We start from the raw sequence: 115,343 nt of genomic DNA, 5'->3' as shown, positions 1-115,343 counted from the left end.
AACGAAGTACTGAAAGCGTATCGCTCTCCAGTCTCCACCATCCTACCCTCCACATATATCATTACCTTCTTTTTGATCTCAGCAACCTTCCGCTTGGGAAAGAATGTTTCCACTTCAGAGATATTCACCTTGACCGCCACCTGCGCGATGCGCCATTCATAACGCGTAATGGATTCGAGCAGTGATTTTCGAAACTTTTCTTCCCATAGACTCTCGCTGACGATCAATTCAAAGTCAAGGTCCCAAATGGCACAGCCAAAATCGGCGTTAAAGCGATGCTCTCCCTTCCGGGTAAATATGATCAGCTCCAGATAGTTTGAAATGGATTTACCCAGATCAGACTCTTTCAACCGCTGATTCTCCACTGGGAGGTTTAACTGTAAGGGTTTATCCAGGTAAAATTCCATCGAAACTTATTTACTGCTGATTGTACTCACTGGCCCATGTTGTGCTTTCATCTTCCCCTTTGTAGCCGTCCAATTTGACCATAAAACTTTTGGCAGGAAAGAATGGCGTAATATGGATATCTAAGTGAATTTTATCTTTTTGTTGATCATCGCGTTCAAATCGCATGATTTTGAAACGCTCAATCAGTCTATCTGGGCCTTGAATACTGTCCAAAAACTTAACAATCTGCGCACGCAAATCTTTTTCCGTCTTGGTCGTCCAATTCTCAAACGCTCTGCGGTTCAGAAAATCAAAGAGGACTTTGGTCACATAGTCAAATACACGCACCACAGAGTAAGTCTGCAAGCCAATATTATCACCATTAAACAACGTTTTGGCGGAGAATGCCATCACCTTCCCATATTCATTTACCATTGGCACCAATCCAATACGTTCGAGATGCGAAATTTCACTTTTCTTAAGGTCAAACTTTACGCCATCAACCTCATTGATTGTACCGTGTTTTTTTCCTGCAGTTACCTGCGACATCAATGTATAATACATTTTTCCCGCCAGCGCAGCAGAGCCCGGTACAGTCAGATCTTCCTCCTCGCCTACAGTGGTATTTTTCTCCCGTCCAATCAACCAGTTGGTTGTCATGATGACGTTGGATTTATAAGCTTCCGCGCTGGTGTAATTACCAGATGTGAAGAGGTCAATCACATCATCCGGCTGTTCGAGATCCGCAAAATCGGTGACGAGCATCGCTTTATTCGCATTGGCAATTTTTGCCCAACGATCCAACACCTTATTGGATCCCAAATAGCCCGGTAATACCAATAGCGAATAGTTGTCACGCAGGTCTAGCCTATCATAATTCTGTTTAAACTCTTCAGACACATATTCGATAAAACGGGGGTTGTCCAGGTCTGTCAGCTGGTCCATACTGGCATTCATGAGGACCACATTGTCTACTTTATCAGCTTCTGTGTTCTTATAGAACAAGTGGACAGAGCGATAAGCCTGCTCCAGCTCTCGGGTTGCTTCCAAAGCCGTTCCCAAATTGCGGTTTAACGTCTCTTCGGCTACCTTCAGCTTTTCAGCGCTTTTATCTACCATAGATGCAACGGAATCCGAATTTTCCAACAGATCTACCCAAAGTTCCATCTTCTTCTTAAGTTGTTCACGTTCCTTCTTTTTTTGGTCATCGCTCAAAAAAATCTGCTTGCGTGCCTTACGTTCAGGATTTAAATTTTGGATACCATCCACTGATGATTCCAATAAATCAAAGCCCCCCACGCGCACCAGCTTATCTAAACTTTCCTGCAAGCTTTCGGTAGCAGCACGGTCCTTTACCTCTTTATATCCGGCAGCGCTACCCGCTTGTGCCGCTTTTTCTTCTTGTGTATTTGCCATAGGTCCTATTTATTAGCTTCTAATTCAGCGATAAAATTTTTCAGCACATTGATGAATGCAGCCTTTGTTTCGGCATTTTCAATGGCAGATTTCAACGTTTTATTCGATTTCAGCTGTTTGATCACACTTGCAGAAAGATCTTTTTGAACACTTAGATTAGACAAAAAATCACTTTGCATCGTTAAATTCTTTGCTGAAAAATCGCCCAAATTCTGAAATTTCAGCTCTTCATGAACGCTGCTGCCATCTTCATCCTCAAAGGATACCCCCACACTTGGCTTGAAATGCGCAAATACATCCTCCACTTTCTTAAGCCCTTCTACTTTCTCTGGACGCAAAGGCTCATTATCGGTCAATTTCTGAATAAACATCGTTTTATTGAACGAGATGTCCACAATGGATTCCGAAGTCTCAACTTTCCTTTCGTTTCCACCAATTTCGTACTCAAACATATATCTAAAAATTAAGTTTATACTCTAATTAATTTGTCCTAATTCTATTTACAATATACTAAAATATTAGCATAATACCTTCAGCAATTGCGCTAGTACACTGTATTAAAACAACATACCGCTATTTCTGTTTTATTTCCCATGTGAGAATCTCCTGACTTGCATCCCAGCCTACCGTCAATATGTTCCCCTTATTTAGTTCGCCTGCAATAAGCATTTTCGAAATCGGGCGCCGCAGTTCATTACGAATGCCAGCAGCAAGCTGCCTGGCACCGTATTTTGGTGTAAAGCCATTCATCGCAATAGCTTGTTTGGCTTCGGCAGTTACAACCAGATCAACCCCTTGCTTATCGAGCAGCTGAATGAGTTGTTGCAGTTGAATATCAAAGATCTTAACAATATGATCTGTAGATATTGGCGCGAAGGGCACAATTTCAGCAATACGTGCCAAAAACTCTGGCCTAAAATGGGCAGTCATGATTTCCATCAGCTGATTATGCGTTGGAAAGCCCTTACCCGCATCGATTTGTCCAGCAATCCACTCACTCCCAATGTTAGAGGTAAATAAAATCAGGGAATTGCTAAAGTCACCAGCTTTTCCTAATCGGTCGTGCATCATGCCTTCGTCCAGTATCTGTAAGAATGTATCAAATACCGAAGGATGTGCTTTTTCGATTTCGTCAAAAAGTAAAACTGAATAGGGCTGCTGTCTGATTTTGTTGACCAGTAGTCCACCCTCCTCATATCCCACATATCCCGGCGGAGCTCCATAGAGCAATGCCGCACTATGTTCCTCCTTAAATTCCGACATATCAAAGCGGATCATTGCTTTCTCATCATTGAACAGAAACTCCGCTATGGATTTTGCTAGTTCCGTTTTCCCTGTACCTGTAGGGCCCAAAAGAAAGAAAGAGCCAATGGGCTGGCCTTTTTTATTTAAACCACTTCTCGACTCAAGTATGGCCTCCGACACTGCTTTGATCGCCTGATCTTGTCCTACCACACGCTTCTGCAGATAACTTTCAATCTGCAACAGCTTTTCTTTTTCTCCAGCCTGTAGTTTTCCCATCGGAATTCCAGTTTTATGCGCCATCACCGCAACAATATCCTGCTTGGTGAGTGTATCGGACAACTGTTCCGCATGCATTTTCAACTGTGGTATAATGTGTACAAGAAAGTCGGCATAGTGTTGAGCAGATTCCAGGTCTTCATAACGTTCCTCTTCATTTAACATTCCCAAGAGAATGGGGCTCAACCTATTAAACAGCGCTTCAGTAAGCCACTTATATGCACCAAACTGCTCCCGCTCGCTCTTCTGTTGCAGTTCAGCTCTGAGATGCTGAAATTCGTCGTCTATCTGCTCAAGGATGCTGAGCGAACCACTTTGCGCAAGCTTTAGTGCCGCCATACTACGGTCCATAAGATCAAATGCCGAATCAGGCAGATGGCGATCCTTTAAGTATCTTTTTGCCAGCGACACTGTTACGGGAAGTGCGGCGCTGTCTACCTTCAATTTATGGTGCTGTTCATACCTATCCAATACCTTTTCAAGCATTTTAATAGCCTTCTCCACCGTTGGCTCGGCAATTTGCAGCAATTCAAAACGTCTACTGAAGGCCTGTTCAGGCTCAATAATCTTTCGATACTCTTCTAGCGTGGTGGCACCGATTACGGTAATCTCACCACGGGCCAATTCAGGTTTCAGCAAATTTCCCGCTCCAGAACCAATGGGCCCCTTGCTATCCAAAAGCGTATGTATTTCATCAATAAATAAGATCGCCTTATCGAATCGCTTAATTTCTGCGATAATTTTCTTCAACCGGTCTTCTATCTCACCTTTGTAACTTGCCCCTGCGATGAGAGCTCCGAGGTCAAGCTCAAAAAGTTGTGCTGCCTTGAGCTGTTCAGGCACATGTCCACTCACGATATCGATGGCAAAGCCGTCCACAAGCGCTGTTTTACCCACGCCTGCTTCGCCAGCAATAATTACGTTGGGTTTGTTGCGGCGGCAGAGGATTTCGAGCATCATGCGAATCTCCCGATCGCGACCTACTATCGGATCGGATTTTCCTTCACGCACGAGCTGCAAACGATCAATACAGTACTGATGCAAGGCATTATGCAAGCCGCTTGGCTCGCCGCTCTGGGTGCTACTGCTTTCAGCAGCACCCGATATCGCCTGTGACAGCTGATTTTGATCAATATAAAGATCATAGATCTCCTTTTCTTTGATCGGAAAAGATTTCAACTGATTGACGTCAAAAGCAATACCCGCTTTTGAGATGGCAGTCAATACACATATGGGTGTGATAAGATCGAGTCCCAGTTTAATGCGTACCAGGTCGGCTTCGTCCAGCAGCCGCACCACAGCTTCATTCCCTCTAATTTCCTCGGCAGGTGGCACGTTGCTGGATCGCTCCAGTTCGTCCATACGCACTTCGGCCCATTCGGAGATGTATTGGTCGTCTTTGTCAATCGATTGTACAAATTGTCTCAAGCCGACATCTTTGTGCATTAAAGCTTTTAACAGATGCGCTGGGCCGAACTGGTTTTGATGGTATTCTTCCGCCAAGGCCTGTGCAATATGAATTGCCAATTTTACAGATTCACTAAAATTACTAATCGTCATTAATTTGCCGTTTGAATGGTGTTCATATTAAAAAAGCTTCCACGTACCCGGTAATATTGCTCGCCGTTGGAGAAGAATTTACCTTGATTTTGAGCATAAGTGCGCGTCATGGCCATCACCTTCTGTAAATAGACGATATACTCTTCGAATGAAGGTAGCGACATCTCTTTCTTATTTTTTAATGCTTCCACTTTCATGTCGGTAAATGTATTGTGGAGCAACGGAATTCCCAACATGACGGAGAAGTACTTTCCTAATGTCCATTTGTCTACATCACGGGCAGAATACATCGGCCATTTTTTCTTATATTCGTCGATATAGTTATCATATAGTTTTTTACGGAAAGAATTGTCATCCTTCACTAAGTTATCTCCACTCATAACCGACAGCATACTGCTGAATTCGTTGAACTCGCCTGCGTTCAGGATCAAATCAAAATCGAGCCCTTTGGTAAGCTGATATTGTAAATCCGGACTGAATTTCAGGGTAGACGCAAATTTGAATGCATTGTGCGGCATCCCTTCACCGACATCCCTATTGAATTTTCCTCCTAATAATTTGGCCACGGTCGGATTAACATTCGCATTTTCAATACCTGTCAGTCTAAAAGCACTATCTAAGCTATGGATATGCGAGCGTATATCCTGCCGGGTTTCGTCCATAAAACGATAGAATGCTACATTGAAACTTTTATTATTTAATGCCGAACCCCTTGTCGGGAACACCACGCCACCCTGAATAAGGCTATTTTTCGGAAAATCAAGGTAGTAGGAAATCGAATCTGTCAAGTTAAAATCATAAGATTGATTACCGAAAGCTTCTCCACGTACCAATTGAAATTTTCGCCTTTCAGCCGCATAATAGGCTTCACTGGAGACCAGCTTTCGAGATTGAACAATAAAATCGTTAAATGTTGTTGGTGTACTATTGTAAGCTTGTAAGATCACCATTCGACCCTCTACATCGGCTACACGACGTGCTATTGAAGACAGTTGACTGTTGTTTGCCCCCCCTAAATTGCCGGTAGCACCTACAATCACGAAAAGATTTGTTTGTTGCGCCACATCCTTAACCAAGTTGGTGGCCTGTGCGATACCCTCAAAAAGGGGCTGCTCCGCATTTCCACGATCACATTCACTGGTTATTTTGGATTGGTCACGTAAAAATCCTACCAACTTACGAAAATCATCGGTGAGCTCCAACGAGGCGCTTCGTCCACCACATGACGATGGGTTGCGGAACACCACACTTCCGTATTTTACATTTTGCTTATTAAAGACCTGTTCGACACTATTTTCAAACCCCTGAATGGTATTCGTAAGACTGGCAAAATGGTTACGCATGGCGTTTCCACCATCGATTACAAAAATAATATTGACTTTCGACCTGTTTTTGATCAGGTTGATCAATCCAGGATAAGTCAGTTCAGCCCCATTAATGGTGAGTACCTTGTTATTCGATTTATTGAACACATCAACCGCATAATGCGTAGCGATGCCCGAATCATCAACGGTACGTACAGGCAAACCGAGCATGGTGATATTCGCTGTATCTATCAATGGGTCCACCTTATAAGGCTCAAATCCATCGATACGATTCTTATTGATCTTTGCCACCACGGTATCGGCCTGCGGTGATTCAAATGTATAGGGCGCAAAATACAGGCGATGACCCCAATTTTGTACGACCGATGCTGACACCCAGCCTTTGATATATTTTGCTGCCTCACGCGGCACAAACTGATCCGTCGACCCAATCAGAAACTGCTTGCCGTCATCGGACTTCTTGAAGATATACACGTAATTATGCAGGGCAACCTTAGATTTCCCATTTTTAAGGTCAGGTCCGTCAAAAACAAAAATCGAATCTTTTTTATCGAAATAATACTGTCCATTCAGTAAAGGCTCTACATCATTGATAATGGTGAGCGCTTTATTTGGGAATCGGGTTGCTACATCGACAAAAGAACGCTGCCAAAGCAACAACTTATCCTTTGCTATCCAACCCACACTTTCCACACGTTTTTTATCTTTCAGCTTAAGACCGCGTACCATATTATCGCTAAACCGCAGCAGTTTAAGGTAGCCGTCCTTTTCTTCCGACACATAAAATGGCTGCATAAACGAAAGTTTTTCCATCATGAGCGTACCACCCGGCGAAGTGCTGGTATGATTGTCGTTTCTATCCGAAAAAACAATCCAAGGGAGGTTAGATTTATCGAAAGATTCTTTGGTCGATGTCGAAGCATTAGGTTCGAGGTATGGAATAGGCAGTCCCACCACAGATCCGCCGAAGGAGGTCGCAGACTGCGCGAGGATGTCATTTGCGCTAAGGGCACTCCACAGCAGGCCCAGGCATAAGGTACAAAACCGAAAAGAGTTAACTAAGTTCATACAGCGCTTGGCTTTATTTTGATTGTTTAACTTTAATTAAAGTAGGACATTCTTTTGTGGCGTTTGGCGTCGAAGCGCTTTCCACCGTGACTTCATTGATGGTAACTCCTTTTGAAAAAGTGAGTCCCATCAGATACGCGTAAATATCCATCTGCTTTTTCTGCCCATCCATTTCGACATTCACTTTCACTTTTTCGTCCCCACAGAGGTATTTCGATAAGATGTAACTATATTTTGAATTAAAATCGGCTCCATTGGCGATATCCTGAATTTTTTCTTTTAGATCGTTAAGAGCATCCTGCGCTCCTTTGCCCGGGGTCACCAGCTGATTAATGTCTGCTGCTGGGTCAACAATACGGATGTTGTGTGTAGCAAATTTCGAACTTTTATCCGAGCGCAGCCGCACCTGATAAACACCAGGTTTCGTATAGGTATACAAAGCCGATTTACCGATTGCATCCACCTTTCCGGTTTCACCAAACCACCATTCGAATATTTCACCAGGTCCATTCGCTTCCAAACGGATCTCTTCAAGCACAATGCCGTTTGTAGAACCACTAATAAACAATGTGGTATCCTGTGCTATCGAATGCACCACACTGTCTTTTACCGAAACGAAAAACTGTTCACGCAAATTTTCATTAACGGTGAGTCTGACCACATAAGACCCAACCTTATTAAAGCGGTAAGTACCTTGCTGTTTTGTCGACTTATCGCCGTTCCCAAATTCCCAGACCCACTTTTTAGCGCCATTGGTGTTGTCGGCATAAATCAGATCTTCATTTAGGTAAATTTCAGTTTTATTAATTTTGGCGCTAATCTTCTCTTCCGATCGCGTATAGGCCTTGAAGAAATAAATCAACCCTGCTAAAAGAGCGACGACCAAAAAGATAATGATAAACAAGTAAATACGAGGGTTGCTCTTTGAGACATTCCTTTCGTCGCCCTCTTCAATAAAATTCCTATCCATTTAGTTACAATTGATTAATTAAAAAATGACTTTCAAAATTTGCAATTAGCGTGAATTCATCATATTGATCGTTTGCTGCAATTGTTTCCGGTTCACAATGCAGTCGTCGAGATTTTTGGAAATGCGCTCGATATCATTGAGATTACCTTTCAACTCCCGCCTATCGACGTAATAATTCTCGTAAAACAATGCCCCTTGTGCGAAAATACTATATCGACTATCGAAGCTATTTTGTGCGTACAAAGCATTAATGTCCGAGAAGGTCTTTTTAATATCATTTTCAATAAAAACGGCCTGTACGGTCGGATCAAATCTTTTGATCTGCGCCGAAGCGCTATCAACATATTTTAAAGCCAAATTAGCTGATTCCTCAAACTTTTGATCGTCACGTATACGGAGGGCAAGATCTTCTTTAGAGATGGCAAATCGCGGACCGTCGCTGTAAAATAAAACGTACCCCAATAATGTCATTGCCAATACAAACGCGGCCAGCAGCAGCAAAAAATGTTCACGTCGTTCGACTAAGCTTAGTTTAATCATACCTTATCTTCCTACTATAGAACCTTGGTTTACAACTTTGTTAATCTGATTATTCATGGTAATACAACTTTGAAGCTGCATTCGTTTGCTTTCAATGACGTTTTTAGTGGAAAATAAAGAATCCTGTAGGCGCGATACCAATAGGATATCTTTATTCAATCTGCGATAAAGCTTTAGGCTTGCTCTGCTGCTATCCACTTTCAGGCCATCGATGACTCTTCCGATATGTCCCGATCCTTTTGCGATTTCATTTTGGAGCACCCGCTTTCGTGCTACGGCAGACATATCGGCATCACCTTGACCAATATCTCTGAAATATTGATTGATCTGCGCAAATTGTCTGTTGATATCCGTGCGGGCGTTCATTAAATTTTCCACTTCTTCATATTGCTCTTTTAAGATCACATATTCTTTTTCAGAAGCTTTTAAATAGAGGAATAAGCTGGATAATGCTATCAGCAGTAGGAAGGTGAATGAAATGATAAATTTGCGGTATGCCGCATTTATCTCTTTTTGGTTTATAGGCTTCATGAATCACAATTTATTCTAAAATCACATTAATTCACAATTTAGATAATTACTAAAACTATACGAGGATAAGATAATCTTAATGATAATACCATCTTTTCCAAAGGAATATTCAAACTAGCACGATAGTTAAATTACACCTGATCATAAAAAGCAAAAAACAGGCCACAAATCTTTAAACTATTGGGTTTAATCAGATTATCGTGACAGCGCTAGGGTTTACTTTCGTTTCATCAAGCGTGTCGCTGTACGGATTCTATATGAGCTAATGAAAAAAATGCGCAATAAAACACTCATTTTCAACAATCTATTTATAATAAGATTTTACATTTGCTATCAGCTATGTTTATAACTCTTTGACAGGCAATTCCTCTTAATTCAATATTAAGTTTATATTAATTAGATAACGTATTAACTGCCTTACTAGTTTTCATTGCCTCTTTAGTAAAGTGTTTTAAAAGGGTTACGCCTACCTATTTTCTTTACCAAATTTCAAATGTATCTTTTCCTTTCGGGATGTATAAATACAAGCTCAAAAAACGCGCAAAGGTACCACCTGTATTTCCTTTATACTTACCCCAAATCGCAGAACCACCCCGGAGGCGTAAGTCCAATGAACTATGCTCCAGGCAAACGAGCTTCCCATCTCCATAAAGTTTTAAGGTAAAATCCCTTATAGGCTCGACTTTAAAAGTAGGATTGTCAAAATAAAACATATCTTCATTCCCACCTTCACGGACATCATTTTCATCCTGATATCTGCCTCACATCACTATTAAAAACTAGTGCACTATAGACATCTTTATTTTTATTTGCTATCAAATCCCTAAAATAGTTATAAGCTTCAAGTGTTTTCTCTTCAAGCACATCTTTCGGTAATTTGCTTAAATCCGTTGCGTTAGCTAGCGCAGGGACTTCATACGGTACTGAAGCATCGAAAGTAACTGTATACTCATAGTATGGTAAACCTGCTCCTATAAATGTTTTACCATCTTCTTTTTTTAAATTAGCATGGTCTAGTAACTGAACTTGGTGATCAAAACCAGCAACTGTATCCCTATTATCTCTCGAGAAAAGTGTCAAATTAAATCGGGTAAACGGTGTCAATTGTTGAAACCCTTCGCCATGTTCACGTTCCGTCTGCGGGTAGAGACGATAAGTTATTTTCTGTTTTCCGGATTTAGCTATATAATTATTCAAAGTTATGGGCGACATAATACCACCATCCTGAAAATATTGAAATGCTGGGATATCATTCACAAGGATCTCGAAAAAACACTGCTCGTGATCGATGTAAATGTAGTATAAAGGCTGTATCGGAAAATGCTTGATCATCTTTTCTTTGACGGATAGGGCATTACCCACCGAAACAGTCGTCGGATTTGATTCTGTAATTGGTGGGTGGGCAATTTTCTCACCAGTACCGACACAAGATATTTCCAGCATGATGGTAAGCAACATAGAAAAACTGAAATTAGTGCTATAATAATTTTTACCCATAATTTTAAACTACCAAAAATTGACGACTAAAAAATACTCAACGTTTTATTCGTATTTTCACAGAGCCAGAGGTCAATGATAAGTTCTTCCTATGTTTTTTTATTTTCCAAAACCATGGCGGAGTTACCATCTAGACGTACCAAACCGCACAAGCGACCATTAGCAGCTATTTCCAAGATACAATTTTGATCCAGTTCCATCATCTTAAATCCAGCTTCAATATCAGCTTTGATTGAATCAATTCCAATTTGCGGTATTGACGTCAACAGCCTTTACCTGATAATGAAAATTCGCCTGTAGATGGAGCGTTTGCTCACCATCTAATGGTAACGCCCTTATTTCAACCTGCCGTTCTCCGCTTCCAAATCTCCCACCATTTAGCGGTATTTCAGATGCAACAATACCGTCAATATTCAACATAAAAACCGCAAAATTATTAACCTTATTTTGAAATTCGCACATCGTCGCTCCAAAATCCAGGTTGTAATATGATTTTTGCATACCTCCTAATCTTTAGGATATAAGCCATCTATCTGTTGCCAAATCGTAGGGATTGAACTGTCTTTTGAGTCGTCCAGACGAGTCCCTTTCTTCACATACAGGAAATTTGAATTCAGGAAATCTTTACCATTACCATCAACAGAATGATTCGGATAGTAAAACAACCAGGCATTCAGTGACTTTAAGTCCCACAGATAAACGTCACCTGCAGAATCTTTTCTTTGTTCAAATTCAGGATAATTTTTTTTAAGAGAGGCAATCAATTCCTGAATCTCATCCTGTCTTACTGTTGTATACCTGAAGCCTAAGTATTTCTTGGACGTCCGACTGTCTACATATATTTGTATTCTATTAAAATCTGCTACTGGCCCATTTGGATATTTATAGGTTGAAAGATCTATGTCTGCAATTTTAAAACCATCCAATTGATCTGTTTTATAGGTATAAATCCCATAATTCGGATCTTGGAACTGTTCTAATTTATGTTCGCCGATCAATACAGTTATAGGTTGATCAAAATGCATGGACAATAAATCATTTCTGTTTTGAGAATTACATGATGTAACACCAATAACACATAATAGCATTAATAAATTTATTTTCATAGTTGCATTATTGTGATTCATTATCATAACCATTATGCCTACCTATTTTCTTTACCAAATTTCAAATGTATCTTTTCCTTTCGGTAGGTAAAGTAATATCCGCAGAAAGCGCACACGTACCCCACCCTCTTCCGCATTATATTTTCCCCAGATGGAAGACCTTCCCTGAAGTCTTGTATCCATTGAAGTATGCTCCAAACATACAAGCTTTCCATTTCCATAGATTTTCATCGCATAATCCGCTAATGGCTCGATCTTAAAAGATGGAGTATTAAAATAAAATAAATCATCATTACCATTTTCTTTCAAATGCTCGGATGTATAGTACTCTGACTGTAATTGCCGCATATCACTATTGAACACCAGTGAAAAGTACTGATCCTTGTTTTTATCGCTTATTAATTTTCCCAAATAGCGGTAGGCCTCCACGGTCTTCTTTTCCAATAGTTCTTTATCCATAGATTTTAAGTCAACAGCTGTTTCGAGCGATGGCGATTGTTCGTACGGTACGTTGGCATCAAATTCTAAGGTGTATTCGTAAAATGGTAAACCTGCTCCAATAAAAGTTTTGCCGTCATCCTTTTTTAGATTGGGCTGTTCCAATATTTTCATACGTTTATCAAAACTCGTCAGGGTATCTGCGTTATCCCGAGAATAAAGTGTTAAATTAAATCGGGTATAAGGTGTTAAAGTCTCAAATCCTTCCCCATTTTCGCGTGACGTCTGTGGGTAAAGGCGATAAGTGATTTTCTGCTTGCCCGATTTAGCGATATAATTGTTTAAAATCACAGGAGACATAATCCCACCATCCTGAAAATAACGAAATGCCGGAATATCATTGACCAATATCTCGAAAAAACACTGCTCATGATCCATGTAGACATAGTATAAAGGTTCTTTCGGAAAATGTTTAATCAATTTTTCTTTTACGGACAGGGCATTATCAGCCGTAATCACCGTTGGATTGGATTCGGTTATGGGTGCTGTAATCATATTATTAACTGTATTTTGGCATGACAAAGTCACAAGGAGGATTAATATAAACAAGTTCTTCATGTTATAAAAATTGAATTTTTGGCATTTTAAATGTGTGTTCACCAAACAAATTAAATTCAGTATTGATGAGATTAGCCTTTTTATTGGCAACATCCCATGTGTCATCATCTCCACGATTGGAATCCACACCCAACTGCACACTGCCTTTAATACCCGAAAAATAAATCGTATCTTGGTAATAAAGCCCCTCGCGATCGCCTGCACTCCAAGTGCGTGTATGATTAAAATGAGATTCCATACTTGCAGAAAGAAAAGCATCGATACGGGTAGCGAAATTCCCAAAATAACGCTGGGCAGAAAAAGGATCTATAGGTACGCAGCCGACCAAGTAAACTCTACCTTTTGCTTCTAATTCGCCTTTCATTTTAATGGAAGATTCACCGATCGACTTACCGGCACTGTTATTAAAACCAGAAACGAGCTGATTTTTCACCTCGACCTTGCCATCATATTGCTCGTAGCTAGCAGGTGCGGACACTTTTAGCTGGTATTCCTGTTTAATTTCTCCTGAAAAGAAAATACTGATTTTAGCGTCTACACCTGCCCTATCTAATAATGTCTGAAATCCTTCACCTATACCATCCGTTAGTTTACCAGCTAATTTATTTCGAGCAGTTTTTTTCAAATTATCTTTTAACAAATCATCGCGATTTATTTTTTCTTTTTCTAAAGAATCGGCGAGATCTTTATCATTTTGTATAAAGGAGTTTGCCAATAAATCTTTTAATTCCAATTTCTTAGCAAACTTTATTCCGATCACAGGGTCTGCTTTGATATTAAACTGTGTGACAAAATGAACAATTTTGTTCACTTTTTCGAGGTATGAGCCATAGGTAAATGCAACTTTCGGAAATATAAAATCAAATCCGAGGTCGGTAACTTTCTTTCCGGCATCTTGCACCTTCTTAATTCCCTTAGCCAATTTTTTAAGCTTTGGAAGTTTTGTCGCTGCAGATTCTCCCATTGTCAATACCGCTATAATGATTTCGACAATCATAACCAAAATGGTGAGCGTCAATATCCCTTTTTCAACCAGATCCTGATTACCTTGCGCATAGCTTTCTTCTTTCCCAAATTTACCTCCGCTAAAATTCCATTTTTTTCCATAGCCTAAACCGTACATCTCAGCCTCGGACTTAAAGTACTCGATCACCAATTTCAAAAGTTCACCATGCAGGGGCCCCATCATTGGAAAATACGCCAGCACCTTAAGATAGAGATCGATATACGGCTGTGCCTTTTCCATCAACCCCGCTACACCACGAACAATCGGCGTATCCACTGCAGTCCCGCGGCAGTTCAAAGGATATTTCCCGGTATAATCATATACTGCGTGTATAATCCATACCGCGTCCGTAAATGCATTTACGACAACAGTAGTCTGCGATTTGTCTGGAAAATAAGCACAGGAATTGATGCGTAATTCATACCGATTTGGAGTCAATGCGATCTGAGTAGGAAACATACCTGCTTCAAACGAAAACACTTTTATATTCAGCTTTTCACCTGAAATACTGATATCCTTAACCGCTTCGCGGCTTTGATTGACGTTGACTAATTCAAGGTATTTGGCTTTATTCTTATCATGCTTTTTATCGCCCTTAAATAAGCATCCCGCCGTATCGAAGCCTTTTATATAAATAGACAGATCGGTCTGCTGCTCCATATTAGGGAGAATAGTATTATAAAAAATACGTTTGAGATTTTTCAGATCAAAGGAAATCGCCGTCTTACGGTTAATTTTATGTATCGGGCGGTCTTCATTCGTCAAATACTGGAACTGTTTGGCTTTTGATTCACCATACGAACCTACTGTCAAACGATTGCTTACTCCATTGGTATACAGGTAGCTCAAGATGCGGTTAGCACGCTTATCGGTTAAGTTTTGATTATATTCATGGGTATTACGTATATCTGCAAAGGACTCAACCTTCGCAGATATCTGGGGATTATTTTTTAAGAATTTTACAATATTATTCAATATAGCTTTTGACTCCTGCGGCACTTCATACTGATCCGTGCCGTAAAAAAGATCAAATGAAAAGCGATAATTCTTTTCCGCTACAGCGAAAGTCTTCGGGTCTTTCTCGTTAAATAAAATCGTCACCTTTTCGCGATCATGAACGCTGATTGTCTGAAATTTACAGTGGTCATTCTTCTGCGGCTTGGCTTCATTCTCATTTACTGTGACAACTTTATTGGTCTTTGGCATCACGGGTTCTAGCCAAACGCCGACCTGGTTGAGAATATACAGATGTACTGCATGCCGTATATCTTCTTTAGGTGTGGTATCTTTGATATATCCCTTCTGCCCTTTAACCCTGATCATAATGTAAAAGCGTTCTTTGGGTTTCTTAAATCCCATTTTTGTTTTCCATCGCATGGTTTCCGAAGCAGCAATCTCCAGATTTAACTCGCCATTTTTTACAGTTCGTGTGTAGGTACCTACGAGCTGATCATCGGTGGCTGAAAACAGGTTTGCCTCACAATTATAAATCTCCACGATACATTCATAATCATTGACACCTTCCATAACAAGATTGAGCAGTAGCGGACGGTTGAATTGTGTGGGATTGCCATTATGAATCTGTAGATTGTTGCTCGGTGTGTTTTCTTTCCAATAGGATTTCACCACGCGATAGGGCGCGTAAGCGCGAACAAATACCCCAGTAATTTCCTTATCTTTGAAGCCGGTTAAACTCGCTTCCAAATAAAACCGCGTACCCCCCGCCAAGCTCTTTGGAATTGATAAACTATAGTCGTTGAATTTTTTCTTTTGCTTAAAATAATCCACACCTCTATTTTCCGATTGCCTGATCCAGAATACTTCACCTTTTTTTTCGGCTTCAGATGTTCCCGGAAACCATTCTGCTACCTGAAACTTGATAGCTGTAGCGGCGGGTATCACAATGACCGAACTGTTCTTGCTTATTAGCGGAGTTCCGGGGAGTACATCAATTCTCTTTACACCTTTCTTTGCCATAAATACGAATTAAGCATCAATAACCTCTTCTTGACTTGTTGTAGAAAGCTCATCAGGTATCTCCATTGGATTTAACTGGCTCTGTACATTCTCGTTTGCATTTTTTTTGTTCTCATCAGACGGTTCAGCCTTCTGTCCATGTTGCACAATGGATATACAGTCTTTTCCACCTATAGGGCAAGCCCCTTTGGAATCTTCCAAAAGTATCTTTCCTCCATTTTTTAAAATAATATCTTGGTAATAATTGGACCATTCGGATACCACTGCATTGCAAGGTTTGTTATTCAGCTTGGAACAAGATCCAAACATATTCTTTTCAAACGTGGCACCTAGATCTACCGTACTCGCGATACTCTTTTTTGTGGCATTTTTATCGTTTACAAATTCCTTGGAATTCTTCAATACTTTTAATTTATCAGGGCTGGTACCGAATTTACACATACATTCGGCACCCTGTACGACTACATGTTTTTCTGCCATAGTTAATCAAATAATTTCTTTAAAAAACTCCCTTGTCTTTCTTTTTCAGGTTCCGCAGCCTGAGATTGATTTGCTATAGTCCAATTATTTTTTGAAAAAAGAGCTGGATTGTCCAATTCAAAATATTTTATTCCTACAGCTATATCTTTATCATGCTCTCTAATGTTCCACTGCCCTTTGTAAGCCACTATATGATTGTGAAAAGGGTTCAATCTGATTAGTGCTTCATAATTACCTTTATATTTCTGAATTGTTAAACCTTCGTCTTCTTTTAGCTCGCCCTGGTGGATTAACTCAATTGCTCCTTGATCGGTTGTGTGTCCGACAATAGTCTGTTGGGTAAAAAATCCCGGATTTGCGAAACTTGCAGGCAACGGAAATTTCAAATAATCCCGCCGCGTTTTATCTTCGCCATAGTTTTTAAAAATCGGAAGAAAATAGCTTTGCATAAACCAGTCCCGATAGAGCACAGCAAAAGTAAAACGGTCGAGATCGAATAAGACAGCTTCAGTTTTGAAAATATATTTGTCAAAAAATTCACCTTCAAAATAACTCGATAGATTCTTTTTCGTCTCTGTCCAGCGTTTAACTATCGCTGAGTGATTTTCTATAGCTATCGCTTCCCCAAGAGCGTTCACCCTTAGCTGAAGTGGGTAAATCACCTTTCCGGTTTCGTGTGCCAATTTGTCCATCACCAAATCGGGTTCCTTCTCATTGATCCATATATCCTCAGAACGGTTGATCTCAACAACACGATCGCCCGTAGAATGGTCATCCAAACGCGTAATTACCGTTTCAAATTTAATTTCGTTTTTTTCATCTCCCTCCGAGAAATCTATTTGCACGCCATATTTTCGCCAACTATTGATCGGCCATTGTAGGTTCAGTTGCTGGAATTTGATTTGCTTCAATATTGGAATACTGTTCTGCTCATTATTAGCTTCCAGCAAAGGCGATTGGTAACCAACGCCCTGGGAATCATCATCAACCAACAAACTGAATCTCTTTGTCATATTTCGCCCTCCTTGTTTCCACGACCATGCACCCTTTTATTACTCGCCAATATCAAATTTCCTTCACGCGCTTCCGCATTGAGCTTATCAGCAAGCTTCTGTACCTTCCCAGTAACCTGTAAGTTATATTTTGCTTGCACATTTATTTTAATATTCGTTGCTTGTTTTAAAATTGCCATATTACCTCCTGTCCCGGATTTCAAAAAATGATGTAACGTTTCTATTTTAACTCCACCCGTTGCCAGTTGTTATTTGGATCCATTCCGATACCCTCTCTACGCGCCGATCGATGAAAATAACCATAACGCAGGACTTTTAGTTCATTCAAATTAGCACTTGTTAACTGTTTGCCACCGTACGGATAAGCTGCGCCGTTAAAGACATAAGCACTCAATTTGGACTTTGTGCTCTGCAGTACCGCATGTCCGGTGATCGAATATTTAGCCTCCATTTTGCCGCGGTCCAACGCGGCATTGTTGTCTTTACCAAACTGTCCCATAAAATGGAGCGGTATAAAGCTATATTCTTTGTGAACCATACGTTTCTCACCCCGCAATGCCCAGTACCAGCCATCGGTAATAGTCAATTCACCGGGCTTATACCAACCGTCGGCAATCAATCTATCGCGCAGTCGCTCCAATGTACCTCTTAACATGGCCGTCTCAATTTCCTGTTTGATTTCTGGCCCACTCAGGTAGCTTCCACCGATATCGGAGTGCACTCCTGGCAGATCCTTTTCAATTCCTTTCGGCGTACGCGTAAGCGAGAAGTTCTCCCGCATCTCATCGCGCGCCGTAAAATGCACCACATGTTGTGCCTTTCCGAGCGTATTGAGATTGAGTTCTGCGATATCATTAGAAAAGCGCGGTATCGGAAGTTCAGAATAGGAAGCAACCGTATCAAAAATGCCGAGGAAATTAACAATCACATGAGCAGGGTTTAAATTAATCCCTTTAAGCTTCAAGGCATAGCCAAGGTGCCCTCCTGCAGGCATTTCCTCGCGGGCAGGCATATTATCACCGTCGTAATAAGCCGTTATTCCCTCGGCCTCTACCTTTCGGCCCTTATAGGCTGCCTTTCCGATCTCATAGACAAAATTGCGGGCTGCCGCCGCACCGCGGCTAAAGCCGTACACATTAAAAATAATCTGCCGAAGCACTTTACCCGCATTTGCCTCAAACTCTCTTTTGATAATATCAGCAGATTGTTCACATCCTTTACGCACCTTAAAACGGATACCCGTAAAACCCGAACCAAACGCATAGCCCATAGTCGAATCCTTTTGGCGGTCGGTGGTTCCTATTCCCTCAATGTAAAGCCTATTGGCATTGGTACAATTCTCCCAAAGCCGCGCTACATTGGACCAGTCATTCTGGTAGCTGGATTCATCGTCTGACTTTCCATATTTGGCAAAGGAACTATGCCCCGTCCGGCGCGCATCCGTATTGTTTTTGTTATTTTTCGTGCCATCAAAAAATATATCAATCGTCACGCTGTATTGCTTAGGCGTATTCCTTGGCGGTGGATTATATTCCTTAAATTCAACGTTTGCCATACGATCTAATTATCGACCCGGACCAATGCCGGCTCGTAGCCCACAATTTTTATCTTTTTGGAAGATGAGCGCAAATAGGTATTCAGCACATTGGCCGAAGGATCTATTTCAAAGAGCAAGTCGATCTTTTCTGTCGGCTCAAATTCCTCAAATGCTTTTTTGACAATCTCATACTTAAATTTTACGTCAGCCACCCCATACTTTTTATCCCCATCTGCCCATTTTACATATACATGCTCCGGAATCGCTTTCGGCAGATTCGTATTGGCACTATCTGTATTCAAAAGCATATCCCGCTCGCCGTTGAAGCACTGATAAAAAAAATAATCTTTAGAGCCTAATTCAATGCCCTCTACAGCAAATTTCCATGCATATTTTTTATTATATTCCATATACAGCTGTGGCTTTGGCCAACCCTGGCCTTCCAAAGTGGCATACAGTTCATCACCATATAATTTTTGAGGTTTATAGGCTGCGTCGCGATATTCCTTCCTGAAGAAGTGTTCGAAATCCTCATGTGCCGTTTCCTGTGTTATGGTGGTGTCATGTGCCTGAAACATGGCTAACAATACCTGCCGCTGCCCGTCCGCCCAAAGAGCCAGTCTCCCTTCTGGAGCAAGGCCAACAATCAAAGTTTTAAAATCATCTTTTTTTTGTGTGCGGACGTCTATCGCTCCTTCTTCCCAGATAGTGGTAAGCTGCTGCTTATCCAGCTTCCATTTTCCAGTATAGAATTTTTCCTCCTGAATAGCATACCAGGTCATCTGCAGTTCGTCCGGAAGCGCTACAGGCTCATCCGGCGATCCCATCCCCTTAGACTGTACGCTCCAGCCTTGCTGTATAATTCCATAGATCGGACCAAAACGGTAGGTATAATCTTCACTAATCAAAGCCCCATCATATATTTCCACCGGGTATTCTTTGGGCGCAACAAGTGCCCCACTCCATATGTATTTTTTTTCGCTCATTTTTGATTCCTGACAACTCGAAATAATACTCATCAGCATGAACAGGAGTAAAAAGATCTTATCTATGTCGTTCCTTTTACGCATGTGCTAAAAAAGTTTAGATTTCTCGACACTGTTTATCTCAATTGTTTTTCCGCTCTGCAAGGTCATGTTTTCCTTATTGCTAAAGATCGTCATTTCCGATGCCAGCTCGTTTGATGTTTCGGATTGTCGATTAAAATCTTTGCTGGCAATTTCTGTGCGATTGTCCGAATCTTCACTAATATCTCCGGTAGCGGTGAGCGAATAATTATTGCCTGCGGTAGTCGCGATATCTTTAGACACAGAAACGGTCTGGTTGTTGCCAACAGACGTGCTTTGATCTTTACCTACCTGTACATCCATATTTTCAGTGACGTTAATCTGCATATTTTTACAGTTCAACGTCATATTTTCCAGTGCGGTGATCGTTACATTGCTACCCTGGCTATCGATATGAACAATATTTCCTTTGATATCCGTTATCTTAATACCTTGTGTAGACTGGCTATCGTCAAACTCAATCAGATGACCCGACCGCGTAGTGATGCTCTTAAGGTGGTTCTGAATCTGCGGTGTACTATCGGCCGTGCTCTGGTTGTATAAGCTCCCCATTACCACGGGCCGCGCTACGCTGCCCTCTTCAAAAGCCACGATGACGTGATCACCAATTTCGGGTATCGAAAGGAACCCCCTATTGACACCCCGGTCACCCGTACCTGCATTTGGGGTGATGATGCGCAACCATTCTGTTTCGTCATTATTAGCACACTGCCACTTGAAACGCACCCGTATCCTTCCCTGACCACTGGGGTCGTTGTTGTCCACGACATCTGCCATCTGCATATCTGGCTGCGGCCGTATATATTCGCGCACCGGTATACGTTCTGTACTCGCTAAAATGCCATTAAACCGATTGGTATAGCGGCCCACATCATCAAAGTGGTGTTCCACTTCGGTAATCAGGAATTTACCGAGGGTATCGGTTACAAAGCTCAGGTCCTGACGCAGGCTTGTCTCAATTTCTATCTGCGCCCCAAGACGGATAGCCGGTGAATCACTGTCGCACGACACCTGGAGCAGCTGCCCTACATTGGCCTCTTCCTGATGTTGCACGATACGCTGCAGTTCACCCTGTGTATCCACACGGATGTCCAGGGGTTGACTAAACACTTTACTAAAGGTTTCGGAAGCCCGCTGCATGGCAAAAACCTGATCCGGATGACCATCCGATTTGACGTTGCTCGTACTTTCCAACAACTGGTCATGCTGCGGCAAATAGCTAAAGCGTCGGTGGTTTACAGGGCGGATCTGTATACCATAATCAAGCCGGCTCACCTCTCGTCCATAGGTCACCTTTCCAGTGGGTAAGTCCGATGGTTTGCCAAAATGAAGGCGCTCACCATCGTAGTAAAACCATTCGAGGTACTCTGCAGATAGGCGGTTGAGAAATTCAAAATCGCTTTCACGGTACTGGATCAGGTAATCAATCGGTTCAGATCGACTCGGGTTAACTTGCATATGTAGATCGTTCTGTACGACATCCTGGGTTGCCAGCTTGACAATATCGCCGAGCGATTTTCCATAATAAGACCCCAGGTCTTTGCCACGATCGATCAATATGGTAGGACTATAGCCTTTAATTTGCAACACCCCTTGGTAACCATGGTTTTGCGTCAAGGAGACCTCGGTAATGATGCCCGAAAAATTTTGCATGTTTCCCTGCGCGTAGCCAAAAGAAATCGCCAGTGTACGCCCTACATAAGCGCGGCTATCCTGTAAATTAATCAACCCCGGAATACCGAGTTTACCGTGCTCTATTCGGAGTTCAAACTCGTGGTGGGCATTAAAACGCTGACGAATATTGAACGAAAGGAAATGCGACACTTCCTTTCCGTCAATATGCATCTCAATCAATAATTTTGGCTTATCAAAATACATAAATTAGCTGTTCATAGAGTTTACAAAAAAGACGGTCTTTCCTGCGATAGACCGTCTTTCCAAATTTCATGGTCTATTTCAGCTTTTAAGCCTTAGGCCAATCATTTTCCAGTGATGCATTTTGCATTTCCAGCACCCGCGATGACAATACCAGGGATAGTGTCATGGGTTTATCGTTGGTGACCGAAATTCCTTCATTGTATTGGATGATATAGGCGTCCTGAAATTTGAGTTCTTTCATAGTCGCATCTTCCTCACTCTTTTTAAACGTGATCTTGCCGTTTACAGTTTTATACTGATTGTTTACCATCGCTTCAATGACCGAGGTATCTTCGGTCGATTCGACCTCAACCGTAATTGTACCGCCATATACAGACGATGACGGACGCCCTTTAGAGTCCACATCACGGTGCAGGGAAAACCTGCACTGGATCACATCGTATTCCTTACTTCCTAATGTTAATCTTGTTTTAAATGACATAATCGTAATTTTTAATGGTTTAAAATTTAATTTTACTTACCTAAGCGTGCCTTATCAATACACCTCCGGATGTTTGTAAGGGTTACGCTTTTGGCCAGTCTTGTTCGCTTGTCGCTTCACCAATGCTGATGGAGCGCGCAGAAATCACAAATTTGTAGGTCATTGCATGCGATCCTACTATGTTGATTCCTTCCTCGTAGCGAATAATGTAACCATCTTCAAATCTGATTTCTTTCATTTTGGCATCTTCGTCTGGTTTTTTGATCAGCAATGTACCGGCAATAGGCTTATATTGGTTGTTGACCATAGCTTCGATGACGGAAGTATCTTCTGTAGATTCTACTTCGACATTGATTGTACCACCATAAACTGAAGATGAAGGACGTCCCTTTGAATCGACGTCGCGGGTGAAGGAGTAGTCAGCATTCAGCACGTCATATTCGTTGCCTGAAAACTGAAGTCTTGCTTTGAAAGCCATAACTTTTGGTTTTAAGTTTAAAATAAATATTGCGGTCTCTCCATGACCGTATGTATCTAATTTACATCAAACTAAATACCAATTGAAGGATTTTTGAATTAATAAATTGTTAAATGCCGCAAAATAATACCGTCAACAGTATTTTAAAAGCAAAAAAAACGTATAAATACTGAAATTATTTTTTATACAAAAAACACACTAAGTGTAACAAAAGCAATACACAGTGAATAATGTACTTTCAAATCTTACACCCAAATAGATCGCTAAAAAATAACCGCCAAAAGTTCCTATCGTTTTGGCGCTTTATACATTCCGTGCATCATGATCTTTACGCGTTTATAAGTTATGTGAGCAGTCTAGTAATTCGCTTGCTTCAACTTCATCTATTTATTCCTCCAATTCTTTGAGGTATTCGATCATGGCATCGAGGCTCTGCAGTAGCTTCTCTCCTTCAAATCCCACCTTTCGAAAGCGGATGTCCCCCTTTTTGTCCAGGATCAATGTTGTCGGAATGGATGTGATATCCAGCTTGCTACTGAGCTTTTTATCCTGATTGTAATAAAATGGAAAGTCAAATTCAGGATTGGCCTTTGCCCATTTGTAGGCATCGTCCCAGCTGTTTCCACTGCCCGAATTGAGTACAACGAACTTCACCTGCGGATCATCCGCATATTTTTTGTATACCTGATGCAAATAGGGAAATGAGGCGATGCAGGGCTTGCACCAAGTGGCCCAAAAATCAATGATGACAATCTTGTCCTTTAGATCTGCTTTGTGCAAAGGTTTCCTGTCCATATCAAGGATACTGGCATCTTCTGGAAATGGCGTACTGCCGATGATCTTTTGAAACTCTTGGTAATACCCTTGTTTCCATTGCTTGTCAAGCTTGCTAAAATAAGCCTGCCGTGCGGCAGCATTGTCCATTCCGTTTTTGATGATCGCTTTGTCGAGAAGTTCACGCGTCGTCGCATCAAAAGGAGCATAACGATAGGCTGCCTCCAAGCGGGTATTGCACTGTTTGGATCATTCCACTGCTGATACTGCATGGCCACTGCGCGGAGCAATGCTGCCGATTTGAGTGTAGGGATACTTTTAGTAAACCAGTCACGGGCCGCTACGGGCTGGTTTAACTGCGCAAGGATAAGTCCCTGATTGGCCATAATTTCTGCTTTTACCGCAGTAAGCTTATCCGCCTTGCTGGGATCGTGGGCCACCAGATAGCCCGTTTCGGGGAAATAGCGTATTAAACTTACCGGATAGGCCGCAACACTGTCGAGTAGATATAGATTGAGTTTGGATGCCTCCTGCAGCATCAGCTTATGATCTAAGAGCAGCTGCACATACTGATTGTATGCACGCCATTTATAGGGATCCTGCTCCCAACGTGTAATCAGCGGCAGGTATTTCTTGGCCTCTATGCTGTCGCCATGCCGTACATAGTAGCTAAAAAGATAGTCGTATGCGCTGCCATAAGCCGCCTCGTTTTCGGCCGTCTTGCGGGAAAGAAGCTGCCCTATCTGCGCCACGACCTTGGCGGAGTCTTGCTCACGGAACAGCTGATTAAGCCGGTAAGATATCCCGATCTTCTTGTTGGGAAACTCGTTGATCACAACCTGACGGATTGAATCCACTTTTTGGTTCTGCCCGAGTATCAGATAGCCCATCGTAACCTTGTTGAGGTTCCCTTCAAAGAGCGGATTGCTTCTAAATTTTTGTTCCACCACCGCCAAGCCCTTTTGCAACAGCCGCTCCTGCTGGGCCGGACCAGCGTTTTTCATCTGTAGCACAATCAGTCGGAGCTGTGCCTCGTAATTGTCGGGATACAGACTCAGCTCTTTTTTGAGATAATGTTCCTGGGTAGCTAAGATATGATCTGAGGTTTTATCCTGAACCGGTACACTGTAGGATTTCCCAAGGTAATTGCCGGCGATCAGTTTCCCCTGCTTATAGACGTAGATCTCATATTGACTGCTATCGCTTGCCCGCTGTACAAATTTCTTTTCTCTGTCGGCGATCGTAAAGCAGGAAAAGTTGGCGTAGGCAGGCAGTTTAAAACGCACCCGCCAGATTCCACCCTCTTGTTGCATGGGCATGCGGCTCGGAAATTCGTAAAAATTTGAATAGTTGAAATCCACGAAATAGGGCCCCTCCGTCTGGGAAGCAGCAGATTTACTTGGATCAAAGCTGATGGTCACGGTATCACCGGCCGTTGCTTTGTGCGGCAAAATACTCACTTGTGCCTGCAACAGCAGGTTTACTTCTAGCAGACACAGCAGCAATGCGTATTTGAATAGCTTAATCATTCTGTTGGAGGTTAGCATTGGTGATTAAAATAGTACTGGCGATCGGTATTTTGGTATCGCTTTCGCTAAAGTCTGTTTTGACCTTTGAAAGTACAGGCAGGGCCCTGTTTGTGCGCACCAGATCAAACCAACGGTGGCCCCATTCCCCGAGCAGTTCTAGCTGACGCTCCTTTTCGAGCGCCAGGGCAATGCCCGCCTTGTCCATCGTTTGTGGCAGCGCAGCGAGGCCGGCACGTTCACGGATCTTATTGATATCCTCTAGTGCTGCCTGCAACTTATTTTGATTGAGCCGCGCTTCAGCACGGATCAAGTACTGTTCGGCAAGGCGTAGCACGGTATTGTATTCGGTCACAGGTGCACCTGTGCGCACCTTATACTTATACGGCATATAAAGCGTCTTATTACTTACCACATAAGGCTTTAACCACATCGCTTTACGTAAATCGTTCTCCTCATAGGCCGCTACCGTGGCATCATACACCTGATAGTAACTCCTTGCTGTAGCTACTGCCGGAACGATGCTGAAGCCTTCCCAGGTGTTGACCCCGGCAGTGGAAAGATTTACCGTCTGCAGTTGCCAGATCGCTTCTTTGCTCGTTTTCAAAAAAACTGTATTGAGGTCCCGCGACAGTTCATACCGATTATCAGCAATGACTTTGTCGGCCATCGCTTCGGCATTGGCCCAGTCGGCATGATACAGATATACCCTGGCCAATAGCGCGTCAACTGCTTTTCTATTAGGGCGGGTACGCTCATTGCCCTGATAGGCATCCGCAATATCCACAGCAGCTTTCTGCAGATCGTCTACCATAAACGCGTAAAGCTCTTCCCTGGAGGCAGGACCTTTTCGGTTGTTGGCTTCCAGATCCTTGGTATCGGTGATCAAGGGCACTTTATTGAAGAGGTTACTCAGGTAAAAGTAATTGAATACCCGCGTAAAACGGGCCTCGGCCGATAGCTGTGCCTTTACCGTACTGCTGAGCGCCGAGGCTTCAACGCCCTCGATAATCTTATTGCTGTGATTGATATAGCTATAAGGTTGCGACCAGAGTCGATCAAGGTAAGAGGTTGCCGGGCTCAGTTTATTGAATTTGTATTCATCGTAGCTTGTAAAGGCTGAGTTATAATCGTCGGCCAGGCTGGACAGTAAAATAGTCATCAGTCCACTGGCAAACTGGTTATTGTAGTTGTTCATACTGGTATAGAGTCCGCCCACGGTTGCTGTGGCCGTCTTTTCGTCACTGAAAGCCGACGCTGCTGCCACTTCCGTCTTGGGTGGGTCCACGGCCAGAAATTTATTGCAGGAGATGTTAAGCAGTGGTGTCGCAAAAAGGCTGTAGATGATATATTTGTTCATGGTATAAGTCTTTAGTGTTATGATCATTAAAAAGTGAGCTGAACCGCAAAGGTATAGGTACGCATGGATGGTGTGGCGCTGTTCCGCACCGAACCAAACGGATTGACATCCGAAACATAAGTGCGGTCAAAACCAGGCATCTCGGGATCCATACCTCTGAAGCTTGTCCAGGTAAAGAGGTTCTGGGCATTGAACTGTACCACAGCGCGGCTCATATTGATCTTCTTTGCCCATTTGGAGATATCGTAACTGAGCGATACATTTTTTAGGCGGATAAAAGAAGCATCGTCCCATACGGCCGAAGAATAGCGGTAGTAATTGCGGTAAGCCAGGTTAGCTTCGTTGGCGCTATTGGCTGTGGCGCGTGGTACATCTGTCACATCTCCGGGCTGCTGCCAACGGTTTAACACATATTCATCCAGGTTGCCCAATCCGCCAATGGTCGTTGCCTGTGGGCCATATCCAATGGATGGTCCCTCCTGTTTGACAAACTGAAATAAGAATCCAAGGCTCACATTGCCATAACTTAGATTGTTGCCGATACCACCATAGTACTTGGGCAGCAGCGAGCCCAAGGTTACATAATCATTGAAATCACTGATTTTCCCATCACCATCCACATCCCGGAATTGGGCAACCCCGGTTTGCGAATCCACTCCCGTAAACTGAAATCCGCGGACGATACGTGTGGACTCGCCAATGATGTATCGCCTCGCATCACTGCTACTCGCCAGCCCGGGATATTCCAGCAGCGTATTGGAAGGGAAAGTGATATTGAAATTGGTTTTCCAGCTGAACTTTTCCTTCTGGATATTCACACTGCTCAGCTCTAACTCCAAGCCTTTATTTTCAATCAGTGCGGGGGTATTACCAAAATACGAATTATAGCCCGTCTGCGGTGCGAGCACGATATTGATCAGCTGATTATCCGATCTATTGTTGTAATAATTGACCGTTAGGAAAATACGGTCCCTGAAAAAACCCAGGTCGAGCCCCAGTTCTTTCTTTTTAATTTCTTCCCATCCAAAATTGGGATTAAACACCCGTGTTGGATAAAGCCCCGTGATGCCTTGGTAGGCAAAGCCTGTGCCCCAGGTATCCAGGTACTGGTAATCGCCGATCTGGTCGTTGCCCGTCACTCCCCAACTCGCACGAAGCTTCCCGAAGCTCACGATAGACTGATCCTGGAGAAATTCTTCGCTGCTGAAAATCCAGGCTGCCCCGATCGACCCAAAATTACCGTACTTATTGTTGGGCCCAAAGCGGGAAGAGCCATCCCTTCGGTAGCTGAAATTTAACAGATATTTGTCGGCATAGGCATAATTGATCCTGCCAAATGCAGACTGGTAACGGTAATCGGCATACTGATTGTTGCGGTTCACAAGGATACCTGCAGCGCCGATATTGTTTAGCTGCGAATCACTCGGATAACTGCTGCCATCGAAGTACTTCCCTTCGCTGACCCTTTGCTGCCAGGTCCCCCCCAAAAGCAGTTTAAAATCATGTTTACCAAAGGTTTTGCTGTAATTTATTTGTGGCTCAACGATATAGGACTGATAATCCGAATTGCCGTAAGAGGCCATGGAACCCGTGCTCGTCAATGGATTAAATCCCGCATTGGGCAGCAAGCGCGTCTGGTCCATGCTTTTGAGGTTGTAGCCCACATTGACTTTTGCGACCAGCTCAGGTAATATCGCATATTCGGCAGAAAAGTTGGCCAGTAGGGATTTTGATTTCGAAACACTCGAGCGCTCCATATAGGCGGCGGGATTCTGTAAACTCTGTTGGAACCAATAATAGCCGCCCTTTTCATCATATAAAGGATAATTGGGCGCCAGGTTATAAAACTGTGCTATATCTGTCGGTACGGTATTGTTACGGTCCAGGTTGAGGTTGAAACTACTGTTGAGTTTAAATCGCTGATCTTTGGATTGCGTAGACAAGTTCAACAACGCACCACCACGCTGATAATTTTTATTGCCGGGCAAGGGATCCCCCTGACGATTGAAATTGCCACTGGCCAGGTATTGGGTATTTTCGTTTCCTCCGGAAAATGACAGCTGATAGGTTGAGAAAGGGGCCGATGCACCATAAAACTCCTTTTGCCAGTCGCTGTAGGCGGACTGATCCCAAGTGAGCAGATCCGGTGCATTATCTGCTGTCGCTGTCCAGTTATCGTTTTTAAAGCCTTCTTTCCGGATTTCCAAATATTGCTCGGTATGGAGCATCTTCAGGTTGCGGATGGCCTTACCGGAACCCACATTGGCATTAAAATCTATTTTAAGTCCGCCCTTATTTCCTTTTTTTGTTGTGATCAGGATAACTCCATTCCCACCCCGGGAGCCATAGATGGCTGTCGCATCGGCATCTTTAAGCACATCGATGCGTTCAATATCCTTGGGATTGATCAGACTGAGCGGGCTTTGGTTCCCATTGGCCGCTGTAAACTGATTCATGCTTTCGTCCGAAAATGGAATACCGTCGATGATGTAAAGGGGGCTACTGCCATTGCTTAAAGAATTGACACCCCGGAGCTGCACCTGAAAAGAGCTGCCCGGCAAGCCCGAATTGGAAGCAATATTGAGTCCGGCAACGCGCCCCTGCAAGGCCGCCAAGGGGTCTAGTACCGGTTGTGTTTCGATCTCCCGGCTAGTGACGCTAGATACCGAACCCGTATTTTTGCGTATCGAAGACGTCCCGTAACCGATAACCACCACCTCATCCAAGTTACCGGGATCTACCTCGAGACTGATGTCGATAATACCCTTGGCCGGCACTGTGACTTCCTTGCTGCGGTAGCCTACATAACTCAAAAGTAAGATATCATCCTGCTGCAGGCCATTTAAACTAAAACGACCGTTGGCATCGGTCATAGTACTGGCTACCTTGTTTTTAACCCGAACACTAACCCCTTCAAGGGCTGCACCGGCAGCATTGCTGACCCGACCGGAGACGGTCATCTGCAGCGCCTTTGCTACCCCCTTCCCCTGGAGCACGATGGTGTTTTTGACGATTTGATAGCGGATGCCCTTAGCCGAGAATGCCTGTTTAAGTAGCTCGGGGATATTGGCATTGTTTAAATTGACATCGAAAGGCAGATCGGGGTTAATTTCATGGGGATCATACACAAAGCGATAATCGCTGCGCTGCTCAATGGCTTTGACAAGCTGTTTAAATTGAACATGGTCAGATGCCTTGTCTCCCTGCTGGCTAAAGGCATAGCCATTGACATGCATCAGCATCAATAGCAGTGTTTTTACGGACTGTTTCATAGGGTATTTAGATTGAAAATTCGTTTGTTTTGTATTCGGTTAGGGAATAAGTAGGAGTCGGTCCTTGTCAATGGTATAGTTTATGCCGGCGAAGCGTAATATTTTAAGCACTTCGGCAAAGGATTCTTTTTTGCTGATTTTTCCGCTAAGGACTTTATTTTTATAGACGGGCGCCAGGCTATAGGTGAAATTGTACCAACGCGCCAGATCGGCCAAAATCTCGGGAAGCGGTGTCTGGTCAAATTCAAAGTAACCATCTTTCCAATTGGCCGCATTCAGTTGGGTATTTTCCTGCTTTCGCTGGAAGGCACCGTTCAGCACATTCAGTTCGATCGACTGTCCCGGTAGCAGAATCTCCTGAAGCCCCGCATTGCTAACCCGTATTTTCCCCTCGTCGAGCTGCGTGGTCAAGAGCTGGCTATCGTTTTCGTATAACTTCACGTTGAAAGCGGTTCCCAAGGCTTCAATGCTGGTGTTGCCGACATGAACAATAAAAGGTTTGGCTTTATTTTTTGCCACTTTAAAATAAGCTTCACCCGTCAGGAATACCGAACGCTCGTTGACGCCATATCCCGGTCCTATTTCCAGCTTACTGTCGGCATTTAGCCACACGGTGGTACCATCGGGAAGTTCCATCTTGAATTCCTGTCCTTTTTTGGTTCTCACCGCGACCTTATCCCGTTGACGCTGAGGCATTAATGCAGGGCTAAACTGCTTTTTTTCGTCCAGGCTCACCACTTCATTACCGATCAGCAGATCGGCTTGGAATTGACCGACACTAAAAGGCAAAGGCTGTGGCGATTGCTGGCGTCCAGAAAAGAAGTATAGCGCCGCGCCTGCCATCAAAAAGAACACCATACTGGCTGCCACTTTCAAATAAGCGCTGCGCTGGCGATTAGCCTGCAATGCCGGACCAAAAATATGCTGTTGGAAATGGCGGTCTTCGGCAGCCAGGTCAAGCTCCGGGATATCCTTTTCGTTATTAGTCTTGCTAAGCTGATTGTACCAACTTTCGACAAGTGCAATTTCCTCAGCGCTGCACGTGCCCTGCTGGTACTTTTGCAGTAATTGTTTTGATATGCGTTGTTTCATAGGTGCTATCCTGTTTACCGTTTAGAAGACAGGATAGTGCGCGTTTAGTGGTAGAAAAAAATGAAAATAGTTCGTATTTTTTTTCTCAAAACCGTCAACGCATTGTAAATCTGCTTTTTGACTGTTTGCTCAGAGATCTCAAGTTCTGCAGCGATCTCCCGATAACTCCGTTGCTCGAAACGGCTTTTTTTGAAGATCAAAGCCATTTTGCGGGGCAGCTTTTCAATCGCTTGATCAATTTGCTCCGCTAATTCTTTTTCCCGCAACAGATCGTCGGGCATCACTTCAAATGTTGGAGCTGCGTGCTCCAGGTAAGCCTCATATTTCCGACCCACATCCTGGCTGGCAATGCGGTTAATGACCAGGTTACGGGCCGAGCGATAAAGATAAGCCTGATACGAGTGTACGATTTCCAGACGCTCCATGCGATCCCAGAGATTCGTAAAAATTTCCTGCACAATATCACGGGCCTCGTCTTGGTCGTCCAACATGCGGAATACATGCACATACAGCTTGCCCCAATTTTCCTCATAAAGTTGGGTAAACAATTGTCTGACATGCGTTACGTTCATCCTGATGGCTTAGTTCATGTTGATTACTCAAAATTAGCTTTTATTTTTAGCAATGTCAATTGATGATGGATTTCTAATAAAACCTGTAAAATAATGCAATTTCAACATTGCTTTATTAGAGCGGTGCCCGCTGCACCACCATTTAACCGTACAATCGGTCATTTATTGGGTTAGCATCTCCCGTTAATAGGCAAGAGATGTTCTAAATACGCTGCCTACGTATAAGTCCCCTATCCGTAAAATATTGAAACGAATGTGACAGCACATTCCTTCCCTTAGTAAGTGTCTTTGGACGGGCGCTGTTTTTACGATCATTAATCAATTGAATATTATGCTTGCAATGAATTATCGAGGGCCCTATCGCGTACGTGCCGATAAAAATGCCCCCATGCCAGAGATCCTCCATCCGCAGGATGCCATCGTACGGGTATTGCGCTCCTGTATCTGCGGGTCTGACTTGCATCTTTACCATGGTCTAGTACCAGACACCCGGGTGGGGTCTACCTTTGGACACGAGTTTATAGGTGAAGTGGTCGAGGTAGGCGCTGGAATAGAAAATTTAAAAGTTGGCGACCGGGTGATGGTGCCTTTCAATATTGCCTGTGGCAAATGTGCCTTCTGTCGGCAGGAGCTGTATGGTAACTGCCATGAATCCAATCCTGAAGCGACTGCGGTAGGCGGTATCTTTGGCTATTCCCATACTGCGGGTGGCTATGCCGGTGGGCAAGCCGAATATGTTCGGGTGCCCTACGCAGATGTTGGTCCGGTCGTCATTCCCGACTGGATGGATCCCGACGATGCGGTTTTGCTGACCGATGTTGTACCTACAGGTTATCAGGCGGCCGAAATGGCGGGAATTCAACCCGGAGATACGGTGGTGGTCTTTGGTGCCGGTCCAATTGGTATTATGGCTGCCAAGTGCTCCTGGCTGTTCGGGGCTGCCCGAGTGATTATAATCGACCATGTCGACTATCGGCTGGAATTTGCCGAACGCTACGCTCAGTGTGAGGCAGTCAATTTCCGCTCCATAGGCGATCCCGTCGTTTTTATCAAAACGGTCACCGATTCACTCGGCGCAGATGTGTGCATCGATGCGGTGGGCTGTGAGGCGGCAGGTAACACCATGAATAGTCTTCTGGGAAGATACCTGATGCTACAGGGCGGATCGACCACGGCATTGCACTGGGCGATTAATAGCGTAAAAAAAGGGGGTATCGTGTCTATTGTAGGCGTCTATGGCCCTACAAATAGTTTGGTTCCTATTGGCAATGTGTTAAATAAAGGAATCACCATACGGGCCAACCAAGCTTCGGTGAAGCGGCTGCTACCCAAACTGATCCAACATGTAAAGGATGGCGTTATCAATCCCAAAGAGCTGATTACACATCGGGTTCCACTCGAAGAAGTCGGTGATGCATATCACCTCTTCTCTTCCAAATTGGATCATTGTATCAAAACTGTGTTAATTCCACCATCGGCTTCGATTTAAGATATTTTACTATGATAACAGATCAAACTACACCCGAAGATTTTATCAACGATAGACAATCGGAATATGGGCATATCAAGGGCTGGGGAATCGATTTTGACCCCAAAAACGACCCCACCTATCCCATCAAAAAACGAAACAACCAAGAACATCAGGGCTATTCCTGGCAGCGCCCCCCATTGCAGGAAGAAACGGTTGAGATACTGCATTCTGTCGAGCGCCCCAACCTAACAGCAGTTTACGGAACGGGCAATCCACCCAAAGGACTGAGTGGCGCCATTCGACGCTTTGCCTTTACGTATAGCGAATCCAGCTACGGCCGCTGGCTCCCGCTGGTACTGGCAGACCGTGTCGATATGCTGGAAGGTGTTGTTGAAGACATCTCGAAAGGCCATCTTCCCAATATCGCCAAAGAACTTGGACTGGGTGCCGAATGGAAGTATAATAAAAAAGCTTTCATAGGGAAAACTGTTGTCGCTGGGCTATTGATTGGATTGGTAGCTTTTCAGCTTTGTTCGAAAAGGGAAAATAAATAATATCATCTGCCGAATAAGCCTCTGACTGCTTATTCGGCTTTTTGAAAGTTTGACGAATGCGCTCTTCATATCCATAGATTTTTAATCACTAATCATGCGATCTACTAGCTACCCTACTGCTAGTCCCCCTCTTAGATTGGTAATCGAACTGTCCGTTTTCGAACAAATACCGTTCGCGTCCGAACAAGAAACTGATTCAGAAAGAATTTTAACAGCTCATTTACAGCGTTTTGAATTATTGGCAAATAAATTGGACGGCATAACTGCACAACGTGTTATTATGATTTTGAATTATTTTAAAATAGCTTTTCGCCACCTTTCAAAAAATAGTGGTTTTACCGCAATTAATAGTATTGGGCTTGCTTCTGGAATGACCGCCGCCATTTTGATCATGTTATGGGTGCGGAGCGAATTTAACTTTGACCGATTTTATGCCGATAACGATCGGATCTATGCAGTAGGCATGAAAGACGTGTGGGCAGGTGAAAGCGTGGAGCATTTTTATACCCCAAAACCAATGGCTCGGGCTTTAAAAACTGACTTTCCAGAAATACAGACCATTACACGCGTGGATAAGGGGACCGGATTTTTATTAACCCGTCAGGATATAAAGCTTGCAAAAGAACCCGGTGTCTTCGTAGATAGCACCTTCCTAAACCTATTTGATTATAAAGTGATTGCGGGCAATCCACAGGAGGCATTAAAAAACCCCAATCAGATTGTCTTGACAAAATCTTTGGCAGAAAGATTATTTGGGCATTCAAACCCTATCAATCAGACGATCCGATTGGACAGCACCCAAGTGTCAACGGTGTCTGCAATTATCGAAGACATTCCAGATCATTCGTTTATGAAAGGAAGCACCTATCTGGTGCCTTGGACATTAATGGAAAAAATAGGCTATTCGGATGATTATTGGGGTAATAATTCCATACAAACGTACATCAAGTTACATCAAAACGTCAATATCGATCAATTCCAAAAGAATATCCAATATTATTTAAGAAAGCACACAGACACCAAAGTTGCCAATTTTATTCAACCCATTGGCGACCAGTGGTTGTATAGCAAATTTACAGCGCAAGGAAAGCCGACTTCACCACGCATTATCATGGTCCGCTCTTTCATTGCTATTGCCTGTTTGATCCTTCTTATTGCCAGCATTAATTTCATGAATCTGAGCACGGCGCAGAGCGAAAAAAGGGCGAAGGAAGTGGGTGTCCGAAAAGTTGTGGGGGCAAGTAAAAAACTGCTGATCGGACAGTTCCTTACCGAATCAATGGTGATTTCCTTTATTTCGGGCTTATTATCGTTATTGATCACGCTAATCACACTTCCCTATTTTAATGAATTGGTTTCGAGAGAACTTGTTATTCCGTTTGACGATCTTCTTTTCTGGGCCGTTTTTGCAGGTTTTATTTTCGTTTCCGGAATTCTTTCAGGAAGCTATCCCGCATTTTATTTGTCTTCTTTCCTCCCAACAAAAGTACTCAAAGGTAAATATCTCCATATTCAACAGACATTCAACCCGCGTAAAGTCCTAGTTGTTTCGCAATTCTGTATTGCAATCATACTGATCGTCACAACGTTATCTATTCAGCGCCAAATCAAACACGCTCAAAATAGGGAAACCGGATATAACAAAGATAGGTTGGTGAGTATCGTCGATCAGGGAGACATCCGCAAAAATAGCTTACTGATAAAAAATGAATTGCTGTCATCCGGTATTGCCAAGCAGGTTTCAAGGACATCCGCACCACTCACGAAAACGATGAGTTTTAACTACATGGAATGGGATGGTAAGCCCAAAGACGACAACACTATTTTTGCCCGAATGGGAGCCGATGAAAATTTGGTCAAGACCGCGGAGCTCGAACTCGTTGCGGGAAGGGATTTTGACCTAACTCAATTTCCAACGGACTCTGGGGCAATGATTATTAACGAATCGGCTGCCAAAGTATTTAATTTCGACGATCCGATTGGCAAAACGGTTGTTGATGGCAGAAAATGGCATATTGTAGGCGTAGTGAAAGATTTTATTCAAGAATCGCCTTTCAGCGCTATTTCTCCACTCGTCATTCAGGGCGCTTTCTCAGGCACTCAGGTAACAAATATATGCCTAAACGATCATGTAAGCACTTCCGAAGCACTTACGGCTATGGAGAAGATCTTTAAAGCTTATAATCCCGACTATCCCTTTGAATACTCTTTTGTAGACCGTAATTATGCAGAAAAATTCAAAGACTTTCAACAGTTGGGCACACTTTCGAGCCTTTTCGCACTGTTGACCATTTTTATTTCCTGTCTCGGTCTATTTGGACTTACCGCCTATATGGCAGAGAACAGAACGAAAGAGATCGGCATCCATAAAGTACTGGGGGCTTCAATTTTTAAGATCATGCGGATGCTGTCGCAGGACTTTGTACTGCTGGTCGTTCTCTCCTGCTTGGTTGCCTTTCCGATCGCCTATTATATTGCCGATCACCTCCTGAGCGAATACACGTATCGCATTGCTATCACCTGGGATATCTTTGTTGCTGCAGGATTGGGCGCGCTCATCATAGCATTATTCACCATGAGTTATCACGCGATCAAAGCAGCCCTTATCAATCCGGTTGTGAGTTTGAGAGATGAGTAAAATAACAGTGAAAAAGGATATTCCGCTGCAATACGGATTACCTAAAAGTTACCGTTTCAGCTGCCGGCTATCTCGACTTTTTAGCTAACGATGAAGGAATCAGGCGTTTTAAACAACCTGTATAACCTACCCGTGTTCAAATTGCTATTTCTGTGCTGCGGGCTCGGCATGCACCCAATAGCTAAAAGCCTCATCTTTATCGTTTTTAAGGTGCAATAATGCAATATTTGACTTGGGGGTTTTCCAGATTTTGAGCACCTCATCTTTTGCCACATCGGCCTTAAAAAGTTGCTTAAACTGTTCACTCAACAGCTCTTTATCGCCTTCAAAATTCGCATTTCCATATAATTTTGTCATATATGCAGACAGCGCATCCCTTTCTTTCTTTCCCAGATTAATTATGTTTTGTCTATAATCGATCGAATCAAAAGCAACTGTCAGTCCTGAATAAACCGTATTTCCTGATTTTCTATTCAGAATGCGAAATTGATAGCCTAGTGTACCATTGGTTGTATAGCCTGTATTTTGATTGATATTGTCTATTCTGTTCCAGTCCACATTCAAGAAATCTGCATTGGCATTTATCTTGATATAGGTAGAATCCCTTACAACCCTCTTGTTGTCTTTATAACCTGACAGATAAGTTTTATAGGTACCGGGCAAATAAAAGTAGTGTCCCCATGCTGATTTTAAAGAAAGCGAACCTGTGCCCTTCGCTAAAAGATTGACTCGACTGGGACTACCCTCTACTTCCCAAAAAAGAGAATCAAGTTCACTATACTTAACCGGAAGGCCAATCCATTCTTTGAGCTCATCAATGGTGCTGTCTTTCATGGTAAAGACCACCATATTAAATATATTGGCTGTTTTAACATCCGTTTCGAGGCGCAGTGGCATCATTGTTAACGATTCTTTGGGAATTTCTTCGTCCGTATCCAATTCGTTGTATTTATCGGAACAGCTGGCCATGAGCAGAAGGGAAAAAGCAAGTAAACTTAAATAGTTGAACATTATAAACGAGTTAAAGAGATAAATTATGTGGTTGTAAACACGCAAATATACAAAATATTTAATTAATTAAATAAAAAGTACAACAATTTTCTATTTCCATTAATTATCCACTATATATCGTTCAAAGACACTTTACAAGGCATAAACACGTTTACGCAGGTTTGCTATTTGTAGCTAAACCGCACCTTTCGAATGCGCTTTAGTCTTCCAAAATAGAGCTTTTTATTTTCGTTGCCTGTCGGTCCATCGCCCGATCAATCGGCTCGTCACAAAACTGACCAGTGTGCCTACCGCAGCCGTCAATGCCGTCTGCAGCTCAGTACGCAACGAGAAGCTTACCAAGCTTGCAGAAATTATGTTATTTGTTTTAAAAATTCTTTAACAATGTAGGCAAGAGAATTTTTATTTAAGTGTGACATCCAAATAGACAGAATGTCGGCCATAGGTTTCATAAAAAGGTTTGAAAACCGCATCATCTATTTTAAATTCAAGTGTTGACGGATTACCTTTAATCTTACTGCCTATATCTTTTGCTTCCAACGTGATCTTTCTCCACTGTTTTCTGGCTTCTGGCTCTTGTGCCGCCAATAAGATCGGCCCATAGAAAAGACTTGCTATATTCGGCTGATCCATTACCGGATCTAAATGAAATTGAAATGGCATCTTTAATTCAATCGTATCACCATCATTCCACGCTCGGCTTATCTTTAGATAAGTTCCCGGTGTGGCCTGGATGGATTCGTTTCTGCCGTTGATCGTGACGAAAAAACCTTTGGTAGCCCATCCCGGCACGCGGATATTCAGATCGAATGTTCCGCTACCTTTCATAATAAGTCGCGTTACATCTGCTTTCGGAAAATCGGTCCGTTGCTCTATAGTCACGTTTTTCTCTTTCCAATAAAGTGTTGACGGAACAAATAGATTCACATACAAAGCGCTGTTATCGCCGCTTTTAAAGTAAATAGAGTTCTGCAATTTGGTACTGCTCTCGAGAGCGGTACCGTTACAGCAGGTAAAACCAGTCATATCGGCATTACTGAATTGCTTCAAGCTTCCAGGTCTTAAGGAGATATGATACGTATTGGCCGGACTATCCTTGGCTACTGAGGCCAAGATATGGTTATAAAGGCCGCGCTCGTAGTAATCCATAAACTCTCCACGCTGATCGAACAAGAAAAGATCAGCGGTCAATTTTAACATATTATATGTTGCACATGTCTCATTTTGACCGCCTGCAGAAAATCCATTTTCATACAAAGTTGCCGGCTGACTGATAAAGCATTCTGCATTGGCCGGGTTGCGGGCTCCGGCTACTCCGCCAATACTGTACATATAATCATTAACAGTTTTATACCAAAAATTCTCCGCTATTTTATAATAGGCAGATTGATCGGATGCGCGATACATTTCTATACTTCCGATTATTTGCGGAATATGCTGATTTGCATGTAATCCACGAAAAGTATCGACATTTTTTGCCAAGCCGTGGGTATGTTCTGCATCACCGTAAAAGAGATCGATATTATCAAAGAGCTGAGCAGCTTTGAAGTATTTTTCTTGATCAGTAAGTCTATAGAGGCGGGCCATTACTTCATTCATTCCGCCCAATTCACCCGCAATATAGGTATTCCACATTGTGATCAATCTGTCCTTCGGTAATACGCTCAAGCGCGCAAATACCCAATCCCCCATTCCTGATGCGACGATAAGTGCTTTTCTATTCTTACTTACTTCATATATGTCCAGCAGTCCAGCCATTATCTTGTGCAGGGTATAGTAAGGGCCCCAGACCTGATCCTTCTGCCCACCATATTTGGCACCTTTTTCTAACATAATAAACTGATCGGGCGGATAGGCACTGATAAATCCTTCTCCCCAGTTCCAGTAATCTGTGCGTATTCCCTCATCGCTCAGATCGGAATCGTATTTTGACTTTCCCGGCCCAACAGGAACAAGCCTCGGGTCAGAGACACTATTTCCGCCGTTAGTCTTTGGTCTGCCTGAAAGCTGTGATAATCGATACAGCTCGTCTACCATATAGGTCATCTTTGCTGAAAAATTTTCCTGAAGATTTTTATCATATCCGGATCCAGCATAAGCTTGCGCAATAGCCGTCAGATAGTGCCCTGTAGCATGACCACGTAGTTTTGTATCCTTGCTGTCCCAAACACCTAAAGGTTTAGCTTCCGCTGGCTGTTCTTGGCCATAGGCATGGCGGAACATGTACAAGAACGAATTTGGATCGGTTTTGGCCAGTGCCTGAACAAACTTTTCTCTGTTTTCTATAAATTTTGTTTCCTGATGCTCATTATTCACATTTAATGAGACATCATTCAGTTCAAAGGTAGATAAAGTTAGCTTTGGTGTCTCTTTTTGTTCGCCCTTTATTGTAACTGTTGCTTTTGGTCTGAAATCTGTACCCGGGATCCGTCCAGTTATACTATATCTGCCTTTTTCAATCACTGCTGTATTGTCCATAGGTGATGGCCACAGGACGCGGACTTTCGGGCCTTCCATTCCATCCTTATACGTACCCTGCAGGTAGTTTGGTAAATGAGGGAGTTCCCCCACGCTAGTTTCAACCTCCACATCAGCAACATTCATAAGAAAAGCATTATACAGCTGTGCTTTGGTCATCGGATAGCTGGGCAAGTCATCTTCCTTTTTTCCCATATTGTCAATATCTTCGCGAACACCTCGAAGGCTATTTTTATAAATTCCAGCAATTTGATTGGATGTCAAGGCAACCCTATAAATTCTAAAATCGTGCAGCAGCGCTTTAATATTTGGCTGTCCGGGCAGTATAGATTTTCCGATCTGGCTTTCTATAACTCCCGAAGTCTGTCCCCGGAGCATAGCACCTATTTCCTGTGGGATTCCTGCTAGCTTATCTACCTGTTTTCCATCAAGATAAAGGATGAGTGACCTGGAAGACAGATCCATGACTACTGAAATATGAACCCACTTTCCCGTTTCAATGCGTCGAACAGCTGTACTTTTGATACTCCGGTTATTTAGTCTTAAAACAGCCTGATAGCCGCTCTGGTCTTCCTTTCCTCCTGGACTAACAAATAGCTGGCTGTCAGCATCCTTTCCAATTCTAAAAAATGTCTGCCCCTCCATTTTCGAACGAAGATAAAACCAGCCTGTTAGACTAATAGATTCAAAGTCCGTAAAAATACCTTTTGGAAGTGTGATAAACTCATTTGTACCCCCAGAGAGCGACAAAACTTTGCCAAATTGCTCGTCATTTTCAAATTTCGGCACTGTCTTGAGGATGTTGCTATGCAGATTATTGCGCGACCAATCTTTTAAATCTCCATTAAAAATATATCGGGCTATCATATCTGTCTCACCTATTCCGTCGAGGATCTGATCTCCATTTTGCGCATGTGCAATTTTTGGGAAATAGAAGCTGACAAAGGCCATAACGATTGTCCTAATTATAAATTTGTTCATCTGAATTATTTCTGAGGTTCGTTACTTATCTAGCTATCCAACTACTGTCGTTAGATCATAATGCAAAAATATAGCGCGTACTCCATGTAATTCACCCCAATTTTACCGAACAGCGACATTATATTAACAAATGTATAAACGACATTAAAAATATAGTTAACTTGCTCTAGATTGCTGTGAATTACACGTATGCTGCCACAAAAAGGTTTTTCTTGCACTAAACGGTCACAGGTGTCAAAAAAGTCGATAAAAAAATCGGGATGTCAACATGAGCCGAAGATTAGCATCGTTTTAGGCATCCTTTGATTTAGAAATTAGAATTGTAAAACCTAAATTATTTTTGATTTTAAAATGGAGACAAACATATATCCCCGTAGAGGTGGACTTTATAAGAAAATATTTTTTTTATTGCTACTCTGTTGCTTAATTCACGTTAAAGCACTACCACAGGAAGTAGCAGAGGTTACGCATTGGATATCTGCCAACGATCTAAATTCGGATAGCACAAATACCTGGATTGCTTTTCGTAAAGATGTGCAGTTTAAAGATAAGCCCAGGCAAGCTTTTACAACGATTTCAGCAGATACAAAATACTGGCTTTGGATAAATGGTAAACTTATAATTTTTGAAGGGGGATTAAAAAGAGGGCCTAATCCGAACGATAGCTACTGCGATAAAATTGACCTGGGGCCATACCTGTCCAAAGGAAATAACAAAATAGCAGTTTTATTATGGCATTTTGGAAAATCTGGATTTTCACATGTCAGCAGTGGGAAATCTGGACTATTTTTCCATATGCAAACTGAAACCATTGACATAAATAGTGACCAGAGTTGGCTTTCACGGATTCACCCCGCTTATCAAACTGCTGACAATCCACTTCCAAACTTTCGCCTAGCGGAATCAAACATCAGGTTTGACGCAAGAAATGATATTTCGGACTGGCAAACTCAAACCATGGGATCATTGCCCGGTTTTTCAGCTTCCAGGATAGTTGGAAAAAAAGGTGATGCTCCCTGGAATAAATTAATCGACCGGCCTATTCCACAATGGAAAGATTACGGCGTAAAAACGATCAGCTTCAAACGAGCGGCAGGAAGAGAAATTGATACAATAACTGCTATACTTCCATATAACATGCAATGCACCCCAATATTGGATGTCCTTGATCGTGTAGGCGGACATACTATTCGTATCAATACCGATCACAGTTACGCAGGGGGTACCAATAATATCAGGGCCGAATACATTACAAAAAAAGGAAAACAAACTTACGAGTCCTTGGGATGGATGAATGGCGAAAAACTGATCCTTCTGGTGCCTAAAATAGTAAAAATTAAAAGACTCAACTATCGGGAAACCGGTTATGATAGTGAAAATCTGGGGAAATTCACCTGCAGTGATCCATTCTACAACAAGTATTGGAAGAAAGCAAGCCGAACGTTATATGTCAATATGCGGGACAATTTTTTCGACTGCCCGGATCGCGAAAGAGCCCAATGGTGGGGAGACGTTGTTTTATTAATGGGTGAAGCTTTCTATACCTATTCTCCTTCATCACATGCACTTATGCGAAAAGCCATCGATGAGCTTTGTAACTGGCAGCGAGAAAGCGGTGTACTCCACGCTCCCATTCCTGGAAACTTTAACCAGGAACTTCCCGATCAGATGCTGACAAGCATTGGTAACTATGGATTTTGGAATTATTATATGCAAACAGGCGATTCGATTCAGATCAGGAAGGCTTATCCCGCCGTTAAGAAATACCTACAGCTTTGGAAGACTGATGAGACCGGTCTTACGGAACTTCGGAACGGCGACTGGCTGTGGGGCGACTGGGGCGAAAATAAAGATATCCGTCTGATCATGGCTGGCTGGCATTACATCGCATTGGATGCTGCGGCAAACATGGCAGAATTGTTGGGGCAAACAGAAGATGTACAACTGTACCGAAATACGATGGTCAATGTCAAAAATGGGTACAACCGATGCTGGAATGGCCAGGTCTACCGCCATCCCGCGCATAAAGGTAATGCGGACGATCGGGTTCAGGCCTTGGCAGTAATAGCCAACATTGCTGATAGCAGCAAATACGGATCAATTTTAAAATGTTTCAAATCGCAGTATTATGCCAGCCCTTATATGGAGAAGTATATCATGGAGGCACTTTTTAAAATGGAGCAAGGAAATTATGCGCTGGCAAGGACAAAGGATCGCTTCAGCGAAATGGTGAATGATCCAGAACGCACAACACTGTATGAAGGCTGGGGTATCGGAGAACGCGGCTTTGGTGGCGGCACCACAAACCATGCATGGAGTGGCGGCGCACAGATTGTACTGACAGAATACGTTTTTGGTATTAAACCCTTACGTCCCGGATATACCTCGTTTGCTGTTCAGCCTCAGCCAGCCAGTCTGTCATCGGGCCATTTAAGCGTACCGACTGTGAAGGGAAACATAACAGCTTCTTTCAAAAATGACAAGAAAGGTTTTAGGTTAAAATTAAAAGTTCCGAACGGTTCCACAGCCATTGTCAAGATTCCCAGTGGATCTGCGCTCTTTATCAACAATAAGGCAGTGACTAAAACAGAAGGAACCGCAGATACTGCAGGTTATGCTACTTTTACACTAGCTGCCGGAGATTACAATATAAGAAGAAAACTTCCCATATAGTTTAAGATATTTGCACGAAAAACCAAGGTAATATAGACAAGGTGCACGCCGCGGTGCACCTTATCTATCCTTTTCACCGCTTTCGTTTACCTAAATTCGCCAATAATCTACTCGTCACAAAACTGACCAATGTGCCTACCGCAGCCGTCAATGCCGTCTGCAGCACATCGCCCAGCGAAATACTGGCCCAGATGGAACAGATCGTTCCACCGAGTGCTGAGATACGCATATCATTCCACCTCATCCGCTCCACTCCTTTCTTTGGGTAACACGGCCTGTTTCGATTCGTCAGCCGGAGGCCCTGGAGCGCCCTGAAATGTGCCGCTCGAATTATTCCGGCCGTCATCCGCATCAGCAATTGACTTTTCATTAGGAGGCTTATCCTCCTCCATGACGGTTTTCACAATACCCAGTCCTAACGCAATATATTTTAATATATTACCAGCCTTTCCGGGCCATTTAACAGGCGCCGCAAGAACCACCTGCAGCACCTGTCCTATTTTGTTTAAGATTTTTTTCATACTTACAGCTTTTTAAAATCATTCCCTTCTTTATTCGAGCACTATAGGAGGACAAAGAATTGAAAGCCTGGCATTGTGACTTCCCATCCACCCATACCAACTTCGATAAATCAGCAGGTATAGGAATAGAAAATATAGCGTTCTGACTGTCAAGATCTGAAGGGATCTGGCGTACATATGAATCACTGTCCGAGCACAGCGAGTTTGATTCCTATAGTCAGAGAACTAAAAGATGACACAAAAGAAAGAATGCAGCGCAAATTCATGTCCTCCAAATTGCTACCGAATATTCAAATACACTTCATCCCCCATATCCCAAAGGCTATACACCAAGGCTTTAAGCTTTGCTAAAGCTTTACCGCTGTAATCCCCTCGTCCCTCGCCGGTTAAAGTCGTCACCGGCGCGATGCAGCCCTGCAATTCTTTCCATGCATTGTTGGCGGCATGAATCAGAATAGCCTCCCGTCCGAGCACGATTGGAATGCCAATCTGTTCCCCATGCTTGGGGTAGCGCCGCTTTTCGAGTTTATACTGGCCTATGGGGATGCAACTGATCCGTGGAATGTTATTTCGGTAGGGCAGCTCAATGGTATGGCAGATTACTTCGCCCTGATAGGTAATAGTACCGTTGGTTCCCTGTGCGCCATATGTACGTTGGAGCAACAGGATATGTTTCTTTTTCATTTGGTGGAGTACCCTAGATAACGTGACCGTGAATACTTTTTACCCTTTCTGTCGCAGACCAGCAAGTAAACGTGAAAATCGTCGGCTTCAAAGCCTGCCGGGAGGTGCAAGATGGCCTGCCCATCGTACCGTCTCCAGACCTTTTCGTTTATAAAAGCATAGCCCTTTTCAACCTGATAAGCACAAAGGATAATCTGATCGTCCAATGGATATAGGTTATCGCTAGGAACTGTATACGTGACTATTATGCGATCTTTTTCGCGTGTTAGTATAGGCATATTGGCTGGTGCGATGGAACCGTCGCTCAAAAGAACCAGCGCTGGGTCTACCACAGGCCCTCCGGCCTCATGCCTGATTGCGATACGCAACGTGTGACTCAAGGCCTGCCCGAATGGAAGCGACTTTTTGCGCTTTGCCTGTTCAGCAAAGCCTTTTTTGATCAATCCATTGAGCGGAGCCAAAAAGGCACGCGCAATTTTAAATGTTTCCCGAACGCGCAGCTGCGCAGGAGTCGGCGCTTTTTTTACCATAATAAATAGAGATAAAAAGGCTGAGCCGGATCGACTCAGCCCGTTAACATTAGATCAGCTGTAGCTCGCCTAGATACACGCTTTTAGACACCTTCGTTTTTGAACGGTTGGACAAAAATAACCAGGTGTGCACCGAACCAGTCGTGAGATGGTCAGGCACCATAAAGGATACCACCCCCGTCTCCCGCGTACTTGGCTTGGTGGAAGAGATAAACTCATCCTTTTCGGGGTGGTAAGCCAGCACATAGACTAGATCGTCACCAAAGGTTTCGAAAACGTCGCTACCGCCCGTCGACCAGCTGTAGGTCAATTCGCCCGAATCGTAGGCAACTGCTACCGTTCCACCACCGTACAGGCCCCCGTCTGCAATGCTGATGTTGCCATAGTCGAGCGCATAGTTTGGATAAACGCCCGTAATGGCCCTGTTCAGATTAAATTGAAATGCCGCGTTGATCGGTGTCAATTTTTCTGTGTTTTTAAGGCCGAAGCCAATTTTTAAAAAGAAGTTGATGGGCAGTAGGAAACGCATCAGCGTTTTGAATTTTTCCTGCTGCATCATCTGTGCTTCTGATGCGGGCTTCGTTCTTTTTTTGTAAAGCCCTTTAATGTAGTTGATACTCTTCCAGCTACTTCCGATTACGGAGCCGGCTTTACCCTTAAAGCCTCCGTTTGCTCCATGTACAATAGTTCCCATGTGTTATCGTCAACCCTTTTTTCATACCGGTATTTCTGATTGACATAACAAACATAAAACACTTTAAATCAACAACAAATACCATCACAATGAATGACCGAGCGCTGACCGATAGGCTTCGTATTTTTGACTGATCATAGACTGGCTGCACAACCGGCTGCACACTAGAATTGTATTATGCCGGAGGAATCCGGCAATCAAAATGAAGCGCATGGTGCGGGTAAGCAGGATAGTCTATGTCATTTTAGTACTGCATGGTAAAATGGCCTGCTGTTGTTTAGAAGAAGGATATGTTCTGATTGACAAAATTTGTTGAAATCTCCTGCTGCCGGATGATCTTTGGTAGGTACATAATAATGGGTCGCAATATCGTCTGCATTCCGCCAGAGCATACAGTATGCCATTGGCCATTTCGTTAAGATGGGTTGCAAAATCGTAGTAAACCAGTTTGGATCGGTAATCCGTTCGAGACCCGTTTCAGTCAATGCCGCAATCTTACCTTTTTCCACTGCTAAAGCCGAAACAATTTCCATCTTCATTCCGGCTGCTGCTGGATGATTGGCACCATCAGGCCGAAAATCCCAATAATTGTCCATGCCTAGAATATCGACATATCCATCACCTGGAAATTGAGCAAGATATTCCGCCCGGGTGTAAAACTTACAGTCGGGGGAAAATGCATAGAGCACTTGGTGAACGCCCAGCTCTTCTCGCAGATAGTGAACGGTATAGCGCCATAACTGAACAAATTCTTCCTTAGTAGCATGCCCTTTTCCCCACCAAAACCAATCGCCATCAAACTCATGAAAAGGTCTGAAAATAATCGGAATAGCTTCTCCATTCGGACCCTTACACTGCGCCAAGAAATCAGCTATCCGATCAAGATAAGATTGATAAACAGCATTCGAAGTGCCCCCTGGCAAAATTTGGCTCACGGCAATCTGCGGATTACTTTTCCATTCGTAGGATCCGCCGTTTACAGGATTTGACATGTGCCATGAAAAGGTAATAATCCCTCCTCTTCGATACATATCCTTCACCACCTTTACAAGCCTTTTGGTTTCACTTTCCCGATAGCCCTTATCCTCATGTGTGAGTTGTTGAAAATCGAGCCCAAGCAGTGCTGGGTGACTGCCTGTTATTTCTTTTATATCACTCCGGTTGGAGTCTCCCCTCCAATATCGGCCATAACAAAGTGCATCCTGTTGGCCCAGAAGGACTTTTCCTTTTGATTGAACTGCTTTTAAGTAGTTGTACAACGCTACGGTTTCACTTGTGGCCATACGATCAATAGGTCCATTGGATTGCGCCAAAAGATTATTGAAGAGCATTGCGAACAGGATCAAGTAGAAAGCAACTTTTTTTTTCATCATATCATTCTAAAATTTTCGATCATTTCCAAACACATGCGCCCATTGTGGTAGGGGCACTTCCAGAACCCAGCTTTATCTTCTTTTCTATTTACTTTTCCATTTTCAAGCCTGCTCCAATACCACTCACCTCCTTCGTGATCGACCATATTTGATTGAATATACGACCATATGCTTTCTGCTTTTTCCTGAAAGAATCCGTCATCCAACATCTGCCCAAGATATGAAAACCCCAGCACTGCTTCGGCCTGTACCCACCAATGGCGTTCGCGATCCCAATGCCCGCCTTTCCGTTCATAGGCGAGGCCACCATCCGGCAAAATACCCTGCAGTGCGGCATGGCCAATAGGTATAACGACAGCTTTCACTTTCTCCAGCAGATCCGGATCACCGAGCACCTTGGCGGCTTCCAACAATAGCCAAACCGCTTCAATATCGTGTCCGAATGATTGCGCTTCCCCTTTTACCTGCCATGTTTCATCAAAAAAGAGCTGGAGATGTCCCGTAGCTTCGCTATATATCCTTTCCAGGAATAAGGTTATCAAATCAGCCTGTGCCTTCATCAGGTCTTCATCCATCCATATACGGAGTAGGTTGGTATAAGGTTCCAAAATATGCAGGTGGGTATTCATGGTCTTTGCTTCGTTTTCATCTTTCGCGCTGAGACGCATATCGGCAATGGGTTGCCAGTCTTCAGTAAAAGCTTCCCTGTACCCGCCTAATTCATCATCTTTGCAGCGTTCGATCTGATAAAATTGTTTTTTTGCATAGTCCAGTGCCTCCGAGCACCCCGTTGCACGGTAATATTCGGAAAACGCATAGAGTGCAAATCCCTGGGCGTAAGTTTGTTTTTTACGGTTCACTGGATGTCCTCGGAAATCAAGTTCCCAATACACGCCACCATACTGTTTATCCAGAAAGTAGTCCCTAAGATAGCAGTACGCTCTTTCTGCAATCTGCCGGTAGGCGTCGCGCCGTAGAACACGGTAAGCAGCGGAAAATGTCCACAGGATTCTCGCATGCATCACCACTCCTTTGTTGGCACACCTATGCAATACATTGTTCCCGTCAATGCGGCCAAAAAAGCCACCATTCGCTGTGTCCACCATTTTGTCCATCCAATAGGGAAGGATATTATTTTCAATTTCTTCTTTAAAACCTCTCATTGTTTCGACTTTTCTCTTTGAATCACGTGCGACGCTCGGCAAGCTGTGCAGCAATCTCTTGCATTCTTTTGTCTGTCAGCGGGTAAAGACTGATAAACACAATTGACAATACTGTTCCTATGGCTGGAAATAGGCTCAAAAACATTTTTATTCCACTCAGCGTCTCCTCCGACTGCAGCTGGTTGGCCTGAAAGCCAAAATAGCCAAGCAACCATCCGGTTACTGCTGTCCCGAGCGCCCAGCCCAATTTTTGGCTCATCGACGACGAACTAAAGATTAGACCTGTTGCCCTATTGCCTGTCTTCAACTCCGAATAATCCGCACAGTCGGCATACATAGACCACAGTAATGGAAACACTGTTCCAGCGCAGCTACTGATCACGATCTGCAGGCCAAAAATTCCCCAAATCTGGCTCTCATCGAGCCAATAGAATACGATACTACCTCCTGTTGCCAAGAGCATAGCTAACATAAATGTATTTTTCTTCCCGATTTTATTGCTCAATGGAGCCGCCAAAACTACACCTATGATATTGGCGATCTGACCCAATGCCAGGTAAAGGCCACTCAACACAAAGGGAATATTCAGCAACACAATTTTACCATAATGCGCTTCGTGGACATAATACTTGAAATAATAAAGTGCTGCCCCATCGCGAACCGAATTGAATACCAATGTTGAAACTCCTGCTCCCAATAAAATCCACCAGGGACTGTTGTTACATAAATCTTTGATATCCTGCTTAAGACTACTTTTCGTATCCGTTACCGGCTGAACCCGTTCACGCGTCCAAGCAAAGCAGAGCAGAAATAGAACGACGGCGCAGAGCGCAATTACCGCTGCAGCCATCGCCCAGCCCTGCTGCTGCGCTTCTATATGCGGGTTGTAGCCACTAAAAAAATTGACCATTGGATTGAAGAGCAATAGCGTCACGAAACTTCCGAGATAGGCAAAAGTCATTCGGAAAGTGGCCAATACACTTCTGGTTTTGGGCGATGCACTCATTACCCCTAACAAAGAAGCATAAGGCACATTGATGGCTGAATAGACCATCATCATGATCGAATATGTCACATATGCATACAGCAGCTTGCCGCTTTCGGCAAGTGCTGGCGTGTAGAACGTAAACACCCCAATGACGCCAAACGGTACCGCTACATACAGCAGGTAGGGTCTGAATTTTCCCCATTTAGACTGCGTACGATCTGCCAGCACACCAATAACAGGGTCAAACAAAGAATCCCAGACACGCGTGACCAGAAACATGGTGCCCACCACTTTTGCTTCCATCCCGAAGATATCGGTATAGAAAAACATCAGGTACATGCTAAATAATTTCCAGAACATGGACGAAGCGGCATCCCCTAGTCCATAACCGATTTTTTCCTTTAATGTAATATGTTCCGTTTTACTCATTATTCTCGTTTTGCGATAAATTTAAACATTTTATTGGTTTAAGTTTTTCGAAATAATCTTTACCAGCGTCTCGACAGATGTTTTTGACCGCATGCCATCCACTGTTGTAGACAAGCAATAATCCACTAGTTTTTCGATTGAAGATACGGCCACGTGCATGCGGGTATCACTCGAGGCATAATAAAGATAAACTGTTCCATCGTCATCGGCTATCCAGCCATTGCTAAAAAGTACATTTGAAACATCACCGACGCGTTCCTCGCCCATTGGTGCCATCAGATGGCCGGCAGGTTCAGCAATGAGTTTGTCCGGAGCAGCTAGATCTGTCAGATAAACATACAGGACATAGCGAAGACCAGCAGCACATGCGCGGACGCCATGCGCGAGGTGCAACCAGCCTTTCGGCGTTTTTATGGGTGCGGGCCCTTCGCCATTTTTTAACTCCTTGATGGTGTGATAATACCGATGATTTATAATTTTTTCTTCGCTTACAATCGCATTCTCCATCGTATCCACCAGTGCCCATCCGATTCCACCACCACTTCCAGTATCGATAAACCCATCCTGAGGGCGGGTATATAAAGCATATTTTCCGTCGACAAATTCGGGGTGCAGCACCACATTGCGCTGCTGGCTCTTTGCGACCAAATCGGGTAGCCTTTCCCAGTGCTTTAGATCTTTTGTCCGTACAATTCCTGCTGCCGCCACGGCCGAAGATAAATCGCCGGAAGGTGCTGCCGGATCTTTCCGTTCCGAACAGAAAATACCATAAATCCAGCCGTCTTCGTGCAGCGTCAAACGCATATCGTAGACATTGGTATCAGGATTGTCCGTTTCGGGAAGATCGACCGGAAAATCCCAGAACTTAAAATTGTCGATTCCATTTGGGCTTTCTGCTATGGCAAAGAAAGACTTGCGGTCATTTCCCTCGACCCGTACGACCAACAGGTACTTATCGTTCCATTTGATCGCACCGGCATTAAAGGTTCCATTGATACCAAATCGTTCCATCAAAAATGGATTGCGCTGTTCGTTTAAGTCGTATCGCCAGAACAGCGGTGTATGCGCCGCCGTAATGACCGGATTATGATAGCGTTGGTAAATGCCGTTGCTGTCCTTCACTGGGTAGTTTTTTCTTTCCAATAGGGCAAAGTAATCTGCTTCAACGTCTTTAAGACGTTGTTCAAATAATGTACTCATGATTCGAATTAAATATAAAGTAAGTTCTTCTGTATGTTTGATTTATCTTGCTTTTCCAACTTGGAGGGTGCGTCGAAACAGCTCCAATCCAGCCTCGTAAAATGCATTCCCGGTGCTATGTCCATGTTGGGGAAAAGCCATCCATGATTTTTCACTTTTCACCTGATTATAAGCGGCAAAATTGATATGTGGCGGACAAACGTTGTCCTGCACGCCAATGCCCATGACCAATGGTACACGGATTCGGCTGGCCAGATTTTTAATATCGAAATAGGAAAGCGTCTGGTACACCTTTTTCCAGCTTACCTCCGGATGTTGTGTCCGGTAATGATCCACATCCGATTTTGGCCAGGGCGCGATTTGGAAATAATCCTGAAAATCGGATAAAAAAGGAATACCAATGGCCAATGCCTTTACACGAGTATCCAGCGATGCGGCGACGACCGACAATGCGCCTCCCTGACTTGATCCGCGCACAGCAATACGCTCCCCATCGATTTCATCCCTTGAGCTGACAAAATCCAGCGCACGCAGCACATCCATAAATGCCCCGCGATAGTAATACGTATTTTTATTGTCTATCCCGTAGGTAAACCAGGTACCGAAATGATTGGACTTCTCATTCAATGCCTGTCCGCGGATGGAAAGTACAAAATAGGCAAACCCATCCCAGCTTTGATTCGGAAAATAGGGTTTTGACCCATAGCCCATATACTCCACAATGACGGGGTGCTTTCCTGCCTTTTTAGGTTTAGCGTAGTAGCCCATGATCAGTTCATTATCCAGCGAGCGCATGGATACGTGGTACATCTCATAATCGAGCTTGGACTGCTCTGGAATCAGCATCAGTTGATAATCAGGCTGTACGTTAGCGAGCTGCGCTTTATTGGTCTTCCAGAATGTATCAAAATCTGCTGCTTCATCGTTCGGCGAAGCAATCTTTTCGGGCTCATAACCTACGTTCAACTGCTCTTCCAGCTTTTGGCCCCCATCCATCTCCACAGACACCTTGTAGCGGTAAAATCCCGGCTCTGCATTTTTTAACCCAAAGGTACCCATGGTAGCTGTCGCATGTGCGGGAATATCGATCTTCAACTCCTGCGATTTGACCGGTTTATACGCATCCGTGGTCACTACAATTTTGACGGTTGCACCCAGCGATTTTTTACCTTTGTTTTCTATAGTCGGTGCTATGGCGATACTATCCTCACCCAGAAAAATATAATCGTCATCCTGTACGTTAACTTTCAGCTTAAGTTTATCGACTGTTGAAGCGGGTTCTACCGTCATTACAGCTGCATTCAAGAAGCCGCCATTGGCGCTCCACCCATCAAAAAATTTGATGGCAATCACATTGTCACCGGTAAGATCAAGTGCTTCCAGGGGAACAAAATACCGACGTTGCTGATCAAAGTAGCCGGCAAAATTAGGCGGAAACTCCCCCGTTTTACCGACTAATATTCCATTGACATACACTTCTTCACAGGCTGCAAATTGACCGAGGTCGATTTGCACGCCTTCTGCCTCGGCAATTTTTTGCTGCATCGGCGCCGGAAAGACCAGTTGCTTGCGGTACCAGCCAAAACCCTGTTGTAACAGTTGCCCCTGCTCTTTGAGCGGTTTATCAGAAACCACGCTTGCCCAATGTTGATCCCGATAGTTTTTTGCGTTCCAGCTGCTGTCCTTGCCTTCACCTGCATGAAACTTCCAATTGGCACCAACATTATAGGCCATACTATTCATAGCCTGCTGCTGCGCGTGACCGTGTAATGCTGCCGTACCATACAGCAGCATTAGCAGTGCAGTTTTTACAGCGTTGCTCATTTATTGTTTCTCTTTAAATCTTGTCGCACCATTTTTCCCCAGGGTTTGAGCTGGCTTTCCGACCAGCCATATGCTGGCACCTGTTCATCCGCAATCATGGAGCAGCTTTCATTTTTGTCCGCGATAGACCAGGCTATCCAGCTGAGTTTATGGCGATGCATCCATTCCCTCCAGATTGTCCATTCCTTTTGGTCTATCGGTCCGTCACCATCGGCATTCATCCCCGCACATTCCGACACAAAAATTGGAATACCTTTGGCCAGCGCATAGTCGGCACGGTCGCGAAGAAACTGCTGATGTGTACCTGCATAGAAGTGTACCGTATACATCAGGTTAGTAAATCCTTGGATGGGGTTATCGGCGACAAGATGGATATCCTGATCCCAGTTTGGGCAGCCCACCAAAATGATATTGTCTGGATCTATGGACCGAATAACAGGTATTACTTCCTTTGCATAGGCTTGGATTTCGTCCCAGCTTGTCTCCGTGGGTTCGTTAAATATCTCATAAATGACATTTGGATAACTGCCATATTTTTGCGCTACGGTGCGAAAGAAGGCCTTGGCTTCTTGCGGATGTAGCTGATGTGCATGCCAATCAACAATAACGTATATGCCCGCGGCTATTGCTGCATCGACCACGGTATATAACTGCTTCAGCGCTGCCTCGGGGTTTTGTAAGTACGCCTGATCAGGCTCTACACCAATAGCCGCGCGGACCACCTGTATATTCCAGTCTCTTTGAAGCCAGTCAATGGTCTGCGCCTGATAAAAGCGGGGCCACCAGTTGTGCCAGCCCAGGCTTACGCCATGGAGCGCCAGCGTATCGCCGTGTGCATCGAGTAGCGCTGTACCCGACACCCGGAGCTGACCGTGTTGGGCAATAACCGTTTTATCATCTGCTTGTGGACTGTTCCATGCCGATCGGCAAGCCAGTGCCAGCAACATAGTTACCAGCAGCATGGGGTAAACATATCTTTTCAACCGGCCTCCTATTTTTTAACAATACGAATATTAACGATACTAAAGTCGTCGTTAGTTTCAGCAGTTGGCTGAAAAACGAAGACAAAGTTGTTCCAGCCCATTTGCAAATACGATCCATTTGGCTGGCCATCATCTTTAAAAAATTCGATCAGCGGATGCCGTACCGTTTTCCATTTACCATAGGTATTGAAAGAGCCGTTTGCTGCTAAATTCCACCGCATTTGGCTGCGTCCGCCATCCATAATAAAATTACCCACGCTAATTGGAGCCGTCGTTTTTGTATTGATTTCAAAATGTACTTCATAATCTTTGGGATTGGCAACTATCTGCGCATCCTGCATATCAAAACCCGACCAAAAGAATTGATTCCAGGACCATGCGCCTGAGCTTTGATGGAAACGTATAAATTTGGCAAAACCAGGTAATGGTTTGGGATCACCCGTAGCGGTGCCATCTGTTATGAAGTCCGATAAACTATTCATATCGACAATTTGAAGCCCCCTGTCGCGGTAACGAATACTTTTGGGTGTTTCCATCAAATCGCTGGACAGCGTCATCACTGCCCCTTCCGGTGCGCCAGCCGGCACGACGAAATACAGCGAATCACTGGTGGCCCTAACTGGTTTGATACTCGTGCTATTAAACATAAACTGCCCATCCGTCTCATTCAATTTGTAGAGATCCATATATTTACCCAACACAATAGTGGTATCTCCCGGGCTCGCAAATTCATTAAAAAAGCCATCAATTACGACGTTGGGAATCTTAACCTCGAAGGGGAAGTCGGTTGATCCCTTTTCTGTTACTACCGTAATTTTATTCGTGACAACCGCTGGTACGGCCCGGGGTACAGCCAATGTGATGCGCGAGCGGACGGCATAGATTGTTTTTAAGTCAACTTCCACATCGTTAAAGCGGATTGATTTCACCTGCGCCAGATTATCTCCCTGCAAGACAATCATCTGGGTCAGTTCGCCAGCTGTAATGGCCGTTTGGAGATCCGCTGCCGTAGAAATCTTCTGTACCGAAGGTGCCCCGTTTGAAGTGAGCTGATTGTCGTAGTTATCGTCGTATTTCACAATATCTTTCTGACAAGAAGCTCCCGCTGTCAGCAGCGCCAACAACGATAAGCTAAAATATGTAGATTTATTTATTTTCATAATTTACTAAGACTAGTGGATTAATTCCATCCTGGGTTATTGGTTGTAATATTCGTATTGATCCCCACCGCTGTATTTGGGATCGGGTACAACAAGTGTTTATCCGTTCTGCTTTTTAGTACGCCAACTTCATCTACCCCGCCGATCCTGTTCATGACGTCGAGATAAATGCCCCATCGAATCAAATCCCACCGGCGGTCTCCCTCGAGGGCAAGTTCCATCGCACGCTCTTCCAATACTGCCGATCGGAATGCAACCTGATTATCGATGTTGCCATCTCCGCTGAGGCGATGTGGCGTGGCATTACTTCGTTCGCGCACCTGATTCAGTTTGGCCAACGCTGCGGCGCGTGCTGCGCCACTGTTTTCGACCTCATTGGCTGCCTCGGCATAGATTAGCAGGACATCGGCAAAACGTAAGAAATACCAGGCGGCATCTGTTCGTTCTATTTTATTGTCACTTACATCCGCATATTTTGTTAAATAGGCTAGGAAGTCTGCTGATTTTTCACTTCTATAATTTGCGCCATCGTTAAACGGAGCCTCTGGGGGTACAAAAGTACCGCTCGAATTGGTATATCCCTTTGCTTTACGGGTCCATTCTTCATTGTTGGGGTAATAAGAGCCCCCGCCCCAGCTGGCATCGCCACCCTGTCTGATCCATCGATGCATCACTCCGCGCACAATCCGATAATCTTTGCTTTCAAAAAGTTTATACCAATGGTCCCGCATTCCCCACCATAGTCCGGTTTCAATGTTGCCTTTGGCATTATAAGTGCCGGTATAGCCAGCAGAGAATTGTACTCCGTAGTTTGCATTGCCAGCCACCGACTGCAGCGTCCAGATATTTTCGCTGCTGTTGCGGTTGGCTCTCAAAAACACCTGGTCATAAGGCAATAAGGCATAAGCACCATACTTTCCGTTGATGACTTCAAGGGCTTTATCACGCGCTTTGGTAAAATATTCTTGTGCATTCAAACTCGCATAGCCAGCGAGCTGTTTCTTGCTCACTGTAAATGTCGCCGGGCTGGTAAACACTTTTTCAGTTCCGTTCATGGTGAAGGGAACTCCGCCCCGGACATTTACATTACCTGTCGCCAAGGCACCCGATCCCATTGTCACATATACCTTTGCCAATAGCGATGCTGCAGCGCCAGCAGAGGCCCGCCCCGGCTGAAAACCGGCATCTGTATTTTTGTACATCATGGTCTCGGCCTGGGTGAGCAAGTCAATGATATGTGCATACACAGTCGGTATTGGCTGACGCGGTTGATTGATATCCCCACCAGCATTGACGGTGATCGTGTGAATGGGCACTTCACCAAAAGCACGTACCAACAGAAAATAGGCATACGCTTTTAGGAAATTCAATTGTCCGATTGCATTATTTTTTACTGGTTCCGACAGCGTCTTCATCGGGGTAATATTTTCGATCGCCAGGTTGGCGCGGTGAATGAGATTATAGGGTCCTTCCCAAGTCATTTTGGTATAATCATTATTCTGGAAATTGCCCGCGCCCAAATTGCCGAACGACCAATCGGGTCCCGACATGTAGTCACAATCAAACTCGAGTGCCGGAGGGAAAACGTTCCAGCGAAACATATCATCTAAGAGCTTGCTGTAGGTACCCGCTACCCACTGATCCGCCCCTGTTTCAGAATCAGGAATACTTTCTGGTTCGATAAAATCAAATTTTTTCTCCTCAATCATTTTTGCGCAGCCCCCGATAACCGGCAATCCCAATAGGGCCAGTAAAGCATACGTTATATAGGTTTTATTTTTTTTTGTCAACATAGTCATCAGCGTTTAGGAATATTAAAAATCAGCTTTTAAGCCCAGCGAAAAATTTCTACTCGTCGGATACGAATAGATATCTACCCCTTTTCGTGAAGGGTCGCCTGCGAAAGCGTTCACATCCGGATCAAACCAGCTGTATTTTGTAATCGTAAGGAGATTGGTCGCACTCGCATAGATATAAAGCGCGTTGAGACCTTTGAAAGGATTATTGAACGTGTATCCGACATTGACATTTTTGAGGCGCAAGTAAGAACCATTTTCGACGTACCTGTTGGAGGTCAACATGGTCCGTGTATAGCCCGCCACCGCCTTTGGCCAGCGCGCATCCTGTGGATTTTCAGCTGTCCATCGGCTATCGTATAGCTTTTGGGGAATATTGCCAATATTTCCCATTTTCATATCCATCAGGTTGGCATTCAAAATATCGTTCCCTACAGATCCCTGCAGGAAGATGCCCAGCGTAAAATTCTTATACTTCAAGTTATTGGTCACTCCAAAAACAAAATCGGGATTGACATTGCCAATGACCGTGCGGTCTGCAGTCGTAATTTCGCCGTCGCCATTCAGGTCGCGGTATTTGATTTCTCCAATTTTGGACGTTACCAGACCGTTACTTTCATTGGCATACACTTTTTCTGCTCGCACCTCTGCCTCATTGTCATAAAATCCGTCTTCCACGTAGCCAAATATTGTTCCGATCGGATAGCCATTGCGCTGCAAGAAGATGTTGTCTGCATTGTACCACAGCCTGTCCGAAAAGGCGTCTGCATTCAACCCGTGTACTTCATTGCGATTGAAGGAAATATTGGCATCAATATTCCATTTGAAGTGATCACGATTTATCGCTGCAAATTTACCTGTTATCTCGAGCCCTTTATTGGTGACATTGCCAGTTGAATTTATCCACATATTCTTAAAACCAACATCGCTGCCGATTGGAATATTCTGCAGCAGACCGTTTGTCTTTTTGTAGTAAGCATCCACTGTCAATTGAATCCGGTTATTTAAAAAAGCCATGTCTACCCCAGCATTAAATTGATCCGTTACTTCCCACTTCAGGTTGGGATTGAGCGCACCGCGCCAGTCCACTTCAGCAAAACCACTGTTGAGACTTCCATTGATGGGGTAATTGGCCACTCCCAACACCGCTTTTGTTTGATATGCATTTACGCCTTGATTACCGGTCTGCCCATAGCTTACCCGCAACTTGAGGTCATTGAAAAAATTCAGGTCTTTTATAAACTGTTCGTCGGACATGCGCCACGCCAATGCTCCAGACAGAAAGTTTGAAAATTGCTGCCCTACAGTTAGGCGGCTGGAGCCATCCCGTCTTATGGAAGCTGTAGCGATATACTTACCCTTATACGAATAGTTTGCGCGTCCCAATAACGAAACCATTGCTGTCTGTCCACGATTACTGATGAGCGCCTCCGGATTTAATGCTGTTTGCATATTAAATTCTCCTGTAATATCATTCGGAAAATTGGTGGCGCTCATGGATTTGCCACCATAGTCTGCCCGTTCATAGGTAAAACCGGCGACAGCGTTTAGATTATGGTCCTGTTTGAAGGTTTTATCGTAGGTTAAGATCGATTCGGCCGTCAAATTTTGATACCAGTTATCACTCTGCCCGCCCATTCCATTGCGTGGTGTACGCCCTTCCTGGGTATTTCTGTTGTAATAGGTATTGCGGTTGTTGTTGGTATAGCCAAATCCAAAATTCTGGCGAAAAGTCAAATTGGGTAAAATCTTTACACTGGCATAAGAAGAGGTGAATATCATATTTGATTTGAGCTGATCTTTTGCCGTATTGACATACACCCCAGGATTAGAGGCCAGCCAATTGAGCTGATCGGACTCGATCGTAGACATGTTGGGACCGTACGTTACCGGGAATAGCAATGCCGAACGTATAATCCCGTAATCGTAGGCATTCGATTTTGCGAAGTTATTTGTACCGTTGGAATAGTTTATATTTGATCCGAGTTCGAGCCAGCTGCGCACCTTTCGTCCCACATTAGCGCGAAACGCAATGCGCTTATAGTCTGACCGTTTGATGATACCCCGCTGATTGAGGTAGTTACCCGATATCATATGCCATCCTTTATCACTTCCACCCGAAAGGCTCAAATTATATTCTTGTTGCAAGCCATTTTGATAGATTTCGTCCTGCCAGTCGGCACCTTCCACCATCGAGGTGTTTCCATGTTCGTCTGTGCGCAATCCCGGTGACAGAAAATCTTCAGGGGATGGATTATACGTACCGTGGTCAAAGCTTCCCTGTTGCGGATAAGACCATATTCCGGCATAGGGAAGTGTGGAATAATTCAGCCCTTCATATTTCTTACTATTGATGGCCTGTTCGTTGATGTAGTTGGCATAGGTGTAAGGATCGAGCATTTTGATCTTTTTGCCCAACTTCGAAACACTTAAATTTGACGTAAACTCGACCTTGTCGACCCCATTTTCGCCTCTTTTGGTGGTGATGATCACTACGCCGTTCGCGCCTCTGGATCCATAGATGGCGGTAGCTGAGGCATCTTTAAGTACCTCAATCGATGCGATATCATTGGGATTAATGGCGGCTAATGCATTTGAAGTCTGCATATTATTGCTATTGGCCGAGCTAGCTGGTGTTGACCCTGTTTCAAAAGGAATGCCATCCACAATGTAAAGCGGCTGCGAACTGGTCGTAAAGGAGTTGGTCCCCCGGATGGTAATGGATACACCAGCACCTGGAGCCCCATCGTTCTGGTTGACTGTGACACCTGCCATCCGTCCCTGTAGTGCCTGATTGATACTTGGCGCCGGGTTTCCGGCCAGAATATCATCGGCTTTTACCTGGCCAACCGATCCCGACATGTCCCTCTTTTTTATCGTTCCATAGCCAATAACGACCACCTCGTCCAACACATCAGATTTGGGATTTAGGTATACCCTGATTGACTGCCGCGCGGTGACTTTTACCGTGCGTGTCTCCATACCCAGAAACGATATATACAGATTGTCTCCTAAACTGACCTCAATTTGGTAATTGCCCTTTTCGTCTGTCAGCGCAGTTTTTCCTGCGCCGTTGCGCACCGTTGCTCCGGCTATCGGTAAATTGGTCTGTTGGTTTATTACCTGTCCCGATAGCTGCAGTTTTTGGGCAAAAGTAAGCATCGGAGTAAGGCCAGCAACCATACAGGCATAAAAGATTTTTTTGATCATTTTTGAGTTCCCTTATAATTGGTTATTTAAATTGCTTTAACTACTTTCAAAACTAATAAGAATGGGCACTCAAGGCTAATACTTTTTTATCTTCTTCTCATGCTATTTAAACCAATAATAGCATTTAAGACTTTTTAAAGGAGTGTATAACCTATATTTTTTTAGCCGTATGTATACTATAGGCTCACCAATAGAATTTAGAATTGCGGTATTTAGTCCGGAAGTCTGTAGGGGTTGCTCCTTTCTTTTTCATAAAGGTGCGGTTGAAATTGGATAGGTTGTTAAAACCCGACAATAATGCAATTTCGGCAATGCTGTGTGTTGTATCCACCAGCATCCGGCTGGCGTGGCCCAGCCGAATATCGTTTAAGGTATCGACAAAAGTTCTGCCGGTCCGTTGTTTTAGAAATCTACTTAAAGAAACAGCGGTCATCCCGATCAGATCGGCGGCTTCACCTAGCGACACTTCCTGCTGATAATTTTTGGAGAGGTAGCGTAATACTTTTTCAACGCGTCGGCTATCGTGCCGCCCGATACTGCTGTGAAAAGAACGGCTGCAGAGTTCGCGCATGTGTACATCTTGCGATAAAATAAACAGGATATCATACAAACGTACCACAGAATGGAAGCCATCTTTTTCATAGGCGAGCTTGTTGATCGATTCCTGTACCGCTCGAATGGTTTGCAGACTGAACGTCACACCATACCCTGCCTTTTCTACCAACTGTTTGATGGAACGGAATTGATTTTTGTTGAGTAGCGTTTCACCCAATAAATCCGGCTGAAACTGTATGGTGATTTCGGAAATATGTGTGGACTGGCATTTATGGTCAAACCAACCGTGCTCGAGGTTGGCATTGGCGATCAGTGTAAGTTCGAGGTCTCCGATTTCCTCTATACTATCTCCTACGATACGTTGTGCGCCAGCAGCATTTTCAATGAAATTGAGCTCAAATTCTGAATGGACATGAATTGGAAAATCAAAGCGAGACTTCTCTCGGGCAAATACCATGAAACAGTCTTTATCAGAAAGTGGTGTAACTTCGCGTAATATCATTGGTCTACTTGTTAGTCTATAAGGTTATCGTCGTCAATTATAAATGTCGTTTATTTTTTTGAATAAAAAAATAGGCAGTGCCGTTGCGATTTTATAGGCCGCTTTAAGGCACATTTCCTTTTGTTAACCGCAACGCAACACGCTGTATTTGGGGTAAGAATACTAAGATAACGATGACGATCAGCACGCCTGCTAGCATCCAGTCGTAATAATCACGGGTAGCACGGACCAATATTTGATGCCCTACCAATTGATTAAGATAGCCTGTGGATACTGCTTTTGCGGTATACATATCGCTGCCGGCATGCAGATATTGGTTCTGAATATCGAGCATCGTTAGCGGCAATTGCGGGTTGGTTTCTGTCAGTGCCTCCCGCACCCTCTCCCGAACTCCGGATTTTGCAATTAATTGCAGTTCGTTGTTTAATGCCAAGCTTAAGGTAAAACCTGTAAACCTGGCCAATATCCCAACAAGCGAGGCATTGATCGCAATTTTCGGCGGTGCTGATGATGTGGTAAAGGAAACAATCGGAACAAATAGCACGCCTGTGGCTACACCATATAGCAATAGCGGAAGCAGAAAATCGACCGTCTCTCCCTGTACCGACACAAATAAGATCATATAGGCATAATAAATCGCCATGATTATAAAGCCAACAACAATCAGATGGATCAGATTATACCCCATCAGGACAAATCGGGAAGTAACAAACATACTCAGCGTGGTACCCACTATGACAGCTGTCCATATCGGAATGGTGCTCAATGGATCATTGCCTAAAATCACCTCCACGTAACCATAAGCAAGCCCGGTGCTTCCTTTGAATAGGTAGAATGTAATTAGTAGGAATACTCCCGACACGAAATTCTTGGCCTTAAAGATCTGTAAATTGATCAAGGGTCTTTTGAGTTTCGATGCTCTGATTATAAAGAGCGAAAGAATAACCAAATCACTTAAACTGAGCATCCAAATGCGTGGACTGTCCAACCATCCCAATTGCCGTCCATAAACCAGGATGTATCCCAATAGCAGAATGAAGGATACGTAAAACAGATAGCCGATCCAATCCACCTGATAGAGCGGAATCTTTTTGCTAAACCGGGCTTTACTGTTCATGGTTAACAACACCGCCCCTGCCAGGATCATGAGCATGATAATAAACCCGTAGAATAGCCAGTTAAAATCAAAGAAATAGAGCATCACACTGTTGTAGATGGCATAGAACGGCACAGCAATCTGTATACAGCCGTAAAGAAGACTGTAAGCAATTACCCGGGCGCGCACCGCATGCAATCTCGGAAAAATAAGCTGCAACACAATCCCCGACATCAATGCGCAGGTGATACCCTGCAAAAACTGGCAAATAACAAATACCGTCCAATCTTTAAAATGAAAACAGACCACGGAACATAATGCATTCATGGCCAGGGCAATCAGCAAGTATTTTCTCGGCGCAAAATATTTGACTATCCGGAAGTCGAGTGCGAGGAATGCTACGGTAGAACCATAGATAACGACCATGCCATATTGTACATCGGTAGGCTGTATGCCGTAAAATCCCATTGCGGCAACGGGACTGCCGTAGAAAGCGAAACTAAATAAGCAGGTCATCAGAATGGCAAATATGACAGATCGCGCCCCCCATTCCGACACCCAGGATCTGAAAATCGGTATTTTATGTGCTTGCATCATTCCGCTTTTAAAACATAGACATTGGCATTCATTCCGGCAGAGAGTTTTCCTAACTTTTCAGCCGTATCGGTTAATTTAATCCGAACAGGAATACGTTGCGTAATTTTCACAAAATTGCCGGTCGCGTTATCCGGTGGCAGTAGCGAGTAGCGTGAACCCGTTGTTGGCGACAGCGACTCGATGGTCCCGTTGAAGCGCTCTTTCGGAAAAGCATCTACCTCAATCGCTACCGCTTGCCCGACGGTGAATTTACCGACCTGTGTTTCCTTAAAATTGGCCATCACCCACTTTTCTTCGGCCTTGTTCACCAAAAAAGCCAAGATCTGCCCGGGCTGTATCAGTTGCCCCTCCTGAATTGTCTTTTTACCGATCTGCCCGTCAAAAGGTGCCGTTATAACTGTATACCGGATGTCCAGTTCCTGCCTTTGTAGCAAGGTTTCCTTCATTTTTATCTCTGCCTCTATCGCCCGCTGCTGTGCGCTAAAATCAGTTAATTTGGATTCGGCTACCTGCAACGATGCGTTAGCCTGATCGTAATCCGATTGTGCAATGGATAGCGCAGTACTGACGTTGTCAAATTTTTGCTGTGTGGTCGATTCATCTGCCAGTAGATTTTTATAGCGTCCAAATTCTCTTTGCTGCTGCTGCAATCTGGCTTTCGCTCCCGCCAACTGAGCTTTGATCACCGCAATACTTTTACGTTGCGTTTCTTCGTTTGCGGCCAATATGGGTAATTTGGCCTGTGCACTCCGCAATTCTGCCGATGCGGCATCTTTTTTCAGTCCATACTCGTCCAGTTCAATGACGACAAGCGTGTCCCCTTTTTTAACCAGCTGATTGTCTTTGTAATGGATTTTGCTGATGTATCCGCCCACTTTGGCATTTATGGGTGAGAGATAAGCATCTACCTGGGCATCGTTGGTCTGCTCATAGCGATACCCTTTCAAAAAATAGGCAGCTCCCCAAATCAAGATGCCTACGAATAAAGCAATGCCCAATCCCTGGGTCAGGCGGATCACAATTTGATCTGTTTTATTTTTGTTCATGATAGTTGATTAAAGAATTCCTACAATGGCCAATAGTCTGATATGGCTTAATTTTACGTTTGTCTGTGCGGTTGTGAGGTTAAATTTTGCTTCCAATAGCGAATTTTCAGCCTCCATCAGGTCGGTCAGCAATGATTCCTGATTTAAATAACTGCTTCTGATCACACGGACGGTTTCCGTGGTTTCAAGAATATTCTGTTCGGCCGTTTTGACCCGCTCCAAAGCCTGCTGCCGCTGTAAATACGCTTCTTTTACCTGCAGATAGATCTCATCTTTTTGAAGGTTCGCTTTTTCCTGAGCCTCATTACGGAGCACCAGGGCATGCGCGACTGTATGTTTACTCTTGAACAGGTTGTCAATAGCGTACTGCACTTTGATACCAGTCTGACCAAATCCCCACAGATCATTTGAATACGGATAAAAGGAAATCTGTGGATAGGTGTAATTATAGTGAGCGTACAACGAAACTTGGGGCAATACCATCGCTTTCATCTGCCTGACGTTCAGTTCGCTCGATTTGATGTCACTATGGGCTATTTTGTATGCCGGGGATTGGTTTAAAGCCAGATCTATATACGCGGTGTAGCGATCATCTTCGAAACCATCTACTGCAGCACTGTCTGTATAGTTAATTGCCAGTGCCGCGTCGTTTGCACGCCCCATCAGTATATTGAGCCTTTGTTTGGCGATTTCAATCTTTTTTGTCACATCGGAAAGGTTCAGTTGCAACTCGGTCAATTTTACCGAGGTTCGCAGCACATCACTCTTCAGCACAGTACCGTTGGTATGCAGACTTTCTATTAACCGCATTTGCTTTTGCTCCGCTTCGATCTCTGCGTCAAGAAAATCGTGGAAATGCAAAAACTTGTAGAGATCGAAATAAGCGACAGCGACATCATACTTTACGCGATGCTTTTGCTGCTCTGCTTCATACTGTTTTCGTGTGGTCTCTTCCTTTTTCAGGGCGATGTTCCTTTTGTCCTTCCCGCCATTGTACAGATTGACGTTCAGGTTGTAGCCGACGCCATAGCCGTAGCCTTTTACCGGCACATCCTTTGGGGCAGCAAACAGTCCATCGGCATAGATCAGAAATTTGGAATTGAGCTTTACATCGGCACCAACCGATAGTTCGGGCAGCAGGCGGTCTTTGGCTTCCAATATTTCTAATTTACTTTGCTGAAGATAAAGGTCGGATAGTTTGAGCTGCCGGTTATTTTTCTCGGCCACGGTCCACATTTCTTCCAAACTTAAGGGTTCGGTTTTTTCTGTCTGCTGCGCGCAAATAGCGGGCGCGACCAACAGCAATAGCATAGCCAATGCTTTCCTTTTTTTTAACCACCGCTTGAGCATCTTGTTGCATGCATCAAAAGCAAACGTTAGATCGCATAGGGGCATCAGCGGACTGGTATAGGCACAAGCCAGCCAATACCGATACATTTTGTCTGTCTCTTCCGATGGATGCGGCAAGATTTTTTTATCCGGTTTTATTATTTTTTGTTGCATGTTGATTTTATGAAGATTAACACCGCAAAATTATCCAACACCACAGATCCTATTTTTATATAATTAGCCTAATATTTACTAAATTTGGCCACATGGATAGCCTTCGCCAATTAATCAATCGTGTGGATCAACAGCCCGACTCCATCCTCGTCATGCGACAGCAGACCGAACAGCGCCTGCCTGCTCACCAGCACGACAAGGCGCAGCTGCTGATGGTGTATGGGGGTATTGCGTATCTGCAGACCGACGAAAAGAATTTTTATATTCCTTCCAATCACTACATCTGGATTCCAGCTCACTACCCGCACAATTTGATGTTTAATACGCAGGATCTGTACATTATCAATATTTACTTTCCTGCACAAGAATCAAGTGATTTTTATGATGAACTGGGTATTTATCCCGTAAGCAGGCTGCTGGCAGAGATGCTCTTGTTTAGCGAAAAATGGCAGGGTGATTATTGCGTCGGTTCATGGGAATTTGAGTTTTTGACTACGCTTAAAGGCGTATTATCGAAAGAAAGCCTTAAAAAATTCTCCATCCAGCTGCCGACAACAGATGATCAACGGCTCAATGCCATCACGGATAACATTAGAAATCGGTTGAATGAAGATCTCAGCCTCGATACCATTGCGCAGTGGTCGGGCATGAGTGTGCGCAGCCTGACCCGATTATTTCAGACCAAGCTGCACATTACCTTTGTTCAATACTTAAAAATGCTGCGGATTATTCGTGCCATGGAATTGATCAAAGATACCGATCTGAACATGACGCAGATTGCCTATGCTATTGGCTATTCCAATATCGCTGCATTTAGCAACAATTTTCAGCAACTCACCAATATGAGACCGACAGAATTTAAGCTAAAAAGGAGCTAATTCTCCTATTGATTCCTTATTAAGCTATTGGTTCCTTATTAACCTATTCACTCGCTACCAACTCCCAGCATTCATCGAAATTTTATCGGGTCCGCCTCGGGTCTTGTTCGAATTTGGGCCGAGGGGCACCCGAAGCCAATACGATGAAAATTGCTGTAAAGGCAGGAATTGGTTGGGAAAAGGTCGGGAGAAAGTGGCCAATTGCCTAAAAACGCCGCCCCAGGCAGGGCGGCGCTCAAATCAGCTCCATTTCAATAGGTAAAAATGTAGGGAAGACCGTACTACAGGCCACGGTAATGTTGGCGCAGCCGCTCCACATCCACATCGCGGTAGTAGCGTTTATTGTGTACGCGCTTGGCGATACAGATATGTCCATCGCGCTGCAGCCGATAGAGCGTTTCGGTAGAGATACCGACATGCGATTTGACGTATTCGGCATCCCGCAGCAGCATATTTTCCTGTTCCAGCTGCTCGCGCAGTTCGAGGTATGCCGCAAGCTGACGCTTGACGGCCATAAGTTCCAGCAAGATTAATTTTTGGGCATAGGCTTGCCCCGGACTTAATAGTAAGCCCCTGAGGTATTGTTTTTTGGGCATTGTTATTAATTTAAGGTTTATAAAAAGTGTATAACCCATACACCCATCAGGCGTATTGGCGTAATCTTATCAGCCCCATCGTACTGACGCTAATATCGAGATCGGTACGATCAGGAAATAAAATCTTACGATTGACAACTTTCTTGGCAAAGTTGACACTCACAATAAAACCGCGGTGTATGCGCACGAAAGTACTTTTTGGTAGCATCGTTTCTACCTCGTCCATCGTGATGCGGTAGTTAAAATCGTCCTCTGCCTGCCGCAGGTGAAAGGTTGCATAATTTTTACTGGACGATACCGCCAGGATATCAGTGAAGAGTACAAATCGATGCATCTTTTTGAAGGTAAACCATTTCCCGATGGGCTCGCTCTGGACATGCATGTTGATGTGTACATTTTTCTGATGGAGCGCGCGCTCAAAAGCCACAAAAAGTTCGGGAAACCTCACCGGTTTGATGAGGTAGTCGGCCACGGCGATTTTAATGGCCTCGTAAGCATACTGCTGCGAATTGGTACATAGAATAACGGGGGGCCTTTTTGCCAGCGGCAGTGTCTGGTACAGATCCATCCCCGACATCTCGGGCATCTCCACATCCAAAAGCAATACATCCGGGGGATTATCCATGATGCTGTTGAAACCATCAATCGGTTTTGTAAAACAGCGCACATCACCTACCTCCTTGATTTACCGCAATGCGCTTTCTGCGATACGGATATCGTAGGGATCGTCGTCAATAATCATTACATCGTATTTTGCCATTACCTTCGTTTATAAAAGTTAGTTTAACATTAAAATAGCGTGAACGGTCGGTCACTTCCATTCGTTGTCTTTACTTGTATCTGAACTGTTGCTAGGATCATCATATAACTGCTATTTTAAGCCAAGATAATAATTAAACATAAACAAATCAAATTATAATTATTAAACAATTTTTTAGCCCTATTATTAACCATAATTTCAACCCTTTTGATTCTACTGTGGATGGTCAACTAAATTATGCGATAACAACCTGATTAACAATAAATTTTAAATTTCTTATTTGGTCATTTAAGCCCACCTTCCGCATAGCATTATCAGCTTTTCTTTAGCGGCGAAAAATTTATCATTTAACTTATTTTAGTTCCTATCTGCTCGGCATTTCTTTGGACCACCGCGGGTCAACGCTACAAATATGTGCATTACATTTTATCTATAGAAGTAATGGGAAATAAAGTAATTTCTAGGGACGAATAGATTTATCGTGCAATAGTTCAGGCACACGCTTCCTATTCATCCCTGTATATAGTCTATTTAACCCTATTGAATACCTTTATTTCCCAAAAATTGCGATATGATTATAAGTTTGATAAATTGCTGATCCATGTTAGACAGGCAAAACGAAAAAACGCTTACATATGAGGAGAAGTAAACATGCGCAGCTCGACCCTTTTTTTAAGGATATCCTTCCCCATTGGCAGTATGATATCCCTGAGCTATCCTCACTCTTGGAAGCGGAAAAATTCGTTAAGGGTGAGCATCTTATAAACGACTGGGGCGATCTGTACCTGATTACCGAGGGAATTTTTGGCAAATATGAAAAGACCTGTCCGGTACGCTATGCCCTTGCCGGCGAATCGCTGATGATCCCCAATCAAAAGCACAATTATCGCTTTGTCGCGCTGAGCGATTGCCAGACGTTCCGCACCTCATTCCGTCAACTGGAAGCGATCAATGCCTACAACCCAAAGGTTTTTTACCTGTACGCCCACCTCAAGGATCAGCAGCTGCGCTATCTTGACTATCGGCACAAACTGCTGTCGCTGCATAATCAGGACAAATATGATTTTGTTTTTGATCATTATCCGAACCTCCTCGCCCACATTACGCAGAAGGAGCTCGCTCAATTTATGGGCATCAGTATGGAGCTGCTCCGGCGGATGATGCGGGATAGGGCGTATTAAGCTTCACGCCGATGGAAATATTACGTCCCGGTAGCGGAGCTAGATATTTGAGTATGGAATTTTGCGGGCGTGCTTCCATATTCAATAGATTATTTCCAGAAATAAAATAGACAAATTCATATTTTTTTAGATTCACCTTGTAACCTAATTGACCAGATAGCAAGGAATAGGCTGGCATAGGTGGTTCAATATTGATATTTTTACCTAAATAACGCTGTTTCAGATACCGGTCAAAATTAACGTTGCCGGCAAACTTCTTATAGCGAAATGCCACCGCCCATCCATACCTGCTGGTAGGAAGGTTGGGCATAAAATCTCCTTCCGCCCACTTGCGCATGCTATCGTCCGAGGTGTTTCTATTTTTGACCAGATCAGCGAACGTATTGAATTCCACATGGCCTTCTGTCGTCCATGCATAAGTATAGCTCCCCATAAGCTCCCAGCCCCTAATCTCGGTGTCTGATGCCCGCCATTCCTTCACTAAAAAGCCTCCAGACCGCGAAAGACCGGTATGCGCCAGATAGAGATAGTTGGTAAAAAAACTGCGGTAATGCGTTGCCGAGAGTTTTAATCCGCCATAGTGTATACCACCGGACAGCTCGTAAGCATTGGCGCTCTCTTTGGCGAGACGATCGTCTCCATTTTCTTCCACTAAGATTGCAAAATGGTCATTACCGGCATACAGTTCATTTACCCCTGGTGCACGTTCGGCATGTGTATAGGTTGCCTGTACATAGCCCATGTCGGCAATGGAATAGCTGATATCACCCGAAAAATGGTTTAACTTAAAATCCCTGTTGGAAAAGTTCCCTCCGGCCAAGCCCCTGCTCCGCTGGTAAGTTGGATCGGACAGGGTACGCCGGGCCACCCAATCGTGCCGATAGCCTACATGAACAGCCATTGGTTTGAAATCTATGGTCTGCAGGGTAAAGATCCCGCCTTCCCGACTTAAATTGTTGGGTATATAACGCCGCTCCCCTTGCCCTTCTATAGCCGCAATAGAAAAATCTACTCCACTCACCGCAGACCAAAAACGGCTATACTGTTGGGTTATTTCCGATCGAACCGCATGACGGGCACTGGCAAATTTATTAACCCGATACCTGCCCAGAAGCTCCCGATCATCGGACGACTCACCTCTATACTGCAATTTGACCTCGGGGATGAGCCGTGTTTTGGGTTGATAAGCCGATTCCAACTGCCAGGCATAGGAATAGCTGCGCGTGTTTATCGGTTCATAGATCGGCGTCCATGTTGTGGGGGTATGGCTATGCACCGGCTTATTGCGCTGTGCAAATCCCGGGATACCGTAATAACTCTCAAGGGCATAAAGTCCGAGGCCTACCTGAAAGTTGTCCCTGATGTAACTGGCGCCGGCGTTGACCGCCTGTTTGGCGGCATGGCTATTGGGCATCACACCACGCTGGACAGGAGCGTAATCGGTAATGCCATGCACGACCTCCGTATACAGGGGCGTATTGGGATCCTGCCCAGCGATATATTTGTTATTTCGGGGATTTAGCACCTTTTCGCCGTTAATGAATGAGTAATCTTCAAAGGTATACAGGTCGGCCTCCGACAAGCCCCACCTGGGGTCGTTTAGATTATCGATCACAAACTGGCTCAGATAGGGATACAGCGTCAGGTTGCGGATTGTTTCGCGGTCGACATGGACCTGCGCCATATCGGCCGTCAAATGATCGATCTTCGGATCGTAAGCTATCGGGGCCTTGGTATTGCCCGGGATCTTGAGGTTGCCGTGCGCGAGCCGCATGCCACCGATATGGACTACCCCATATTTTCCAACATTGGTATCAAAGGCAAGCGACTGGCTATTGCCGCTATTGGTGCCCAACTCGGCCTTGGCCTGAGCGGAAATTCCACCTTGCACCCGCACTGCCGGAATCGTATTGTCTTTGACATTAACTGCACCGCCAATTGCTTTTCCGCCGAAGAGCACGCTCGTGGCCCCCTTGTAAACCTCTATTTCGCGTAGATTGTCCATATCGAAATTTGGGTTGAGGTTTGGGCTGATTCCCGACAGATCATTGATGGATAAACCATTGGACAGCACACTAACCCGGCTTCCACTGAGGCTACGGATCATGGGCACACCTGAATTGGGACCAAACGAAGCGTTTTGAACCCCCGATATATGGCTCAATTTTTCGCCGAGCGTTTGCGCCTGTAAACGCTCCAACTGATTGCGGTCTAGCCTCGTCTTTCGCCCATGTCCCGACACTGTGCCGATGGCTTCGGCGGTGGGGAGTGTAATGTTCCGTAAGGTGTCCACTGCGGGTCTGCGCTGCGCCTGCGCCGTATTTGCGGTAGCCAATAGCCCCAGTGCTGCTAAAAAAAGTTGTCTCTGATGGTGCGACATGATGTAACCTGTTCCTGTTTGCGTTGCAAAAATAAAAAAGAAAACATCAAATGCAATATTGTTGCATTGATAATTTTCAATGATTACCTTCGTCAAAATTTTATACCACATGAAACACATCAACACAAAACTCGCGCTGGCAGTAGCGCTGATGCTGACGCTCGGAGCGGCATCATCCTGTAAAAAAGAGAACGCAGCTACCCCCGCTGACATCTCGCTTGCGTTACCTGCAACGGTGAGCCTTCGCTACGGCGAAACGCATGAGATCAAAGTAGCGAATGCCCCTTCTGCCACTGCAGGGATAGACTTCAGCTTTGACTTTTCGCAAACAGCAGAAGTTAATCTGGGCAATGGCGGCAAGCTGCGTGAAAAAATGCAGCAGGCTATTCAGTATAATAGCGAAAAGGGCAGCATCCTTGTCAACAGCGCCCTACTCTATCCCAATGGCGCTCAATCGGGTAGCGCACGCATCCCCGACGCGTACAAAATCACTGTAATCGCCAAAGCGTCCAATGGAACGGTGGTGGCCAAAGAAAGCTTTTCACTGACTGTAACGGCGGGAACCCTTGCGATCAAAGGGCTAAAAACTGGCAGCGAGTTACCCTACGCCTATGTGCTGTATGGCGACGAATCTGTTGCTTTTGAAATCGATCCCCAAGGCATACCGACAACAGGTGCCACCTATCAGCTGCCTGCTGCTGGCGGGCAGGACAATATCGCTTCGATAACGGGTACGCAGATCACTTTATCAAAAAATGCTGGCGATCCGGATAAGAAAGCGGAGAAGGCTTACGAGCTCAGCCCCGAATTGCGGAAAGATGGCTTTCCTGTGGCCTCCACAACCTTTCGGGTGATTCTGATCCCGCAGATTAAATTTTTGTTCGGCCAATATTATCCCGACCTCAACCTGACCATCGATTTTAGTCTGATCCACATCGGTCTGTCCAATGGCTATCTCTCTTCAGCGCCCACACTGTATCCCGAAAATTATAAATCGACATTTGAACTGGTTTCGATACAGAAAGATGGCGTTGCCTTTGACGATAGCGAAAAGCTGTTTAGCGTCAATGCCCAAACAGGTGCTGTTACCGTGAAAAAAAGCGACAATTTAAAAGCGGGGAGTTATCAGATCACTGTAAAGGCGCTGACCACTACCGGTCTCACATTTAACGCCAAACTTACCTTAGCCATGTCTGCAGGATAATAGCTATACCCAAGTTACCGTAACCGAAGCATTGCGGTAACTTGGATGCTATTTCTCGCTGTTTAGCTCGACAGCGCTTCGAGCATAGTATAGGTTTTAAAGATACTGAGCAGAAGCGCAAACAAGAGACAGTACCAGAGCACATCAATTTCCTTGGCCAGTTTGATCGCAAAAACAATGATGAACATCAATGGGCAGACCGCTATAAAAATAAACATAGCTGTTGCTATAGCTTCAAAAATATCCTCATCGTATTTCATCAGCAAAAGCATGATGCCGACGTAAAACAGCCATACGACAAGTGGGGATAGAAAGCATATCAACATTTTCCAAAGGAAACTGAGCTTTAGGTCTTTAGGTATTGCTGTGCGCTTATTCCTGTACAATAGGAAGCACATCGCGGCTACCGCTAAAGTCAGCATCGCCAATTGCACATAGGTATTGAAAATAGTATCGGCACGTGTGTTTACCTTGGAAGAGGACTTGAGTTTATCCCCGCTATACTGCTTTACCTGCGTTTTCTCGCCGTTGACAAATGTCTGTACCACCCTATCGTTACTGCTACTGTCGCGGAGTGTCCAGGTAGCATCTTCCAGTCCCATCTTATAAAATCCTTCTATGACCCGCGTATTACCTTTTGTTCTGATCAATGGTCCATCGAGGCGTCCGCCATTAAATCGCAACGAATCTGTCCCCTCCTCCGTGCGGATGCTGAGCTGGGTGATTGTTCCAGCAGGAATACGCGTTGCGCTATCTCCGATAATGCTTAACACGTCCTGATCGAGCTGCTGGATATTTTTATTTTTATTGTAATCATCGCTCCGGGCCGGCCTGTTGCTATATAAATAGTCTATTTTAACAACAAGCAGCGAATCTTTTTTATAGAATTGAAATCCATAGTAAGGTTCAAAATTCTTGAGTGTCGGATGCTTTAGTAAGATATACTGCGGTTGCTCAAAAGCTTGGATATATCGCGGCTGGGTGGTGGCACAAAAAGCGAACATAGCCACCATACCAATCAGGTAAGTACTTAGGCGCAGCATGAACGCGGGCGGGATGGCAGTCCGGGATTCGCTCTTTGTATACAACCAGGCCAAGCCGATCATGGGCAATGCCATGAGATCGGACAGATCGACTGTTCGTCCTATACCAAAATAAGGATTCATCCATTGGATGAGCACCGTCGAATATTCACTTTTCCAAAAGGTAAATAGCACTGCTGTGGCTATAAAAATGAAGGCTTTCCGTTTGGGAAAGATAGCCGACCAGAAAATAGGGAAAATAAAAAGCCCACTAAAATCGGAAATCTTTCCTGTCAGCACATTGTGAAATGCCGCTTTTAAATAAAAGTCGTTCACGAGCAGCAGGCCAAGAAAAAGAATAAAAAGTGGCGAAGCAAGAATCCTTAAGCGTTGATACATAATCTAAGTTACCTTTTGTATTGATACCCCATTATAGCATTTGGTAACCTTTTTCATAGCGATATGTTTTAGGGGTCGCAACTCTTTTTTATTGCTGCTGCTGGGAATACGCTAGCAGAGATCCCATTCTACCTATAAGTTAAACCCAATTTCTTGGGCATGCTATACCAATATTTTGGGTTTTCGATCGCAATAATTTGCGATCGAAAACCCAAAACATTGTGGTCAAAATCCCAACATTTACCAGAAAATGTAGTGCAACTTTGTAATAGCAGGTCGGATAAAGCAGGTCAGCATCCTAAAGCTTGGTTGAAGCAAGTCAAGGTACCGCTAAGCGATATCCGAAATGCCCAATAAAAAACACGATTATGAGACAGTACAAAAGAAAATTTGCGCTATTCCGGCAATGTCGTTAAGCAGCAAGGCTACCCAGGAAATCCGTCTGTTGGGTGCAGGTGGCTCCGTAGAACAACAAACAAAAGATACATCATCACGATATAAGCGCTTATGGAGAAGCACTTCAATACATACGAATATCAACAGGATCGGCCGGCAAGCTCCCCTAAACGCGGTAGTTCAATCCGCTCGGGTGCACGCTGGATCTATCGTCACTTACCTGAAGTGATCATTTATGGCTATGCCTTTATCTACATGTACACGGGATGGGCTAAGTTTATGAACATGGCCGCTTTTATCAAGGGTAATAGCAAGATCCCCTATCTAGGTCAGTACGCGAAGTTGATCGGCTATGGCATCCCCTCGTTGGAGATTGTGCTTGCGATTTTATTGGTTATCCCGGTGTATTGGATTAAGCGGGCTGCCCTATGGGCTTCGACTGTATTGATGATCCTATTCACTGTTTACCTCAGCTTGATGGTCAAATTTGTGGAGCATAAGCTTTGTCACTGTGGTGGTGTAATCGAATCGATGGGCTGGAAAACGCATATCGCCTTTAATATCATCTGGGTGATAGCGGGAATTTTTGCCCTGGTGAGAACAAAAGTTAAACATTCTAAAATTTAAACCCATGGAAAGAATTAAAAATTATGGGAAATTGCTACTGGGTGTAGCAACAATAGGCGGCGCGATATTGACGCAGTCTTTTACTCAACAAGCGGTTAAAACAACTAAATTCGCTGGAGAGGTTTATGTAAATGGTTCATCGTCTGGAAGCTACCAAAAACTCACTTCTCCAGGGGAATATGATCCAAACAACTGCCAGGAAACAAGCGATCAGAACTGTGCCTGGCGACGCACCAGCACACCTGGAACTGTTCCTGACAACTTTGACGCTTCAACTGCATCATCACTTCATGCCGCAGGCTTAATTGAGCCCATGAATGATGATAAAGGAGTTTATATTCCTTAACAACAAAGGGGAGTTCGCTCCCCTTTTATCTATTCCTCCAAAGCCTCACTGATCATTTTGATTAAAGCATTTTTGTTCTTTTCGGTATATGGATTAGGCGGATTCATAGCCACCACATCATCATTTTTACTAATCAAGATCATAGTCGGATAAGAACCTATTTCATAATAGCGAATGATCGGATGTTTATCATTTTGTCCGCCAGTCCAGAGTTTTACATCAAATTTATCAGTATACTCTCCTTTTTGCAATGAATTCAACCAGTTTTCTCTTTTCTTATCGATCGAGATACTGACATATTTAAAATTGGGATTATTTTTGAAATGTTCTTTTATAGGTTTCATATTTTTATGCAGCGCCAGGCATCCCCTGCATCCTGTAAACCAAAAATCCAACAAGACCACCTTCCCTTTCAAATCAGCATTGGTCACCATTTTTCCATTTTCGTCTTCCAATTTAAACTGAAATGACTGCGCTCGTGTTGTTCGCTTTTTTCTCAAATCACTTACATACTGCCTAAAATCATCATTTTTCATATTCCCCATTAGACTGGTGAGATACATATCATCTAAATACTCTTTCGTACCACGTATCAATAAAGATGAAAATGCAACCTGATCGTACAAAGCACCATGATAGCGCTCTGAAATGAGTAAGTCAGCAAGTGCAACATTTGGTTTTATGCGTCTACCCAGCGGAGCCATTGTTTGCATCAGATCTGTAAAAGCCTTATAAGCTAAGAATTTCGGATATTCATTCGATGTCCCCCGATAGCTTTTCGGATCCCCATAAGATTGTTCATCCGTATAATATTTGTTGTAATACCTCGCCACATACGATCGCACATTATCTGGACTGAAATCCACCAACCAGTTAATATGATTGATCTCATCCCATTTTGTACGTCCAATAAAATCATAGTAGTGGGTATTTGCAGTCATCGTATCGAGAAGCTGAGCGTATGAGGTCACCAATTTCTTAGCTTCTAAACATGCATTTAGGTTTATTGATTTATAGGCACTCAAATAGTCATTGATCTGCTTTTCCGTAGTTTTCTCATCAAAAGAACCGAAACTATTTTTTTGGGAAATAAGCCTATCGCTCAGTTTCTTTTTTAGTCTGAATAGCTCTAACTGGCAATCCAAAGAGGATTTTTGCCCTCCCGAGAAAGATACCCCATGTTGATACAACTGCATTTCCATGGGGTTATCTGCTTTTAGCATTAAGAAATTTCCACTATTCCCGATCAATCTATAATCGTCGGAAATATCTTTCGAATAATTCTTTGGCAACCGGATAAAAGCATAAAATGTCGCGGGTAAATTATCGAGGTCTATTTGAAACCGTCCATGCTTTACTTTCACTCTTACCTCTTCTCCTTTACCATACAAATTCTCCTGATCAACAAAATTAGTCGCATACCTAAAGAGGAATGAATCAACTTTTAGTTCCTTATCAATTTTACCATTAATCGTTAACTTTTGTGCGAAAAGTGCTGTTCCAAACGCAAAGAACAACATAAACAATATTTTTAATTTTAACATTATCGTATATTTTGAATTATTCCACTTCTATTAATTTCATCCTGAGGTATATTAAATATATAGCCCGGTGTATTAGGCTCAAGTCTATAAACGGCATCTTCTAATTTGCGCGATAGCACAATTCCTCTGCCCTCTTTGTTGAGACGCTTGATATCGTCCCAGCGCAGGCAACGCCATACCAATTCTTTTCGTCGTTCTTGGAGCACAAATTGCAAAGCCGATTGTTGATCTGCAAAGGCCACATGAGTATATGTCCCGGTTTTATAGCGATTTAACAGCAATCGCTCCATCGATAATGAAGCTTGATTGAGTTCGCCCCGCCTCACGAGGCACTCGATCTTATTGAGCAAAACTTCGTCGACGGCAAAGCCATTAAAAGGTGTTAATCCGGTGCCATTATAGCCACGCTTCACGGTATACTTTCCGGCCCCATTGTTGATAAAATAAATCGATAAGCGTAAGTCATTTGGAGCATACATTTTTATCAGCGTACTATCCACGAAAACCGTTTGGGTGCTATTGATCTGACCGGAATTTCGATACACGCCAGTGGCGCCATACATGATGAGTTCATCATTTGTCTTTGTAAATGGGGTATTCGACGTTTGCGAAACCTTATTATAATCGATCAACTTATCGTAGCGATTTAACAGGCTATCCGCATACTGCTCCGCTTTATCGTACTCTCGTCTATACAGGTAGATCCTAGATAGTAGTGCAAAGGCTGCCAGTTTGGTTGCCCTGTTCCGTTCGGGTAAGGGTGTATCATAAGCAAGATAGGTGAGAGCGTTACTGAGGTCATCAAAAATAAAGTCATAGCACTCCTTTACTGTAGCCCGTTGCGAAGTATAGTCTATCGATGGGTCTTTCCGAATGGGGACGCCAAGATCAGTATGCTGCGTCAGTGCATCAAAAGGTACCGAAAAGTTCTTGACCAAATCAAAATAGGCTTTGGCCCTATGAAAAAGCGCCTGACCATAAATATCACGTAATGCAAATGTCAACTCACCTGTCTTAAACTGTTTTTCAACTTCGCTGATGATATTATTAGCGTAGAAAACACTTTTGTATGGTGCGTTCCAGTCATTAATCTCCAACTCACCTCCAAATATATCCTTGGCCCATATATACGAATTTCGTTCCGTCGCTGTAGCAGAAGCCAGCCAATCCTTTTCCGTGCTGATGTAATATTCATCAGCAGCCAACTGGGGAAGTACACCCGTTACCCCAACCTGTTCCGAATTATCCAGTAGCCGCTGAAAATCCTCCGCTTGTTCGGGTGTCAAAATGTTACTATTTGGAATTTCTTCGAGAAATCCTTTCGAACAGGCCGTTAAAACTGCCAGCAGGACGGTTATTAAAATATATTTTTTCATACTTTTAAAGGTTAAATTTCAAACCGAGCGTTGTTTCAAAGGGAGCTGGATAACCCGATAAGAAATTGGGATCCAGCCCTTGATCGTTTGCTTTCCATAAAAGCCCAATGTTGGAGCAGTATAGATAAAGATGCAATCTTGAAGATCGGTATCGCGTGAAGGGTGCAAAGGCATAGGAAATCCGGATATCCTGCAGTCGCAGCTGATCTCCTTTCACCGCTAAGGCGTCTGAATATTGGTAAAAACTCTCTCTATTTACATTAGCTGGATATACAAATGCTGGTACGGTGGTCCGGTTTTCATCTCCAGCATTCTGCCAGCGTTGGTCATAATCAGCAAATCGATAGCCTCCACTTATAAGACCGTTGGAATTAAAGGAATTAGGTCTTTTCAGATAATACCCAAGTTTATAAACGATATTAAAAGAAAGCTCCCAGTTTTGAAACGAGACCGTATGCCGGAGACTGCCAAATTTTGTCGGAAGCCGAGAGCCAACAAAATTGATACTTTGCCTATCACTACTGTTGATAATGGCATTGTACTCATCCGTGATAACATGATCCACTATGCCCAGCGGATTACCCTCCGAATCAAGACCTTTAAATCGGTATAGCACCAATGTATTAATAGGATATCCTTCTATGGGAACAATGCCCGTGCTAGCAACAATATCCTTATTGGCTCCGGGAACCCTATAATATCGCGTCACTTTATCTTTGACCTGATTAAAAATAAGATCTGTTCTTACCTGAATTGCCTTCTTTTCAAACCAACTCAACCAAAGTTGAGCATCCACACCATGAGTCGATGTACGCGCTACGTTTCCATAAAATTCACCAACACCCACTTGTGGTGCAACGGGGCTCTGCCCCATTAGATCTTTACCATTTTTCTGAAAGTATTCCACCGTACCTCCGGCTCTACCTTTTAAGAGGCTAATGTCTACTCCAAAATTTAAGTTTTGCACGCGCTCCCAACGCAGCGAACTATTGGGCGGGTTTAAAATGACATCCATGGGCTTTCCCCACAAATTTGTGGTTCTATAGAGTTTTGAGGTTAGATAAGCCGTGGTACTTTTGTCGACGTTACCATTGTAACCATAGGTAGTTCGCATTTTTAAGTAATCCAGTTTATCGCTTTTAAGGAACTGTTTAAAATTATAGGAAGCCCCCATAGACCAAAGCGGGACACCCCTCTGATTGGCTGAGACACCAAATAGATTAGATTCATCCTTACGAATACTACCCGTTAAGGTAAAATTGTCACGATACGAATAAGAAAATAAACCATACCAAGAACGGTTATTGTCCTGTTGCCGAATACGGCCGCCCCCTTTGCTGATCATGGAATAACCTCCATTGTGGTAAAGTGGAAAGGAACTGAAAATATCAACTTCCGAGTAGCTTTCCAGTTTTGGATTATAGCCATACAAAGATCCGGGGCTGTGAAAAAGACTTTTATCTTTACGCCATTCCATCCCAATTAGGCCACTAATCCGATGCAATCGGCCTAAACGTTCATCCCAATCAAGCTGCACGCGTCCATAGTGAGACTGCATTCTTGTCTCACTTGAATCGAAAATATCGCCCAAAGGAATCGGCCGAGCGACAGTTTTAGTAATAAGATCAACCTGAGAGAACTGATTGACCAAATTACGCGTATAGAAAGACCGTTGATCATAGAAGGTGCTGTTATCGATCCAATTGTTGCTCATCAGATAATCAGCAGCAATTTTGAACGAACGATATATCTTCGAGCTGATGCCTAATTGAAATCGGAGCTGCTGATCTATACCCCGATATTGTGTCAAGCCATTTTGCACTTCTTCTAAAGGCCGGTATTTCCAATCCAACAAGTAGCCATTACCGACGGTATCTGTATACGATCTTCTTAACGTGCTCATTGTGGCGGCTTCCAGTGCCCGTTCATTATCTGCCAGTCGTTCATACGGATACAACGGAGTATAACCATACGCATTACTTTCTGTGTTGGTATTTTTCACATACCAGAGATCGGTACTCACTTGCAGATAGTCCTTTATTATATTCCACTGGTTGTTATTGCGGATATTTAAACGTGTATTGTCGGCTGTCGCACTTTCGCTCAAGGAACGATCATAAGCCAAAGAGATGAGACTTCGTACCCGATCAGAACCAGCTGTAATACTAAGTTGTTGCTGATTTTGAATTTTGTTTCGGTAGAAGTATTTAGTCAGCTCGTCACGCACATCTACGGCCCTATATCTATCAATTTCGGCGTTTGCCACATCCATATCTAAATTCCCGGACCTCACCTTTTCGAGCAGGCTGACGACTGGTGAAATATTTTTATAGACCGTATTGATATCCTTGTCATAATAGCCTCTTTGGAAAAGATCGATTTCCGAATCGATAAATTCGCTCGAGCTAAGCTGTTTTTGGTAAAACAAGTTAGGCTTTTTGGCGATCAGGAAATTTGAAGTAAAATCAATTGTCGTTTTCGTTTTACCCTTCTTTGTTGTAAGGACAATGACGCCATTTCCGGACCGCACACCCCATATTGATGCTGCTGTTGCATCTTTAAGAACGGTTACACTTTCTATATCATTGGGATTAATATTATCAAGATCACCTTCAAAAGGGAAGTTATCGACTACTATCAGTGGACGCGTATTTGAGAATAGCGTACTGCGGCCTCTAACACTGAGCCCATCAGGATTACCAGCATTCTCATCAAGCAACAGACCATTTGTAACACCATCCAACCTCGACAAAATATTCATTGCTGGATTGCGTTGCAAAGTTTTATTATCCACCTGCACGAAACTGCCTGTGGCTCGTTCTTTTGGAATCTTTTGGTAGCCGGTACTCACCACCTCTACTTCGTTCAATTGATTCTCCAATGGTATTAATTGAACAGCCATTGATACCCCTGCGACATAGGATAACTCTAAGCGACTGAATCCCATATGGGAAAACGAAACAGTACCTTTGGGATTGATGACGTGTAGTGAAAAGGAACCATCAACTTTAGTAGAACCTCTACCCTTTTCGCCTTCGACGCGGATGGAGACACCTTGAATCGGTTTACCGTCAATAGACGATACGACGGTACCGCTGATGGAGATCAACCCTTCCGCCCCGCTGTCCTTGCGGGGCGTTTGAGCTAATAAACTAAACATATGAACTATAAGGGACAGGATTAGAATTGCCCTTATATGAAACATTCCTTTTATAGTCTTAGGCATAGGTATAAGGGTACATACCGACGTCATCTGCCGAAGACTATATACTATACAACTGAGGGAGTACTTTTTATCCCACGCGTGCTGCACTTTTTTTAAATTATTTTTTACAGCATCTTTTACGGATGCTTGGTGGGCTACCTTATCCAATAAGGCAGCCATCAGATTTGATCTGTTTGTCATCTGCTTATTGTTTAAAATTGCTTATTCACGCGGTCAAAAAATTCATGAATCCTTTTTCTGATTATAAAATCAGTATCTATTTTATCTGAGGACTCGGCAAATAACAACTTTAGATCATCAATTTTTATCTTTCGGTAGTGTACCATAAAATAAGCGATCATTAGGCGAAGTAAAACGATAAAAAATTCGTACTTCTTATTCTGATCGGTTACATCTATATAGTCACTGTTCATAACAAAACTTTCATACACTTCTTTGATATGCTCATGGCATTCGCCAATAGAATAATGGGCCCAAAAGTCCCTGATTGTTTTCAATGGATCATATCCTTCAAGATATATATCATAAAATGCTAGCTCAAATGGTAGCAGATCTAAATATTTTTGGTTCATTTATAGGTTCAATAAAGATGACTTCAGCCCTACTCCATATTTTGAAAAGAGCATAGCTTCCCCATTTGCAAATTTTTTGCATTAAAAAAGGGTTGTCATTTGCAGTTTATTTTAAAAACTACATGTATAACAAATAAAAAATTAACGAATCCGCAAAACGCCAAAAAGTTAGTTACAAGTCATCAATAGGGGTCGTTATGGCGTTTCCTCTCGGAAAGAAAAAAAAAACCGATCTATAATATAGATTTACAATACAGAATTATAGTTTTTAAATTTGCTGTTTAAAAATAAAAATGCTACATTTAAGGTGTCTAAAGTCTCGTAAGAGCAATTTTATTAATTACACAAAATTAAAGGTGTAGTGTGTCTTATACAGATCGGGAAACCTAGTCTAAGGGCCTTGCTAGTGCATACCGATTCGGCACGAACTATAATGCGGATGCCGCTATCCCCTATTTTGGTTTATATTGTTTAACCTGATTATTCTGGAGCCCGAATAATCTTACTAATTAGAATTAAATTGGAAAACCGAATACTTACTTCCTTGAGGTAAGTCTGGCATTTTTGGCGGTGTTTAAATCGTTTTGTCATAATCGTTTTGGTTATAAAAACGATCACACTCTGAGAAGTTCGGGAAAGTGAAATTGGATTAAAACCAATAGAACGATACCCAAAGCATCTGAACTGGCACCGTCAAGAGCCACCATAATCGAGATTATGGGTCCACAGAAGACTTACATGAGCATCGCTCTATTGAATTAAATATATACAAAGATAATAAAATCCAATAGGATGCGAGCTCACGATCTACTCATGTGGAATTTGACGGTTTCGTTCATGAGTGACAATCGTAAAAGAAGCTCAATGGCCTCTCAATTATGTCGCTATAATAACTATCACAAATATAAGGAATATATACGAGAAATGGAAATTTTAAAACCAAATGTCGTATAAAAAAATACTGTAATTATGAACACACCACTAGGCGCGTATTTAGATGAGCTTAAAATAAATAAATCAAAATTATCAAACATTACTGGAATTACTCCAGATAGGATCAATGCATTGAGCCATGAAGCCTCCGCAATACCTTATACAGATGAAGTATTTCCAATAATTTATGTCGCCAATTATCTTTCTGGCATACCCGAAGATAAATTCAATTCAACCATAGATCGAATATATCCAATAAAAACAAAAAATATTCTTATTAACAAACTAAACGGCCTATCTCCTGCTGCTCAGCTTTTTGGAACCTATACTTTCCAGAGAAAGAATGTTGAACAGGATACGAATATCCCAACAGGTAAAATTTCTAAGTATGTGAATGACAACAAAAAGAAAGCCCCGATTGAAGAAGTTCTAAACTTTGTTCATAGCCTAGGGCTAGACCCTTTAGCAACTTTAACCAAGTATTATGGAGTAATTGACGTCAGATCAAAGAGTAAATAGAATTTGAGGAAAAACTAAATAGAGGATGAAATGACAAAGAAAGTATCTGGAGTAAGTATGGGACAGGTTGATTTTGGAATTATACCAATAGAGGGATTTTCCGGTGGTATTTGGGAAACCGACGAAATAATAGTTGGACATAATGAAATCGACAACTTTTGTTATATCTTTCTATTTCCCTCAGATGAAGATGACTATTCTTCTGGATGCAGTGAACGTAAATTTCAACTTTGTTTTGCTTTTGCCGGACATTTACATCAATGGAAATTTGAGAAAAATACTATTGTCTATTATTTCATAATTGGCAATAGCATCGTTCCTAACATACCGGCTTTGTCTCATCCGTCAATTCATCTCTTACGACAGTTTCCATCTATAAATCTAACAAATTTTGAATTCGATAAAGTGAAATATGAATTTACTAGAATTCACGAAGAAATGAATAGGCTTGATATGCTTGAAAGAATTATTTTTTTACGAATAGATATCATTTTTGACGAGACATACAGGTTTATTGAGAATAGGTATGCAAATAATACAAATGCTTAACACATTAAAACAAAAATACATTAACAATTAAACTAAAAACTATGTTATCAATCGGATTATTAATGTACGTTATTTACGGAGGATTTATTGCCATCTGTCTTTTCGGGCTGTACCTTGTTCTATCAAGTCTCCTCGGCAAATATCTAATAGCGAAACGCGATCACACCGCAGCACTGCGCGAACAAAATGAAATTTTAAGAGATATTGTGAAAGCTGTTAGACCTAGGGATAATAATTTCCCTTCTCCTCCCAATGTATAACTTGATTTAAATATTCAATGAATTACGTTGTCATCACCGAAAACGATGTATCGCAATGGAACGATAATACGGGGAGAGAATATCATTTTCCTAAACGTTATTTAAAATATTTGACAAAAGGGACGGTCGTCATTTACTATAAAGGTGGAATGAAAGATTCTTCATTTGCTTCAAAGCGAATGACTCGTCATCCTCATTATTTTGGAATTGCGGAGATTGGCGAACTTAAGCAAGATAATGGTTCGGAGAAAAGCGATTATTATGCCGATATAATTAATTTCAACCCCTTCTCCTATCCTGTTTTAGCTAAACAAAATGGAAAATTTATTGAGACAATCCCGACCTCAAGACTTAGTAATTATTGGCGTGATGGGGTTTGTCCTATTGATGAAGAAACATTTAAAAACATAGTTACTCTATCAGATATTAACCATTTCAATGCGACCAACGATAGTGAGCAAGAAATCTCTGAATCCTTTACCAGCTCAGAAGGTAAACTCAAATTGGTTTACTCTACGAAATATGAAAGAGATGTTAGGCTTCGTGAAAAAGCCATAGAAATGCATGGGTTAAATTGCATGGGCTGCGGATTCAATTTCGAAAAAGCTTATGGAGAATGGGGAGCAGGATTTATACATGTACATCACACCAAACCATTATCTAATGGTGAAGGTGAACGAGAGGTAAATCCCCGAACGGATATGATTGTCCTATGTCCCAACTGCCATTCCATGATTCACAGACGACGAAATAAGACATTAAGCTTGGATGAATTACTTCAATTATTAAAAACCAAAACTATCAACTAATTGATCATGGCTATAACTAAAGTTGTTTGTGGCATTATATTCAAAGATGATCTCGTTCTGATCTGTCGAAGAAAACCAGAGAAGTCGCTAGGCGGATATTGGGAATTTCCAGGTGGTAAGGTTGAGGATGGTGAATCGTATGAAGAATCTTTGCTTAGAGAATTGATCGAAGAACTCAACTTGAAGGTCGAAATCATAGAACACTTTTTCGACATTGTACATCATTATGATAACGGTGCTATCGAATTGATTTCTTTCATCTGCAAGACTCAAAGTATAGCAACAGAGTCCACAGATCATGATCTGCTTGAGTGGGTGGAAGTTGACGATCTATTAAATTGGAAGCTTGCTCCCGCCGATATTCCGATTGCGAAGGAGTTGATTGAAGAAATAGGAAAATAATAGATAAGAAAGAAAGTCTTAAAATAATATTGTCACTCTTTTTTAGATATAAAACTTATGATTTATTAAAAAAAACATCAAAAAGAACAAGAAAGATAACAAATATTCCTAGAGCAATTGGTCTGTTATACCAATATGAAGGTTGTCCGAACTTTTTCATAATAAATCCAAGTACAATGCAAAAAATAGCTATAAAAAAACCCGATGCTTGATTGTCATTCATACGCTAAAAATAAGTAAAAGAATTGACACACTAGAAAACAGTACAAATAATCCAAGAGAATACCAAGACAAACAATATGTCTACAAAATTCCAAATTAACGATCCCAGTCTCGAATCGCAATGGCGAGCGATTATCTTGTTTGGCAAAAACTCGGCAACGTATAAGTTTGCCTTCGCAAAAGCAATAATCGAGCTACTGCCTTCTGGTAAATCGTCGTTGTCATTGGAAGATTTAGCAGTGCCCTTCTCCAAGAATATTGTTGATCATTTACGAAAAAGTGATAAGCAAGGTAATTCTTCTTCTAGCAAATTCTTAAATGCTTGTCGGGATTTTATTGCTGGCCGGATTAGTGAAGATCAGTTGATCCAAACGACAATTAAATACGGTTTTGTGAATGTTGTTGATGCATTTCAAAATGTAAATGGCGACATTATCAAAGATCCATTTTATCAAAAAAACTATGCTGAAAGTAAGAAAGAGATAATTCTTACAGACAATATCTATAAGCTTAAAGAGACTCTACAATTTATCAATTTGGAGCAGGAAGTTGATGCGCGTTGGAATCTGGTTGAAACGGCTTGGAACCTCCAAATAAATCCCCACCTATTAGAAGTCAAACACGATTCTGTAAAACAGGAATTGTTTGTTGATTCATTTATGCGTCGGATTGATATCACTTCTGTCAGAGATGCATTAAACGGTTACCAAAAAGGGAAGTGTTTCTACTCCTACCAAGATATATTTGTAAACAAAGGATCGGAGAATATCTGTGAAGTGGACCACTTTCTACCGCATCTCAACAAAAAAGCTCATATTGCCGAGGAAGCAAATATTAATGGTATCTGGAATCTGGTTTTGGCTGATCCAAAGATCAATGGTGACAAGAGTTCGCGGGTACCACACCGACGATACTTAGAACGGTTGTATAACCGAAATGAGTTTTACATAGAAAGCAAACATCCTCTTGCCGAAACAATTATAAATCAAACCGGCAAGACAAAAGAAAAAAGACGTATCTTTCTGCAAGCGCAGTATAATCTAGCTTTCTCCTCTTCCATTCATGAATGGGAACCTTGGATTGAACTGCCAGGAAATTTTTAGCCATGAGTAGTATTAAAAACTTTTTAGAATTACCAACAGATAAACAAATCGGAGAAACACAACATTTCTTCCTTATACGTGATGGATTTCCAGTTAGCCAAGGCCATACACTTATAATAAGTAAGGAACTTCGTACAGATTATTTCGAGCTGACTCCTTTAGAAAAAGCTGACTTAGATAATGCGATTGGCCTAGCTAGATCTTTAGTTGAATCTGAGTTCACTCCTGATGGCTACAATATCGGCATGAACTGCGGTGAATCTGCCGGCCAAACGGTATTTCATTTTCATTGCCATCTAATCCCGCGTTATGTTGGAGATATGGAAAACCCTAGAGGTGGTGTAAGGCATGTGATTCCGAGTAAGGGAGGTTATTAGATGAGGTGGTCATATGTTTTTAAGCATTGGGGTAGTACCTTACTACTTGGTACTACGATCTTGATTTTAGTTTCGGGATTTGCATTCTCAACTATTTCTGAAACCATTGACTCATTAACTTGGTTTATAGTCTATTTAATTGCTAGCGCTATATTCTCTATCCCAACATTGATAGTCTACCTTTTAGCAGTTTACTTGCTTATTGATCGAAATATCGGTTTAAAGTGGATTAAGTTTATTTTAATATCTGTAACAGTTGCTGGAATTACATTGACAACTTTATTAATTGACCCTAGCATGTTAGAGGATCTTACTATGTATTATTCGCTATCAGCGTTAGTTACTGGAGTACTTTTAAAATTTAAGAGAACTGATCTAAGGTAAGAAATGAACAGATTGGAGTTGCTAACTTAGTCGGCAGATCAAGTTAAGAACAATAAAATATCTTAATTTTGAAATAATGATTAAAGTCCGTAAAAAGTACGATCGCATTTTTAAAGAGCGAGCAGTTGAATTAAGTAAAAACAGGAAAAATCTTTCTGAGCTAGCTCGTGAGTTGGGAATCTCTGCTGCCCAATTATATAAGTGGCGTAAAGAGTCAGAAGAGTTTGGATCAGGAAGTTTCCCTGGGAATGGAAATATGAAGCAAACGCCAGAACAAGAGCGGATTAGTTTCTTGGAAAAAAAACTTAAAGACTCAGAACTGGAACTAGAAATACTAAAAAAGGCCATAGGCATCTTTTCCAAGAGCGATCGGTAATATATAGTTTTATCAAGCAACATCTACAACTATATTCGATTGAAAAGATGTGTAAAGTTATGGGCGTTGGATCTAGAAGCTATTATGCTTGGCAAAAACGGTCCCAACAGACAAAAAGCAGGAAATGTAGCAATCTGGAGGACAAGATAAAGGCTATTTATTTCGATAAGAAACAACGGTATGGCAGTCCTAGAATAACTGCGGAGCTGTTGGATGATGGAATTAAAGTTTCTAGAAATACAGTCGCTAAGTATATGAAAAATATGGAGCTACAGAGTAAAATAGGCAAGAAATTTAAAGCTACAACCGATTCAAAACACGCACATAAAATAATGGACAATGTATTAGACCGAAATTTCAAAGCTTCAGAGCCTTCAAAAGTCTGGGTATCTGATATTACTTACATCCATACCAAAGAAGGTTTTTTATATCTAACCACCATTCTGGATTTATATGACCGCAAATGTATTGGTTGGAGTATCAGTGATGGGATGAAAACTGAAGAAACTTCATTGGCAGCTTGGAAAATGGCAATTAAGCACCGTAAACTGTCTCCTGGTCTAATTTTTCATTCGGACCGTGGCGTACAATATGCATGTGAAAAATTTAGTAACACGTTAGATTCCTATAAAATCGTAACAAGAAGTATGAGTAGAAAAGGTAATTGCTGGGATAATGCAGTAGCAGAAAGCTTCTTCAAAACGCTAAAATCCGAGCAGATTTACGGTAATAAGTTGATTACCAAGGATCAGATGAAAGCAGAATTATTCGAATACATAGAAATCTGGTATAATCGAGAACGTCGTCACTCCACATTGGGAAATCTTACAATTGAGCAATTTAATAACAAAGAGCAAAAAATTAAAAAAGCTGCTTAACTAGCACTGCCGATTTTATTTGCAAGTCCAGATCATATATTTTTAAGCACTGGGGACGTACTATATTGTTATTTTTAATAGCACTTGCCATCTATCGCCTTATGGGGGGTGTAAGCCTAGAAACTGTTTTTAAAGAAACGCATATATGATGATAGGTCTCATTGGTGCTTCTATACCCTCGTTGTTCGCTAATATAGTAGCATTTAGACTACTTGACTATTACAGGATTAATACTAAATGGGCAAAACCTATTTTGATATCTATTACAGTGATTGGTTTTGGTTTGACATCTTATCTTATTTCAAAAACTATTCACCTTGGGGTTGTATATACTCTTATCACGTCAAAAAAGGACGTTAAATTAGAACCATTGATAATTAAAAAAAGTAAGGAGTTCAATTTTATAATTTTAAATTCGTTAATAACAAGACCTAGAATTCAATACTATAATAATATATCACATATTTTCATTTGCAGCATATGAAAGCCTATATTTGCTCCTTCATATTTCACTTTATTTTTTTCATAAAAAATACTAGATAAAGACAAAAATAAGCAAAACGGTTAAAACTGTTACTAGACAGCGGTTTATAAAAAAAGCAGTACAAGGTTGGAAGTTGGTGTACGTTAGGTTTTAGACTAAAAAAGACAGGGTTAGGTTACTAAATCATTACTGATTAAAACAGCTAAGCCAATCTTTAAGTGATTATAATTCAATTATTTGCTTCGATTTTCATCATTCCTTATAACTCATTGATAGTTAATTTTAAACATTAAACAATTGAGTTATGGAGACAGTGAAAAGATCCACTTTCAAGTTGTTGTTTTACTTGAAGAAAAATGAGCCAAAGAAGAACGGTAATGTTCCCATCATGGGGCGAATTACTATTGACGGAATCCCAAAAACATTTTCGGCTAAATTAGAAATTAACCCTGATAGCTGGGATTTAAAGCACGGAAGGGTTTTAGGAAAGAGTGCTCCGGCATTAAGTACCAATCTCAAATTGGACAATATCAGGGTGCGTATCAACAAGATTTACGATGATATGCTCAAGGATGAAGGTTTTGCTACATCACAAAAAGTAAAACTATCATTTTTAGGTGTTGGTGTCATGGATGATGCTATACTTAAATTTTTCAAGGACCAAAATGAGGAATTTGAAAGAATGGTAAGCAAAGGCAAGCGTTCTCAGAACACCTATAATAAATATAAAACTGTTTACAGACATCTTTGTGAGTTTATTAAGGAACGTTATCACCGAGAAGATATGGCTTTCCGGGAACTTACTGCCGACTTCATTCGAGAGTTTGACTTTTTTCTCCGCATTGATAAGGAATGTACACATAATACCGTCTGGGTTTATACCATGCCTGTCATCGCTTTGGCGAATCTGGCTATCAAAAAAGGTCTGATCCGTCAAAATCCTTTTGAAGACTATGAAATCAGTATGCAGGAGACTGACCGTAGCTACCTTTTAAAAGAAGATGTAGAAAAGTTGATGCTTCTAAAATCTTCTAAGCCTAAATACGAGCTTGTAAAAGATCTCTTTATTTTCAGTTGTTTCACAGGGCTTTCCTATATTGATATTCAAAAGCTTAAATGGAGTAATATACAATCCTTCTTTGATGGCCACCAATGGATCATTAGCAGGAGAAAAAAATCAGATGTTGCCTCGAACGTCCGTTTACTAGAAATCCCAAAGCGTATTATTGAAAAGTACAGGGGTGTTACTCGAAATGAGTATGTATTTCCGGTTCCGTCCAATGCTACCTGTAATACCCATTTAAAGAAATTGATTGAGGAAGCTGAAATCGTAACAGAACAGAAAGTTACGTTCCACACGGCACGTCATACATTCGCTACAATGTTTTTAACTGAGGGTGTACCGCTTGAAAGCCTTAGCAAAATGATGGGGCATAAAAATATTTCTACCACACAGATTTATGCAAAGATCACAAGCCAGAAAATCAGTAAGGATATGGATATGGTAGCACCAAAATTTCAAGCTATGGAAGAAGCGTTTGTAGTACAAATGGAAAGTGAAGAAACAGTATTGTTGGGTAATGTAAACGCAGATGCAATTTTAGATGCCGAAGAAATTATGGTTTAAAAATCATAGCATTTTTTTTTAATAGAACAGAAGCAGGACTAACTATCCTGCTTTTTTTATGTCCATATTTTTTGTTGTCTAAGCACATTTACACCTCTCACATTCCCTCGCAGTAAAAGAGCTTATGACTACTTCTTCAAATAGAAAATTGAAAAACACAGCCCTGCTATTTTCCTTCCTTTATATTTTTCAAATCTCTATCACAGGCTTTCAACGCCTGGTCAATTATCCCATAAAATTTAGGACAGAATATTTCCATAATCAACCGGTAAAAAGGCAGCCAAAGTACGGCGGTCACCCCACTCTCAATCCCAGCCAAAAGACTACGGCATAAACGGTTTCCTCCCTAAAGGTACCCTCCAATTATTCCGTTTCCTTTTGGCTTTCCCCTCTGACCGCCTTGATAGTCTGCTTTCTTTTTTCCGGTTTTTCTTTGGAAAAATTATGCGAAGCGAAGCCGAGCAAACAACAGCAGGAAGCAGGAAACGAGAAAAGCAAACGTAACAAAATGTAAAACTTTTAAAACAGGAACGATTATGAACATCATCGGAAGACTGACAAGAGATGCGGAAGTACGTACAACGTCACAGGACAAACAAGTAGTTAATTTTTCAGTAGCGACCAACGACAGCTACAAAAACAAGCAGGGTGAACGCATAGAGCAAACCACCTATTTCGACTGCTCTTATTGGATTTCTGCAAAGGTAGCCACACTACTCACAAAAGGCACTTTGGTAGAACTCACAGGACGAGTAAGCACAAGAGCGTGGACAGGCAATGACGGAGAGCCGAGAGCAGGACTGAATTTCCACACATCAAACATCAAACTGTATGGAGGTGGCAAGAGAACCGAAACCGTACAGGCTACTGCACAAGCAGGAAGCACAGCAGGACAAGGAACAGAGGACGACCTGCCATTTTAACAACAAGTATTCAATCATTTTTCAAACATCAAAATTTTAGCATTATGGCACACAATATCAATTTCAACGAGCAAACAGGACGTTATTCATTTTTCAGCGTAAAACAAAAAGCGTGGCACGGTTTAGGGCAAATCGTAGAGCAATACCCAACGAGCGAAGAAGCTATCCGACACGCAGGGTTAGATTATGAGGTGGTTAAATCCCCATTGTTTACCAAAGGTTCGGGTATTGTCGAAACCGCCAACGGTATAGAGATAGGCAGTAGCGAATTGGAAGTACCTAACTATTTTGCCAACATTCGAACCGATAACAATGCCGTATTGGGCGTGGTTGGTAAGGATTATCACATTGTACAAAACCGTGAAGCCTTTAATTTCTTTGATGCTATTGTAGGTGGTGGCGAGGGTATTCTATACGAAACCGCAGGAGCATTGGGCAACGGGGAACGCATTTTTATTACAGCCAAACTGCCCGACTATATCCGTGTAGGTAATGGCGATGATGTAACCGAGAAGTACATTTTTCTTACCACTTCGCACGATGGTAGCGGAAGTATTACAGCCGCTTTTACGCCTATCCGTATCGTATGCCAAAACACGCTGAATGCTTCCTTACGCAATATGACCAACGTAGTCCGTATCAAACATACTTCGGGAGCAAAACAACGTATTGAAAACGCCCACAAGATTATGGGATTGGCAAATACATTGAGCAACCAATTAGAGAACATCTTTAATAATTGGTCGAAAGTGAGAGTAACTGACCAAGAGGTCAAAAAGCTAATCCAATTGGCACTTTGCCCGAACAAGGAAACGCTTGACCTACTCAAAAAAGGTGCGGAAGATGAAGTTTCAACCGTGTTCAAAAATGTGGTTGACGATGCTTTTAGATATGCGATGTTAAGCGACACGCAACAAATGGACACCACCAAAGGCACATTGTTCGGAGCGTACAACGCTGTGACAGGATACTATCAGAATGTAAGGAATTACAAGAATGACGAAGCCAAATTGCAGAGCATTGTAATGGGCGGAACAGCTCAATTAAAATCTCAAAAAGCATTTGAACTGTGTACCGCCTTTGCTTTGGACGGTGCGGAAATCCTAAACCTTAATTAGATAACAACAAGCTACTGCCTTAAACGGTGGTAGCCTACTTAAAAAATAACAGAAATGAAAACTAAACTTTCTTTCACTATCACAAGCTTATTATACGGCTTTGATAACCCAAAAGGTTCTATTGAAAATGTATTGTTCGCTAAAAAGGTTGCAAAACATGAAGGATTTGAATTTTTCAATCGAATTGCTAATGTCGCATTTGACGATTGTACAATAAACAAAGCAATGCCAGGATCTATGCCCTTGTACGAAACCATTTTACTCGCTTATGAGTTTGGTGGTGACATCACATTACATCTGTGTATAAAGGGCGAAAAAAGTACATGTAGAATTGCGACAGGATCCTTTAAGGATAAAAGTGTTAACATCCATAATGAATACAATCACGCTATGCTCCTCAACAAATTGTCAGATATCGAAATAAACAAAATCTTCAATCACGTTTGGGACAATATAGAAATAATACAGCCTATACCTAGAATTTTGGAAGATTGAAGGGTTTATTATGGTAAAAATTAATGACTTGAACGGTTGCGAAATAGAAATAACCAACCTAAAAGAAGCTATCAAAATAGCCAAACGGAATACAGGATACATCCACGAGGACAAAAGTTTTTCCGAGTTCGACAAAAGACAAAAAGCCTATTGAACGGACATACACGAGAAACTTACAGCAATCAAAAAACGAATAGATAACAATTAAAATTTCAGAACGATGAATACCAATTTTTTCAATCAGATACAAGCTTTGGACTTTACAGGCGTATTGCAACTGAACATTTCCAAAGGAGCAGAAAACAACCTAATTGTATCGGTACTGCTCAATAACGAACAATGTGGAGATAGTGCCAAAAACCTCATTCCTCCATTGACATTTAACGCCACACCACAGGAATTTGACGAGGGATTTTTTGAGCAGATAAAAGCACCTATCCAAACCGTTTCGGGCGTAATGGTGGATATGGAAAAATTCATCAAACAAATGGAAGAAGTCAAAAAGCAATCGGCAATGGAAAAAGAAAAAACCGAGAAAGCCAAAAAGGAAAAAGAAGCTAAAGACAAGAAATTTAAAGACGGAATGGCAAAGGCTGACGAACTCGAAAAAGAAGGCAAATTCCGTGAAGCGTGGATGAAAGTTCCCGACGTAACAGAGTTTCCCGAAAAAGCAGACGAGATACGCAAACTCAAAACATCATTGTCGGACAAGTTTGCCACACCGAGCCTTTTCGGAGCAATGGAAGAAACCACACCCGAACCGCCAAAAACGGAAGAAGTTAAAGCCGATTATCCTGTAGATGAAACGGACGAAGAAGAATAAAAGTGTTAATCCAAAAATCAGAATTTATGTTATTAGCAACGAAATTAGAACGAGTGTTTATACTCAAAGATAAAGGACAGGACATCAGACTGACCGACCCCGAACCACGTTGGAGCGTGGAAGCCGTAATGAATTTTTACGCCAATATGTACCCGATACTTACAACCGCAAAAGCATCTGCACCACAGATAAAAGATGATGCATTAGAGTACAAATTTGAGAAGCGTAATGGGTACAAAAGGTTGAACCAAATATTTAAAGCGATGAACTATGCACAAACATATCCTATCGGGAACTATCACAATACCCGAACAGCAACGCCAACGGCAATTGCACCGCCAATTAAACGAGTTCGCCAATTGGATGCAAAAGCCAAAGGACACAAACGAAGTGCGAAAAGACAAACGGAAATCAGTTCCGACAACAATGTTGCCAATGGTTTTCTAAAGTGTATTTTTCTGCCTAAACTGAAAGAAACGAAAACCGTACAGGCTTGCAGGAAATCAGACAAAACGGAAAGGGATTTTTATCAGTCCCTTTCCAAATTGGCAGAGCATTACCAAATTGAGCCGATGCAGACCCGACAATTTCCCTATCCCTACAATATGGCTTTGGCTATGTCGGATATAGAAGAAAAACTAAAGCTAAAAGTTTTGGATTGGGAAGAAATCCATTTGGTACAGGACAGTAAGAAAACCTATTTTGTAAGTGAAGAACGCTACAATACAGGAACAACACTTTTTTACATTCCCGTTGCTTCACTATATCGAATGTTGCACAATCCTAAGCGGAAAAGAAACGCTCATTTATTGTTATCTGTTTGTACCTATCTGTATCACATAGCTGGCATACCGTATTACAGACAGGAAGCAAGTTATCTGTATTGGATGTATGAAATGATGAACGATTGGGTGGAACAAGACGATAGTACAGATGAAACAGCCGTTTATCTTGCCGAGATAAAACAAGCCGAATATATCGGGGATTATATGGAGCAACGGATTTACAATCGCATTAATCTTACCGTATTTGAACAGCGTATCAATAGCTTTAAAGCCAAAGATGATTTTGATACCGAATGTTTGACCGTAGCAAAAGAAGCCTTTTCCCTTTATCAGACCTATCCGAATGAAAACGTATTCCGTAATGCGAAACCCAACGGAGAAGCATCGGAAGAAGATATGGAAAACATCATCGGTATGGAAAAGTATATTTCATTCTATGCTGACTACAAAGGTTGGCTGAATGAAACCCTTATAGAATTGGTAAACAACGAAATACAGGAATACGGACAAATGGAAGAACCCATTATCCTAAAACAATTTGACGGCAGGGATATAACCGCCAATAATCTTTGTTTTGAAAACCGACTGTTCACATTACTGCACAGCCTAAGCGACATTTTACACACTTTTTAAAAATTGGAATTATGGAAACGATTAACGATATAACACAGGACTTTGGCACATTGTACCATCCAAAATCGGCTTTGGTATTCTATGAAACCAAAGGAAGCAATACCGATGTTTATGTAGAGCATTTCGATATGGACAAAAATGGTAATCCTATTAACGCTCACCCACTGACCGTAAAGGAAGCGAATGTTTTGGCAAAGGCACTCAATACCGAACAGGAAAAGAACAAAGCCTTTTTGAAGTCAAACGGAATTTTGCCGACCAACGTTTTACACATCAACCCCAATGCGGAAAAAGGTGCGGTAATATGGTACACCAAAGCACAGCAAAGGCAAATGTATTTTGTGGATAGTCTACAAATACCCAACGGAAAAGCACCAATACCGCCAATGCTTTGGAAAGCCAGTAAAAACAGTTTGAGCGTGTTTGCTCTTTCCAGCGATAGAAGACCAACAGAAAAGACAAAGTTGTATCATACGCCTTATTTCAACATCTATGAAGACGGCAAAGTCTGTATGGGTACAGTAAGCGTAGATATTAAGAAATCCGCTTCGGTAGAAGAATTTATACAGGCTTGGGAGTATTATTTCTTTAATTCCTATTTCAGCCATTTGTTAGGCAATCACAAACCGATAAAAGGCAATTGCGTAGCTCTTTGGAAAGAACTTGTAAACACCGATAAACCCTTCCCAAAAGAAGTATTGAAACCGAATAACAAAACCCTTAAAAATCTATTGTAATGGAAACAATAAAAACAGCAGTCCATTTTACGGATAACTATTTAATAAGTCCTACCAACCCTATTGAGGTTAATTTGATTGGTGCAGGTGGCACAGGCTCAAAGGTGCTGACCGCCTTAATGGAAATGAGCCACAGCCTAACAGAATTGGGACACGCAGGTTTGCAGGTTCGTTTGTGGGACGATGATATTATCACGGAAGCCAATTTGGGCAGACAGCGATTTGCACCGAGCGAAACAGGATTGTACAAGTCGGTAGCATTGATAAACCGTGTTAACCGTTTTATGGGTACGAATTGGAAAGCGGAAACCCAAAAGTTTGAACGTAATAATTTTGGCGGACTGCCCGAAAATGCAAAAGCAACCATTTACATTACTTGTGTGGATAATGTACAGGCAAGATTTGATATTGCAGAAATGCTGAAAGCGATGAGCAAATGCAGAGCCAACCGTGATGAGCCAAAATATTGGTTAGACTTTGGCAACAGCCAACAGACAGGACAAGTGATACTATCTACTATCGGAGAAATCAAACAACCTAACTCCGAGAAATACCAAACGGTGGCAAACCTGCCAATGGTTACCGATGAATTTGGCGACCTGCTGAAACAGTCCGAACAAAAAGACGATATACCAAGTTGCAGTTTAGCTGAAGCATTGGAAAAACAGGATTTGTATATCAATGCAACATTGGCACAAATGGGCTGTTCATTACTCTGGTCTATGTTCCGCTATGGAATGACCGAAAACAGGGGTTTCTTTCTTAATCTGAAGAACTTTCAAACCCAACCTCTAAAAGTCGCTTGACAGCCAAAATCGGGCGGCGAAAAGACGCATCCTTCCGTTGGTCGGAACCGCCTTTTCGCATTTAAAATCGGTACAACCCCTTTGCCCAAATGTACTGCTCCACAAATTCCAATTCTCACATTTTACCAAACAGGTTGCGATATTATTGTGTGGGATATTTGGTATCCCAATGATTGGTTATGGTACTGACTTCTTTTCTTTCCACACAACGACCAAAGAAAAGAAGCAAAAGAACGTCGTTTGGTTAACTCAGATTTTTATGTAATTCAGTAAATTTGCAGTTATAGATATTTAAAGTCAAAATGAAATTATCTGAATATGTAGCAAAAAGAAACGGAGTCCCTATTGGGCATCCAAAATCACTTAGAAATAATTTACAAAGGTCACTGGGTGCTAAAAACTTTTCTGCATTCTGGAATTTTTGGAACCCGATTTTCGGCTACTATTTAGGAACCAAAATCTTTAAACCTTTAAAAAAGATTTTACCAGATGCTCTTGCATTAGTTTTGACATTTATTTTTTGCGGATTTGTCCACGATTTAGTAACCACTTTATTGAGAGGAAAACTTTCGTTATTTTTCTCTGTTTGGTTTTTTCTTATGGGAGTTTCAGTAGCGATTACAAAATATATAAACTACGACTTATCAAAAAAAGTGTGGATTTTTAGAGCAGTAACAAATGTTTTAATAATTGGATTTTGTGCGCTACTCACAATTTGGCTGAATAGTATTTTGAAATTCTACTGATAGTAACTTCTTTTACTTTCAAACTATGGAGGTGCACAATCATTTCGCTTAATTACCCCTGAGGAGTTATAATTAGCGGAATTTTGTTTTTGATATTGAAAAGCAAATTTGTTGCACAATAAAAATACAACTACTAAAAAAGTAAATTAACACAATTAGGAAATATGTCTATGCAAGCGAACTATTTAGTAAAAGACCAAGAATTAGAATTAAAATATGAAAAAGGCAAAGGTGCATGGACATATCATATTCAAATTCCAAACACAAAGCATATTGTTGGAAAATGGGGAACCGTAAAAGTAGCAGGATTCATTGATAGCTACAAAGTAGAGTCAATTAATCTCTTCTCGATAAAGGGTCAGGATAAAATGATCTCGGTTAATAAAGGCATTCGAGACTTTATTAAAAAAGATGCTGGAGATACAGTCACTGTATCTTTACATCTGATAACCAAACAACCTGAGGTATCAGAGAGGGATATTCTCGAAGCACTTCAAGATGTAGGTGTTTTTGACCAATTTAATCAATTGGATACTATTGAAAAAACTGAAATTTTATCAAAAATTATAGATGAGAGATCCATACAGAAACAAACAAAAATATTGCTTCAATTAATAGATAGATTGGGTTAAATAAGATAAGCAGTGAGTTTTATCGCTTATTCTGAAAAATACAAAATATTAATAAGGTTTTATCCAAGGTGAATAGTTGTGTAGCAATAACTTAAAAAACTATTGTTTTTTTTCTAAAAGAAACCGAACATTTGGTATCTTTGCGACATGAAAAACGCATATAAACGAAAAAAAGAACCCGTACATAACAGGCAGATTGTGTTGGACGCTGCTTTGGAGATTGCTACATCAGCGGATTGGTCACAAGTTACTTTTCAGGCCATTGCTGATAAAACAGGGTTGAGTAAGGGTGGTATCATTCATCATTTTAAAAATAAAGATGAATTGTTGGACGAGCTGATGAAACAAAATTTGTCCCATCTTACAGATTTCCTGAAAGCCTATCAAGAACAACAAGGAATAACAAACAACGCAAAGTCTTACCTGAAATTTGTATTGAAGAATGGCGACAATATGGCTTATCAAAAGATAATGCGGGTAATTGTGCAGGCTATTTTGGTAAAAGACGAATATCGAACCTTGTGGGAAGATTGGCTGAAAGAAAATATTCTTCCCGATGTTACCAAAGGTTCTAACATTCAAAATCTAATTTTTTTTCTGGTAGCCGAAGGTATTTGGTATAACGATAGTGTAGGCTTTTCCTATCTGAATTACACGCTTCGAAAACGGATATTAAAACATCTAGTAGACAATGAAATTCAATAAGTGTATTTCTAATATTCTTCCTGAGAAAATTACCTTTTAAGTTTAATTGAAATTTTAATAAAAATATGTCTGTAAACACCTCCAATAATTCACGCTGGATTCTTTTAGTAATCGTAGCGATGGGTTTATTATTAGTCACACTTGACAATTCGATACTTTACACTGCACTTCCTACTCTTGTAAAAGAAATGGGGGCTAACCATACCGAATCCTTATGGATGGTAAATGCTTATCCTTTGGTAATGGCAGGTTTGTTAATTGGCACCGGAAGTCTGGGAGATAAACTAGGCCATAAAAAACTCTTCCTAGTAGGCCTTACTATTTTTGGCTTGGCATCCCTTCTGGCTGCTTTTTCACCCAACCCTGAATGGTTGATTGCTTCACGTGCAATACTTGCTATAGGAGCAGCTTCTATGATGCCTGCCACATTAGCACTGTTAAGATTAACCTTTCACGATCCTCGAGAATTTAATATTGCTGTTGCTATTTGGGGGAGTATCTCAACCATAGGTGCTTCTTTAGGACCAGTAGTAAGCGGATTATTACTTAATCATTTCTGGTGGGGTTCTGTATTTCTTATTAATGTACCAGTAGTAATCATTGCAATAATTGGAACATTTATTTATGCGCCCAAAGGTCACACTGAAAATTCGAAGCCTTGGGATCTGATATCCGCATTACAATTTATGATAGGGCTTACCGGTTTGGTGTTATTTATAAAAGAGGTCTTTAAATCTGATGCATCGGGAATTATAATCATAGCTGCTGCAATAGCTGCTTTATCAGGGCTTTTTAGTTTTGCACGTCGTCAAAAAAAATCCGAGCATCCTATGCTTGACTTTTCCATATTCAGAATACCTCAACTTTCTGCAGGTGTCATTGGGGCATTTGTCTGTATGTTCGCGATTGCAGGGTTAGAGTTAATTACATCGCAACGTTTCCAACTCATTGGCGATATGACACCCTTAGAAGCAGGTTTAATGGTAGCGAGTCTGGCAATTGGGGCTTTGCTTACAACTGTAATAGGAGGTTCAATTGCACATAAAACGGGCGTTCGACCTTTACTAAGTGGCGGAATGTTGGTTGCGACAGTCGGTGTTTGTGTATTGATTTGGGGCTTTCCGGAAGTTTCTTTAGTTGTATTTTCTCTTGTGTTAATAGGCATGGGATTAGGATTGGTAATGGCAGTTGCATCTTCAGCCATCGTTGGAAGTGTCCCACACGACGTGGCTGGTGTAGCTTCATCTGTTGAAGAAGTTTCTTATGAAATGGGTAGTTTACTCGCTGTATCGATTATAGGAAGCCTAATGTTAAATATTTATCAATCTGTTATTCAGTTACCACAAGGAATATCTGTAAAAGCAAAAGAGGGAGTAGAAGAAGCCATGTCAATTGTTCAGCATTCAGCAAACAATAAATCGCTATTCACCGCTGTGGCTCAGGCTTATGATCACGCATATATTATAGCATCAATTGTGATTGGTGTGGTGCTTTTGGTGACGGCTGTTGTGTCGTTTTATTTGTTGAGGAAGAAAGAAAAATGACACTCGACTATTTGTACTTCATAATTGGCAGAACTCCCGAAAAGCTTTATAAAAACAAAAAATCTGGTAATGACAGCGATGTCATTATCCCTCCTCCTTGCGTGTAAAAAGCAAGAAACAATCACAGCGGAAGTTGATTACAAAAAGAAGCTACAGCAAGAATTTAATTTAACTTCTATCTCTTCTTCCACGAAAATGGCTAACAAGGAAAATAAGCCAGTTCATACCTTTGCTACTTACGAGAAACAGTATAAGTATCAAAAAGAATTGGTAAAGAACACTGTTATTTATGACACAGCCAAACTTATCTCCAAGCAAATATTCCCGATGCTAAGGCCATTTCACCACAGCATTTTCATCTTTGACCGGACTTGTCTCTAATGCGATAAGCATATTGATAACCTTAAACGTAGATGGCAGGTACACTTTCAATCTTGGAATCCGATGTATCGGATACAAACCAGATGTCATTTCTATTATCATAAATAGCTATAGTCCCGCTTACCACACATTCCTCAAAATACCCCTGAATATTGGGCATTACGATTTTCGCACCTTTAGAAAACATGCCTTTTGTCTGTCCATTTACACCAGAAACATAAAAGGCGACTATAAACATCAACAGTGTAATTCTTAATATCATCTTTATAAAATAGTTATCAGAACTGAAAAATTCCTGTTGTAATTCATCACTCAGTCTTCTATTCAAGCACACATAGGATAAGTTAATCATATTTTTCTAAATCATTAACTTTGAACCAATATGCTGCAAATAACTATTGATCTGTCAATGATCGGCAATTATTGATAAATAAACATAAAATTTATAATTTATGGAGGTCATGATATCGGCTGGAGACCGTATAGATATCATATTGAAAGAAATGTCTGTAAAAGATTCTGAGTCATTTTACCGATTGTACTTTGAAGATGAATCGGCCATTAAGGACCAGACAACTAATGAGGAGCATACGAATCAGGTACAGTTTACAGAACATATTTTATCTCTTTGCGAGGAACTCTATAGTATACGAACTGTGGAAAATGAGCATATAATTATTGGTGACTGCGCCTTACACCACTGGAATCAGGAAGAAAAGAAAATTGAGATTGGTGGTTCTTTGCTGCCCAAATATTGGGGAAAAGGAATAATGTCTGCAGCTTTTGAGTTGTTGATAGCATTGGCAAAAGAAAAGTACCAGGTAAATGTTTTGGTAGCAAAGACTGAAATAACGAATCTTAAGGCACTGAAATTTGCTGAAAAATTGGGTTTTCAGAAGATGAGTAATGATGGAGATAGCATTATTCTTGAAAAACGGGTTTTATAGTGTTCTGTACACAGCAATAATAGCGGCTATCTGCGTCCATTCCCCTAAAACAAAAAGACCGTTTTTTTTAAGTAATGCTTTTAGGAACAGGCAATTAATAGTAAAAGCCTAGATTTTTGGTCTAGGCTCTTGGTTGCATGATTAAAACATAACGACCAATGTCCATCGACTGTCCTGGCCAGTGTAGCTGTCGATCTTATCATACACCGCACTACCATTTTCTATTCGTAAAATTTTTTTTGAATAGTTCAGGTACAGTTAATTGATCGAGATTTAATTTTAAAGGCATTATTCGTTTATTTAAATATTTTACGGATTAATGTGGTCATATATTGGAATATATCCTAAGCTAGTTCCTGATGCGTTAAATATTTCCATACGTCTAACAACAGAACCTAGCGTTGTAGCTAGCGTAGTTTGATTGGTGCCTAATTGATTAAGGGAAGCAGTATAAGAAAGATATCTACTCGGAGTTTATATTAGACGGATTTGGGTTTTAAACTATTTTAATTTCTTAAGATCATCAGTGCGGAATGAAGCTTTATTGAGATTATTCGTCATATTTTTGAACAAAATATATCTTTTTATTTAAAATATTTACAATATATTGTATTCAAGTAAATCAAAGATTTATTAAGCCTTAATTATGATTTTTTTCGATAAGATTCCATTATTATGAGACACATTTTAATATGTATAGCCATTTGCCTGACCTTTTTCGCTTGGGGTCAAGGTACACCCGATCGGATGAACTGCGCATTATTATCGGGAAAAATAAAAAAATACGACAGAAGCATACCCTTTACAGCCCATGTACAACGACTTGGGCTTCCAAGTCTACAGGTGAATATTGATGTGGATAGCAATGGTACTTTTTCTCAATCTATCCCCATTGACTTACTGTCTGAGATATACTTGGTCTATAAAACATCGTTTGTTATTTTATTGCAACCAAAAGATAATCTAAAACTTATCTTTGATGGCGATAAAAATTCCATGGCAAAAGTCTTAGAATCTATTGAATATGCGGGTGATCATGCGAAGACCAATCAGGATATTAGCACATTCTTAAAGATTTATTATTCTGACGCAAGAATGTTTAAAATGTGGGAAGAACAATTAAAATCTTTCAAGGAAATGGAAATTGAGGAATACAAAAGCCATATCCAAAATAGGTTGAAAATTGCAACAGACATTTTTCAAGCATTTGACGCTTCTTATCACCCAAATGATGAATGCAAATCTTGGATCAGGACAGATCTAAAAAACAAATATTTTGATGATCTAGGCCATTACCCCATGAATCATCGTGAGCAAAACAATTTTTTACCCTTTGACACGACACAGGTAGTACCAGCCAAGTACTTTGAGCAATTAAAAGAATGGTTACCCTTAACAACTGAACAATTAAAAAATACACAAACCTTAAATGCTGTGGCTAGTAGTTTTTACTTTTATCTTTACGAACGCATGGCTAAAGAAGGCAAACTTCCAAAAGACATTGATATAATACCAAGCGGAGGAATATTGGGTCCAACTAAAGTGGTCGATTCATTAAAAATCAATGGCACTATTAACATGATAGAAGATCCGTTTTTAAGAGAAATTATGCTCACGACAGCTTTTAGTAGAAGCCTTGGAAGACAGTCTGTTAATTTATACGAGAACAACTACGCTATCATCGATAAGTATATTACAAAACCATACTTAAAAGACCAGCTATTCAATATTTATAAACAAACTAAGACTGAAATTGAAACCCCAGCTCCACTGAGCGAAAAAATAAAGGACCACAAGTTTTCATCGGGGATAGAAGAAATTTTTAAAGAAATCATTGCTAAAAATAAAAATAAGGTAATCTATGTTGATATATGGTCCCCTTGGTGCGGCCCATGTTTAAAGGAGATGCCGAATTCCAAAAAATTGGAACAAAAACTTAAAAACAAAGCAATTAGCTTTGTTTATATCTGTGTATTCTCAGATGAGGATAGGTATCTGCGGACTTTGAACAAGCTTCAATTGGGCGGTGAACACTATTTTCTAAATTCCCAACAAAGTGTAGATTTATCTAAAATATTTAATATCCCTGGTATTCCCTATTATATTTATATCGATAAAAATGGCGTGATGAAGGAAAAAGGAAGCCATTTGCGACCCGAAACCATGGAATTTAAACTCAATGATATCTAGTTCAAAATAATAAGCATTACAACATTCAAAGTAAGTCCAAACCTCACAGGGGAAAGCTATAGAATGCAGAATAGAAAAACGTTCTTGGACAAGTAAATTTTATAGCATACTTTTGGACTGGATTGTGTATTTATTAGTGCCGAAAATGCAGCACTCAAACTTACCAATTACGCTGCATTCTTATTTACCATTTACAATTACCGACAAACACAATTTTAAAGTTAAAATTCTGTAGTTTACTTGCAAAAAAGAACGTGGGTATGTAATGGCTAACGATATCAGCTAAGGAAATTAATATTATTTTATCATTCTTCATTCTACTTCAATAATTTCTTGATGAATTATAGTCCCATATTGATCTCTCTTCAGATACCTATATATTCCCTTTGGAAAGTCTATCTGTACCGAATCCTTTTTGGAAAGTGACAAATAAACTGGAATAGCTGTATTATCCAATTGATATTCCTTTTCATTATAGATGTAAATGGCAGATTTACCTGATTTGGTCGAATTAGTATTTGATATACTATATCTGCGACAAAAATCATTTGCTCCAATCACTATTTTATCGCTATTCAGATTATTTGATAAATACAAGTCATAACCATCCCACATTTTGCTATCCATAACGTATACCGAATCATTAACTTCGTTAATGGATAAATATTTAACTTGATTAATCGTATAGGGGTCTATTTTGCTGAGTTTTTTAAAATACTGAGCCATACTTTTAATTTCTCCGGCATCTCCTTCTTCAATATGTCCCCCGCCGGCTAATACTATAAGTTTACCTTGATTTTTTTTAACGATTTCACTTTTTTTAATAAGATTCTTCGCTTGTTGGAGATCTCTATTACTTGTGTTTTCAAAATCCTCATAGCCAATTACTTTTAAACCATACATTCTTGCCGTTCTAATGAGATTCGCCATATTAGGATCCCTGGTGTAAAATCCGCTTTCAACATTTGGGAATCCCGATCTATTAATCCGTTCCTCATCTTCAGATAGACTTTCTAATGCTAAGACATTAAAACCTTCTTTGTAAAGTTTTGGCAACAAAAGATTGATTAACAAACGGCAGCGTGGTTGTAAATGATTCTCGTTAAACATGACCACTCGATGTCCCTTAATTTTCTCCACTATCTCGTCGATCGAAACTGATGTTTTTCCGACCGAATGCTGTTGTTGTTTAGTCGCGTTATCATATTGAATACTTTCACCAAGAAACGAACTATATGATTTAAATAACTCGCTGGCAAATTGGCTATTTTTATTTTGCAGAACAAGTTTTTCTAAGGTGTCTCTTGGATATAAGTAGTTCGTGTATCCCCTATCTTTAAAGGCTGATTCAGCTATACTAAAATAGTCTATTTCTTTCTCCGTCCTTTCCTTGACAAACTTTTCTCCGTAAGCCAAAGAACTGTAGGAAGTTTTTATGGTATTTAGAACATCTCGAACACTTTCTTGCATATCGGTAATTTCTGTCCTAATCTCTCTAATTAAAAGAAATAAATCTTTACTATACGGGATCGCAATGCTAGTTATGATATTATTTTTACTTTTCTTAATACTTCTATAATAAATACATTGATACATAGAAGTATCTACAGAGAACTTTGAAACATCTAAAAATGTTTCAATACTACCGACAAAATACATTGGGTTTCTCGTTACGTCATATGAGCCCCAAAAAACAATATTCTTTAATGGAAAAATTATTTTTCTTTTTCGAAAAACAGACTTAACATCTTTTAAATCTATATACTTTGATCCAAAATTTGCATTGCCATAGAAATCAATCTTTACCCCTAAAGAATCATTTGTAAACTGATTCATTGATCCTTGAGAAAACTTATTTAAGTTAGCTATTGGTCTATTTACAGCTGTACAGCTCGAAAGAAAAAAAATAAATACTAAAATTTTACACTGTATATTCAGCTTGATATGGATCATAATTACAAGATTTTGGTTTAGAATATATGTCGGCGAGGGTGTAAACTGAACTGTGTCAGATAAAGAATTTTTATATTAGACACAGGAAATGGAAAAAGAGGAATTTGACTTTGAACGCTTCAAAGAGGAAGCAATGAGAGGCCTTTACGAAGGCAAGAAAATGGGCGGTGAAGATGGTGTTTTAGCACCGATGCTGAAACATCTTCTAGAAAGCATGTTGGAAGGCGAACTGGATCACCATCTACAGGAAAGTAAAGCTTCAGGAGAGATTAACCGTAAAAACGGGAGGACAAAAAAGACTGTACGTAGTATTCAGGCGGGACATTTCGAACTGGAGAGCGGTCGTGACCGGAACGGCACTTTTGATCCTAAGATAGTCCCAAAACGTCAATTGATCATTACAGAAGAACTGGAAGGTAATGTTATCTCGATGTATGCCAGGGGCATGAGCACAAGAGATATTTCGGGCTATGTGAAGGAGATGTATGCCATGGATATATCTGCTACTGAGATCTCCAGTATTACTGACAGGGTCGTTCCTGCGCTCAATGAATGGCGAAACCGTCCGCTAGAATCGATATATCCCTTTGTTTTTCTGGACTGTATGCATTATAAAGTTAAAGACAATGGCAGCGTTCAAACACGTGCGGTGTACAATATACTCGGGGTGAATCGTGATGGTCGAAAAGACCTGATCGGCATCTATCTTTCAGAAAATGAAGGCGCGAAGTTTTGGCTGTCGGTACTGACGGATCTAAAGCAGCGTGGTGTAGAAGATATTCTGGTTGCATGTATTGACGGTTTAAAGGGATTTCCGGACGCCATCGAAGCAGTATATCCCAAAACACAAATCCAACTTTGCATAGTTCACCAGATACGTTCAAGTCTGCGGTATGTTCCCGAAAAAGACAAAAAGGCTGTTGTTGCAGATTTAAAACCTATCTATCAGGCCAATAATCAGGATCAGAGCTACGAAAAGCTATTGGAGTTTGATGAAAAATGGGGCAAGAAATATCCGCTCTCTTCAAAAGGATGGCTAGATAATTGGGGAAATCTGTCTACTTATTTCGAGTACTCGCCCGATATCCGTAGAGCTATCTATACGACAAATGCTATTGAGGCGATGCACCGGCAGATTAGAAAGATTACGAAAACAAAGGGGGCATTTACCTCCGATCAGGCGCTCTTGAAGCTCGTTTACCTGACTATTAAAGACATTTCAAAGAAATGGACTATGCCTATTCGTAACTGGGGATTGACAATGCAACAATTACATCTTAAATTTGGAGATAGAATTAAGGCCTTCGGCAACTCCTTTTAGGGTTCGCACTCAAGGCTTCCAGCCTCTGAGTACGAACCCTAAAAGGAGTGATGTGACACAGTTTAATTTACACTCCCATGTCGGCAGGGTTTTGAATATTTACTCGGCAATATATACATATTAGACGAAATTCACAATCTTTACACACATTTATTAAACTCTTATTAATAAGCCACAATTCTTTTAAACTTGGATTATCCACCGCTTGAAGTATCGATTCATTTTTAATATTCCCTAGTATTTTACTTGAACTAGGACAATTCTTTATATTGCCTTTAGCATCCACCGATATCTTTTTGTATAAACAAGAATTTACATGTATGCTGTCTTTAATTGTGTTTATATTGATGCTAATTACAAATTGCTTATAAGGTTCCTCCTTAATATGGATCAACGAACCCGACTTACACATTTGGAGGTGAAACATATCAATCAAAAGTTTATTATAGAAAAAAAAATAAATATAATATGAAATCAGTTATAACATTAGCATTTTTGATACTATTTCAAATGGCGTTTTCCCAAATTAAAGGTAATGATAAGTTTGAATTAGAAATTAGTAAATTGATTACGACGAAGCATCAATATGAAAAGATAAAAGGATATGCGGCAAAACGTCCCGAAATTTATAATAGACAAAAAGATTCTTGCTACAATTCTTATATTGGATATATAAAGGAGCTCAAGTCTAATTCAAATGAATACAAACAGTATATCGATAATGCGATTAAAAGCGATGAGTTGGAGAAGGAATTGCTTTTTTATACCTATGTAAATAAGAATATGCCCTTTGATCCCAATAAATATACGATTTCCAAACTCGATTTATATCGAGTGATTAACCATTATTTATTTGTTCTTAACGAAAATGTCCTACCTGAGAATTTGGAAGATATCCATATTTCAATAAAAAAGAACCGAAAGAAAGGCTTCAAACTTCAGACCGAAAACGATATTGTTACAGAAATTAGAAGAAAATAATATTAGGGACAAAATTTTTGTACCACTACCCGATTAATATAGAGACCAGGAGAATTTTTGGATTTTGGTTTCACCCTTGAAGTAAAATATTTCACTGCCTTTTCTTGCGGGTATCACTGAAAGATAATGCGCAATAGACCTTCGAAACCTATTGATTATATCTGGTTCACAAGAGGGATTTATTTGAAAAAAATAATTGACGTTTCTCGATCAAGTAAACAACTTTTACAACAGCCCTAATTCTGTTGACTTTTTAATTAAACTTGCAACGCTATGACAGTCTATTTTTCGGAATAGATTTTTACGATGTGTTCTACAGGTATTGGTTGTAATACCCAAAGTTTCGGCAATTTTTTCGCGTTTTGTTGTAGTACTGTAGCGCTGATGCTGCTCTTCTCTGCGATCTGATTCACCATGCTCCCGAGAACAGCCATTCGTTCGGGGCAGACAACAAAAGTCCGGAGTCCTTCGCTGACCGAGGCACCGGCGCAACTGACACAAATTTCGATAAAGCCAATTACCATATTACTATCATCTTAAAAAACAACAGTAGGTATAGTACGATGGTGTAACGCATAAAGTTCGAAGATGTTTAATTACATTTACTAATTTGGGAACTTAAGTGGCTATCAAAAAGCATATTAAACCTATGCTATTATTATTCTTGTCTAATAAATTTCTCCATTCCTTCTCTTCTGGCGCATCTATTTTTTCAAAATCGAATAAATTAACAGAGATTATGGTATATTTTTCGTCTTTATTATAAATTCCGCCTTTATGCATAGGAAAATGAAAGTAAAAAATATTTTTACCACTCTTTGAAGCAGTAATGCAATGACAAAACTATCAAGGTATATATTTTAAATACTTAATATTGTTCTTCATTCCTTTAGTCAGATTGTAAGTTATCGATAGGAAGTAACCAAAATGATATCTTTTAGTGAATACATCACTCTCCGAGATAGATGGGGAATACCCCTTATTAACTTGATAGCTTGATTTTAATACATTTAAGTTTTTGAGTGCAATTCCACCAGTGATCGTGACACGGTCATAACGTCCCAAAGTAAGACTTGGACCAGTATAGAAATTACTAACCTGGATTTCACCCTCATTGATATCCAATCCCATCCCAGCACTCAATCCGAATGTGGTGTAAGATGCTGAACGAAACCCTAAAGTAGCTAACCCAATAACCGATGGTACATACGTGTGCCTACCTTTCCTTGTAATATAGGTAGCGCTGTCTCGTCTTTCCAAGTCATACAGTTTTGCATTCCTGAAAAAACTACCGGCTAGGCCTATACCAAGATCGAATCGCAAACCCTTTCGAATATATTCTTCATGCTTGAAAAATCTTTCTTTTATAAGTTTACTAGAGTTACCTTCACGTTTTTTTATGGCGATATTAAAAATTACCATATCATTTTTCGGTTGTATGGGCTCCGAAACAATATAATAATTCTCTTCACGGCTCAACATCGGTATACACTCTTTCATTTCAGATGCTATCGCATCAAGAAGCTTTCGATCAAATCCCTTTTGCAGCATATCCACATTGAATTTTAAGGACTCTATGTACGCGTATAATTTTATCTTTCCACCAAAATTGAGAAGACTATCTAGTCCTGGGTTGTATTTTATTTGTGCATATAATGGCCCCATTTGACTGAGCTGGTCATTAATGCTTTCTATCGAGTGAAAGGCCGAAGTTAACCTACTGTAAACGCTATCCATCTTTACTTTAGCGTCAGTAGAATAGCTTTCCAAAGTTAGATTAGGGTTTTGGCAGATAACCAACATCTCTTTATAATCAACCATTAACTGACGAATATTATTATAGGATTTAATTAACGCATTGTAGCCTGTTATATAATTCTCACTATCGTATGAAAACTTTCTAAACGCCTTATTCTTTATATCTGTTACACGTTTAACTTTACTTTCCTGGTCACTATACTTTTTTCTTATCTCTTGCATACCTGCCAGTATTTTTGTAGAATCACGATAAAATTTTATCTTTTCCTTCATTCTATCTAAAGTGTCTATATACCTTTGTAAGTCCTGTTTCTCATTCGCCGAACTGTCCGACATGGCCTTCTTTACGGTCAACAAACTATCTCTTTGAGCTATTAAAACATTAAGTTGTCGCTTTCCTTCTTCATAATCACTGGAAACTTTTTCAAGCGTATCTTTTAGAACACGAAGTTTCTCCGTCTCTCGGCCTATATACTGAATATTTTCAGCGTCAGCAACAATAGCTTTGACTTTATCCTCGGAATCTTTCCCTTGATGGATAACATCATTCGCAGAAATATCGACTGTACTAGATTGGTTGGCTGCTTGACTTATGATCGTTTCAGGTTTTACCGGTGACGCTGCAGGAATCCATTTTGACAGGTCATCAGCGATTAAAGAATTAGCAAGGATAGAATCAATAGATGAAATATTAATATCGTATGCCAGCCTATTAATATTGGTAATTTTAAATACCATAGGATAATTTACCCTTGCCGCTAAACGATTCCGACTAAAAACACCCTGCCCAAAATTATACTCAACAACATAAGTATTGGTTTCCTTTGGACGAACCCCTTTATTAACACGACCATATATTCTGGATTCGTATAATTTCGAGATAGAATCAATAGTCTTATCATCAATTTTTGTATCCTTAGATTTGGTTGCTTTCTTAGTGGAATTATTAATCCTATACTTTCTTTCTAGCTTTGTCAAAACATCTTCTTCTCTCTGGCCCCATACTACTCCTACCCATCCCGATAGAAGTAGCACAATTAAATACTTTTTCATACTCTATAACATGGTAAAAATCTTCTTATTTTTTCAGCCTATTAATGTTGTTTTCCAATTCCTTAATCTTCAGTTTGAGCATTTGCCTGGCCGAAATAATCGTTTGATAATGTAAAATACGCTCTTCTGTCCAGTCTTTGAGATCGTAATTAGACTGTATATTGTTTGATTCAGGCAAGGTTTTCAAAGCATTTTGGCATTGCTCTATGCGTGCTTCATAGCTCTTTACTAACTTTTGTATCTTACTGATATGCGTGCTAAAATCAACCTTAGAGAGTTTAGGATTATACATTATTAATTTTTCATATTCTGGATCTAGCGACTTCCAGATACTGTCCAATTGTAACCTTATTTTAATCATCATAAACGGTTAAACTCGCCGATATTTTCAAATTGTTGAGCGTATCCGACAACAGAAAGACCCATCAGCAGCACTATCCATACTGATTTCCGATTGATTATCTTCTTTCCCATAATTTAAGTTTTAAACGGTTAGAATATTTCTTTTTTCTCTGATCAAAAACGTGAAAGATGCATCAAGGCTTTCTTTACACGATTGGAAATATTTTATTCCCTACTATACGTTGAGATGTTTTTTTTCCAGACCGCGCATACAGGTCGATAAATAGGTGTATTTTTCAACAGTACCACTTAACACTGGAGTAATTCCAACATTTTTACCATCTAGATATACTAGTGTATAATAATAATGAGTTACCGTCTCTTTCTTTGTCTGTGCATGGCCTTTAGCTACAAAGCCTATAAACATAAATATGCACATCACCTTTTCAATACTTTTCATAATCAAATTAGTTAATATATAGTAATGCTAAGTTCCATATTTGACACACACAGGTAAATACCCCAAATGGGGTATTTTTAAAATATCTATTGAGATGCAATAGTTTTAAGGGAAGAGATTGGAGTATAAATAGCAAAATGGACTCCTATTGATTGGAAGCACGAAAATTATGAATCTGTTTGAGAAGTAATTGGATGTTCTTATCGAGATACTGACTTTCCATAGTGCTATCAGCAGCAATTTTGAAATCAGACTTTTAGAGTACCAAAGACTAAAATATAAAATGAAATGAGCGACATAAAATAGATCCGGAGCTAGCGTGAACGCTTTCGCATCTTGTCGATCAATTTCAACAATGCGCTTCGGTTTTTTGCATCATGGTAAAATTTAGGCAGCTTTTCGAGCAAGGTAAAATGGCTCCGATCTTTATGTTCGCGTAATTTGGCAGAAATGTAACTTTCTAAATAATCAAGATGCGCGTAATTATAAGCCCAAAAAACATCATCTTTAAAGGTATGTACCAACCACAGTTCTGCACTGAAATAAATATGTGCTGCTACCTCTATATGTCCTTTGATTCCAAACACCCGTGTCTCTGTTGTTTTTTCTTTGTTATAACCACAGGATATACACTGCAGCCTTGATTTTTTGTTCGTATAATCTACGCTTGCCACAGCCTGCCTTCGACATGTCGGACAAACAACCAATACCTCTGTGCGAAAATCGGTCAACCTCTTGTTTTGATCATTAAAACGTTCAGTTTTCATTAAATTAATATGTCATATAGAATACTAATTTACAGCAAAGCATTTGATAGCTATATACCCCAATTGAGGTATATTAAAATATTTTTTATATTTTAGTATGAATAAATAACCTATTTATTAAGCCACATTATTTACTACGGACCGAGCGCCTATGGAACCTAAGAAACATCATCACCTCCTCGCCGACCTTTGGGAAAGTTATCCCGATGCACTGTCCAATAATTTTCAATCAGAAAAACCGTATGGTATTGTGAATCACCTATCGGATATTTTGGCAGTTGGGCCATATTACCATTATGTAATCAATTTAGCTGACTATTCGCTTTCTCAAGTTTCAGAAAATATCACAAGTATCCATGGATTGGCTACTCAACCAACGACAATAAGGGAGGTCATAGACCAAATACATCCGGAGGATCTGGAGTTTGTGCTGAAAGCAGAGGAAGCTACATTAGTCAAAATGAAGGAAATTGGATTTGAACATCAACTGTTTTTGAAAACGTCTTACTGCTTTCGCATGCGCGTTGCTAAGGGCGATTATCACTTGTTTCATCACCAAGCTATACATCTTGCTAAGGATGATCTAGGACGTTTAACGTCTGCACTTAACATTCATACTGATGTACAACACATTACCCAAAGTAATAATAAAATTGTGCTCGTTACCGGTATTGGTTCGCGCGATGATTATTGTCAGATCGACTTATCCAAACAGCTTCCACAATTTGAGATCCCTAAACTTTCCAAGCGTGAGATGGAAATCGTATCCTTGGTTGCCAAAGGGAACTCAAGCCCGCAGATTGCTGAAAAGCTTTTTATCTCGCCAGATACCGTAAGGACACATCGTAAAAATCTATTTCGGAAAACGGGAACAAAAAGCGTAGGTGAATTTATCTGCAAATGTATTGAATGGGGGTTACTGCAGCTGATTTGTTTTTTTAATATAGAATTTTTCATATAAAATATCCCATTTAAAAACTCGCAACAGTTATTTGTTAAATTTACTCATTATACTTATCGCACATTGAAAAAGGAATTGTTAAGCATTCAACAGAATAAAAGCTGTAGAATCAACAACTTCTCGTTTTCCATTATGTTAGGCTATTTCACCACTCAAATAGTTTTCACAGTGGATTGCTTGCCAGAATAGTAATTTATTTGGATTTGTCATAGAATGCTTGTAATTCATCTTTTGATTCCGTGAATTTAAAATACTTTGGTTCGTGTAAAATAGAATTGAAATAAATTTCCTGCATCCTTTTCTTATCCTTTAATTCAGCAGATGAACTGAATTGTGCAATCAATGTACTGTAAAAACTACCAATGTGCCATTCATTGTATGCTACTGTTTTATCGTATCCAACCCAATCAAAGTCTGCGTAGTCAAAGTTTTTAAAGTAGAAATATTCCTTGCCATTAAACTTTGGAAGCTTGTCGCAAAACTCAAGAATCTTTTCATTGTTTTTCATCATCTGTAGAACTTTGAACCGTCCTCCAACCAAAGCATCCATCATATTTAAAAAGAAGATTGCCTTTTCAGTTTCGTCCTTAAGTCCTAAACTATCCATATTGAAATTGTACTTGCTCAAATCAGCTTCGTTAAACAATGAAGCTATACCACCATGGATACGATAGTAGTAGTTATCAAGCAACCATCGACTATCAATCTGCTGGAATAGAACTTCATTTGCGACTTCAGCAGCTGGTCTTGCCTTGACTTTTTCGTTTGTCCTATTATAGTGAATTTCGCGGATGACATACCATAATACCAACTCTTCTTCGTTTGGTCTTGCAAGAAATTGTGTCTCCAAAATTGTATGGTCACCTTTGCCAACCGCAATTAAAGCATCAACAATATGATTCAGCTTATGGGTCCGTAATGAGTCAATTGATTTGGCAAATTGATCTCCTCTTGAATTTGTATTATAGGAATAGAGCTCAGCAATAGCTATTAAATTATTGAAGTCTTTTTGATCAAGCTTTATTTGGGCTTTAGTAAAAATTGATGCTGCCAAAAGGATAAGACTTAGAAAGTATTTCATTATTATTCGTCTATGTGTTCGCATATTTGTTCTATCTGAGTCCAATTAGTTTCGTGAAGACATTAAATCTTCTGCGCCAACGGTCCATCTTTAGTCACAAGACTAGACCAACCGGGACAGGATCCCTCGGTAAGTTTTGCAATCAATCTGGATCCTAAAAATATCTTAGCCACTGTTTCTTCCCCAAAATCCCAGGTTACTTCGACAGGCGAACTCGTATCAAATGGTTCGAGATTCTCTTTGACAAACTCCGCAGGATTTAAAAACGGTAGATTTTCCTTGCTATGCCATTCAGGTTCGCTCGGAGTCGGAGCCTTATTATATAACCATATATCTCCAACAATTCTTTCCTCATTTAATAAGTACGCGTAACAGACCTTATCGTCATCTTCGATAAATACCGCGAATTCTGGACGATCATTTGATACATATTTTGTTAAACTTCCCATTGGATGCTGATTTAAAATAACGAAGTCTGCCCTTTATCACTTCCCAATGCTGGCAATCCCTCCCAGTCAAATTGCTCATAACGATGCTTTCCATCTGGGAGGTTTGGATATCCTCTCAAGGTATACACCGAATAATGCTTCAACTTTTCATTGGGCATTTCAAACAGGAAAA

101 protein-coding genes and 1 pseudogene (2 of these 102 running past the window's edge) are annotated in these 115,343 nt (G+C 41.5%); 35 read left to right on the top strand and 67 right to left on the bottom strand.

From position 1 onward, the window contains the following. The 28 genes from VXM68_RS14750 to VXM68_RS14615 all read right to left on the bottom strand — a co-directional run. Window positions 1-407, bottom strand: the 5' portion of a protein-coding gene (locus VXM68_RS14750; protein ID WP_293952523.1) for a GPW/gp25 family protein. Its footprint begins 25 nt before the window's first position; only the first 407 of its 432 coding nucleotides appear in the window; the start codon lies at window positions 405-407; the stop codon falls past the left edge of the window. Window positions 408-417: 10 nt separating this feature from the next. Continuing rightward, window positions 418-1,803 carry a DUF5458 family protein gene (locus tag VXM68_RS14745; RefSeq protein WP_367209184.1) on the bottom strand — a complete coding sequence of 462 codons (1,386 nt, stop codon included), beginning with the start codon at window positions 1,801-1,803 and terminating at the stop codon, window positions 418-420. A gap of 5 nt (window positions 1,804-1,808) precedes the next feature. Beyond that, window positions 1,809-2,255: a hypothetical protein gene (locus VXM68_RS14740; RefSeq protein ID WP_293936189.1), complete on the bottom strand. Its 447-nt coding sequence runs from the start codon at window positions 2,253-2,255 to the stop codon at window positions 1,809-1,811. A gap of 121 nt (window positions 2,256-2,376) precedes the next feature. After that, a complete protein-coding gene (locus VXM68_RS14735; protein WP_367209183.1) occupies window positions 2,377-4,884 on the bottom strand; it encodes an ATP-dependent Clp protease ATP-binding subunit in 2,508 nt (835 codons plus the stop codon). Beyond that, complete coding sequence (gene tssR / locus VXM68_RS14730) at window positions 4,884-7,277, bottom strand: type VI secretion system protein TssR domain-containing protein (RefSeq protein ID WP_367209182.1); 2,394 nt, start codon at window positions 7,275-7,277, stop codon at window positions 4,884-4,886. Before tssR ends, VXM68_RS14735 begins: the two co-directional genes overlap by 1 nt. A 13-nt stretch (window positions 7,278-7,290) precedes the next feature. Beyond that, the gene (locus tag VXM68_RS14725) at window positions 7,291-8,247 is read right to left on the bottom strand and encodes a PKD domain-containing protein (protein ID WP_367209181.1); all 957 of its coding nucleotides are present in this window, start codon (window positions 8,245-8,247) and stop codon (window positions 7,291-7,293) included. Window positions 8,248-8,292: 45 nt separating this feature from the next. Beyond that, a complete protein-coding gene (gene tssO, locus VXM68_RS14720) occupies window positions 8,293-8,787 on the bottom strand; it encodes a type VI secretion system TssO (protein WP_209579778.1) in 495 nt (164 codons plus the stop codon). Window positions 8,788-8,790: 3 nt separating this feature from the next. Then, entirely contained in the window at window positions 8,791-9,318 is a 528-nt protein-coding gene (locus tag VXM68_RS14715) for a hypothetical protein (protein WP_293880450.1), read from the bottom strand. Between the two features lie 479 nt (window positions 9,319-9,797). Further along, entirely contained in the window at window positions 9,798-10,031 is a 234-nt protein-coding gene (locus VXM68_RS14710) for a hypothetical protein (protein WP_367209180.1), read from the bottom strand. Window positions 10,032-10,062: 31 nt separating this feature from the next. Then, window positions 10,063-10,815 carry a hypothetical protein gene (locus tag VXM68_RS14705; protein WP_367209179.1) on the bottom strand — a complete coding sequence of 251 codons (753 nt, stop codon included), beginning with the start codon at window positions 10,813-10,815 and terminating at the stop codon, window positions 10,063-10,065. Between the two features lie 237 nt (window positions 10,816-11,052). After that, on the bottom strand, window positions 11,053-11,316 hold the full coding sequence (locus VXM68_RS14700) for a hypothetical protein (RefSeq protein WP_367209178.1): 264 nt from the start codon (window positions 11,314-11,316) through the stop codon (window positions 11,053-11,055). A 5-nt stretch (window positions 11,317-11,321) separates the two neighbouring features. Next, a complete protein-coding gene (locus tag VXM68_RS14695; protein ID WP_293952511.1) occupies window positions 11,322-11,921 on the bottom strand; it encodes a hypothetical protein in 600 nt (199 codons plus the stop codon). Between the two features lie 51 nt (window positions 11,922-11,972). After that, a complete protein-coding gene (locus VXM68_RS14690; RefSeq protein WP_307186650.1) occupies window positions 11,973-12,914 on the bottom strand; it encodes a hypothetical protein in 942 nt (313 codons plus the stop codon). A gap of 64 nt (window positions 12,915-12,978) precedes the next feature. Then, the gene (locus VXM68_RS14685) at window positions 12,979-15,960 is read right to left on the bottom strand and encodes an OmpA family protein (protein ID WP_312329371.1); all 2,982 of its coding nucleotides are present in this window, start codon (window positions 15,958-15,960) and stop codon (window positions 12,979-12,981) included. Between the two features lie 9 nt (window positions 15,961-15,969). Beyond that, window positions 15,970-16,440 carry a DUF4280 domain-containing protein gene (locus VXM68_RS14680; RefSeq protein ID WP_293880466.1) on the bottom strand — a complete coding sequence of 157 codons (471 nt, stop codon included), beginning with the start codon at window positions 16,438-16,440 and terminating at the stop codon, window positions 15,970-15,972. 2 nt (window positions 16,441-16,442) lie between these two features. After that, complete coding sequence (locus tag VXM68_RS14675) at window positions 16,443-17,453, bottom strand: hypothetical protein (RefSeq protein ID WP_367209177.1); 1,011 nt, start codon at window positions 17,451-17,453, stop codon at window positions 16,443-16,445. Then, window positions 17,450-17,632, bottom strand: a complete 183-nt coding sequence (locus VXM68_RS14670; protein ID WP_293880470.1) for a hypothetical protein — start codon at window positions 17,630-17,632, stop codon at window positions 17,450-17,452. The genes VXM68_RS14675 and VXM68_RS14670 overlap by 4 nt, the downstream gene beginning before the upstream one ends. Before the next feature lie 41 nt (window positions 17,633-17,673). Beyond that, window positions 17,674-19,008 (bottom strand): DUF2235 domain-containing protein, encoded by a 1,335-nt coding sequence (locus tag VXM68_RS14665; protein ID WP_367209176.1) that lies wholly within the window; start codon window positions 19,006-19,008, stop codon window positions 17,674-17,676. Between the two features lie 5 nt (window positions 19,009-19,013). Beyond that, on the bottom strand, window positions 19,014-20,060 hold the full coding sequence (locus tag VXM68_RS14660) for a DUF2931 family protein (protein ID WP_367209175.1): 1,047 nt from the start codon (window positions 20,058-20,060) through the stop codon (window positions 19,014-19,016). 3 nt (window positions 20,061-20,063) lie between these two features. Beyond that, window positions 20,064-21,935, bottom strand: coding sequence for a phage baseplate assembly protein V (locus tag VXM68_RS14655; RefSeq protein WP_294349510.1), 1,872 nt, complete (start codon window positions 21,933-21,935; stop codon window positions 20,064-20,066). A gap of 85 nt (window positions 21,936-22,020) precedes the next feature. Next, the gene (gene tssD, locus VXM68_RS14650; protein WP_209579760.1) at window positions 22,021-22,416 is read right to left on the bottom strand and encodes a type VI secretion system tube protein TssD; all 396 of its coding nucleotides are present in this window, start codon (window positions 22,414-22,416) and stop codon (window positions 22,021-22,023) included. An 82-nt stretch (window positions 22,417-22,498) separates the two neighbouring features. After that, complete coding sequence (tssD, locus tag VXM68_RS14645; protein WP_120257239.1) at window positions 22,499-22,894, bottom strand: type VI secretion system tube protein TssD; 396 nt, start codon at window positions 22,892-22,894, stop codon at window positions 22,499-22,501. 387 nt (window positions 22,895-23,281) lie between these two features. Next, window positions 23,282-23,689 carry a TlpA family protein disulfide reductase gene (locus VXM68_RS14640; RefSeq protein WP_367209174.1) on the bottom strand — a complete coding sequence of 136 codons (408 nt, stop codon included), beginning with the start codon at window positions 23,687-23,689 and terminating at the stop codon, window positions 23,282-23,284. Next, window positions 23,656-25,197 carry a hypothetical protein gene (locus VXM68_RS14635; RefSeq protein ID WP_367209173.1) on the bottom strand — a complete coding sequence of 514 codons (1,542 nt, stop codon included), beginning with the start codon at window positions 25,195-25,197 and terminating at the stop codon, window positions 23,656-23,658. The genes VXM68_RS14640 and VXM68_RS14635 overlap by 34 nt, the downstream gene beginning before the upstream one ends. Continuing rightward, entirely contained in the window at window positions 25,190-26,554 is a 1,365-nt protein-coding gene (locus VXM68_RS14630) for a RagB/SusD family nutrient uptake outer membrane protein (protein ID WP_367209172.1), read from the bottom strand. The genes VXM68_RS14635 and VXM68_RS14630 overlap by 8 nt, the downstream gene beginning before the upstream one ends. Window positions 26,555-26,580: 26 nt before the next feature. Further along, window positions 26,581-29,826, bottom strand: coding sequence for a TonB-dependent receptor (locus VXM68_RS14625; protein ID WP_367209170.1), 3,246 nt, complete (start codon window positions 29,824-29,826; stop codon window positions 26,581-26,583). A gap of 39 nt (window positions 29,827-29,865) precedes the next feature. Beyond that, window positions 29,866-30,918, bottom strand: a complete 1,053-nt coding sequence (locus VXM68_RS14620; RefSeq protein ID WP_367209169.1) for a FecR family protein — start codon at window positions 30,916-30,918, stop codon at window positions 29,866-29,868. 44 nt (window positions 30,919-30,962) lie between these two features. Next, window positions 30,963-31,490 (bottom strand): RNA polymerase sigma-70 factor, encoded by a 528-nt coding sequence (locus tag VXM68_RS14615; protein WP_294186594.1) that lies wholly within the window; start codon window positions 31,488-31,490, stop codon window positions 30,963-30,965. A 340-nt stretch (window positions 31,491-31,830) separates the two neighbouring features. Here VXM68_RS14615 and VXM68_RS14610 point away from each other — a divergent pair, with 340 nt between their 5' ends. From VXM68_RS14610 to VXM68_RS14600, 3 genes are all read left to right on the top strand, one after another. Then, on the top strand, window positions 31,831-32,979 hold the full coding sequence (locus VXM68_RS14610; RefSeq protein ID WP_367209168.1) for a zinc-dependent alcohol dehydrogenase: 1,149 nt from the start codon (window positions 31,831-31,833) through the stop codon (window positions 32,977-32,979). An 11-nt stretch (window positions 32,980-32,990) separates the two neighbouring features. Further along, window positions 32,991-33,515 (top strand): hypothetical protein, encoded by a 525-nt coding sequence (locus VXM68_RS14605; RefSeq protein ID WP_367209167.1) that lies wholly within the window; start codon window positions 32,991-32,993, stop codon window positions 33,513-33,515. A gap of 94 nt (window positions 33,516-33,609) precedes the next feature. Then, a complete protein-coding gene (locus tag VXM68_RS14600; protein ID WP_367209166.1) occupies window positions 33,610-36,153 on the top strand; it encodes an ABC transporter permease in 2,544 nt (847 codons plus the stop codon). Window positions 36,154-36,297: 144 nt separating this feature from the next. Here VXM68_RS14600 and VXM68_RS14595 read toward each other — a convergent pair whose 3' ends face one another. Together VXM68_RS14595 and VXM68_RS14590 are read right to left on the bottom strand one after the other, a co-directional pair. Further along, window positions 36,298-37,164, bottom strand: a complete 867-nt coding sequence (locus tag VXM68_RS14595; protein ID WP_367209165.1) for a hypothetical protein — start codon at window positions 37,162-37,164, stop codon at window positions 36,298-36,300. Window positions 37,165-37,566: 402 nt separating this feature from the next. Further along, on the bottom strand, window positions 37,567-40,623 hold the full coding sequence (locus VXM68_RS14590; RefSeq protein WP_367209164.1) for a beta-L-arabinofuranosidase domain-containing protein: 3,057 nt from the start codon (window positions 40,621-40,623) through the stop codon (window positions 37,567-37,569). Window positions 40,624-40,974: 351 nt separating this feature from the next. On the opposite strand from VXM68_RS14590, the gene VXM68_RS14585 reads away from it, so the two are divergent. Continuing rightward, window positions 40,975-43,296 carry an alpha-L-rhamnosidase C-terminal domain-containing protein gene (locus tag VXM68_RS14585; RefSeq protein WP_367209163.1) on the top strand — a complete coding sequence of 774 codons (2,322 nt, stop codon included), beginning with the start codon at window positions 40,975-40,977 and terminating at the stop codon, window positions 43,294-43,296. Between the two features lie 73 nt (window positions 43,297-43,369). Here the strand turns inward: VXM68_RS14585 and VXM68_RS14580 are convergent, their stop codons facing one another. The 18 genes from VXM68_RS14580 to VXM68_RS14495 form a co-directional block, all read right to left on the bottom strand. Continuing rightward, window positions 43,370-43,540, bottom strand: coding sequence for a hypothetical protein (locus VXM68_RS14580; RefSeq protein ID WP_367209162.1), 171 nt, complete (start codon window positions 43,538-43,540; stop codon window positions 43,370-43,372). Further along, the gene (locus tag VXM68_RS14575; RefSeq protein WP_367209161.1) at window positions 43,527-43,817 is read right to left on the bottom strand and encodes a hypothetical protein; all 291 of its coding nucleotides are present in this window, start codon (window positions 43,815-43,817) and stop codon (window positions 43,527-43,529) included. Before VXM68_RS14575 ends, VXM68_RS14580 begins: the two co-directional genes overlap by 14 nt. 279 nt (window positions 43,818-44,096) lie before the next feature. Further along, a complete protein-coding gene (locus tag VXM68_RS14570; RefSeq protein ID WP_367209160.1) occupies window positions 44,097-44,480 on the bottom strand; it encodes a DUF5675 family protein in 384 nt (127 codons plus the stop codon). 17 nt (window positions 44,481-44,497) lie between these two features. Continuing rightward, on the bottom strand, window positions 44,498-45,031 hold the full coding sequence (locus VXM68_RS14565; RefSeq protein WP_367209159.1) for a DUF6266 family protein: 534 nt from the start codon (window positions 45,029-45,031) through the stop codon (window positions 44,498-44,500). Between the two features lie 49 nt (window positions 45,032-45,080). Beyond that, window positions 45,081-45,725 carry a DUF6266 family protein gene (locus VXM68_RS14560; protein WP_293880513.1) on the bottom strand — a complete coding sequence of 215 codons (645 nt, stop codon included), beginning with the start codon at window positions 45,723-45,725 and terminating at the stop codon, window positions 45,081-45,083. Between the two features lie 239 nt (window positions 45,726-45,964). Next, on the bottom strand, window positions 45,965-47,098 hold the full coding sequence (locus VXM68_RS14555) for a glycoside hydrolase family 26 protein (protein ID WP_367209158.1): 1,134 nt from the start codon (window positions 47,096-47,098) through the stop codon (window positions 45,965-45,967). Then, window positions 47,095-48,261, bottom strand: coding sequence for an AGE family epimerase/isomerase (locus tag VXM68_RS14550; RefSeq protein ID WP_367209157.1), 1,167 nt, complete (start codon window positions 48,259-48,261; stop codon window positions 47,095-47,097). Before VXM68_RS14550 ends, VXM68_RS14555 begins: the two co-directional genes overlap by 4 nt. Window positions 48,262-48,283: 22 nt before the next feature. Next, the gene (locus VXM68_RS14545; RefSeq protein WP_367209155.1) at window positions 48,284-49,678 is read right to left on the bottom strand and encodes an MFS transporter; all 1,395 of its coding nucleotides are present in this window, start codon (window positions 49,676-49,678) and stop codon (window positions 48,284-48,286) included. Between the two features lie 30 nt (window positions 49,679-49,708). Next, window positions 49,709-50,878, bottom strand: a complete 1,170-nt coding sequence (locus VXM68_RS14540) for a glycosidase (RefSeq protein WP_367209153.1) — start codon at window positions 50,876-50,878, stop codon at window positions 49,709-49,711. A 42-nt stretch (window positions 50,879-50,920) separates the two neighbouring features. Beyond that, window positions 50,921-52,702, bottom strand: a complete 1,782-nt coding sequence (locus tag VXM68_RS14535) for an acetylxylan esterase (protein WP_367209152.1) — start codon at window positions 52,700-52,702, stop codon at window positions 50,921-50,923. Beyond that, window positions 52,699-53,685 (bottom strand): glycoside hydrolase family 5 protein, encoded by a 987-nt coding sequence (locus VXM68_RS14530; protein WP_367209151.1) that lies wholly within the window; start codon window positions 53,683-53,685, stop codon window positions 52,699-52,701. The genes VXM68_RS14535 and VXM68_RS14530 overlap by 4 nt, the downstream gene beginning before the upstream one ends. Before the next feature lie 8 nt (window positions 53,686-53,693). After that, complete coding sequence (locus VXM68_RS14525; protein ID WP_367209150.1) at window positions 53,694-54,845, bottom strand: glycan-binding surface protein; 1,152 nt, start codon at window positions 54,843-54,845, stop codon at window positions 53,694-53,696. Window positions 54,846-54,865: 20 nt separating this feature from the next. Further along, window positions 54,866-56,638, bottom strand: a complete 1,773-nt coding sequence (locus VXM68_RS14520; protein ID WP_367209149.1) for a RagB/SusD family nutrient uptake outer membrane protein — start codon at window positions 56,636-56,638, stop codon at window positions 54,866-54,868. Window positions 56,639-56,659: 21 nt separating this feature from the next. Further along, window positions 56,660-59,851: a SusC/RagA family TonB-linked outer membrane protein gene (locus VXM68_RS14515; protein WP_367209148.1), complete on the bottom strand. Its 3,192-nt coding sequence runs from the start codon at window positions 59,849-59,851 to the stop codon at window positions 56,660-56,662. Between the two features lie 184 nt (window positions 59,852-60,035). Further along, window positions 60,036-60,908, bottom strand: a complete 873-nt coding sequence (locus tag VXM68_RS14510; RefSeq protein WP_367209147.1) for a helix-turn-helix domain-containing protein — start codon at window positions 60,906-60,908, stop codon at window positions 60,036-60,038. Window positions 60,909-61,011: 103 nt separating this feature from the next. Then, complete coding sequence (locus tag VXM68_RS14505; RefSeq protein WP_367209146.1) at window positions 61,012-62,601, bottom strand: MFS transporter; 1,590 nt, start codon at window positions 62,599-62,601, stop codon at window positions 61,012-61,014. After that, window positions 62,598-63,647: an HlyD family secretion protein gene (locus tag VXM68_RS14500; protein ID WP_367209145.1), complete on the bottom strand. Its 1,050-nt coding sequence runs from the start codon at window positions 63,645-63,647 to the stop codon at window positions 62,598-62,600. The genes VXM68_RS14505 and VXM68_RS14500 overlap by 4 nt, the downstream gene beginning before the upstream one ends. A 9-nt stretch (window positions 63,648-63,656) precedes the next feature. Beyond that, on the bottom strand, window positions 63,657-65,150 hold the full coding sequence (locus VXM68_RS14495; RefSeq protein WP_367209144.1) for a TolC family protein: 1,494 nt from the start codon (window positions 65,148-65,150) through the stop codon (window positions 63,657-63,659). A 92-nt stretch (window positions 65,151-65,242) separates the two neighbouring features. Between VXM68_RS14495 and VXM68_RS14490 the strand changes: the two genes are divergently transcribed. Continuing rightward, the gene (locus VXM68_RS14490) at window positions 65,243-66,028 is read left to right on the top strand and encodes a helix-turn-helix domain-containing protein (RefSeq protein ID WP_367209143.1); all 786 of its coding nucleotides are present in this window, start codon (window positions 65,243-65,245) and stop codon (window positions 66,026-66,028) included. Window positions 66,029-66,309: 281 nt separating this feature from the next. Here VXM68_RS14490 and VXM68_RS14485 read toward each other — a convergent pair whose 3' ends face one another. Next, window positions 66,310-66,624, bottom strand: coding sequence for a MerR family transcriptional regulator (locus tag VXM68_RS14485; RefSeq protein ID WP_367209142.1), 315 nt, complete (start codon window positions 66,622-66,624; stop codon window positions 66,310-66,312). Between the two features lie 46 nt (window positions 66,625-66,670). Further along, entirely contained in the window at window positions 66,671-67,291 is a 621-nt protein-coding gene (locus VXM68_RS14480; protein WP_367209141.1) for a LytR/AlgR family response regulator transcription factor, read from the bottom strand. A 728-nt stretch (window positions 67,292-68,019) separates the two neighbouring features. Here VXM68_RS14480 and VXM68_RS14475 point away from each other — a divergent pair. Beyond that, on the top strand, window positions 68,020-68,565 hold the full coding sequence (locus tag VXM68_RS14475) for a hypothetical protein (protein ID WP_367209140.1): 546 nt from the start codon (window positions 68,020-68,022) through the stop codon (window positions 68,563-68,565). Here VXM68_RS14475 and VXM68_RS14470 read toward each other — a convergent pair. Continuing rightward, window positions 68,519-71,158, bottom strand: a complete 2,640-nt coding sequence (locus VXM68_RS14470) for a TonB-dependent receptor plug domain-containing protein (RefSeq protein WP_367209139.1) — start codon at window positions 71,156-71,158, stop codon at window positions 68,519-68,521. The genes VXM68_RS14475 and VXM68_RS14470 overlap by 47 nt on opposite strands. A gap of 22 nt (window positions 71,159-71,180) precedes the next feature. Between VXM68_RS14470 and VXM68_RS14465 the strand changes: the two genes are divergently transcribed. Next, window positions 71,181-72,149, top strand: coding sequence for a hypothetical protein (locus tag VXM68_RS14465; RefSeq protein WP_367209138.1), 969 nt, complete (start codon window positions 71,181-71,183; stop codon window positions 72,147-72,149). A gap of 62 nt (window positions 72,150-72,211) precedes the next feature. Here VXM68_RS14465 and VXM68_RS14460 read toward each other — a convergent pair whose 3' ends face one another. Further along, complete coding sequence (locus tag VXM68_RS14460; protein ID WP_367209137.1) at window positions 72,212-73,570, bottom strand: hypothetical protein; 1,359 nt, start codon at window positions 73,568-73,570, stop codon at window positions 72,212-72,214. Window positions 73,571-74,077: 507 nt separating this feature from the next. On the opposite strand from VXM68_RS14460, the gene VXM68_RS14455 reads away from it, so the two are divergent. Together VXM68_RS14455 and VXM68_RS14450 are read left to right on the top strand one after the other, a co-directional pair. Then, window positions 74,078-74,593 carry a MauE/DoxX family redox-associated membrane protein gene (locus VXM68_RS14455; RefSeq protein WP_367209136.1) on the top strand — a complete coding sequence of 172 codons (516 nt, stop codon included), beginning with the start codon at window positions 74,078-74,080 and terminating at the stop codon, window positions 74,591-74,593. Between the two features lie 4 nt (window positions 74,594-74,597). Then, window positions 74,598-74,939 carry a hypothetical protein gene (locus VXM68_RS14450; protein WP_307186700.1) on the top strand — a complete coding sequence of 114 codons (342 nt, stop codon included), beginning with the start codon at window positions 74,598-74,600 and terminating at the stop codon, window positions 74,937-74,939. 29 nt (window positions 74,940-74,968) lie between these two features. On the opposite strand, the gene VXM68_RS14445 is transcribed toward VXM68_RS14450, so the two are convergent. The 4 genes from VXM68_RS14445 to VXM68_RS14430 are packed head-to-tail and all read right to left on the bottom strand — an operon-like array spanning window position 74,969 to window position 81,657. Beyond that, window positions 74,969-76,483, bottom strand: a complete 1,515-nt coding sequence (locus VXM68_RS14445) for a TlpA family protein disulfide reductase (protein ID WP_367209135.1) — start codon at window positions 76,481-76,483, stop codon at window positions 74,969-74,971. After that, complete coding sequence (locus tag VXM68_RS14440) at window positions 76,483-77,859, bottom strand: RagB/SusD family nutrient uptake outer membrane protein (RefSeq protein WP_367209134.1); 1,377 nt, start codon at window positions 77,857-77,859, stop codon at window positions 76,483-76,485. The genes VXM68_RS14445 and VXM68_RS14440 overlap by 1 nt, the downstream gene beginning before the upstream one ends. A gap of 4 nt (window positions 77,860-77,863) precedes the next feature. Beyond that, complete coding sequence (locus VXM68_RS14435; protein ID WP_367209133.1) at window positions 77,864-81,265, bottom strand: SusC/RagA family TonB-linked outer membrane protein; 3,402 nt, start codon at window positions 81,263-81,265, stop codon at window positions 77,864-77,866. An 11-nt stretch (window positions 81,266-81,276) separates the two neighbouring features. Beyond that, complete coding sequence (locus tag VXM68_RS14430; protein ID WP_367209132.1) at window positions 81,277-81,657, bottom strand: hypothetical protein; 381 nt, start codon at window positions 81,655-81,657, stop codon at window positions 81,277-81,279. A gap of 969 nt (window positions 81,658-82,626) precedes the next feature. On the opposite strand from VXM68_RS14430, the gene VXM68_RS14425 reads away from it, so the two are divergent. From VXM68_RS14425 to VXM68_RS14325, 21 genes and pseudogenes are all read left to right on the top strand, one after another. Then, window positions 82,627-83,109, top strand: a complete 483-nt coding sequence (locus VXM68_RS14425) for a hypothetical protein (protein ID WP_293952404.1) — start codon at window positions 82,627-82,629, stop codon at window positions 83,107-83,109. Window positions 83,110-83,139: 30 nt separating this feature from the next. Continuing rightward, window positions 83,140-83,658 carry a hypothetical protein gene (locus VXM68_RS14420; RefSeq protein WP_367209131.1) on the top strand — a complete coding sequence of 173 codons (519 nt, stop codon included), beginning with the start codon at window positions 83,140-83,142 and terminating at the stop codon, window positions 83,656-83,658. A 41-nt stretch (window positions 83,659-83,699) separates the two neighbouring features. After that, a complete protein-coding gene (locus tag VXM68_RS14415; protein WP_367209130.1) occupies window positions 83,700-83,918 on the top strand; it encodes a hypothetical protein in 219 nt (72 codons plus the stop codon). Window positions 83,919-83,935: 17 nt separating this feature from the next. Beyond that, window positions 83,936-84,727, top strand: coding sequence for an HNH endonuclease (locus VXM68_RS14410; RefSeq protein ID WP_367209129.1), 792 nt, complete (start codon window positions 83,936-83,938; stop codon window positions 84,725-84,727). 6 nt (window positions 84,728-84,733) lie between these two features. Further along, window positions 84,734-85,129, top strand: coding sequence for a (deoxy)nucleoside triphosphate pyrophosphohydrolase (locus tag VXM68_RS14405; protein WP_367209128.1), 396 nt, complete (start codon window positions 84,734-84,736; stop codon window positions 85,127-85,129). Between the two features lie 299 nt (window positions 85,130-85,428). Next, window positions 85,429-86,454 (top strand): hypothetical protein, encoded by a 1,026-nt coding sequence (locus VXM68_RS14400; protein ID WP_367209127.1) that lies wholly within the window; start codon window positions 85,429-85,431, stop codon window positions 86,452-86,454. 2 nt (window positions 86,455-86,456) lie between these two features. Next, window positions 86,457-86,831 carry an HIT family protein gene (locus tag VXM68_RS14395; RefSeq protein WP_367209126.1) on the top strand — a complete coding sequence of 125 codons (375 nt, stop codon included), beginning with the start codon at window positions 86,457-86,459 and terminating at the stop codon, window positions 86,829-86,831. 460 nt (window positions 86,832-87,291) lie between these two features. Beyond that, window positions 87,292-88,469 (top strand): IS3 family transposase gene (locus VXM68_RS14390; RefSeq protein ID WP_367209125.1). Its coding sequence is split into 2 segments (ribosomal slippage): window positions 87,292-87,550 and window positions 87,550-88,469, totalling 1,179 coding nucleotides; the frame shifts between segments, so codons are not numbered across the junction. A 788-nt stretch (window positions 88,470-89,257) separates the two neighbouring features. After that, the gene (locus tag VXM68_RS14385; RefSeq protein WP_367209124.1) at window positions 89,258-90,580 is read left to right on the top strand and encodes a site-specific integrase; all 1,323 of its coding nucleotides are present in this window, start codon (window positions 89,258-89,260) and stop codon (window positions 90,578-90,580) included. 536 nt (window positions 90,581-91,116) lie between these two features. Further along, window positions 91,117-91,503, top strand: a complete 387-nt coding sequence (locus VXM68_RS14380; protein WP_367209123.1) for a single-stranded DNA-binding protein — start codon at window positions 91,117-91,119, stop codon at window positions 91,501-91,503. 44 nt (window positions 91,504-91,547) lie between these two features. Then, on the top strand, window positions 91,548-92,621 hold the full coding sequence (locus tag VXM68_RS14375) for a DUF932 domain-containing protein (RefSeq protein ID WP_367209121.1): 1,074 nt from the start codon (window positions 91,548-91,550) through the stop codon (window positions 92,619-92,621). Between the two features lie 54 nt (window positions 92,622-92,675). Then, window positions 92,676-93,116: a hypothetical protein gene (locus VXM68_RS14370; protein ID WP_367209120.1), complete on the top strand. Its 441-nt coding sequence runs from the start codon at window positions 92,676-92,678 to the stop codon at window positions 93,114-93,116. Between the two features lie 220 nt (window positions 93,117-93,336). After that, entirely contained in the window at window positions 93,337-93,939 is a 603-nt protein-coding gene (locus VXM68_RS14365) for a PRTRC system protein E (protein WP_367209119.1), read from the top strand. A gap of 26 nt (window positions 93,940-93,965) precedes the next feature. Next, a pseudogene (locus VXM68_RS14360) lies at window positions 93,966-94,185 on the top strand (PRTRC system protein C). A gap of 17 nt (window positions 94,186-94,202) precedes the next feature. After that, on the top strand, window positions 94,203-95,357 hold the full coding sequence (locus VXM68_RS14355; protein WP_367209118.1) for a hypothetical protein: 1,155 nt from the start codon (window positions 94,203-94,205) through the stop codon (window positions 95,355-95,357). An 11-nt stretch (window positions 95,358-95,368) separates the two neighbouring features. After that, window positions 95,369-96,094 carry a PRTRC system protein B gene (locus tag VXM68_RS14350; protein ID WP_367209117.1) on the top strand — a complete coding sequence of 242 codons (726 nt, stop codon included), beginning with the start codon at window positions 95,369-95,371 and terminating at the stop codon, window positions 96,092-96,094. After that, complete coding sequence (locus VXM68_RS14345) at window positions 96,094-96,900, top strand: PRTRC system ThiF family protein (protein ID WP_367209116.1); 807 nt, start codon at window positions 96,094-96,096, stop codon at window positions 96,898-96,900. The genes VXM68_RS14350 and VXM68_RS14345 overlap by 1 nt, the downstream gene beginning before the upstream one ends. A 302-nt stretch (window positions 96,901-97,202) precedes the next feature. Next, window positions 97,203-97,646: a hypothetical protein gene (locus tag VXM68_RS14340; RefSeq protein WP_367209115.1), complete on the top strand. Its 444-nt coding sequence runs from the start codon at window positions 97,203-97,205 to the stop codon at window positions 97,644-97,646. Between the two features lie 170 nt (window positions 97,647-97,816). Continuing rightward, entirely contained in the window at window positions 97,817-98,278 is a 462-nt protein-coding gene (locus VXM68_RS14335; RefSeq protein ID WP_367209114.1) for a DUF1905 domain-containing protein, read from the top strand. Window positions 98,279-98,425: 147 nt separating this feature from the next. Further along, window positions 98,426-98,983, top strand: a complete 558-nt coding sequence (locus VXM68_RS14330) for a TetR/AcrR family transcriptional regulator (RefSeq protein ID WP_367209113.1) — start codon at window positions 98,426-98,428, stop codon at window positions 98,981-98,983. Window positions 98,984-99,048: 65 nt separating this feature from the next. Continuing rightward, window positions 99,049-100,527 carry an MFS transporter gene (locus VXM68_RS14325; RefSeq protein WP_367209112.1) on the top strand — a complete coding sequence of 493 codons (1,479 nt, stop codon included), beginning with the start codon at window positions 99,049-99,051 and terminating at the stop codon, window positions 100,525-100,527. 403 nt (window positions 100,528-100,930) lie between these two features. On the opposite strand, the gene VXM68_RS14320 is transcribed toward VXM68_RS14325, so the two are convergent. Further along, window positions 100,931-101,170 carry a hypothetical protein gene (locus VXM68_RS14320; RefSeq protein WP_367209110.1) on the bottom strand — a complete coding sequence of 80 codons (240 nt, stop codon included), beginning with the start codon at window positions 101,168-101,170 and terminating at the stop codon, window positions 100,931-100,933. 190 nt (window positions 101,171-101,360) lie between these two features. Here VXM68_RS14320 and VXM68_RS14315 point away from each other — a divergent pair, with 190 nt between their 5' ends. Further along, window positions 101,361-101,855, top strand: a complete 495-nt coding sequence (locus VXM68_RS14315) for a GNAT family N-acetyltransferase (protein WP_367209109.1) — start codon at window positions 101,361-101,363, stop codon at window positions 101,853-101,855. A gap of 843 nt (window positions 101,856-102,698) precedes the next feature. After that, window positions 102,699-104,045: a TlpA family protein disulfide reductase gene (locus VXM68_RS14310; RefSeq protein ID WP_367209108.1), complete on the top strand. Its 1,347-nt coding sequence runs from the start codon at window positions 102,699-102,701 to the stop codon at window positions 104,043-104,045. A gap of 312 nt (window positions 104,046-104,357) precedes the next feature. Here the strand turns inward: VXM68_RS14310 and VXM68_RS14305 are convergent, their stop codons facing one another. Next, the gene (locus VXM68_RS14305) at window positions 104,358-105,998 is read right to left on the bottom strand and encodes a hypothetical protein (RefSeq protein ID WP_367209107.1); all 1,641 of its coding nucleotides are present in this window, start codon (window positions 105,996-105,998) and stop codon (window positions 104,358-104,360) included. A gap of 88 nt (window positions 105,999-106,086) precedes the next feature. Here VXM68_RS14305 and VXM68_RS14300 point away from each other — a divergent pair, with 88 nt between their 5' ends. Continuing rightward, window positions 106,087-107,319: an IS256 family transposase gene (locus tag VXM68_RS14300; RefSeq protein WP_367209106.1), complete on the top strand. Its 1,233-nt coding sequence runs from the start codon at window positions 106,087-106,089 to the stop codon at window positions 107,317-107,319. Between the two features lie 67 nt (window positions 107,320-107,386). Here VXM68_RS14300 and VXM68_RS14295 read toward each other — a convergent pair whose 3' ends face one another. Then, window positions 107,387-107,731, bottom strand: coding sequence for an SPASM domain-containing protein (locus tag VXM68_RS14295; RefSeq protein ID WP_367211303.1), 345 nt, complete (start codon window positions 107,729-107,731; stop codon window positions 107,387-107,389). A 56-nt stretch (window positions 107,732-107,787) separates the two neighbouring features. Between VXM68_RS14295 and VXM68_RS14290 the strand changes: the two genes are divergently transcribed. After that, complete coding sequence (locus tag VXM68_RS14290; RefSeq protein WP_367209105.1) at window positions 107,788-108,300, top strand: hypothetical protein; 513 nt, start codon at window positions 107,788-107,790, stop codon at window positions 108,298-108,300. A gap of 225 nt (window positions 108,301-108,525) precedes the next feature. Here VXM68_RS14290 and VXM68_RS14285 read toward each other — a convergent pair whose 3' ends face one another. The 5 genes from VXM68_RS14285 to VXM68_RS14265 form a co-directional block, all read right to left on the bottom strand. Next, a complete protein-coding gene (locus VXM68_RS14285; RefSeq protein ID WP_367209104.1) occupies window positions 108,526-108,792 on the bottom strand; it encodes a LuxR C-terminal-related transcriptional regulator in 267 nt (88 codons plus the stop codon). A 354-nt stretch (window positions 108,793-109,146) separates the two neighbouring features. Beyond that, on the bottom strand, window positions 109,147-111,111 hold the full coding sequence (locus VXM68_RS14280; RefSeq protein WP_367209103.1) for a hypothetical protein: 1,965 nt from the start codon (window positions 111,109-111,111) through the stop codon (window positions 109,147-109,149). Window positions 111,112-111,136: 25 nt separating this feature from the next. Then, on the bottom strand, window positions 111,137-111,475 hold the full coding sequence (locus tag VXM68_RS14275; RefSeq protein ID WP_367209102.1) for a hypothetical protein: 339 nt from the start codon (window positions 111,473-111,475) through the stop codon (window positions 111,137-111,139). 213 nt (window positions 111,476-111,688) lie between these two features. Next, a complete protein-coding gene (locus tag VXM68_RS14270) occupies window positions 111,689-111,913 on the bottom strand; it encodes a hypothetical protein (RefSeq protein WP_367209100.1) in 225 nt (74 codons plus the stop codon). 314 nt (window positions 111,914-112,227) lie between these two features. Then, entirely contained in the window at window positions 112,228-112,680 is a 453-nt protein-coding gene (locus VXM68_RS14265; protein WP_367209099.1) for a hypothetical protein, read from the bottom strand. A 151-nt stretch (window positions 112,681-112,831) separates the two neighbouring features. On the opposite strand from VXM68_RS14265, the gene VXM68_RS14260 reads away from it, so the two are divergent. Next, window positions 112,832-113,641, top strand: a complete 810-nt coding sequence (locus VXM68_RS14260; RefSeq protein ID WP_367209097.1) for a LuxR C-terminal-related transcriptional regulator — start codon at window positions 112,832-112,834, stop codon at window positions 113,639-113,641. A gap of 193 nt (window positions 113,642-113,834) precedes the next feature. Here the strand turns inward: VXM68_RS14260 and VXM68_RS14255 are convergent, their stop codons facing one another. The 3 genes from VXM68_RS14255 to VXM68_RS14245 all read right to left on the bottom strand — a co-directional run. Beyond that, window positions 113,835-114,722 carry a hypothetical protein gene (locus VXM68_RS14255; RefSeq protein WP_367209096.1) on the bottom strand — a complete coding sequence of 296 codons (888 nt, stop codon included), beginning with the start codon at window positions 114,720-114,722 and terminating at the stop codon, window positions 113,835-113,837. Between the two features lie 62 nt (window positions 114,723-114,784). Then, entirely contained in the window at window positions 114,785-115,171 is a 387-nt protein-coding gene (locus tag VXM68_RS14250; RefSeq protein ID WP_312365251.1) for a hypothetical protein, read from the bottom strand. An 11-nt stretch (window positions 115,172-115,182) separates the two neighbouring features. Then, on the bottom strand, window positions 115,183-115,343 hold the 3' portion of the coding sequence (locus tag VXM68_RS14245) for a hypothetical protein (RefSeq protein WP_367209095.1). Its footprint extends 526 nt past the window's final position; only the last 161 of its 687 coding nucleotides appear in the window; the start codon falls outside the window, past its right edge; its stop codon occupies window positions 115,183-115,185.

The sequence above is a fragment of the Sphingobacterium sp. R2 genome (assembly GCF_040760075.1).
Classification (GTDB): Bacteria; Bacteroidota; Bacteroidia; order Sphingobacteriales; family Sphingobacteriaceae; genus Sphingobacterium.
Note: the sequence above shows the minus strand (reverse complement) of the source record. Positions and strands in the feature narration are given on the sequence as shown.

Bases quoted from the DNA above. Each gene is read 5' to 3' on its own strand.
- VXM68_RS14745 (WP_367209184.1), bottom strand. From the start codon at position 1,803: ATGGCAAATACACAAGAAGAAAAAGCGGCACAAGCGGGTAGCGCTGCC.
- VXM68_RS14740 (WP_293936189.1), bottom strand. From the start codon at position 2,255: ATGTTTGAGTACGAAATTGGTGGAAACGAAAGGAAAGTTGAGACTTCG.
- VXM68_RS14735 (WP_367209183.1), bottom strand. From the start codon at position 4,884: ATGACGATTAGTAATTTTAGTGAATCTGTAAAATTGGCAATTCATATT.
- tssR (WP_367209182.1), bottom strand. From the start codon at position 7,277: ATGAACTTAGTTAACTCTTTTCGGTTTTGTACCTTATGCCTGGGCCTG.
- VXM68_RS14725 (WP_367209181.1), bottom strand. From the start codon at position 8,247: ATGGATAGGAATTTTATTGAAGAGGGCGACGAAAGGAATGTCTCAAAG.
- tssO (WP_209579778.1), bottom strand. From the start codon at position 8,787: ATGATTAAACTAAGCTTAGTCGAACGACGTGAACATTTTTTGCTGCTG.
- VXM68_RS14715 (WP_293880450.1), bottom strand. From the start codon at position 9,318: ATGAAGCCTATAAACCAAAAAGAGATAAATGCGGCATACCGCAAATTT.
- VXM68_RS14710 (WP_367209180.1), bottom strand. From the start codon at position 10,031: ATGTTTTATTTTGACAATCCTACTTTTAAAGTCGAGCCTATAAGGGAT.
- VXM68_RS14705 (WP_367209179.1), bottom strand. From the start codon at position 10,815: ATGGGTAAAAATTATTATAGCACTAATTTCAGTTTTTCTATGTTGCTT.
- VXM68_RS14700 (WP_367209178.1), bottom strand. From the start codon at position 11,316: ATGCAAAAATCATATTACAACCTGGATTTTGGAGCGACGATGTGCGAA.
- VXM68_RS14695 (WP_293952511.1), bottom strand. From the start codon at position 11,921: ATGAAAATAAATTTATTAATGCTATTATGTGTTATTGGTGTTACATCA.
- VXM68_RS14690 (WP_307186650.1), bottom strand. From the start codon at position 12,914: ATGATTACAGCACCCATAACCGAATCCAATCCAACGGTGATTACGGCT.
- VXM68_RS14685 (WP_312329371.1), bottom strand. From the start codon at position 15,960: ATGGCAAAGAAAGGTGTAAAGAGAATTGATGTACTCCCCGGAACTCCG.
- VXM68_RS14680 (WP_293880466.1), bottom strand. From the start codon at position 16,440: ATGGCAGAAAAACATGTAGTCGTACAGGGTGCCGAATGTATGTGTAAA.
- VXM68_RS14675 (WP_367209177.1), bottom strand. From the start codon at position 17,453: ATGACAAAGAGATTCAGTTTGTTGGTTGATGATGATTCCCAGGGCGTT.
- VXM68_RS14670 (WP_293880470.1), bottom strand. From the start codon at position 17,632: ATGGCAATTTTAAAACAAGCAACGAATATTAAAATAAATGTGCAAGCA.
- VXM68_RS14665 (WP_367209176.1), bottom strand. From the start codon at position 19,008: ATGGCAAACGTTGAATTTAAGGAATATAATCCACCGCCAAGGAATACG.
- VXM68_RS14660 (WP_367209175.1), bottom strand. From the start codon at position 20,060: ATGCGTAAAAGGAACGACATAGATAAGATCTTTTTACTCCTGTTCATG.
- VXM68_RS14655 (WP_294349510.1), bottom strand. From the start codon at position 21,935: ATGTATTTTGATAAGCCAAAATTATTGATTGAGATGCATATTGACGGA.
- tssD (WP_209579760.1), bottom strand. From the start codon at position 22,416: ATGTCATTTAAAACAAGATTAACATTAGGAAGTAAGGAATACGATGTG.
- tssD (WP_120257239.1), bottom strand. From the start codon at position 22,894: ATGGCTTTCAAAGCAAGACTTCAGTTTTCAGGCAACGAATATGACGTG.
- VXM68_RS14640 (WP_367209174.1), bottom strand. From the start codon at position 23,689: ATGGACAGGAAACCTTTGCACAAAGCAGATCTAAAGGACAAGATTGTC.
- VXM68_RS14635 (WP_367209173.1), bottom strand. From the start codon at position 25,197: ATGATTAAGCTATTCAAATACGCATTGCTGCTGTGTCTGCTAGAAGTA.
- VXM68_RS14630 (WP_367209172.1), bottom strand. From the start codon at position 26,554: ATGAACAAATATATCATCTACAGCCTTTTTGCGACACCACTGCTTAAC.
- VXM68_RS14625 (WP_367209170.1), bottom strand. From the start codon at position 29,826: ATGAAACAGTCCGTAAAAACACTGCTATTGATGCTGATGCATGTCAAT.
- VXM68_RS14620 (WP_367209169.1), bottom strand. From the start codon at position 30,918: ATGAAACAACGCATATCAAAACAATTACTGCAAAAGTACCAGCAGGGC.
- VXM68_RS14615 (WP_294186594.1), bottom strand. From the start codon at position 31,490: ATGAACGTAACGCATGTCAGACAATTGTTTACCCAACTTTATGAGGAA.
- VXM68_RS14610 (WP_367209168.1), top strand. From the start codon at position 31,831: ATGAATTATCGAGGGCCCTATCGCGTACGTGCCGATAAAAATGCCCCC.
- VXM68_RS14605 (WP_367209167.1), top strand. From the start codon at position 32,991: ATGATAACAGATCAAACTACACCCGAAGATTTTATCAACGATAGACAA.
- VXM68_RS14600 (WP_367209166.1), top strand. From the start codon at position 33,610: ATGCGATCTACTAGCTACCCTACTGCTAGTCCCCCTCTTAGATTGGTA.
- VXM68_RS14595 (WP_367209165.1), bottom strand. From the start codon at position 37,164: ATGTTCAACTATTTAAGTTTACTTGCTTTTTCCCTTCTGCTCATGGCC.
- VXM68_RS14590 (WP_367209164.1), bottom strand. From the start codon at position 40,623: ATGAACAAATTTATAATTAGGACAATCGTTATGGCCTTTGTCAGCTTC.
- VXM68_RS14585 (WP_367209163.1), top strand. From the start codon at position 40,975: ATGGAGACAAACATATATCCCCGTAGAGGTGGACTTTATAAGAAAATA.
- VXM68_RS14580 (WP_367209162.1), bottom strand. From the start codon at position 43,540: ATGAGGTGGAATGATATGCGTATCTCAGCACTCGGTGGAACGATCTGT.
- VXM68_RS14575 (WP_367209161.1), bottom strand. From the start codon at position 43,817: ATGAAAAAAATCTTAAACAAAATAGGACAGGTGCTGCAGGTGGTTCTT.
- VXM68_RS14565 (WP_367209159.1), bottom strand. From the start codon at position 45,031: ATGGTAAAAAAAGCGCCGACTCCTGCGCAGCTGCGCGTTCGGGAAACA.
- VXM68_RS14560 (WP_293880513.1), bottom strand. From the start codon at position 45,725: ATGGGAACTATTGTACATGGAGCAAACGGAGGCTTTAAGGGTAAAGCC.
- VXM68_RS14555 (WP_367209158.1), bottom strand. From the start codon at position 47,098: ATGATGAAAAAAAAAGTTGCTTTCTACTTGATCCTGTTCGCAATGCTC.
- VXM68_RS14550 (WP_367209157.1), bottom strand. From the start codon at position 48,261: ATGAGAGGTTTTAAAGAAGAAATTGAAAATAATATCCTTCCCTATTGG.
- VXM68_RS14545 (WP_367209155.1), bottom strand. From the start codon at position 49,678: ATGAGTAAAACGGAACATATTACATTAAAGGAAAAAATCGGTTATGGA.
- VXM68_RS14540 (WP_367209153.1), bottom strand. From the start codon at position 50,878: ATGAGTACATTATTTGAACAACGTCTTAAAGACGTTGAAGCAGATTAC.
- VXM68_RS14535 (WP_367209152.1), bottom strand. From the start codon at position 52,702: ATGAGCAACGCTGTAAAAACTGCACTGCTAATGCTGCTGTATGGTACG.
- VXM68_RS14525 (WP_367209150.1), bottom strand. From the start codon at position 54,845: ATGAAAATAAATAAATCTACATATTTTAGCTTATCGTTGTTGGCGCTG.
- VXM68_RS14520 (WP_367209149.1), bottom strand. From the start codon at position 56,638: ATGTTGACAAAAAAAAATAAAACCTATATAACGTATGCTTTACTGGCC.
- VXM68_RS14515 (WP_367209148.1), bottom strand. From the start codon at position 59,851: ATGATCAAAAAAATCTTTTATGCCTGTATGGTTGCTGGCCTTACTCCG.
- VXM68_RS14510 (WP_367209147.1), bottom strand. From the start codon at position 60,908: ATGATATTACGCGAAGTTACACCACTTTCTGATAAAGACTGTTTCATG.
- VXM68_RS14505 (WP_367209146.1), bottom strand. From the start codon at position 62,601: ATGATGCAAGCACATAAAATACCGATTTTCAGATCCTGGGTGTCGGAA.
- VXM68_RS14500 (WP_367209145.1), bottom strand. From the start codon at position 63,647: ATGAACAAAAATAAAACAGATCAAATTGTGATCCGCCTGACCCAGGGA.
- VXM68_RS14495 (WP_367209144.1), bottom strand. From the start codon at position 65,150: ATGCAACAAAAAATAATAAAACCGGATAAAAAAATCTTGCCGCATCCA.
- VXM68_RS14490 (WP_367209143.1), top strand. From the start codon at position 65,243: ATGGATAGCCTTCGCCAATTAATCAATCGTGTGGATCAACAGCCCGAC.
- VXM68_RS14485 (WP_367209142.1), bottom strand. From the start codon at position 66,624: ATGCCCAAAAAACAATACCTCAGGGGCTTACTATTAAGTCCGGGGCAA.
- VXM68_RS14475 (WP_367209140.1), top strand. From the start codon at position 68,020: ATGAGGAGAAGTAAACATGCGCAGCTCGACCCTTTTTTTAAGGATATC.
- VXM68_RS14470 (WP_367209139.1), bottom strand. From the start codon at position 71,158: ATGTCAGCGGGGGTAGCTGCGTTCTCTTTTTTACAGGATGATGCCGCT.
- VXM68_RS14460 (WP_367209137.1), bottom strand. From the start codon at position 73,570: ATGTATCAACGCTTAAGGATTCTTGCTTCGCCACTTTTTATTCTTTTT.
- VXM68_RS14455 (WP_367209136.1), top strand. From the start codon at position 74,078: ATGGAGAAGCACTTCAATACATACGAATATCAACAGGATCGGCCGGCA.
- VXM68_RS14450 (WP_307186700.1), top strand. From the start codon at position 74,598: ATGGAAAGAATTAAAAATTATGGGAAATTGCTACTGGGTGTAGCAACA.
- VXM68_RS14445 (WP_367209135.1), bottom strand. From the start codon at position 76,483: ATGTTAAAATTAAAAATATTGTTTATGTTGTTCTTTGCGTTTGGAACA.
- VXM68_RS14440 (WP_367209134.1), bottom strand. From the start codon at position 77,859: ATGAAAAAATATATTTTAATAACCGTCCTGCTGGCAGTTTTAACGGCC.
- VXM68_RS14435 (WP_367209133.1), bottom strand. From the start codon at position 81,265: ATGACAAACAGATCAAATCTGATGGCTGCCTTATTGGATAAGGTAGCC.
- VXM68_RS14430 (WP_367209132.1), bottom strand. From the start codon at position 81,657: ATGAACCAAAAATATTTAGATCTGCTACCATTTGAGCTAGCATTTTAT.
- VXM68_RS14425 (WP_293952404.1), top strand. From the start codon at position 82,627: ATGAACACACCACTAGGCGCGTATTTAGATGAGCTTAAAATAAATAAA.
- VXM68_RS14420 (WP_367209131.1), top strand. From the start codon at position 83,140: ATGACAAAGAAAGTATCTGGAGTAAGTATGGGACAGGTTGATTTTGGA.
- VXM68_RS14415 (WP_367209130.1), top strand. From the start codon at position 83,700: ATGTTATCAATCGGATTATTAATGTACGTTATTTACGGAGGATTTATT.
- VXM68_RS14410 (WP_367209129.1), top strand. From the start codon at position 83,936: ATGAATTACGTTGTCATCACCGAAAACGATGTATCGCAATGGAACGAT.
- VXM68_RS14405 (WP_367209128.1), top strand. From the start codon at position 84,734: ATGGCTATAACTAAAGTTGTTTGTGGCATTATATTCAAAGATGATCTC.
- VXM68_RS14400 (WP_367209127.1), top strand. From the start codon at position 85,429: ATGTCTACAAAATTCCAAATTAACGATCCCAGTCTCGAATCGCAATGG.
- VXM68_RS14395 (WP_367209126.1), top strand. From the start codon at position 86,457: ATGAGTAGTATTAAAAACTTTTTAGAATTACCAACAGATAAACAAATC.
- VXM68_RS14385 (WP_367209124.1), top strand. From the start codon at position 89,258: ATGGAGACAGTGAAAAGATCCACTTTCAAGTTGTTGTTTTACTTGAAG.
- VXM68_RS14380 (WP_367209123.1), top strand. From the start codon at position 91,117: ATGAACATCATCGGAAGACTGACAAGAGATGCGGAAGTACGTACAACG.
- VXM68_RS14375 (WP_367209121.1), top strand. From the start codon at position 91,548: ATGGCACACAATATCAATTTCAACGAGCAAACAGGACGTTATTCATTT.
- VXM68_RS14370 (WP_367209120.1), top strand. From the start codon at position 92,676: ATGAAAACTAAACTTTCTTTCACTATCACAAGCTTATTATACGGCTTT.
- VXM68_RS14365 (WP_367209119.1), top strand. From the start codon at position 93,337: ATGAATACCAATTTTTTCAATCAGATACAAGCTTTGGACTTTACAGGC.
- VXM68_RS14355 (WP_367209118.1), top strand. From the start codon at position 94,203: ATGAACTATGCACAAACATATCCTATCGGGAACTATCACAATACCCGA.
- VXM68_RS14350 (WP_367209117.1), top strand. From the start codon at position 95,369: ATGGAAACGATTAACGATATAACACAGGACTTTGGCACATTGTACCAT.
- VXM68_RS14345 (WP_367209116.1), top strand. From the start codon at position 96,094: ATGGAAACAATAAAAACAGCAGTCCATTTTACGGATAACTATTTAATA.
- VXM68_RS14340 (WP_367209115.1), top strand. From the start codon at position 97,203: ATGAAATTATCTGAATATGTAGCAAAAAGAAACGGAGTCCCTATTGGG.
- VXM68_RS14335 (WP_367209114.1), top strand. From the start codon at position 97,817: ATGCAAGCGAACTATTTAGTAAAAGACCAAGAATTAGAATTAAAATAT.
- VXM68_RS14330 (WP_367209113.1), top strand. From the start codon at position 98,426: ATGAAAAACGCATATAAACGAAAAAAAGAACCCGTACATAACAGGCAG.
- VXM68_RS14325 (WP_367209112.1), top strand. From the start codon at position 99,049: ATGTCTGTAAACACCTCCAATAATTCACGCTGGATTCTTTTAGTAATC.
- VXM68_RS14320 (WP_367209110.1), bottom strand. From the start codon at position 101,170: ATGATATTAAGAATTACACTGTTGATGTTTATAGTCGCCTTTTATGTT.
- VXM68_RS14315 (WP_367209109.1), top strand. From the start codon at position 101,361: ATGGAGGTCATGATATCGGCTGGAGACCGTATAGATATCATATTGAAA.
- VXM68_RS14305 (WP_367209107.1), bottom strand. From the start codon at position 105,998: ATGATCCATATCAAGCTGAATATACAGTGTAAAATTTTAGTATTTATT.
- VXM68_RS14300 (WP_367209106.1), top strand. From the start codon at position 106,087: ATGGAAAAAGAGGAATTTGACTTTGAACGCTTCAAAGAGGAAGCAATG.
- VXM68_RS14295 (WP_367211303.1), bottom strand. From the start codon at position 107,731: ATGTGTAAGTCGGGTTCGTTGATCCATATTAAGGAGGAACCTTATAAG.
- VXM68_RS14290 (WP_367209105.1), top strand. From the start codon at position 107,788: ATGAAATCAGTTATAACATTAGCATTTTTGATACTATTTCAAATGGCG.
- VXM68_RS14280 (WP_367209103.1), bottom strand. From the start codon at position 111,111: ATGAAAAAGTATTTAATTGTGCTACTTCTATCGGGATGGGTAGGAGTA.
- VXM68_RS14275 (WP_367209102.1), bottom strand. From the start codon at position 111,475: ATGATGATTAAAATAAGGTTACAATTGGACAGTATCTGGAAGTCGCTA.
- VXM68_RS14270 (WP_367209100.1), bottom strand. From the start codon at position 111,913: ATGAAAAGTATTGAAAAGGTGATGTGCATATTTATGTTTATAGGCTTT.
- VXM68_RS14265 (WP_367209099.1), bottom strand. From the start codon at position 112,680: ATGAAAACTGAACGTTTTAATGATCAAAACAAGAGGTTGACCGATTTT.
- VXM68_RS14260 (WP_367209097.1), top strand. From the start codon at position 112,832: ATGGAACCTAAGAAACATCATCACCTCCTCGCCGACCTTTGGGAAAGT.
- VXM68_RS14255 (WP_367209096.1), bottom strand. From the start codon at position 114,722: ATGAAATACTTTCTAAGTCTTATCCTTTTGGCAGCATCAATTTTTACT.
- VXM68_RS14250 (WP_312365251.1), bottom strand. From the start codon at position 115,171: ATGGGAAGTTTAACAAAATATGTATCAAATGATCGTCCAGAATTCGCG.